Annotated in this window: 96 protein-coding genes (1 of these 96 running past the window's edge); 62 read left to right on the top strand and 34 right to left on the bottom strand. The window is 54.1% G+C overall.

Annotated elements, in window-relative coordinates:
- The 4 genes from FAZ14_RS05725 to FAZ14_RS05710 form a co-directional block, all read right to left on the bottom strand.
- On the bottom strand, positions 1-578 hold the 5' end (the start) of the coding sequence (locus tag FAZ14_RS05725; protein WP_235914470.1) for a sensor domain-containing protein. It extends 1,495 nt beyond the left edge of the window; only the first 578 of its 2,073 coding nucleotides appear in the window; the start codon lies at positions 576-578; the stop codon falls past the left edge of the window.
- Between the two features lie 291 nt (positions 579-869).
- Positions 870-2,111, bottom strand: coding sequence for a cytosine deaminase (gene codA, locus FAZ14_RS05720; RefSeq protein WP_153508193.1), 1,242 nt, complete (start codon positions 2,109-2,111; stop codon positions 870-872).
- A 2-nt stretch (positions 2,112-2,113) separates the two neighbouring features.
- Positions 2,114-3,085: a PucR family transcriptional regulator gene (locus FAZ14_RS05715; RefSeq protein WP_038925793.1), complete on the bottom strand. Its 972-nt coding sequence runs from the start codon at positions 3,083-3,085 to the stop codon at positions 2,114-2,116.
- A 367-nt stretch (positions 3,086-3,452) separates the two neighbouring features.
- A complete protein-coding gene (locus FAZ14_RS05710) occupies positions 3,453-5,039 on the bottom strand; it encodes a methyl-accepting chemotaxis protein (protein WP_016940474.1) in 1,587 nt (528 codons plus the stop codon).
- Between the two features lie 373 nt (positions 5,040-5,412).
- Here FAZ14_RS05710 and nsrR point away from each other — a divergent pair, with 373 nt between their 5' ends.
- The 3 genes from nsrR to rlmB all read left to right on the top strand — a co-directional run bounded on the left by nsrR (position 5,413) and on the right by rlmB (position 9,177).
- On the top strand, positions 5,413-5,838 hold the full coding sequence (gene nsrR / locus FAZ14_RS05705; protein WP_012886020.1) for a nitric oxide-sensing transcriptional repressor NsrR: 426 nt from the start codon (positions 5,413-5,415) through the stop codon (positions 5,836-5,838).
- Between the two features lie 40 nt (positions 5,839-5,878).
- Positions 5,879-8,353 carry a ribonuclease R gene (rnr, locus tag FAZ14_RS05700; RefSeq protein ID WP_038925794.1) on the top strand — a complete coding sequence of 825 codons (2,475 nt, stop codon included), beginning with the start codon at positions 5,879-5,881 and terminating at the stop codon, positions 8,351-8,353.
- An 89-nt stretch (positions 8,354-8,442) separates the two neighbouring features.
- A complete protein-coding gene (rlmB, locus tag FAZ14_RS05695) occupies positions 8,443-9,177 on the top strand; it encodes a 23S rRNA (guanosine(2251)-2'-O)-methyltransferase RlmB (protein WP_012886018.1) in 735 nt (244 codons plus the stop codon).
- A gap of 174 nt (positions 9,178-9,351) precedes the next feature.
- Here the strand turns inward: rlmB and FAZ14_RS05690 are convergent, their stop codons facing one another.
- The 3 genes from FAZ14_RS05690 to FAZ14_RS05680 form a co-directional block, all read right to left on the bottom strand.
- Positions 9,352-9,627: a hypothetical protein gene (locus FAZ14_RS05690; RefSeq protein ID WP_012886017.1), complete on the bottom strand. Its 276-nt coding sequence runs from the start codon at positions 9,625-9,627 to the stop codon at positions 9,352-9,354.
- Positions 9,628-9,822: 195 nt separating this feature from the next.
- Positions 9,823-10,188 carry a biofilm peroxide resistance protein BsmA gene (gene bsmA, locus FAZ14_RS05685; protein WP_016940471.1) on the bottom strand — a complete coding sequence of 122 codons (366 nt, stop codon included), beginning with the start codon at positions 10,186-10,188 and terminating at the stop codon, positions 9,823-9,825.
- A 198-nt stretch (positions 10,189-10,386) separates the two neighbouring features.
- Positions 10,387-12,327, bottom strand: coding sequence for a methyl-accepting chemotaxis protein (locus tag FAZ14_RS05680; protein WP_153508192.1), 1,941 nt, complete (start codon positions 12,325-12,327; stop codon positions 10,387-10,389).
- Between the two features lie 232 nt (positions 12,328-12,559).
- Between FAZ14_RS05680 and yjfP the strand changes: the two genes are divergently transcribed.
- The 8 genes from yjfP (at position 12,560) to FAZ14_RS05640 (ending at position 19,652) form a co-directional block, all read left to right on the top strand.
- Positions 12,560-13,309: an esterase gene (gene yjfP, locus FAZ14_RS05675; protein ID WP_016940469.1), complete on the top strand. Its 750-nt coding sequence runs from the start codon at positions 12,560-12,562 to the stop codon at positions 13,307-13,309.
- A gap of 184 nt (positions 13,310-13,493) precedes the next feature.
- Positions 13,494-13,886 carry a 30S ribosomal protein S6 gene (gene rpsF / locus FAZ14_RS05670; RefSeq protein WP_016940468.1) on the top strand — a complete coding sequence of 131 codons (393 nt, stop codon included), beginning with the start codon at positions 13,494-13,496 and terminating at the stop codon, positions 13,884-13,886.
- 5 nt (positions 13,887-13,891) lie between these two features.
- Positions 13,892-14,212: a primosomal replication protein N gene (gene priB, locus FAZ14_RS05665; protein ID WP_012886013.1), complete on the top strand. Its 321-nt coding sequence runs from the start codon at positions 13,892-13,894 to the stop codon at positions 14,210-14,212.
- Between the two features lie 4 nt (positions 14,213-14,216).
- Entirely contained in the window at positions 14,217-14,444 is a 228-nt protein-coding gene (gene rpsR / locus FAZ14_RS05660; RefSeq protein ID WP_000135199.1) for a 30S ribosomal protein S18, read from the top strand.
- Between the two features lie 41 nt (positions 14,445-14,485).
- Entirely contained in the window at positions 14,486-14,935 is a 450-nt protein-coding gene (rplI, locus tag FAZ14_RS05655) for a 50S ribosomal protein L9 (protein WP_016940467.1), read from the top strand.
- A gap of 458 nt (positions 14,936-15,393) precedes the next feature.
- The gene (locus tag FAZ14_RS05650; protein WP_016940466.1) at positions 15,394-15,585 is read left to right on the top strand and encodes a hypothetical protein; all 192 of its coding nucleotides are present in this window, start codon (positions 15,394-15,396) and stop codon (positions 15,583-15,585) included.
- Between the two features lie 147 nt (positions 15,586-15,732).
- Positions 15,733-17,115 carry an MFS transporter gene (locus FAZ14_RS05645; RefSeq protein ID WP_235914483.1) on the top strand — a complete coding sequence of 461 codons (1,383 nt, stop codon included), beginning with the start codon at positions 15,733-15,735 and terminating at the stop codon, positions 17,113-17,115.
- Positions 17,116-17,726: 611 nt separating this feature from the next.
- On the top strand, positions 17,727-19,652 hold the full coding sequence (locus FAZ14_RS05640) for a methyl-accepting chemotaxis protein (RefSeq protein WP_420890246.1): 1,926 nt from the start codon (positions 17,727-17,729) through the stop codon (positions 19,650-19,652).
- A gap of 51 nt (positions 19,653-19,703) precedes the next feature.
- On the opposite strand, the gene FAZ14_RS05635 is transcribed toward FAZ14_RS05640, so the two are convergent.
- Together FAZ14_RS05635 and FAZ14_RS05630 are read right to left on the bottom strand one after the other, a co-directional pair.
- Positions 19,704-20,750 (bottom strand): LacI family DNA-binding transcriptional regulator, encoded by a 1,047-nt coding sequence (locus FAZ14_RS05635; RefSeq protein ID WP_016940463.1) that lies wholly within the window; start codon positions 20,748-20,750, stop codon positions 19,704-19,706.
- A gap of 370 nt (positions 20,751-21,120) precedes the next feature.
- Positions 21,121-22,056, bottom strand: coding sequence for a dihydrodipicolinate synthase family protein (locus FAZ14_RS05630; protein WP_206670626.1), 936 nt, complete (start codon positions 22,054-22,056; stop codon positions 21,121-21,123).
- Positions 22,057-22,280: 224 nt separating this feature from the next.
- On the opposite strand from FAZ14_RS05630, the gene FAZ14_RS05625 reads away from it, so the two are divergent.
- On the top strand, positions 22,281-22,640 hold the full coding sequence (locus FAZ14_RS05625) for a DUF488 domain-containing protein (protein WP_153508189.1): 360 nt from the start codon (positions 22,281-22,283) through the stop codon (positions 22,638-22,640).
- Here FAZ14_RS05625 and FAZ14_RS05620 read toward each other — a convergent pair.
- Positions 22,637-23,386, bottom strand: a complete 750-nt coding sequence (locus FAZ14_RS05620) for a LysM-like peptidoglycan-binding domain-containing protein (protein ID WP_153508188.1) — start codon at positions 23,384-23,386, stop codon at positions 22,637-22,639. The genes FAZ14_RS05625 and FAZ14_RS05620 overlap by 4 nt on opposite strands.
- Positions 23,387-23,877: 491 nt before the next feature.
- On the opposite strand from FAZ14_RS05620, the gene fklB reads away from it, so the two are divergent.
- Together fklB and FAZ14_RS05610 are read left to right on the top strand one after the other, a co-directional pair.
- Positions 23,878-24,498: a BamJ family beta-barrel-assembly machinery protein gene (fklB, locus tag FAZ14_RS05615; protein ID WP_016940459.1), complete on the top strand. Its 621-nt coding sequence runs from the start codon at positions 23,878-23,880 to the stop codon at positions 24,496-24,498.
- A gap of 317 nt (positions 24,499-24,815) precedes the next feature.
- Positions 24,816-25,184, top strand: a complete 369-nt coding sequence (locus tag FAZ14_RS05610) for a DUF2502 domain-containing protein (RefSeq protein ID WP_016940458.1) — start codon at positions 24,816-24,818, stop codon at positions 25,182-25,184.
- An 87-nt stretch (positions 25,185-25,271) separates the two neighbouring features.
- On the opposite strand, the gene ytfE is transcribed toward FAZ14_RS05610, so the two are convergent.
- Complete coding sequence (ytfE, locus tag FAZ14_RS05605) at positions 25,272-25,937, bottom strand: iron-sulfur cluster repair protein YtfE (protein ID WP_153508293.1); 666 nt, start codon at positions 25,935-25,937, stop codon at positions 25,272-25,274.
- 138 nt (positions 25,938-26,075) lie between these two features.
- Positions 26,076-28,022 carry a bifunctional 2',3'-cyclic-nucleotide 2'-phosphodiesterase/3'-nucleotidase gene (locus FAZ14_RS05600; protein WP_029456150.1) on the bottom strand — a complete coding sequence of 649 codons (1,947 nt, stop codon included), beginning with the start codon at positions 28,020-28,022 and terminating at the stop codon, positions 26,076-26,078.
- A gap of 241 nt (positions 28,023-28,263) precedes the next feature.
- On the opposite strand from FAZ14_RS05600, the gene cysQ reads away from it, so the two are divergent.
- Both cysQ and FAZ14_RS05590 read left to right on the top strand, forming a co-directional pair.
- Positions 28,264-29,004, top strand: coding sequence for a 3'(2'),5'-bisphosphate nucleotidase CysQ (gene cysQ, locus FAZ14_RS05595; protein ID WP_016940455.1), 741 nt, complete (start codon positions 28,264-28,266; stop codon positions 29,002-29,004).
- A gap of 423 nt (positions 29,005-29,427) precedes the next feature.
- Positions 29,428-29,634 (top strand): DUF1107 domain-containing protein, encoded by a 207-nt coding sequence (locus tag FAZ14_RS05590; protein ID WP_012885999.1) that lies wholly within the window; start codon positions 29,428-29,430, stop codon positions 29,632-29,634.
- Positions 29,635-29,712: 78 nt separating this feature from the next.
- Here the strand turns inward: FAZ14_RS05590 and paeA are convergent, their stop codons facing one another.
- On the bottom strand, positions 29,713-31,029 hold the full coding sequence (gene paeA, locus FAZ14_RS05585) for a polyamine export protein PaeA (RefSeq protein ID WP_038925802.1): 1,317 nt from the start codon (positions 31,027-31,029) through the stop codon (positions 29,713-29,715).
- 161 nt (positions 31,030-31,190) lie between these two features.
- The gene (msrA, locus tag FAZ14_RS05580) at positions 31,191-31,829 is read right to left on the bottom strand and encodes a peptide-methionine (S)-S-oxide reductase MsrA (RefSeq protein WP_194287066.1); all 639 of its coding nucleotides are present in this window, start codon (positions 31,827-31,829) and stop codon (positions 31,191-31,193) included.
- A 420-nt stretch (positions 31,830-32,249) separates the two neighbouring features.
- Between msrA and tamA the strand changes: the two genes are divergently transcribed.
- Genes tamA through FAZ14_RS05565 form a run of 3 tightly spaced genes read left to right on the top strand, consistent with a single transcriptional unit; the run spans position 32,250 to position 38,049 of the window.
- Positions 32,250-33,947, top strand: a complete 1,698-nt coding sequence (gene tamA, locus FAZ14_RS05575) for an autotransporter assembly complex protein TamA (protein WP_167334800.1) — start codon at positions 32,250-32,252, stop codon at positions 33,945-33,947.
- Positions 33,944-37,699, top strand: coding sequence for an autotransporter assembly complex protein TamB (tamB, locus tag FAZ14_RS05570; RefSeq protein ID WP_153508185.1), 3,756 nt, complete (start codon positions 33,944-33,946; stop codon positions 37,697-37,699). The genes tamA and tamB overlap by 4 nt, the downstream gene beginning before the upstream one ends.
- Positions 37,700-37,701: 2 nt before the next feature.
- Positions 37,702-38,049, top strand: coding sequence for a gamma-glutamylcyclotransferase family protein (locus FAZ14_RS05565; RefSeq protein ID WP_016940450.1), 348 nt, complete (start codon positions 37,702-37,704; stop codon positions 38,047-38,049).
- Positions 38,050-38,148: 99 nt separating this feature from the next.
- On the opposite strand, the gene FAZ14_RS05560 is transcribed toward FAZ14_RS05565, so the two are convergent.
- A complete protein-coding gene (locus FAZ14_RS05560; RefSeq protein WP_153508184.1) occupies positions 38,149-38,391 on the bottom strand; it encodes a hypothetical protein in 243 nt (80 codons plus the stop codon).
- A gap of 204 nt (positions 38,392-38,595) precedes the next feature.
- On the opposite strand from FAZ14_RS05560, the gene FAZ14_RS05555 reads away from it, so the two are divergent.
- The 4 genes from FAZ14_RS05555 to FAZ14_RS05540 all read left to right on the top strand — a co-directional run bounded on the left by FAZ14_RS05555 (position 38,596) and on the right by FAZ14_RS05540 (position 42,763).
- Positions 38,596-39,627 (top strand): aminotransferase class I/II-fold pyridoxal phosphate-dependent enzyme, encoded by a 1,032-nt coding sequence (locus tag FAZ14_RS05555; RefSeq protein WP_153508183.1) that lies wholly within the window; start codon positions 38,596-38,598, stop codon positions 39,625-39,627.
- 162 nt (positions 39,628-39,789) lie between these two features.
- The gene (locus FAZ14_RS05550; RefSeq protein WP_153508182.1) at positions 39,790-40,851 is read left to right on the top strand and encodes a cupin domain-containing protein; all 1,062 of its coding nucleotides are present in this window, start codon (positions 39,790-39,792) and stop codon (positions 40,849-40,851) included.
- Positions 40,848-42,344: a tRNA ligase subunit PheS family protein gene (locus FAZ14_RS05545; RefSeq protein ID WP_153508181.1), complete on the top strand. Its 1,497-nt coding sequence runs from the start codon at positions 40,848-40,850 to the stop codon at positions 42,342-42,344. The genes FAZ14_RS05550 and FAZ14_RS05545 overlap by 4 nt, the downstream gene beginning before the upstream one ends.
- Positions 42,341-42,763 carry a nuclear transport factor 2 family protein gene (locus FAZ14_RS05540; protein WP_016940446.1) on the top strand — a complete coding sequence of 141 codons (423 nt, stop codon included), beginning with the start codon at positions 42,341-42,343 and terminating at the stop codon, positions 42,761-42,763. The genes FAZ14_RS05545 and FAZ14_RS05540 overlap by 4 nt, the downstream gene beginning before the upstream one ends.
- 166 nt (positions 42,764-42,929) lie before the next feature.
- Here FAZ14_RS05540 and ppa read toward each other — a convergent pair whose 3' ends face one another.
- Complete coding sequence (gene ppa, locus FAZ14_RS05535) at positions 42,930-43,460, bottom strand: inorganic diphosphatase (protein ID WP_012885989.1); 531 nt, start codon at positions 43,458-43,460, stop codon at positions 42,930-42,932.
- Between the two features lie 319 nt (positions 43,461-43,779).
- On the opposite strand from ppa, the gene FAZ14_RS05530 reads away from it, so the two are divergent.
- On the top strand, positions 43,780-45,366 hold the full coding sequence (locus tag FAZ14_RS05530) for a methyl-accepting chemotaxis protein (protein WP_153508180.1): 1,587 nt from the start codon (positions 43,780-43,782) through the stop codon (positions 45,364-45,366).
- Between the two features lie 99 nt (positions 45,367-45,465).
- Here FAZ14_RS05530 and plsY read toward each other — a convergent pair whose 3' ends face one another.
- Complete coding sequence (plsY, locus tag FAZ14_RS05525) at positions 45,466-46,107, bottom strand: glycerol-3-phosphate 1-O-acyltransferase PlsY (protein ID WP_012885987.1); 642 nt, start codon at positions 46,105-46,107, stop codon at positions 45,466-45,468.
- A 107-nt stretch (positions 46,108-46,214) separates the two neighbouring features.
- On the opposite strand from plsY, the gene folB reads away from it, so the two are divergent.
- Together folB and bacA are read left to right on the top strand one after the other, a co-directional pair.
- Positions 46,215-46,577, top strand: coding sequence for a bifunctional dihydroneopterin aldolase/7,8-dihydroneopterin epimerase (gene folB, locus FAZ14_RS05520; RefSeq protein ID WP_029456141.1), 363 nt, complete (start codon positions 46,215-46,217; stop codon positions 46,575-46,577).
- A 171-nt stretch (positions 46,578-46,748) separates the two neighbouring features.
- Entirely contained in the window at positions 46,749-47,570 is an 822-nt protein-coding gene (bacA, locus tag FAZ14_RS05515; protein WP_016940443.1) for an undecaprenyl-diphosphate phosphatase, read from the top strand.
- A gap of 93 nt (positions 47,571-47,663) precedes the next feature.
- Here the strand turns inward: bacA and FAZ14_RS05510 are convergent, their stop codons facing one another.
- Positions 47,664-48,914, bottom strand: a complete 1,251-nt coding sequence (locus FAZ14_RS05510; RefSeq protein ID WP_016940442.1) for a multifunctional CCA addition/repair protein — start codon at positions 48,912-48,914, stop codon at positions 47,664-47,666.
- Between the two features lie 171 nt (positions 48,915-49,085).
- A complete protein-coding gene (locus FAZ14_RS05505; RefSeq protein WP_016940441.1) occupies positions 49,086-49,706 on the bottom strand; it encodes a TIGR04211 family SH3 domain-containing protein in 621 nt (206 codons plus the stop codon).
- Between the two features lie 304 nt (positions 49,707-50,010).
- Here FAZ14_RS05505 and FAZ14_RS05500 point away from each other — a divergent pair, with 304 nt between their 5' ends.
- The 5 genes from FAZ14_RS05500 to FAZ14_RS05480 all read left to right on the top strand — a co-directional run bounded on the left by FAZ14_RS05500 (position 50,011) and on the right by FAZ14_RS05480 (position 58,129).
- Positions 50,011-51,342 carry a CYTH domain-containing protein gene (locus FAZ14_RS05500; protein WP_029456138.1) on the top strand — a complete coding sequence of 444 codons (1,332 nt, stop codon included), beginning with the start codon at positions 50,011-50,013 and terminating at the stop codon, positions 51,340-51,342.
- A gap of 101 nt (positions 51,343-51,443) precedes the next feature.
- The gene (gene glnE, locus FAZ14_RS05495) at positions 51,444-54,296 is read left to right on the top strand and encodes a bifunctional [glutamate--ammonia ligase]-adenylyl-L-tyrosine phosphorylase/[glutamate--ammonia-ligase] adenylyltransferase (RefSeq protein ID WP_038925808.1); all 2,853 of its coding nucleotides are present in this window, start codon (positions 51,444-51,446) and stop codon (positions 54,294-54,296) included.
- Between the two features lie 114 nt (positions 54,297-54,410).
- Positions 54,411-55,838, top strand: a complete 1,428-nt coding sequence (gene hldE / locus FAZ14_RS05490; RefSeq protein WP_016940438.1) for a bifunctional D-glycero-beta-D-manno-heptose-7-phosphate kinase/D-glycero-beta-D-manno-heptose 1-phosphate adenylyltransferase HldE — start codon at positions 54,411-54,413, stop codon at positions 55,836-55,838.
- 11 nt (positions 55,839-55,849) lie between these two features.
- Positions 55,850-57,901, top strand: a complete 2,052-nt coding sequence (ligA, locus tag FAZ14_RS05485; protein ID WP_050567064.1) for an NAD-dependent DNA ligase LigA — start codon at positions 55,850-55,852, stop codon at positions 57,899-57,901.
- 6 nt (positions 57,902-57,907) lie between these two features.
- A complete protein-coding gene (locus FAZ14_RS05480; protein ID WP_016940436.1) occupies positions 57,908-58,129 on the top strand; it encodes a DUF3820 family protein in 222 nt (73 codons plus the stop codon).
- Between the two features lie 139 nt (positions 58,130-58,268).
- On the opposite strand, the gene FAZ14_RS05475 is transcribed toward FAZ14_RS05480, so the two are convergent.
- From FAZ14_RS05475 to garD, 4 genes are all read right to left on the bottom strand, one after another.
- Positions 58,269-58,628: a FlxA-like family protein gene (locus FAZ14_RS05475; RefSeq protein ID WP_016940435.1), complete on the bottom strand. Its 360-nt coding sequence runs from the start codon at positions 58,626-58,628 to the stop codon at positions 58,269-58,271.
- 326 nt (positions 58,629-58,954) lie between these two features.
- On the bottom strand, positions 58,955-59,287 hold the full coding sequence (locus FAZ14_RS05470) for a FlxA-like family protein (RefSeq protein WP_016940434.1): 333 nt from the start codon (positions 59,285-59,287) through the stop codon (positions 58,955-58,957).
- Positions 59,288-59,445: 158 nt separating this feature from the next.
- Positions 59,446-60,981 carry a methyl-accepting chemotaxis protein gene (locus tag FAZ14_RS05465; protein WP_016940433.1) on the bottom strand — a complete coding sequence of 512 codons (1,536 nt, stop codon included), beginning with the start codon at positions 60,979-60,981 and terminating at the stop codon, positions 59,446-59,448.
- 643 nt (positions 60,982-61,624) lie between these two features.
- Entirely contained in the window at positions 61,625-63,214 is a 1,590-nt protein-coding gene (gene garD / locus FAZ14_RS05460) for a galactarate dehydratase (protein ID WP_016940432.1), read from the bottom strand.
- 540 nt (positions 63,215-63,754) lie between these two features.
- On the opposite strand from garD, the gene FAZ14_RS05455 reads away from it, so the two are divergent.
- The 6 genes from FAZ14_RS05455 (at position 63,755) to FAZ14_RS05430 (ending at position 70,904) form a co-directional block, all read left to right on the top strand.
- Positions 63,755-65,107, top strand: a complete 1,353-nt coding sequence (locus tag FAZ14_RS05455; protein ID WP_153508179.1) for an MFS transporter — start codon at positions 63,755-63,757, stop codon at positions 65,105-65,107.
- Between the two features lie 20 nt (positions 65,108-65,127).
- Complete coding sequence (locus tag FAZ14_RS05450) at positions 65,128-66,489, top strand: enolase C-terminal domain-like protein (protein ID WP_038925810.1); 1,362 nt, start codon at positions 65,128-65,130, stop codon at positions 66,487-66,489.
- Between the two features lie 15 nt (positions 66,490-66,504).
- Entirely contained in the window at positions 66,505-67,845 is a 1,341-nt protein-coding gene (gudD, locus tag FAZ14_RS05445; protein ID WP_016940429.1) for a glucarate dehydratase, read from the top strand.
- Between the two features lie 86 nt (positions 67,846-67,931).
- Positions 67,932-68,702: a 2-dehydro-3-deoxyglucarate aldolase gene (gene garL / locus FAZ14_RS05440; protein WP_016940428.1), complete on the top strand. Its 771-nt coding sequence runs from the start codon at positions 67,932-67,934 to the stop codon at positions 68,700-68,702.
- A gap of 74 nt (positions 68,703-68,776) precedes the next feature.
- Positions 68,777-69,661, top strand: coding sequence for a 2-hydroxy-3-oxopropionate reductase (gene garR / locus FAZ14_RS05435; protein WP_153508178.1), 885 nt, complete (start codon positions 68,777-68,779; stop codon positions 69,659-69,661).
- Positions 69,662-69,761: 100 nt separating this feature from the next.
- Positions 69,762-70,904 (top strand): glycerate kinase, encoded by a 1,143-nt coding sequence (locus tag FAZ14_RS05430; protein ID WP_016940426.1) that lies wholly within the window; start codon positions 69,762-69,764, stop codon positions 70,902-70,904.
- A 126-nt stretch (positions 70,905-71,030) separates the two neighbouring features.
- Here FAZ14_RS05430 and barA read toward each other — a convergent pair whose 3' ends face one another.
- Complete coding sequence (gene barA / locus FAZ14_RS05425) at positions 71,031-73,799, bottom strand: two-component sensor histidine kinase BarA (protein ID WP_153508177.1); 2,769 nt, start codon at positions 73,797-73,799, stop codon at positions 71,031-71,033.
- A 60-nt stretch (positions 73,800-73,859) separates the two neighbouring features.
- Here barA and rlmD point away from each other — a divergent pair, with 60 nt between their 5' ends.
- From rlmD to bglB, 7 genes are all read left to right on the top strand, one after another.
- A complete protein-coding gene (gene rlmD / locus FAZ14_RS05420; protein WP_016940424.1) occupies positions 73,860-75,194 on the top strand; it encodes a 23S rRNA (uracil(1939)-C(5))-methyltransferase RlmD in 1,335 nt (444 codons plus the stop codon).
- Between the two features lie 9 nt (positions 75,195-75,203).
- A complete protein-coding gene (gene relA / locus FAZ14_RS05415; RefSeq protein ID WP_016940423.1) occupies positions 75,204-77,441 on the top strand; it encodes a GTP diphosphokinase in 2,238 nt (745 codons plus the stop codon).
- 67 nt (positions 77,442-77,508) lie between these two features.
- Positions 77,509-78,306: a nucleoside triphosphate pyrophosphohydrolase gene (gene mazG / locus FAZ14_RS05410; protein ID WP_038905470.1), complete on the top strand. Its 798-nt coding sequence runs from the start codon at positions 77,509-77,511 to the stop codon at positions 78,304-78,306.
- Between the two features lie 226 nt (positions 78,307-78,532).
- A complete protein-coding gene (gene pyrG / locus FAZ14_RS05405; RefSeq protein WP_016940421.1) occupies positions 78,533-80,170 on the top strand; it encodes a glutamine hydrolyzing CTP synthase in 1,638 nt (545 codons plus the stop codon).
- Between the two features lie 97 nt (positions 80,171-80,267).
- Complete coding sequence (eno, locus tag FAZ14_RS05400; RefSeq protein ID WP_016940420.1) at positions 80,268-81,566, top strand: phosphopyruvate hydratase; 1,299 nt, start codon at positions 80,268-80,270, stop codon at positions 81,564-81,566.
- A 515-nt stretch (positions 81,567-82,081) separates the two neighbouring features.
- Positions 82,082-83,656, top strand: coding sequence for an MFS transporter (locus FAZ14_RS05395; RefSeq protein ID WP_029456131.1), 1,575 nt, complete (start codon positions 82,082-82,084; stop codon positions 83,654-83,656).
- A gap of 93 nt (positions 83,657-83,749) precedes the next feature.
- Positions 83,750-84,889 carry a beta-galactosidase BglB gene (bglB, locus tag FAZ14_RS05390; RefSeq protein ID WP_153508176.1) on the top strand — a complete coding sequence of 380 codons (1,140 nt, stop codon included), beginning with the start codon at positions 83,750-83,752 and terminating at the stop codon, positions 84,887-84,889.
- A 71-nt stretch (positions 84,890-84,960) separates the two neighbouring features.
- On the opposite strand, the gene FAZ14_RS05385 is transcribed toward bglB, so the two are convergent.
- Positions 84,961-85,935 carry an MBL fold metallo-hydrolase gene (locus tag FAZ14_RS05385; protein ID WP_153508175.1) on the bottom strand — a complete coding sequence of 325 codons (975 nt, stop codon included), beginning with the start codon at positions 85,933-85,935 and terminating at the stop codon, positions 84,961-84,963.
- A gap of 255 nt (positions 85,936-86,190) precedes the next feature.
- On the opposite strand from FAZ14_RS05385, the gene queE reads away from it, so the two are divergent.
- Positions 86,191-86,862: a 7-carboxy-7-deazaguanine synthase QueE gene (gene queE, locus FAZ14_RS05380; RefSeq protein WP_110371367.1), complete on the top strand. Its 672-nt coding sequence runs from the start codon at positions 86,191-86,193 to the stop codon at positions 86,860-86,862.
- 36 nt (positions 86,863-86,898) lie between these two features.
- Here queE and queD read toward each other — a convergent pair whose 3' ends face one another.
- The gene (gene queD, locus FAZ14_RS05375) at positions 86,899-87,267 is read right to left on the bottom strand and encodes a 6-carboxytetrahydropterin synthase QueD (RefSeq protein ID WP_012885957.1); all 369 of its coding nucleotides are present in this window, start codon (positions 87,265-87,267) and stop codon (positions 86,899-86,901) included.
- Positions 87,268-87,500: 233 nt separating this feature from the next.
- On the bottom strand, positions 87,501-88,835 hold the full coding sequence (locus FAZ14_RS05370; protein WP_194287063.1) for a glycoside hydrolase family 28 protein: 1,335 nt from the start codon (positions 88,833-88,835) through the stop codon (positions 87,501-87,503).
- A gap of 534 nt (positions 88,836-89,369) precedes the next feature.
- Here FAZ14_RS05370 and FAZ14_RS05365 point away from each other — a divergent pair.
- On the top strand, positions 89,370-90,659 hold the full coding sequence (locus FAZ14_RS05365) for an ABC transporter substrate-binding protein (protein WP_016940414.1): 1,290 nt from the start codon (positions 89,370-89,372) through the stop codon (positions 90,657-90,659).
- A 17-nt stretch (positions 90,660-90,676) separates the two neighbouring features.
- Here FAZ14_RS05365 and FAZ14_RS05360 read toward each other — a convergent pair whose 3' ends face one another.
- Positions 90,677-92,389, bottom strand: coding sequence for a hypothetical protein (locus tag FAZ14_RS05360; RefSeq protein WP_153508173.1), 1,713 nt, complete (start codon positions 92,387-92,389; stop codon positions 90,677-90,679).
- 312 nt (positions 92,390-92,701) lie between these two features.
- Here FAZ14_RS05360 and cysJ point away from each other — a divergent pair, with 312 nt between their 5' ends.
- The 15 genes from cysJ (at position 92,702) to rpoS (ending at position 108,537) form a co-directional block, all read left to right on the top strand.
- Entirely contained in the window at positions 92,702-94,522 is a 1,821-nt protein-coding gene (gene cysJ, locus FAZ14_RS05355) for an NADPH-dependent assimilatory sulfite reductase flavoprotein subunit (protein WP_038925819.1), read from the top strand.
- Positions 94,522-96,237, top strand: a complete 1,716-nt coding sequence (gene cysI / locus FAZ14_RS05350; protein ID WP_153508172.1) for an assimilatory sulfite reductase (NADPH) hemoprotein subunit — start codon at positions 94,522-94,524, stop codon at positions 96,235-96,237. Before cysJ ends, cysI begins: the two co-directional genes overlap by 1 nt.
- 12 nt (positions 96,238-96,249) lie before the next feature.
- Entirely contained in the window at positions 96,250-96,984 is a 735-nt protein-coding gene (locus FAZ14_RS05345; protein ID WP_153508171.1) for a phosphoadenylyl-sulfate reductase, read from the top strand.
- Between the two features lie 313 nt (positions 96,985-97,297).
- Complete coding sequence (cysG, locus tag FAZ14_RS05340; protein ID WP_153508170.1) at positions 97,298-98,719, top strand: siroheme synthase CysG; 1,422 nt, start codon at positions 97,298-97,300, stop codon at positions 98,717-98,719.
- Positions 98,720-98,729: 10 nt separating this feature from the next.
- Entirely contained in the window at positions 98,730-99,638 is a 909-nt protein-coding gene (gene cysD / locus FAZ14_RS05335; RefSeq protein WP_016940408.1) for a sulfate adenylyltransferase subunit CysD, read from the top strand.
- A gap of 11 nt (positions 99,639-99,649) precedes the next feature.
- Positions 99,650-101,077, top strand: coding sequence for a sulfate adenylyltransferase subunit CysN (gene cysN, locus FAZ14_RS05330; RefSeq protein WP_016940407.1), 1,428 nt, complete (start codon positions 99,650-99,652; stop codon positions 101,075-101,077).
- Between the two features lies 1 nt (position 101,078).
- Complete coding sequence (cysC, locus tag FAZ14_RS05325) at positions 101,079-101,711, top strand: adenylyl-sulfate kinase (RefSeq protein ID WP_153508169.1); 633 nt, start codon at positions 101,079-101,081, stop codon at positions 101,709-101,711.
- Positions 101,712-101,847: 136 nt separating this feature from the next.
- Positions 101,848-102,264 carry a DUF3561 family protein gene (locus FAZ14_RS05320; RefSeq protein WP_153508168.1) on the top strand — a complete coding sequence of 139 codons (417 nt, stop codon included), beginning with the start codon at positions 101,848-101,850 and terminating at the stop codon, positions 102,262-102,264.
- A gap of 198 nt (positions 102,265-102,462) precedes the next feature.
- On the top strand, positions 102,463-102,816 hold the full coding sequence (gene ftsB / locus FAZ14_RS05315; protein WP_153508167.1) for a cell division protein FtsB: 354 nt from the start codon (positions 102,463-102,465) through the stop codon (positions 102,814-102,816).
- A 2-nt stretch (positions 102,817-102,818) separates the two neighbouring features.
- Entirely contained in the window at positions 102,819-103,526 is a 708-nt protein-coding gene (gene ispD, locus FAZ14_RS05310) for a 2-C-methyl-D-erythritol 4-phosphate cytidylyltransferase (protein WP_153508166.1), read from the top strand.
- 24 nt (positions 103,527-103,550) lie between these two features.
- Positions 103,551-104,048: a 2-C-methyl-D-erythritol 2,4-cyclodiphosphate synthase gene (gene ispF, locus FAZ14_RS05305; RefSeq protein WP_012885943.1), complete on the top strand. Its 498-nt coding sequence runs from the start codon at positions 103,551-103,553 to the stop codon at positions 104,046-104,048.
- On the top strand, positions 104,048-105,103 hold the full coding sequence (gene truD / locus FAZ14_RS05300) for a tRNA pseudouridine(13) synthase TruD (RefSeq protein WP_038925842.1): 1,056 nt from the start codon (positions 104,048-104,050) through the stop codon (positions 105,101-105,103). Before ispF ends, truD begins: the two co-directional genes overlap by 1 nt.
- 128 nt (positions 105,104-105,231) lie before the next feature.
- Positions 105,232-105,858, top strand: a complete 627-nt coding sequence (locus FAZ14_RS05295; protein ID WP_016940402.1) for a protein-L-isoaspartate(D-aspartate) O-methyltransferase — start codon at positions 105,232-105,234, stop codon at positions 105,856-105,858.
- Between the two features lie 406 nt (positions 105,859-106,264).
- A complete protein-coding gene (gene nlpD, locus FAZ14_RS05290) occupies positions 106,265-107,491 on the top strand; it encodes a murein hydrolase activator NlpD (RefSeq protein WP_153508165.1) in 1,227 nt (408 codons plus the stop codon).
- A gap of 53 nt (positions 107,492-107,544) precedes the next feature.
- Entirely contained in the window at positions 107,545-108,537 is a 993-nt protein-coding gene (gene rpoS, locus FAZ14_RS05285) for an RNA polymerase sigma factor RpoS (protein ID WP_012885939.1), read from the top strand.
- A gap of 94 nt (positions 108,538-108,631) precedes the next feature.
- Here rpoS and proS read toward each other — a convergent pair whose 3' ends face one another.
- The 6 genes from proS to metN form a co-directional block, all read right to left on the bottom strand.
- Positions 108,632-110,350, bottom strand: a complete 1,719-nt coding sequence (gene proS, locus FAZ14_RS05280; RefSeq protein WP_038905447.1) for a proline--tRNA ligase — start codon at positions 110,348-110,350, stop codon at positions 108,632-108,634.
- 115 nt (positions 110,351-110,465) lie between these two features.
- Complete coding sequence (gene tsaA, locus FAZ14_RS05275; protein ID WP_016940399.1) at positions 110,466-111,173, bottom strand: tRNA (N6-threonylcarbamoyladenosine(37)-N6)-methyltransferase TrmO; 708 nt, start codon at positions 111,171-111,173, stop codon at positions 110,466-110,468.
- Positions 111,170-111,577: an Rcs stress response system protein RcsF gene (gene rcsF / locus FAZ14_RS05270; protein ID WP_012885936.1), complete on the bottom strand. Its 408-nt coding sequence runs from the start codon at positions 111,575-111,577 to the stop codon at positions 111,170-111,172. Before rcsF ends, tsaA begins: the two co-directional genes overlap by 4 nt.
- 114 nt (positions 111,578-111,691) lie before the next feature.
- On the bottom strand, positions 111,692-112,507 hold the full coding sequence (locus FAZ14_RS05265; RefSeq protein WP_012885935.1) for a MetQ/NlpA family lipoprotein: 816 nt from the start codon (positions 112,505-112,507) through the stop codon (positions 111,692-111,694).
- Between the two features lie 65 nt (positions 112,508-112,572).
- Entirely contained in the window at positions 112,573-113,226 is a 654-nt protein-coding gene (locus FAZ14_RS05260) for a methionine ABC transporter permease MetI (protein WP_153508164.1), read from the bottom strand.
- Entirely contained in the window at positions 113,219-114,250 is a 1,032-nt protein-coding gene (gene metN, locus FAZ14_RS05255) for a methionine ABC transporter ATP-binding protein MetN (protein ID WP_153508163.1), read from the bottom strand. Before metN ends, FAZ14_RS05260 begins: the two co-directional genes overlap by 8 nt.
- A 179-nt stretch (positions 114,251-114,429) precedes the next feature.
- On the opposite strand from metN, the gene gmhB reads away from it, so the two are divergent.
- Entirely contained in the window at positions 114,430-114,996 is a 567-nt protein-coding gene (gene gmhB, locus FAZ14_RS05250) for a D-glycero-beta-D-manno-heptose 1,7-bisphosphate 7-phosphatase (RefSeq protein ID WP_029456116.1), read from the top strand.
- Positions 114,997-115,343 lie beyond the last annotated feature (347 nt).

The raw sequence follows: 115,343 nt of genomic DNA, 5'->3' as shown, positions 1-115,343 counted from the left end.
ATGGCATCATAGAAAGCGATATCATGACGAGTGGAGCGGAATATGTACGATGTTTGTCCCACAACATCGGCTTCGCTATATCCGGTCAGGCGCGTAAAAGCCGGGTTGATAGAGATAATTTTTCGATGGGTATCGATGACGATGATGGCTTCCTGGGTACTTTGGTAGACCGTGGCGGCAATCTTCATCTGTTCACGTGCTTTCTGGCGCTCGGTAATATCGAGGACGTACACCAGTCGGTCGGCTTTGTGGCCGTGCTGTGCGAAGGGAACCGATTCTGACCAGACCGTCAGGACAGCGCCGTCATGACGCACGACCGTCCATTCCCCGCCCAGCTTGCCGCCTTCATCGAGAAACGACTGATGACGCGCCAGAACGGATGCCCGAGCAGACTCAGGAAAAACCATGGTAAAGGAATGGTTAATCATCTCTTCCTGAGTGTAACCATAAATAGCGCTATAGGCAGGATTGACGGTGACATACTTTCCGTCATAGTTGATAACGGCAATGCCCACCGGGCAGCGGTCGAGGATGCCCTGAAACAGACTTTCTGAATTCCATACAGAACCGGTCATCATTCACCTCATCATCGATACTGTTCTTCTTATGACAATCCGTGTTGATACGCGGTTAACGGCATGGTGACGGCGGGCCGTTTTCGATGCAGGCGTTTGTCCGATTACTTCCTTTTAGTTCATTTTTGGGAAATTTTCCTGACAAAGAAATTATCGACCATCAGCAGCGATTTCTGAGGTGTTGGCAAGAAGTTTGATGAAAAAGGGTGACGACGGTATCACCCTTGCGTTGTTGCGACGGCGCACTAATCGTGAACGCGGATTCATAACGAGTCCGGTGACGTTGTCAGACAGTTACGTTGTCGGATAAATAACGAGTTCGGGCGCACGCTGCATGATGATGCGTCCGTGGCGGATAGATAACCGTGCCTTTGCCTGCCGCTGGAGTGCGTCGTAGTCGTTTTGTGCATCCATAATCACCAGATTGGCCGGGCGACCGACAGCGATACCGTAACGCTCACCCAAATGCAGGGCTTTGGCGCTATTGTCAGTGACGAAGTCGAGGCAACGTTGCAGGTCCTGATACCCCATCATGTGGCAAATATGTAGCCCGGCGTCGAGAACCCGCAGAATATTGCCGTTGCCGAGTGGATACCACGGGTCTCTGATGGAGTCCTGCCCGAAGCAGACGTTCATACCCGCGCGGTCCAGTTCGGCAACGCGGGTCACGCCACGGCGTTTAGGAAAGGTATCGAACCGTCCTTGCAGGTGGATGCTTTCCGTCGGACAGGAGACGAAGCTGATGCCTGAGCGGCGCAACAGACGAAACAGCTTCGAGCAGTACGCGTTGTCATACGATCCCATCGCCACCGTATGGCTGGCGGTGACCCGCGCCCCCATGTCCCGCACCCGTGCTTCTTCCGCCAGTACCTCCAGAAAGCGTGAATGCGGGTCATCGGTTTCATCACAATGCACGTCAACCAGACACCCGGTACGCTCTGCCAGATCCATCAAAAACTTCACGGAACTGACGCCCTGTTCACGGGTATTTTCAAAGTGGGGGATGCCGCCAACCACATCCGCACCGAGCGCAATGGCGCGTTCCATTAACTGGCGACCATCCGGATACGACTCGATACCTTCTTGTGGAAAGGCGACGATTTGCAGGTCTATCAGGTCGCGTACCTCGTTTTTGAGTTCGAGCATGGCTTCCAGTGCCGCCAGCGAGGGATCGGTGACATCAACATGGGTACGGACATGCTGGATGCCGTGATCGCGCAACATGCCGATGGCGGTATACGCCCGGTGCCGGGTATCGTCGTGGGTGATCGTCGCTTTGCGTTGGCTCCAGCGTTCGATGCCTTCAAACAACGTGCCACTCATATTCCACTGCGGCTCACCCGCCGTCAGAACGGCATCAAGATGAATGTGCGGTTCTACCAGTGGTGGAATCACCAGTTGCCCTGCGGCGTCGATATCGTCGGGTGCGGCAGGGTGCGGACCGGGTTGGGCGTCGATGGTCGCAATCAGGCCATTTTGCAGTTGCACGGTGTAGAGCCCAGGCTGATGGCGTAACACGGCGTTGATAATCTTCATAATCACTCCTGTGACGGGGCGTTGAATGGCGACACGGTGCTTGCTGACGTTGGAAAGCCAGAAAGACGCCCGATCATAAGCGCGACGGCGGAGCTAAGGCGAAACAGCGGGTCGTTCAGGGTGCCACCCGATAATTGTTCAATGCGTTGCAGGCGTTGGTGCAGCGTATTGCGATGAATAGCCAGCCGTTCGGCGGCTTTAATCAGATTACTGTTTTCCTGCAATACTGCATCCAGCGTCTCAATCAACAGATAAGGCGACTTACGGTTATGCTCCACCAGATTGCCCAGCACATTGTGCATAAACCGGGTTAGCAGCGTTGGGTCGCTGACGGCCCCCAGCAATTGCAGTATCCCTAATTCAGTGTAATCACACAGCCCTTTTTCTGATTGCAGGCTGGCAACGGCGTCAAGTGCCTGTTGGGCTTCGCTAAGCCCCTGCCGGTACTGTGCTGCGGAGCTGACCGGGCTGGATAGCCCAACGTACAGCGTCAATGGGGCGATATCGGCGTGGATGGACTGGCGTAATGCCACCAGCCGCTGATGCGCCGGTGGTTGCAGTAATGGGCTGTCTGTCGGCAACACCATCAGCAACAGCGAGCCCAGCGTGACCACCGGTGGGGGAGAGCGTGACGCAGATGGCGGGGGCGATGCTAACAGCGACGCTTGTAGCCGTTGTTGCAGCAGGAGACGTGAATGCTGCAGTTGCGCCTCTGGGGCGCGGTAATCCGCTGAGGCGAACAGGCTTGCCTCGTTACCTATACGCCATGCCACCACCCGATGTGGCACGTCCAGCGGCCATTGCAGGCGGTCGGCACGTTGATGAATCAGCGCCAGATCCAGCGCGTCTGCGGTGAGTAGCGTCAGCAGAAGGTCGCTACGCCATCTGTTCCACTGCTCTTCAGTATGGTGCGCTTCAGTATGGCTATGGAAACTGTCGCGATAAGACAGGCTGCGTTGATGCGATGCCGACATGATGATCTCTCCGGTTTTCCCTTCTCTTCCCGTTCAGGGGAAACGACAAGGTCAGTGATATGCAGTGTAGTGTGCGCCACCGCGTATGCAGCAAAGAGCGTGCCGGTTTTACTGCCGGTAACGTGTTAACGGGGAATCTGGGGCGCTCGCCAGAGTATTGAGAATACAGTACCTGTGCAGGCTGCATGGTTTGGTGCTAAAACATGGCGTAATGTGCCCGTTTATTGTGCAGGGTGCTGTGTAGTGCACTGAAAGCGTGAATCAACCACGCATGGGTTCGCCTGCCGCGTGAACCAACAGCAATAAAGCCAACAAGGCGGGTAAACGAAAACGCAGTGGCCGTGACTGGCCACTGCCAAAGACAGAATCAGCGCGCCTGCAGCAGCGGCGTGTGGTCTTCGATACGGAACATGGCCATCGCCTGTACCAGTTGGCGGGATTGCTCTTCCAGCGACTGGGTGGTATCGGTGGAGGCTTTGACCAGAGACGCGTTTTGCTGTGCGACTTTATCTATCTGGGTAAAGGCGATGTTCACCTGTTCAATACCGCGATGTTGCTCCTGAGACGCGTAAGAAATCTCTTTCATTAGCGTGGTGATACGGTTGATCTCGTCTGCGACGTTATCCATGGTTTCACCTGCCTTGGCGGCCAAATCGAGCCCTTCCGAGACATGGGACTGAGAATCCAGGATCAGTGTGCGGATCTCTTTGGCGGCCTGGGCGCTATGCTGCGCCAGATTACGCACTTCACCGGCGACCACCGCAAATCCTTTCCCTTGTTCACCTGCACGGGCGGCTTCCACCGCGGCGTTCAGCGCCAGAATGTTGGTCTGGAAGGCGATGCCGTCAATCACACCGAGAATATCGCTGATGCGTTTGGCGCTGGCGGCGATTTCGCGCATTTTTTCCACCACGTAGTTGACGGATTCATTGCCGCGATCGGTGGTATCGGAAACCTGATTGGTCAACTGATGGGCCAGTTCGGCGTTGTCGGCGTTGCGTTTAACGGTGGCGCTCAGTTCTTCCAGACTGGCGGCGGTTTGCTCCAGTGCGGCGACCGATTCCTCGGTACGTTCCGCCAGATGGCGGTTACCGCTAAACAGTTCACGACTGCCCTGATCGATTTGATGACTGGCGTCACGCACCTGACCAACGGAGTCCAGCAGCGCCATTTGCATACGCAAAATGGCGTCGTTCAGGCGACCCAGTTCATTGTCACCGCCGGTGGTAATGCGGTGGGTCAAATCGCCGGAGGCAACGTGTTCCAGTTGCTCGATGGCGTGATCCAGCGGTTTGAGCAACATGTGGCGTAACGCCAGCCAGCCCAGCAAGACCAGCAACAGGGATAACAGACAAGCAAAGCCTATCAGCATCAGCATCAGCCGTTCGTTGCTGTTTGCCTGTTGGATGTGTTTTTCGGAGAGTTGCTGGGAGTAACTGCGGAAATTCTGGATGGATTTATCAAATGCGTCGCTCAGGGGCGTCAGGTTATTTTCCAGCAAGGTGTAGTATTCGTCGGTGTACTGCTTTCTCAGGGACTCTAACATCGGTTTTAATCCCTGATTCAGGTAGTCCTGATAGGTTTTTAACACTTGCTGTGCCAGTTTTTGCTCCTGCTCACTGGTGGTGCCGACGCTACTGAACTGGCGAATCTCTTTGTCGGACTGCTGGATATAACTATCCAGTTTATCCGTTTCTTTAGCTCCCACGTCCAGCAAACCAATTTCTATCTTGCGTACCGCCAGTGTCGCGGACGCTCTGGCCCGTAGCGTCAGGTTATAACCGTTCATCAACGCGCCCAACTGCTCCCCCTGAATCTGGTTGAGCTGCGTCAGGGAGTCCCGGCTTTTATTGATGGCCTGAATCCCCATACCGCTGACCAGCAGCAATAGCAGGGTGATCACAGCCAGCAAGGTTAACAAGCCGGTACGGATGGAGAGATTTTTCAAACGCATGGTCCATTTCCTAGTGTGTGCAGAATAAAAAACACTGGCAAAGCCTATCTCTGGCTTGCCATACGTTAACGTACATGTAGGGCTATTTTTGTTCAGAACATAACAGATGAAATAGCGTGTTAGATAGCAAGATTCTCTTATGTTTTGTTAACAGAAATGCGTCAACTCGGCGAATTTTCCTTTAAGAAAGATCTCTGAGTACTAAATAAATTCGCCCGGCGCGGAGCACTGGTTTATCATCTGGTGATAAAAAATGAACATGATGTGTCTGGTGTCAGGACAACGAGCGCCATCCTGGTTCCGGTTCACGTTTTTGGGGCAGTCAGGTGACTGTTCGGCAACGTACTCGATTGGAAAAGTACCCGAGGTTTCTGTGCAGTTAACAAGTTTTACGGATTATGGTTTGCGCGCGCTGATTTACATGGCGTCATTGCCGGAGGGCAAAATGACCAGCATTTCAGAAGTGACTGAAGTGTATGGCGTTTCACGCAATCATATGGTGAAGATTATCAATCAGCTGAGTCGCGCCGGGTTGGTTATGGCAGTGCGTGGCAAGAACGGCGGCATTCGGTTAGGCCGCGATCCGTCCACCATTCGCATCGGCGATGTGGTACGGGAACTGGAGCCGCTCTCTCTGGTTAACTGCAGCAAGGCGTTTTGTCATATTACCCCCGCCTGCCGACTCAAACAGGTATTGCAACAGGCCGTACAGAATTTCCTGAAAGAACTGGATAATTACACGCTCGCCGATATGGTGGAACAGAACCCACACCTCTATAAATTACTTCTGGTTGAATAAGCCTGCTCAGCTGCCTGCTGATGACAACGGAGGAACCGCAATGTCACAAGATCCGTTTCTGGAACGTGAAGCAGAAAAATACGAATTCCCCATCCCCAGCCGTGAATACATTCTGGAGCACCTGGCAAAACGGGATACCCCTATCAGCCGTGAAGAACTGGCAAGCGATCTGCAACTGACCAGCGATGAGCAACTCGAAGGGCTGCGCCGCCGGTTACGCGCGATGGAACGTGACGGGCAACTGGTGTTTACCCGTCGTCAGTGTTACGCCCTGCCGGAAAAGTTGGATTTACTGCGTGGCACTGTGATCGGCCATCGTGATGGTTATGGCTTTCTGCGGGTGGAAGGACGTAAAGACGATCTTTACCTGTCCGCTGAACAAATGAAAACGGTGATCCACGGTGATGTAGTGCTGGCCCAGCCGTTGGGTGAAGACCGCCGTGGACGTCGTGAAGGGCGCATTGTGCGCGTGCTGGAGCCGCGTACCAGTCAGATAGTCGGGCGTTATTTCACCGAAGCCGGTACCGGTTTTGTGGTGCCGGACGATAGCCGTCTGAGCTTTGATATCCTGATCCCACCGGAATGTATCGCCGGGGCTCGCATGGGCACGGTGGTGGTGGTGGAACTGACCCAACGCGGAACCCGTCGCACCAAGGCGATTGGCAAGATCGTGGAGATCCTCGGCGACAACATGGGGACCGGGCTGGCGGTGGATATCGCGCTGCGCACCCATGAAATCCCGCACAGCTGGCCACCTAAAGTGGAAGAGCAGGTGAGCGACCTGGCTGAAGAGGTGCCGGAAAGCGCCAAGAAAGGCCGGGTGGATTTGCGTTCCCTGCCGCTGGTGACCATTGACGGCGAAGACGCTCGTGATTTTGACGATGCGGTGTACTGTGAGAAAAAACGCGGTGGCGGCTGGCGGCTGTGGGTGGCGATAGCGGATGTCAGCTATTATGTGCGCCCCGGTACGGCGCTGGACCATGAGGCCCGTGCACGCGGCACCTCGGTCTATTTCCCATCGCAAGTGGTGCCGATGCTGCCGGAAGTGCTGTCTAACGGGCTGTGTTCACTGAACCCGCAGGTGGATCGCCTGTGTATGGTGTGTGAGATGACCGTCTCCTCGCAGGGTAAATTGTCCGGCTACAAGTTCTATGAAGCGGTGATGAGTTCACACGCCCGCCTCACCTACACCAAGGTGTGGAGCATTTTGCAGGGCGATGAAGCGTTGCGCGAACACTACCAGTCACTGGTGGAGCCGCTGGAAGAGCTGCACCGGATGTACAAGGTGCTGGAGCATGCGCGTGAGGTGCGTGGCGGTATCGCGTTTGAAACCGAAGAAGCCAAATTTATCTTCAACGCAGAACGCCGTATCGAACGGGTGGAAGCCGTCGTGCGTAACGATGCGCACAAGCTTATCGAAGAGTGCATGATTCTGGCCAACATCTCGGCGGCGAAGTTTGTCGAGAAGAGTGAAGAACCGGCATTGTTCCGCGTGCATGACCAGCCCAGTGAAGATCACGTGCTGGCGCTGCGTAGCGTGCTGGGCGAGTTGGGGCTGACGCTCAAAGGCGGCATGAAGCCACAGCCGAAAGACTATGCTGAGTTGATGGATTCCATCGCTGATCGACCGGATCATGAGATGCTGCAAACCATGCTGTTGCGATCCATGAAGCAGGCTATCTACGACCCGGAAAACCGCGGTCACTTTGGGCTGGCGTTGACCTCGTATGCGCATTTTACGTCACCGATCCGGCGTTATCCGGACTTGTCGTTGCACCGTGGTATCAAGTATCTGCTAAGCGACCGTAAAAACCGCTGGACGCAAAGCGGTGGCTGGCATGCCGATTTCAACGAAATGTTGCAACTGGGCGAACACTGCTCGATGACTGAGCGCCGTGCCGATGAAGCCACACGCGATGTGGCCGACTGGCTGAAGTGCGACTTCATGCAGGACCATGTGGGGGAAACCTTTACCGGGATTATCTCCAGTGTCACCGGTTTTGGCTTCTTCGTGCGGCTTAACGACCTGTTTATCGATGGTCTGGTGCATGTCTCCACGCTGGATAACGACTACTACCGTTACGACAATGTAGGTCAGCGGTTGATTGGCGAATCTCGCGGTCAGACTTACCGACTGGGCGATGAGGTGGAAATCCGCGTTGAAGCGGTACACATGGATGAGCGTAAAATTGATTTTGCGCTGGTCTCGTCTACCCGCAAGGTGCGTGGCGAAGGTAAAACCTCGCGCGACCGGGCGAAGCGGGGGAGCGATTCGGGTGCGAAGCCGCCGCGTCGTCGCCGTACCGGCCAGCGTGCCAACTTTGAGCCGGATAGTGCATTCCGCCCTGAGGGAGACGGTAAAAAACGCCAGCCTGCCAGCAAGGATAACGGTAAGGCGAAAACCGGCGGTAAAAAGAAGGCAGCAAAATCGCAAAAGAACGCTGAAAAAACGCGTAAAATTGCGGCAGCCACGCGAGCTAAACGCGCCAGCAAAAAGAATAAAACGGCAGAGTGACGAACCGCGTCTGACCGTGACACCGGTATTCTGGGCAGCCGACCGGCTGCCCTGTTAACCCGTCTCAAGCGTATTATTGAAGAGTAGTAATGAGCGAAATTATTTACGGCATCCATGCAGTGAAAGCACTGCTGGAACAAGACCCTCAACGTTTTCTGGAAGTGTTCACCCTGAAAGGGCGTGAAGACCGTCGCCTGCAACCGCTGATAGCCGAGCTGGAAGCCAGCGGCATTGCGGTACAGGTCGCCAGTCGTCAGTGGCTGGATGACAAGGTGGAAGGTGCGGTCCATCAGGGGATCATCGCCCGGGTAAAAGAAGGGCGTCAGTATCAGGAAAACGACTTGCCGGGGTTGCTGGCATCACACGCGACGCCGTTCCTGTTGGTGCTGGATGGCGTGACAGACCCCCACAACCTGGGCGCTTGCCTGCGTAGCGCTGATGCCGCTGGCGTCCATGCGGTGATTGTGCCGCGAGATCGCTCCGCCCAACTGAATGCGACTGCGAAGAAAGTGGCCTGCGGCGCGGCGGAAACCGTTCCGTTGATCCGCGTGACCAATCTGGCACGCACGCTGCGTTTCCTGCAGGAGCAGAATATCTGGATCGTCGGTACGGCGGGCGAAGCGGATCACACCTTGTACCAAAGCAAACTGACCGGCCCGCTGGCGCTGGTGATGGGCGCAGAAGGGGAAGGCATGCGTCGCCTGACACGCGAGCACTGCGACGAGCTGATCAGTATTCCGATGGCTGGAAGCGTGTCATCGCTGAATGTTTCCGTGGCGACCGGTATTTGCCTGTTTGAAGCGGTACGCCAGCGCGCTGTGTGAGCCATCGCGCAAGGTAGCGTGATGTCGTGTGACCGGGTGTGTACTAACACGCTGCAGTGCGGTCACACGAAACGGTTACACGAAAATAAAAAATGCCGTCATACGATAAAAACGGTGTGTTCCCGACAGACGGCATCCAACGATGGGATAACTGGCCTGCCGGGAGACGATGCGTTATTTCTTCAGGCTGGCTATTTTCTGTTCTACTGCCGCGCACCACAATACCGAATTGCGTGACGGCCAGGAGGAAGCAGGTAACCGGCTTTCCACCGCCTGCTGCCAAACCTGTGAGCCTACATCGACATCACCCAGCACGGCGCGCGTATTGACTATCGACTCAATCCACTCATTCCATTCCGTGCTGCGGCAGGGATATTCTGAAGCCAGCGCGGTGCCGCTCAGGCCGCTTGTCAGCAGTAACAGGGCGATGGCGGCAATCTTTGTTTTCATCCTTCATCCTCTTAACGTTCTTTAGGGTACTTAGAGCCTATCCCATCAGGCGTTATTGGCGCAGCCAGTGTGGACACGGACAGCGCGGAGAACCCGGAGCGTACACGGAGTACGTGAGGATTTCGATCACTGCCCAGGGCCAAAATGGCAAGTGAATAAGCCCTAATGGGATAGGCTCTTATTGTGCCTGAATGGTTATGGGCGAGCGGCAGGCAAGGGACGATAGAACACCGCATAGCCGTGCCAGTTGTCCTGCCGCACATGCTCATCTTGCGTCAGGCTGACCACACGATAGTAAGGCATACCGCGTGCGTTGGCCTCACGGGCGATTTCTTCTACCGCATCATCGAGAGTGCCGCGGACATTCACAGAGACAGAGCCGGTTTTTTCCAACAGGTAGCTTTGCTCTCTGGACACTTCTACCGCCTGCTGCGCCGGTGGTGGCGGTGGAACCGGCTTACCAGCCAGCATCGCACAACTACTGAGCAGCACCGACAGCACCGCGCCCAACCACACTCTGTGTAACGGCGTCAGTCTGAATAACCATGACAGGCAAGCCATAACGCGGTGCTCCATTCAGTCCGATACGCGATAAATTCATCCGGCACACGTTAATAACGCGCTAAATCAGCGTTCTGTACCGGGCGAGAATAGTGTAACGCCTTGACGCAAACAGGGATACCGTTGAGGTGTGTTGACGTGTAAACGCAGCAGGAGTGAAGTGACCTTCGCCGGTCAGCGGCGAAGGTCATGACAGCATCAGTGATGAATGCGGAATACGCTGACCACATCGCTCAAGTGGTGGCCTTTCTCACGTAGCCCTTGAGCCGTGCTTTCCGAGTTTTGTACCAACGAGGCGTTCTGGTGGATAGCCTGCCCTATCTGATTGATAGCTACATTGACCTGCTCGATGCCCAGAGCCTGCTCATGTGAGGCGATATCAATATCGCTGATGATGGTGCTGACCTGCTGAATACGTTGCAGTAAGTCATCCATCGCTGCACGGGTTTTTTCCGAGAAGCGGTAACCGGTTTCGACCTGATGCAGTGATTCGGCAATCAATGCTTCGATTTCTTTTACCGCTGAAGAGCTACGCTGGGCCAGCGAGCGTACTTCGGCGGCGACCACCGCGAAGCCTTTACCGTGTTCGCCGGCGCGTGAGGCTTCGACGGCGGCGTTGAGCGCCAGAATGTTGGTCTGAAAGGCGATCGACTGGATGGTGGTGGTGATGTCGGCAATTTTCTGCGATGAGCGTTTGATTTCGCTCATTGTCTCCACCGAGTCGGTGACCGTTTTGCTGCCATTTTGGGCGGCGCTGGCGCTTTGTGCTGCCAGACCTTTGACGGTAGAAACGTTGTCGGCATTCTGTTTTACCGTCGATGCCAGTTGTTCCATGGTGGCGGAGGTTTCTTCCACACTGCTGGCCTGACGGGAAATTTGCTCGCTGATGTTGCCGCTGTCTTCGGCCAGCACATCCGTACCGACGACGATCTCTTCAGCGGCGTCGCGTACCTGAGATACCAGCCGGGTCAGGCCATGCCCCATGCCGTTGATGGCATCGACCAGCCGACCCACTTCATCCTGGCTCTGGGTGGTGAGAGTGGCTTGCAGATTCCCAGCCGCGAACTGCTCTGCGACTTTGACCACCTCGTCCAGTGGCCGACTTAGCCAGCGACGGGTGAGGTAGACGAAGAACACGGCAAACAGCACTACCAGCGCAATACCACCGGCCAGGAACACATTGCGGATGGCATTGATTTCCGCCAACAGACTGGCCTTGCTAATGGTGCCGACGACAACCCATTTCCATTGCGGCACGCTGTGATACACCATCACCTGGGTGCGATCATCGCCGCTCAGGCTGCTGTCTTCGTATTCCAGCCTGCCACTGTCATTCTTCAGCACCTGTTGCAGGGTGTCGCCAGACCAGTTTGGCTTTTGTCCGCTGAGCGTTGGATGAACCAGATAGTTGCCCGCCGTCGCACCCGCGGTGCTGAGCGCAATAAAATGACCGCTATCGCCGATGCGTTTATCCAGGATGCGTTTTTGCATCAGGGCAAACTCTTTGCTGATATCAATCCCCACGAACAGAATGGCGATAACGTTACCGCTGGCGTCGGTGACCGGTTTGTATTGGGTGATATATTGTTTGCCGAAGAGCACCGCCAGTCCACTGAACGATTTGTTGCTGGAAACGGGCGCGAATGCCGGGCTGGCGCGGTCCAGTTTAGTGCCGATGGCCCGTGAGCCGTCTTCCTTCTTTAACGAGGTGGTGATACGCACGAAGTCGTCACCATCGCGTACGAAAATGGTGGAAATCGCACCAGTACGACTGAGAAAGTCGTCGGTAACGGCGGTGTTCATGTTAAGAACGGTATCGCCGGATTTCAGTGTCGGGGCCGTTGTCCCACCGACAGGCAGGCGGGCCTGATTATCAACGTTAAAACGAGAAGGTAGAAAGCTGGCAAACAGATTGGTATAGCTGTCGACACCTGACTGCAGGCTGGCGTCGTACAGGGCTATCATATCGGTAATACCCGTAACCTGACTTTCCATGTCATGCATTGTCAATGATTCCAGTTTCTCACCGGCTGAGCGCGTCAGACTGAGGCTGAATGTAATAAACAGCACAGCCACACTCAGGGAGGCAATGACCGAAAGTTTGACACCGAGGCTCCAGCGTCTAAAAGCAAGCTGCATGATAATTCTCTTTAGTATGGTATGAGACGTGATTGGGAATTGATTACTGCCGTTAACGGCAAAAAAGTGCGAAATTTTACATCAATCGGTACTTTTGTAACTAATTTGACCAAGATCATTGCGATCTGTCTTTATATGTATTGAGTGTTGCCAGCGGTTAAATGGTATACGAAATAATTGTAGGCGTTCCTGACGGTTTTACCTGTTAATCAATGAAGAAAAGGAGACGATAATGGTAGAAATGGGAAACGAGGATGTTTCAGGCATCGAGGTGCTGCATGCCTTTCCTTCTGGCGGCAGGACGCGGCCTTTACCCACCATTTTCTTCTTTCATGGCTATACCTCCTCTAAAGAAGTTTACTCGTATTTTGCCTACGCGCTGGCGAAGGCTGGCTTTCGGGTTATCGCGCCGGATGCGCTGATGCATGGCGGGCGTTTTGACGGCGATGAGGCGCGACGTTGGCGTTGTTTCTGGGACATATTACTGACGAATGTGCAGGAATTGCCCCGCTATCTGGCCTGGTGTCGCGAACAGGGGTTGATTGATGGCGACAGAGTCGGGATTTGTGGTGCGTCGATGGGCGGCATGACGGCGCTGGCGGCGATGACGCAATACCCCTGGTTGAAATCGGCGGCCTGCTTTATGGGCGCTGGCTATTTTTCGTCGTTATCGCAGATGCTGTTTCCACCGGTGACACCGGATGAACCGGGAGCGCAGGCGCAGTTACAGGCGTTGGCGGAACGTGTGGCACCGTATGATGTGGGGCATCAGTTGGATAAGGTATCCGACCGGCCGCTCCTGCTCTGGCATGGCCTGGCTGATGAGCTGGTTCCGGCATCGCAGAGCGAACGCTTGTACCGGGAACTGAACGCTTGCAACGCCAGTCAGCAGGTGACCTACCTGACGGAGGTCGGCATTGGCCACAAGATTACCCCGACTGCTTTGCAGGCCGGGGCGGATTTCTTCGTGCGCTCGCTCTGATTTTCCCCTTTGGCTGCGCTGTTTTTCTCTTTGTCGTGCTGACTGGCAATATCGCTTGTTTTCCCATGAGGGCGTCATTATAATTACGCGTCATTTTTTCAGCCGTACACACAACACGTTCCTTGCTTCCATGGGCCGCGGCTGACCCTGACAGGAGGCTGAATAATCCGTAAGGAGCAATTCGATGCGTCATTACGAAATCGTTTTTATGGTTCATCCTGACCAGAGCGAACAGGTTCCGGGCATGATCGAGCGTTACACCGGTGCTATCACAGCAGCGGAAGGCAAGATCCACCGTCTGGAAGACTGGGGCCGCCGTCAGCTGGCTTACCCGATCAACAAACTGCACAAAGCTCACTACGTTCTGATGAACGTTGAAGCCCCGCAGGAAGTGATCGATGAGCTGGAAACTAACTTCCGCTTCAACGACGCCGTTATCCGCAGCATGGTTATGCGCGTTAAGCACGCGGTAACTGAAGCATCTCCGATGGTGAAAGCGAAAGACGAACGCCGTGAGCGTCGTGACGAATACGCTGAAGCTGATGATGATGCTGAAGTTGGGGATTCTGAAGAGTAATTGTTGTGGTGACGGCCAATCGGCTGGTGTTGTCAGGCACGGTGTGCAAGACACCCATTCGAAAAGTCAGTCCGTCAGGTATTCCTCACTGCCAGTTTGTGCTTGAGCACCGCTCAGTGCAGGAAGAAGCCGGACTCAGCCGACAAGCATGGTGCCGTATGCCCGTGATTGTCAGTGGACATCCGTCACAGGCATTTACCCACAGTATAACGGTCGGTATGCAACTCAGAGTTCAGGGGTTCATTAGTTGCCACCAAGGGCGCAATGGCCTCAGTAAGTTGGTGCTGCATGCCGAGCAGATTGAATTGATTGATTCTGGAGACTAGCCAAATGGCACGTTATTTCCGTCGTCGCAAGTTCTGCCGTTTCACCGCGGAAGGCGTTCAAGAGATTGACTATAAAGACATCGCAACGCTGAAAAACTACATCACTGAAAGTGGTAAAATTGTACCGAGCCGTATCACCGGCACCCGTGCAAAATACCAGCGTCAGCTGGCCCGCGCTATCAAGCGTGCGCGCTACCTGTCTTTGTTGCCGTACACTGATCGTCATCAGTAATCGGCCACTGTCCATTAACGAGACTTTGAGAGGATAAGGTAATGCAAGTTATTCTGCTTGATAAAGTAGCAAACCTGGGCAGCCTGGGTGATCAGGTTAACGTTAAAGCGGGCTACGCTCGTAACTTCCTGGTTCCGCAGGGCAAAGCTGTGCCGGCAACCAAGAAAAACGTTGAGTTCTTCGAAGCCCGTCGCGCTGAACTGGAAGCTAAACTGGCTGACGTTCTGGCTGCTGCTGAAGCTCGCGCTGAGAAAGTCAACGCATTGGCTTCCGTAACCATCGCTTCTAAAGCGGGTGACGAAGGTAAACTGTTCGGTTCTATCGGTACTCGCGACATCGCTGATGCGGTGACTGCTGCCGGTGTTGAAGTAGCGAAAAGCGAAGTTCGTCTGCCGAACGGCGTTCTGCGCACACTGGGCGAGCACGAAGTGAGCTTCCAGCTGCACAGCGACGTATTCGCTAAGCTGAACGTTGTGGTTGTTGCTGAGTAATTTTTTACTCCGCTTCATCGCGACACGTAAAACGCTGGCCTTGTGCCAGCGTTTTGCATTTCAGGTGCTCCATTTTATAGCGTGATCCTGCGAGAGGTGATCCTGGTGTTTGGATCCTGTAGCAGACACTTCTCCAGCAGCCAGACATCAGTGATCGCTACCCATACCGTGGGTATGCAGTGATTTTTTATTTATTTGATAATTAATGAATTATTCCCTCTTTTTCTTCAACATCTCTCAATTAATAAACTTTCTGTGATGCAATTCGCATATATGCCTTCTGCCCGAGATCCTGCGATCGAATAAGTATCAGGCATAGAGAGTCGTCACACTCCCTGTCGAAATTTTCATCGTTTTCTTGACACCCATAATCCCTTCATTAGAAAAATATGCAAACGTTCCTGCAAACGTTTTACATAATTTATTAAAAGTACCCTACATCGAGAAAAGAGGACGCTATGAAAAAAATCATGATAACGGCGGGGCAGCGCTACCGCAGTCCGTCTACGGGAAAGGGCGGTGATGCCAATGGGGCGCGTCATGTATTACGCGTTAACGCACTGTGTGGCAGAGCACAAGGGGGTGTGGGCGGGCATACGTTGCGGCAACGGGGAGTGCAACAGGTAACACCGGCGGTTATCGGGCGGTGAAATAGCCTCTGTGACTGTTACTGCGTGCTGAACATACCGGTAGGCGGGAAGACGAAGAAAACCCCCTGATTGGTCAAGCAACAGCACATCCTCACTAGCCTTTCTGGAGAAAAACGTATGTCAACACATGACATGAGTGTCGGCACCATGAGTGGTGTCATCAGCACTGTCGTTCCTGGTGGCACCACACAGGCTGAATTGGTGGCCCGCCTTGAACGGATGCCGATCACCCGCCAGTTAATGACGATTCGTGTAGTCGTGGGGCTTTCCACATTCTTTGATGCTTATACCGTACTGGCAATCGCGTTCGCCATGCCGCAACTGGCTGCGGAATGGGGGCTCAATGCGACAGATATCGGAATGATTATTGCGGCCAGTTATGTCGGGCAATTGTTCGGTGCTGTATTTTTTGGTTCTCTGGCAGAAAAAATTGGCCGCCTTGGCGTATTAAAAATCACGATTATTCTGTTTGTTATTATGGATGCATCCTGCCTATTCGCCTGGAGCGGTACATCCATGATGGTATTTCGTTTCCTGCAAGGTGTGGGCATTGGGGCTGAAGTTCCGGTCGCCAGTTCTTATATCAACGAATTCGTTGGAGCGAAAAAACGTGGACGTTTCTTTCTGTTATATGAAGTGATCTTTCCGATAGGCATGATGTTTGCCGGGATAGCCGGGTACTTTCTGGTGCCGATTTATGGCTGGAAGGCCATGTTTATCGTGGGGTTGATTCCTTCCATCATTACGGTGCCTTTACGCTGGTTTATGCCCGAGTCACCACGCTGGCTGGCTTCAAAAGGGCGCTTGTCTGAAGCCGATGCGGTGGTGAAAAAACTGGAGGACGAGGTGATTCGCCACGGTGGCTCGCTAGCAGAACCGGTTATTCGCCAGACGGCGGATAAAACCGCAGCCTCACAAGGGTGGCGTGAGCTGTTCTCGGGTATTTACTGCAAGCGAACATTGACTATCTGGGCGTTATGGGTGTGTGGCTATACCATCAATAATGGTTTGGTGACCTGGTTGCCTACGCTGTATAAAAAGGTTTTTGGACTGCCCATCGAAACGGCGCTGGCTTACGGTTGGATAACATCGGCATTTGGTGTGCTGGCCTCGATAATCTGTGCGTTGTTTATTGATAAAGTCGGACGCAGACGCTGGTATGCTGCTGCTTTTTTATTGGCAATTATTCCGCTGACTACACTGACCGTATTAGGAGCGACCAGCCCAATACAGATTTTGATCTGTGCCACGGTGGGGTACGGCATATTGCAAACCATCACGTTTTCTCTCTACCTCTATTCTTCCGAACTTTATCCAACCCGGCTACGTGCTATCGGCACCGGATTGGGCAGTGCCTGGTTGCGTGCGGGCTCTGCCGTTGGCCCTATTTTGGTAGGCGTTATTGTCAGTGATTTTGGCATTCGCTACGTGTTTGTCGCATTCGCCTTAATCGCCCTGATTGGGGGTGTGGTAACGCTGCGATATGCTATTGAAACAAAAGGCAAGGTTCTGGAGGAGCTATCACCATAGCGGTGACAGCCTGTGGCTGGCTTGCCCTGCGAATGTGGGGCAAGTATTAAATAATCACAGGCAGTGATATTTCAGATGATGGTTTCCTCCGCCGGGAAAACAATATGAAGCGTAATTATTTATGTATTATTAAATAATACGGGGACGAGTTAAACCATGTTACATACTGGCACGTTAAGCCTGAAACGATGAAATGGCTGAGTCACGTAACCCATACACGCACGACGTGAGGATAGGTCAGGGGATATAGAGAAACCCACCGATTTTATGCATCACGTTGTCAGTTTTCTATTGCGGCTAAGATGAAACGGATTTTTATTTAATCATGTGTGTGGATTATTTGTTTTTAAGCGATTAATCTCGATATTGTCAGTGGTACTGTTTTATCAGGAGGTTATGGCGGTGTGAGGTTCGACCGAAACAGATTAATCTATAATTATAAGTGGTAACTTGTTCGTGGTGTGCGTCACATTTTAACGTTTCCTGGCGTTAAAATTATCAATTTGTCGTGTGTCAGACAAAATAATGACATCATCGTTAACGTCTCACAATCCGTACCGATACTGTAACAATGTGTTGTGGTTTTTCTTTCCGTCAAGGGTGGGGATCATATGGGGTTGGCTAATAGAATAATGAATAAAATGAAGGTGTCTCACAAGCTATACGGCGGTTTCTCGATAGTGCTTATTTTAGTGATTATCGCCTCAGGGTTTGCAGCGACGCGATTTTTCACTATTCGAGATCTTTATATCAAGACATCGATCATGAATGATATGAATCATTACCTTGATCAGTCTAAGATAGCGAGAATCAAATATTTCTTTTCTTTTGATGACACGAATCTCAATAATCTGGTGAATTATAATAATCAGATTGTCGAGAGTATAAATAAAACCAAGTCACTGTCGTGGGGAGATGAATATTCTGGCTATCTGAACAGTCTGGATCAGGATATGAAACAGTACTGGCAGGATCTGGATACCGAGAAAGCAGCACTAAATAAAGTAAAAGAGACCAATAATGCTATTGATGCGCTTGGTAGCGGGAATCAACTGGCTCAGGCTCTGGGTAGCATAACGTTGAAGCCTGATGAAACTGCGTTGCTGGCAAAGCGTGACGCCATGTTGCTGGCCATTGTCAAGCTGGCTAACAGTACGCAGATACTGCAACGGACAGGCAGTGCAGATGCCTCGAAAGCGCAGCAGCGTTCTTACGATGAAGCCACAAAGGCGTATAACGATTTTGCCAGCGCGCTTGATGATTTTGCCAGCGCGCTTGATAGTGAACGCAAAGCCCGGCTGACGGATACCGCTGCCTATATCGACAATTATGGCCGTGCGGGCAAACAATATTTCGATAACCTGACCAGCCTGAAGTCCACAGATGTAAAATTCCGGGCGACGGGGGATAAGCTCACGGCGGATATTGCCAGCATCGTCGGGAGTATTGATGCAAAAAATAGCGCCATCATCAACAGCTCAGTCTTGCAGATGACAACCCTTGGGGGGATTGCGGTACTGTTTGGCTTGCTGATTTCCTGGGCGATAACCCGCCAGATAACCCAGCCTATTATGTCGAATCTGAAACTGGCGGAAGCCATCGCGGATGGTGATTTATCCATGTCGGTGAAGATTGAACGTAATGACGAGTTGGGGATGCTGACGCATGCCATGATGGATATGACAGTGCGGCTGCGCAAGCTGGTGGCGGACATTCTTCACAGCGTTAATCGCGTCGCCGGGGCATCGAATGCAATCAGCGCTGGCAATAACGACCTGTCGGCAAGGACGGAGCAGCAGTCCAGCATGATTGTGGAAACGGCCGCCAGTATGGAGCAGTTGACCTCAACGGTGAAAAATAATGCCGATAACGCCCGCCATGCCAGTCAGATTACCGGTAAGGCGTCAGATATTGCTAATCAGGGGGGCGATATTATCCGGCGAGTAGTCAGCACCATGTCCGAGATTTCCGGTAGTTCTAAAAAGATTTCTGATATCACATCGGTCATCAACAGCATCGCGTTTCAGACCAATATTCTGGCGTTGAACGCCGCGGTGGAAGCTGCCCGAGCCGGGGAACAAGGCCGCGGGTTTGCGGTCGTCGCCAGCGAAGTGCGTAGCCTGGCGCAACGTAGTTCTCAGGCGGCCAAAGAGATCGAAGCGCTGATTTCCGAGTCGGTTTCCCGTGTGGATGTCGGGGCGAATCTGGTGACGAAAGCCGGCACGACGATGGATGAAATCGTGGGGTCGGTCAACTCGGTCAACAACCTGATGGGTGAGATTGCGGTGGCCTCTGATGAGCAGAGCCGTGGTATTTCGCAGATCGGCAGTGCGGTGACAGAAATGGATTCGACCATCCAGCAAAACGCCGCCATGGTCAGTGAATCGTCTTCTGCGGCTCATGCACTGGAAGAGCAAGTATCGCGTCTGGCTGAATTGGTTGCGGTCTTCCGTTTGCCTGAAGGTGCCGTTACGTCTGAGGAGAACGGCTACGGTCACCCGTCAGCGCTGGTATCACCACACCGGCTGTTATCCTAAATACGGTGGGAGCAGGCCGCTCTGATGAACAGAGCGGCCATTGCGCATTGCTCAGCGTTTGAATGGCGCGCTGGAGCTGCGTGGAATCAGGCTTGGGATAACCCGACTGATGGTGTTAGCGCCTTGTGGAGGGGAAAGCAAAAGGTCAACGGCCAGCGAGGCGACATGATCCAGCGGCACGTGGACTGATGAGAGCGGCACCGGCAGGCGCGCTACCAGCGGAATATCGTTATACCCTACCAGCGACAGGTCCTGACCAATTGTCAGGCCGACACGGTGCGCTGCCGCCATCACGCCTATCGCCAGATCATCATTGATCGCAAAAATGGCGCTGGGACGATGTGCCGGTGTGAGCAGTTCCAGCCCTTGTTGTTCCCCGGACTCAATCCCAAAACCCGACTCGCGGATCCACTCGGGCCGTATTGGTAACCCGGCTTCCTGCATCGCCCGTTGAAATCCCAGACGGCGATCACGCGCCCCCGAGGTGAAATTAGGGCCTGCAATCAGGCCGATATCCCGATGACCTAAATCGATGAGATGACGAGTGGCCAGATAACCCCCTTGCTCATCGTTGCCTGTAGCAGAAGGGCTAATGCCATCGGTACGCAACACCAGTGTATGGGGAATCTGCTGCTGGCGTAATTCCGCAGGCAGCTGGTCATCCAGTCGGCTGGTGGCCAGAATCAAACCGTCAACCCGGCGGTCAAGCAGCGATTCTGCCGCCTGCTTTTCCTGTACTGGGTCATCACCACACGTGGCGACGATAGTGAAGTAACCGTGTCGTTCTGCGGCGCGGAAAATGGCTTCGTATAAAAGCGCCATTACCATATCGCTTAAACGCGGCACCAGGACGCCGATAGTGCCGGTGCCACCACGACGCAGGCTGGATGCCATAATATCGCGTCGGTACCCCAGCTCCTGTGCGACCTCTCTGACCCGTTGGGCGGCTTTACTGCGTGATGGAGGCAGACGCTCGTCCAGTACGCGCGACACAGTAGAGACGCTGACGCCAGCCGCGGTTGCCACGTCCTGTAGGGTGACCGGTTTATTGCTCAGTTTCCGGTTGGTGCCAGGTGGCGAAAATGCGTTTGAGTCCATGTCATCCTTAGTCGTAGTCAGTAGGGGAGCCTCCCCGATAAAACTCCGGTATTTGAGGCTATCCACGCTGTCCGGATGCCCTCAGCCGTCTGGAGTGTGTCTGTTTTATTGCTTGTTTTGCACGCTGTTATTATGTAGTGGCACCGGTGAATTAGCTATATTTTTGGTAATACACCGCAGATAGCGCTATGACGTGAATCAAGGCGCGGTGCCGACAGGGTATGGCGGTCGGTACGCGAGCAAATGTGGTGGAGGGAAGTACAAGGCCACGCAAACAGGGCACGTCAGGTCAGAATGGCAGGGTGCCCGTACCCTGTGCAGGCGGGCACCCTGATAGTTGAGCTGATAGTAGAGATGAGCGTCAAACGCATCAGTCAACGCGAGGAAGCTCCGCCATGCGGACTGCCGTCATGATTTCGTCCGCAGCCCCTGGCTCCAGCGGCATTAACGGGGAACGAACCGTCGCATGATCCAGGATCCCTCTTGCGACCAGCGCATGCTTCAATGCCACTGTACCTTCCATGTGAGAGCCACGGTGGTACACGCTTTTCGTCACCGGAAGCAGGCGATCGTGGATAGCGCGTGCGGCGGCATAATCTTTCGCCTTACCCGCTTTAATCATTTCAACCAGCAGTTCGGGAGCAATGTTGCCATAACCGACCAGGAAGCCATCCACATCGAATACGGTTGATAGCAGGTATTCATCGTGGCAACTCAGGATTTGCAAGTCAGGGCGTTCGCGGCGGATGACAGGAATTTCAGTGTCCCAGCGGCGCATGTTTCTCACCCCATTTTTCATGGCAAATACGCCGGGTTGTGCCGCGATATCCAGCATCGTTTCCAGATTGTAAGTACATTTGGTCGCATCGGGATACTGGAACAGAATGAGCGGCAGACCACTTTCTTCATACACATGGCGGTATTTATCCTGCGGTGCGCCTTTCTGATAACCGAAACGCAGCCAACCGTGGGACGGGTACAGCAACCCTGCCGATGCACCGGCTTTGATAGCGCGCTTGGCTTCTTCTGCTGCGACAGCGGTCCCTTCCAGCGTGATGCCTGCGATAATCGGAATCGCGCCGTTTACTGATTCGGCAAAGGCTTCAATCACTTTCATTTGCTCGTCTTGCGACAGGAAGGTGCCTTCCCCGGCATGCCCTAACACGGTGAGGCTTTTCACACCGTCGATGCTAGCCAGCCAACTACCTAGTTTTTTACAAGCCGCATAGTCGACGGCCCCTTCACGGGTGAACGGGGTGATTGGCGCTGGGTTAAGACCACGTAAATCGATATTGATGTTTTTCATAACGTCCTCTTTTTTCTATAGGGTACTGTCGAGTGTAATTTATCAAAAACGTTTGCGGGAACGTTTGCAGTTTTTATCAAAGCGACCGATCCTGTCAAGAGGGATTTGCGAGAAATTGGATCTATTCAGCAGAGGATCATTGGTTAGTGGTGGATAGGCACGACGTGACGCCACCCCGCGAGTATGATCAGCGGGTGGATAAATTCAGTCAGAAGGAGGGGGATATGGCCTTGATACACCTGATGCGCGTCTATGACGTACATCAGCCGATGGAATCGGCGGCATTTCTGGTGGATAGGCTATGGCCGCGCGGTGTGGCGAAAAGTCGTCTGGCTGGCGTTGTCTGGCTTAAAGATGTGGCACCCAGTCATGAATTGCGCCGCTGGTATCATGCCAACCCGGTTGAGTGGGATGCTTTCGTTGGGCTGTACCGCGCAGAACTCCGTCAGCATAGCGCGTGGCAACCGTTGATCACGCGGTTACGCCAAAACGAGCCGATAACGCTGCTCTATGGCAGCCGGGATACACCGCGAAATCATGCCATGGTCTTGCGTGATTTTCTGGTTGAGCAAGTGGACGCTTAGCGAATGCGGATAAAAGAGCCGTCTTGCTGCCGGGTGAACTGGACTTGCTGACCATCCGGGGTGTCGATTTCAAGCTGGCTTACCATCCCCTGCGTATTGAGTTGCAGGCGAACATTTTGACCGGCCCGTAAGTTGCTGAGTGGCTTGCTCTGGCCCTCTACTTGCGCCATAGCAAACACATCGTTGACGGGCAGGTTATTGTCACGAAATAGCTGAGCCAGCGTCTGACCGGAGGCGATTTGGTAGGACTGCCAGTGGGCACCAGATGTCGCCGGGCGCGACGTCTGGTTGGTGGTGGCAGTGGCGTTAGCGTTAGGGTCCACCAGTTGCGCCTGTATCGGCGCACTCTGCGAGCTGAGTGGCACCTCCACCTGACGGGACGGCGCGGGTGCTGAGGGTGGGGTCGGCCACAGCAGTACCAGTAACAGCAAGCACAACAGAATCAGAATACAACGACGGTGAAAATAGGGCAGCGGTTCCATCCAGCTGAAATCATCCGGCAGGTGCCACACTCTCCGCAGCCAGGATGAACGTCTGCGATGCGGGTGGCGTGGAGCAGGATCCGGGGAAACCTCGACGGCTTCCTCTGCACGTTCTTCCGGTTCACTTGGCATTGCCTTGTGTTGACGTCGCTGGGCCAGCCAGTTCAGGCCAGACTGCCATAACGTCAGGGGATTCCAGGTGGATTGCTCTTTCCGGGATTGATCTCTCCGGGATTGTTTTCTCCTGGGCGCGATTCTGCCCATGGTGACCTCTCTTAGAACCGTATAAAGGTAAAAACAGCCTATACCCGTCATACTTCAAGTTGCAGGTGTGTTGGCTGCGTTACTCGGCCCATAAATGGGCCTCGCCCTTCGGGCCGCTGCAAGCAGCGTTCAAATCGGCGTATGCCGATTTGTCGCTCACCCGAGTCACTTACTTGAGTAAGCTCATCGGGATTCGCTCTCTTGCCGCGTTACAAGGCTCTAACGAGCCTTGCCCTAAAGGGCCAACGCATCGCGTTGTTCAACACGCGAGCGTGCTGTCCCGCAACTCGAATTATTTTGGGTATAATTATATCGGTAATTGGTGGCAGATAACCAGTTAAGGCCGCCGTCATTGGAAACTGATGCCGTAAACATGAACGGTTTGACGCAAGGTCGAGCGGCGGCGAAACAAGATAACGACAGAACGTTTTACCCTCAATCGACTCACTGCTATGCTGCACTTTCATATTTTTTAGATTAAAGGAACATTCATGACAACGCCTTCTTATGACAGCGTCGAAGCGCAGGCAAGCTACGGCATTGGCCTGCAGATTGGTCAACAACTGCAGGAATCCGGTCTGGAGGGGTTGATCCCCGATGCGCTGCTGGCAGGACTGTGCGATGCGCTGGAAGGTAAAACGCCTGCGGTGCCGGTTGATGTGGTACATCGCGCGTTGCGTGAAGTGCATGAGCGGGCGGATGCGGTACGTCGTGAACGTCAGCGTGAACTGGCAGCTGAAGGCCAGCGCTTTCTGGATGCTAACGCCGCTAAAGAAGGGGTGAGCAGCACTGAGTCCGGTTTGCAGTTCCGTGTCCTGACTCAAGGCGACGGCGCGATTCCGGCCCGTCAGGATCGCGTGCGGGTTCACTACACTGGCCGCCTGGTTGACGGCACCGTGTTCGACAGTTCGGTACAGCGCGGTCAGCCAGCTGAATTCCCGGTTAGCGGCGTGATCCCAGGTTGGATCGAAGCGCTGACACTGATGCCGGTTGGTTCTAAGTGGGAACTCTATATCCCTCAGAATCTGGCGTATGGCGAACGTGGCGCGGGTGCGTCCATTCCTCCGTTCAGTACCCTGATTTTTGAAGTGGAACTGCTGGAAATCCTGTAAGTGTTTTCTCTGCCGGGAACGTCGTGACCCGGCAGATCTCCCCTCGCAGGCGTTCGCTGTGAATGACGCCACCTCAGCGCTTTTTCTCCACCCATGACGCATGCCGGTATGCCAATACCCTATGGTGTAACCGATGGATACACCTGGTAAAGGTGGGCTGACGATTCTTTTTTTATACTGGTCTGCAGTCAACGGTGCCAGACCTGAATGGCTTTCCTGAAGTTATCATTATTTAGCCATTTTCTGATAGCGACTGAAGGTAGCGCGCCGTATAAGTGACTCATCCGCCGCGTTGCGGTGAATCAGAGGTTAACAATATGATTAAGCCACTTTTACTGGGTGCCATCGTGACAGGCTTATTGCTGTCGGCAATGCCTGCCGCACAGGCTGACAGCTTGAGTCTGTCGCTGCCGGGTGTGTCTTTGCACATCGGCGATCGTGATACTCGTGGCTATTACTGGGACGGTAATCGGTGGTGTGACCCGGATAGCTGGTACGCCCGTCGCCACCACCATGCCCGCCAGGTTTATTACGAATATTACGACTATGCACCGCCCCCGCCGCCACGCCGAGTTGTGGTGGTAGAAGCACCGCCTCCGCCGCCGGTTTATGTCGTTCCTGCCGGGCCGCGTGGTCCAGGATGGGGATGGGGCCCCGGCCCTCATCACGGTGGTCCGCGCTGGTAAACCGTGATTGATAGCGACCTTAAAATAAAAAACCGTGCTCTGACAGGGCACGGTTTTTTTTAGCGGCACCATGGCGGGTAACAGCGGTTATTCGCCCTTTAGCGCCCGTGGAAACAACTGATTATTTTCCAAATGGATATGTTCCATCAGGTCGTCGATAAATTCATTGATACCGGTGTATAGCGCACGCCAGGTAGTACAAGCGCCGACCGGCGGGGTCACGTTGTTGGTGAGGGTTTTGACCACGTCCAACTGTTGACCGGCGTCGTCATGCTCATGTTCCATGACGGAAATCGGCCCAGTGGCCTGGGCACCCATACCGGACTGGATCATCGGGAACAGGATCCGCTCTTCTTTCATCATATGCTGTGTCAGATCGTCGTGAATCAGCGTCAGTTGAGCCGTCAGCCCAATCGGGCAGCCTGGCTTGTCGTGGTGTACGCGTTCGACTTTCTCTGCCATCCGAATCAGTTCCGGCAACTGCGCACGGTGACGATCATGGAAACGGCTGATGATATGCACAATCATTTCGCCAAGAGAGGCCTGTTGCCAGTCTTTTTCCGTGGATGGCTGTGTCGACAGGTCGGCCAGACGCGATTCGAGCATATCGATGTCCAGCGCCCGCTTGGTGGCAGCACGCAGCAGCGTTTGTTTGCCGCCGCAACAAAAATCGAGATTGAATTCACGGAACAGTGCGGTAGCGCGAGGGATGGTAATGGCCAGCTCGCCTAATGATTGATCGCGGTAGTGCATGGTGGGTACCCTCAGAATGGTGTTATTTATAAAATGCATTTTAAATGCACCTTTAAAAATTAGCTATCCCTAAAAAGGATTACTGGGAGAAAGAGGGCGATGAAAACACCGCGCCTGTCGGCGCGGTGTGGTGACGGGTTAGTGTTGTAAATCCAGACGATACACGGCGAAGCCGATATCATCATTGCCCACCAGCGTGAGTGGGTATTGCGATTTTTCCTTAATGAATGCAGCGGCTTTCGGCGATGGAGAGGTTTCCACCCGGATATCCAGCGGTGTATCGCTGACAATCTTCGCCAGACGCCAGTTGTTGTCTGCCGACGGTTTCACCTCTCCGGATTTTTTCGTTTCAGTGCTGATGTAGGCAGCCAGTACCGCACGGTTTTCATCTGGTGAGGCGAACGCGACTTGTTTTTCACCGGTACCGGCAAATTTTTCACCATATGCGCGGTAGTTATTGGTGGCGACAAGGAACGTGGCCTGTGGGTCGATAGGTTTGCCGTTAAAGGTCAGATCCTTTATGCGGTGCGCATTACCGTTGATCAATTGGCACTCGCCGTCGTAACGGGCGGGCTGAGTGACATCTATCTGGTAGCTGACACCGTCAATCACGTCAAAATTGTAGGTGCGGAACCCTTCCCAGTTGATCAGCGATTGCGGCTCGCGTTTATGCACATCAATCTGATTGAACTGACCGGCGGAGCATTCCAGCCATTCCCGTACCTGCTCGCCTTTGACTTTCACTACCACCAGCGTGTTGGGGTAGAGGTAAAGATCGGCGGCGTTACGGAAGGTCAACTGGCCTTTTTCGACTTCCACATAGCTGGCCGGGTCGTTTTTGCGACCGCCAGCCTTAAATGGCGCGGCGGCGGAGAGCACCGGCAGGTCCGCCAGATCCGGGTCACCCTGAATAAAGTGTTCGACGTAGGCTTTCTGCGCGTTATTGACTATCTGTACGGTTGGGTCGTCCTGAATCAACGACAGGTAGCTGTACATGTTGTCCGAAGAGTGGCCGATAGGCTGGCTGACAAATTCACGGGTTTTCTGGTGGGCGTCCGCCAGTACGTTAACCAGTTGCGCATCCTCCGCCGCCAGTGATTTCTTCTGGGCTTTGTCGAAGATCGGGCGGGCTTCCGCTTTGCCTTCGGTCACTTTCCACTGGCCACTGTCATTGTTCAAGACCAAATCGACCACCCCAAGGTGATCGCCCCACTGGCCGGGCATAACAGCGGGAACCCCATTCAGCGTGCCTTTGGCGATATCGGCACCGTGGATGCCAGCAAAATCTTTGCTCGGGAACACGGCGTGAGCGTGACCAAACATAATGGCGTCAATACCGGGAATCTGGCTTAAGTAGTAGACCGAGTTTTCCGCCATCGCTTTGTACGGCTCAGCCGACAGGCCGGAATGCGGGATAGCAATTACCACATCCGCCCCTTGTTTACGCAGCTCTGGTATCCATTTTTTCGCGGTTTCGGTGATATCCGCCACCGTGACTTTACCGCTCAGGTTGGCTTTGTCCCACACCATGATTTGTGGCGGGACAAAACCGATGTAACCAATGCGCAGTTCATGGGGGTTACCGTCACGGTCTTTCACCGTTTTCTTCTCGATCAGGTAAGGTGTAAACAGTGGTTTGCCGGTACTGGCATCCAGTACGTTGGCGTTGATATAAGGGAAGTGGGCACCAGACAAGGCCTTGTGCAGGTAGTCCAGCCCGTAGTTGAATTCGTGGTTGCCGATATTGCCGACAGCGTAATCCAGCGTATTCATCGCCAGATAGACCGGGTGCACATCGCCTTTTTGTAATCCTTTGGCCGCAATGTAGTCACCCAAAGGGCTGCCTTGAATAATATCGCCGTTGTCCACCAGCACACTGTTGATGGCCTGCTGGCGAGCAGCCTGAATTAAACTGGCGGTGCGGACCAGTCCGAATTTATCCGTTGGGCTGTCTTTATAGTAGTCATAGTCCATCATATTGCTGTGAAGATCGGTGGTTTCCAGCACCCGTAAATCGACGGTCGCCGCCTGGGTAGCGGTAGCGATAGCCATCGCAAGCAGGCTCAGCACCAGCTTATGCTTCATAAAGGTCGCTCCTGTGACGAGGTATGAATAGGGCAACGCCGCTGGTCATTGTCCGACGTCCTGGCGGCGAAGCCTGAATCTATATCGCAGATTTTGATGAATATAGTGTTAAATATCAGTCCGAAGTGTGAAGCATGACATATACCCGACTTCCTGCAACTTGAAGTATGACGGGTATATTAAAGGATAGAATGCCGGGGACAGACATAACAATGGCCTGTACAGATAACGAGGTGAAACGATGTTAGAACCGATCTGCCAACTGGCGCGTGAGGCGGGAGAGGCCATCATGCAGGTATATAACGGCCATCAGCCGCTCAATGTAGTGCATAAAAAAGATGATTCGCCGGTGACGGCGGCTGACCTGGCGGCGCATAAGGTGATTGCGCGTGGGCTGGCGGAATTGCACCCCACTATCCCGATGCTCTCGGAAGAGGACCCGCAGGCGTGGTCCGAACGCCAGCACTGGCAGCGTTATTGGCTGGTGGACCCGTTGGATGGGACCAAGGAGTTTCTTAACCGCAACGGTGAGTTTACCGTCAATATTGCGTTGATTGATAACGGTAAACCGGTGCTGGGGGTGGTGTATGTGCCGGTGACGGGCGTGATGTATGCCGCCGTACAGGGCAATGCCTGGAAAGAGGAACAGGGGGGGCGTCGTCCGATTCGGGTGAAAGACGCCCGGCCGCCGCTGGTGGTGGTGAGCCGTTCCCATGCCGACGCGGAGCTGGATGATTATCTGCGCCAGTTAGGTGAACACCAGACCGTTTCTATCGGTTCGTCGCTGAAGTTCTGTCTGGTTGCCGAAGGCAAAGCGCAACTGTACCCGCGGTTCGGACCGACGAATATCTGGGATACCGCCGCCGGGCATGCGGTGGCGCTGGCTGCCGGAGCACAAGTACATGACTGGCAGGGGCGTGAGCTTTCCTATGTGCCGCGTGAGTCCTTCCTGAACCCCGGATTTCGCGTATCGCTGTTCTGAGGCATATTTTCTACTGGTCGTGATGTGCCAGCCTGATCCTTCCCGCTGATATCGCAGCAGCCAACGCGCCTGCTGCGATACCTTTCTTTACGTTTTCATCTTTAACATGACGCACGACGTACTGTCGTTTTTTGGTCATATTTTCCCGGTAGATTGGCGGCCGTTAACGCGAGTGCGGTGGTGTGTCCGAGTTCGCGGCATACCGCACACACGGTAATACCTTGAAGGTTTATACTGATTTAAAATTTGTGGCATTAATCTATTCGGTAAAATTATGTAAATGCCATAAATAATGCTGTGGTTGCGGGAACTAACCACAGAATAGAGACACTAATCAGTAGTGCATGATTGCCACGCAGGACATCTCCGGCCTGAATCAGAAACGGGGTGCGTGGTGAATAAAAACGGGAGGAGAGGAAGACGATGAGGATCTTCGAGCGTTACAATCCCCTGAAGGTCGCCAAGTATGTGAAAATCCTGTTTCGTGGAAGGCTCTACATTAACGGGATTGGCGCTTTTGAATTTGATCAGGGGCGCATCCTGCTGCCCAAGACGCAGGATAAACAGCATCTGGTGGTCATGTCTGAAGTTAACCGTCAGGTACTGAAATTACAGGCTGAATTGGGTTGACGAACCCTCTCCAGCAACAGGAAAACGGCCCTTTGACGGGCCGTTGTTATTGGTAGCGACTGAACGGTGAAGGCTGACTTAGGTCGGGGGCGTTTCGGGGTTCACCGTCACCCTTTCTTCCAGCCGGGTCACCAGCAACTGATCAATCTTGTTGCTGTCGATATCCACCACTTCAAATTTATATCCAGAGTAACGGACAAAATCAGTACGTTTGGGGATTTTGCGTAGCGTGTACATCATGAACCCGCCGATGGTTTCGTAATTATCGGAGTGAGGGAACTCATCAATACTCAGCGCGCGCATCACGTCTTCTATCGGTGTGCCCCCCTCGACAAGCCAGGAGTTCTCGTCACGGGCGACAATTTGCTCCTCCATCCCTTGTCCAACCAGGTCGCCCATCAGCGTTGTCATCACATCGTTGAGGGTGATAATCCCTACCACTAATGCGTACTCGTTGAGGATAACGGCAAAATCTTCTCCTGCCGTTTTGAAACTTTCCAGCGCTTCTGACAGCGTCAGGGCATCCGGTACCATCAGCGCCGGGCGAATCTGGACGCCGCTGGTCAGCTCCAGACTCTGGTTCCCCAGCACCCGGTTCAGCAAATCTTTGGAGTCCACATAACCGACAATCTGGTCGATAGTGCCGTTGCACACCAGAAACTTGGAGTGAGGCTGGTGGGCGATTTTCTCTTTGATTTGCGTTTCATCTTCGTGCAAGTCGAAATAGACCACGCTTTCACGCGAGGTCATGGAGGATGGTACGGTACGGGACTCCAGTTCGAACACGTTTTCGATCAACTCATGTTCCTGTTTGCGCAGCACACCGGCCAGTGCTCCGGCTTCCACCACCGCATAGATATCATCCGGGGTGATGTCTTCTTTACGCACCATTGGCAATTTGAACAGCCGGAAAATCAGGTTCGCCAGACCGTTGAACAGCCACACCAGTGGGCGGAATACCAACAGACAGAAGCGCATGGGGTTGATGATCCGAACGGCAATCGCTTCCGGGGCAATCATACCAATGCGCTTTGGTGTCAGGTCGCCAAACAGGATGAACAGGCTGGTCACCAGCACAAACGAACAGACAAAACTGGCGCGGGCGACCATGTCTTGCGGCAGAACGCGGGTAAACAGCATTTCGAAATACGGGGAGAACGCCGCGTCGCCGATGATACCGGCGAGGATAGCAACCGCATTGAGGCCTATCTGAATCACGGTGAAGAAGATACCCGGCGTTTCCTGGAATTTTAGTACCAGCGCGGCATTCAGGTCTCCTTCGTCGGCCATCAGCTTCAGTTTGATTTTGCGCGAAGCGGCCAGCGATATTTCCGACAGGGAAAAAAACGCACTAATGGCGATAAGACATAAAATAATTAACAGACTGTTTAACATAGTTTTTTCGCACAGTCGTCGCGGACGGCGAACCTCTGAAAGGGAATCACATTATGGGTGCTGTGGCACCGCAATAACGGGTGCGGCGGCACCGCAAAAAGGACCGGAAACCGGTCCTGTGGACGCACAGTATAACAGGTGCGATGAAATCGTCGAAAGCCTTAGCCTTGCAGCGGTAAGCACACGCCAATGCCGCCCAGTCCGCAGTAGCCGTGCGGATTTTTGTGCAGGTATTGCTGGTGCTCATCTTCAGCGTAGTAAAACGGCCCGGCAGCTTGAATTTCGGTGGTAATGGCACGGTTATCGCCTGCCTCACGCATGGCTTGCTGAAAGCGCTGGCAGCTGGCTTTGGCGGCGGCGTCCTGCTCTGGCGTTAACGTATAGATAGCAGAACGGTATTGCGTGCCGATGTCGTTGCCCTGGCGCATCCCTTGCGCGGGATGGTGGTTTTCCCAAAACAGCTGCAACAACTGGGTGTAACTCACCTCTGCCGGGTCAAACACTACCCGTACCGCTTCGGCATGGCCGGTTTTACCGGTGCACACTTCCCGATACGTCGGGTTGGGGGTGTAACCGCCGCAATATCCTGACGCGGTGCTGTACACCCCCGGCTGTTGCCAGAACAGGCGCTCTACGCCCCAGAAACAGCCCATCGCGAAAATCGCCACCTCCATGTGGTCTGGAACGTGGGTCATGGAGTGCTGGTTGACCACGTGCAGGCGGGCGACTGGCATCGGCGTCGTGCGGCCTGGCAGGGCATCTGACTTGTCGATCAACTGGGTCTTGTCAAAATTCACTATCACGTTTGGCTCCTGATTATCACCCTGTATTTCGTCATTTTCAGAGCATAACCGAGTTAATGCGCTCTGTCTTTATGGCGAAATACCATAGATATATGACAAGGGTGCGGGTATCGACAGCGAGTATGTCGTTGAGGCGGTGGCCCCTGACCTGACGTGTACGCATTGCCGGGCTATCGTGTCGGGTGTGGGCGACTTTCAGGTTCATGGCGTTGTCGGCATGGCGACGACTATCTATAGTTAACCATGGTAACTAATCCTATCGTTACCGATATACCTGTTTGTTGTTGTTAAGAAAATACGTCGATTTTGTCGACGCTACTGGGAAGTGACGTGACGATTTTTATCAGGACAAAAAATAGATTTTGCCGCCGTAGCGCCGTGTTCTGCCGGGTGTTTAGCATAGTTTGCCTGCTGCTGATGGCGACGTCAGCATGGGCTGCACCGAATGTACGTCTTCAACTTACCGGGCTGGACGGGGAGTTGCAGAAGAATGTGCGGGCACGCCTTTCTACCATCACTCCGGATGAAGTTAATGCTGATGGGCGTTTTCGTGCCCGGGTTGATGAAGCTATCCGCAAGGGCCTTCGTGCGTTGGGTTACTACGACCCGGATATCCGCTTTGAATTTATTCCGGCGCAGGGGCGTGGCCGCCCGGTGTTGAAGGTCACGGTGATGCCGGGAGAGCCGGTCAACATCGCCGGTTCCAGCATCGCTATTCGCGGTGGTGCACAACAGGATGCGGATTATCAAAAACTGGTGCAGCAACGTCGGCCAGCGGTTGGCAGTCCGCTCAATCACGGTAATTACGATGCGTTTAAAGACGAACTCAATACGTTGTCGATGCGTAAGGGCTATTTCGACGGTCATTTCACGAAAAGCCAGTTAAGGGTGATGCCCTCGACCCATCAGGCCTGGTGGGACATCGATTATGACAGCGGCCCCCGTTATCGCTTTGGTAAGGTGAACTTTCGAGGTTCTCAGATTCAGCAGGCGTATTTGCACAATCTGGTGCCCTTTCGTGAGGGCGATGCTTACTCGGTGGAACAACTGGGGGAGTTTAACCGGCGCTTGTCTGCCACCGGTTGGTTTAACTCGGCGGTAGTGTCACCAGATTTTGAACACGGTCGCCAGAGTAAAGTCCTGCCGCTAGAGGCGGTGGTGACGCCGCGTACCCGTAATAATGTGGAAACCGGGGTAGGGTATGCCACCGATGTCGGGCCACGGCTGAAAACAACCTGGAAAAGACCCTGGGTTAACGATTACGGTCACAGTCTGGAAAGCAGTCTGAGCGTATCTGCGCCGGAACAGCAACTGGATTTCAGCTACAAGATGCCCCTGCTGAAAAGCCCGCTGGAGCAGTACTATCTGGCGCAGGGGGGCTTCAAGCGCGAAGATCTCAACGATACCCAGTCTGACTCGACGACATTTAATCTGGCGCGTTACTGGGAGCTATCCAGCGGCTGGCAGCGGGCTGTGAATATGCGCTGGACGTTGGATCACTTTACTCAGGCCAACGTCACCAATACCACCATGCTGCTTTACCCCGGCGTCAGCTTCAACCGTACCCGACAGCGAGGCGGGCTGATGCCCGACTGGGGGGATACCCAGCGTTACTCGGTGGATGTCTCCAACACCTTGTGGGGGTCGGATATTGATTTTGCGGTATTTCAGGCACAGAACGTCTGGATCCGAACACTGGCGGAAAAACACCGTTTTGTGACCCGCGCCAATCTGGGCTGGATCGAAACCGGGAGCTTCTCGCGTGTTCCCCCCTCGCTGCGCTTCTTTGCGGGTGGCGATCGCAGCATTCGCGGTTATAAGTACAAATCCATTTCTCCACGCGACAGTGACGGCAAGCTCACCGGTGCCTCGAAGCTGGCAGCAGGATCACTGGAGTACCAGTACAACGTCACGGGGAAATGGTGGGGTGCCGTTTTCATAGACAGTGGTGAAGCCGTCAACGATCTGACTCGCACCAACCTGAAAACAGGCGCAGGTATTGGTGTGCGCTGGGCTTCGCCGGTCGGGCCAGTCAAGCTGGATATCGCCCGGCCGATTGGCGACAACGATAAACGTGGATTGCAGTTTTATATCGGGCTGGGACCGGAATTATGAGCAGGATGAAAAAAGCCGGAATTGGCCTGACGGTGGGTGTGCTGGCGTTATTGCTGGCAGTGATACTGCTGGTGACCACCACGCCAGGGTTACATATGTTGCTTGGCGCGGCTATGCGTTGGGTGCCGGGACTGGAAATGGGGGCCGTCGAGGGCGGCTGGCGGAATTTGACGCTCAATGGCATACGCTACCAGTCGCCCGGTATCAGCGTGCAGGCGGAGCGACTGCATGTGTCGTTAACACCGGGATGCCTGTGGCGCAGTCAACTGTGTCTGGATGACCTGTCGTTGCAGGGGCTGACGGTGGCTATCGATACTCAGGCACTGCCCCCAGCCGACGCTGAACCACCGGTACACGCCGCACCGGTAACCGAAATACGTGCGCCGGTTTCGATGGCACTGAATCACATCAGCCTGACCGATAGTCGCATTCTGGTTGATGGTACCGATGTGTCACTGAACTCGCTGCAAACGGCGCTGACCTGGCAGGGGCGTTCACTGACGTTGTTGCCGACACAGGTATCAGGCCTCATTGTCTCACTGCCTGCCACCGCGAAAGCGCCCTCTACACCGCCAGTGACGGCGGTTAAGCCGCCGCCGTTGGGCGAAACGCTGCATGCATTGTTTGCCGCACCGCTACTGCCTGCAATGCCTGAGTTTACCTTGCCGTTAGATCTCACCATTGCCGATTTGCAGGGGGAGTCATGGCAGCTTGTAGGGAGCCAGCCGGTCGCCATTTCACGCGTCCAACTGCAGGCGGCTACCCGACAACAGACGCTGACGTTGCAGCAACTCACGGTGCAATCGCCGCAGGGCGCACTGTACGCGCATGGTAATGCGACCTTATCGGGCGACTGGCCGGTTATGCTCAACCTCAACGGTATACTCAATAGCGACCTGCTCAAGGGGGAACGCATACGGCTGACCGCTGACGGTAGCCTGCGCCAGCAGTTGCGGCTGGCGATAAACCTGTCTGGTCCGCAGCGTGCGCAGGTCGATATTCAGACTGCGTTGGCTGAACCCGGCCTGCCGCTGAATCTGAGCGTGCGTACACCGCAACTGCGTTGGCCGCTAACCGGTGACGCGCTTTACCAGTTCAATCAGGTACAAGTGAATGTCAGCGGAAAAGTGACGGATTATTCATTGTCGCTACGTGGGGATATCCGTGGCAGTGAGCTGCCGCCCGGTACCCTGACGCTCGACGGTCAGGGCAGTGAACAACAGTTCTCGCTGGCACGACTACGGCTGGCGGCGTTGCAGGGAACGGCGGATATAACCGGTCAACTGGACTGGCGTGATGCGATAACCTGGAACGGTAATCTGGCGCTCACAGGCATCAATACCGCGCAACAATGGCCAGAGTGGCCAGCACGGCTGGACGGTGTATTCACCATTAATGGCAGCCTGGCGGGGGAGTCATGGCGGTTTGATGTACCGCAGTTGGCGCTGGATGGGCAAATCCGGCAGAACAAACTGAGCGCCAAAGGGGCGTTGAGCGGTAATGCCGACGGTCAGTGGTCGATTCCGGGGGTGACGCTCTCGCTGGGGCGTAACCAACTGACGTTACAGGGGGAATTGAAAGACCAGTGGCGATTGAACGGTGACATTAATGCGCCGTCACTCAATGGAATACTGCCCGGTTTGGGCGGGCAGATAACCGGGAAGCTGCGGCTGGAGGGCAAACGTGAGGCACCACAGTTGCAGACCGATATTTCCGCCACCGCGTTGCGCTGGCAGGAACTGAGCCTCGGTAAACTGACACTCAAGGGTGACGTGCAATCGGATAAACAGGTACAGGGCACACTGACGTTACAGGTGCAGCAACTGACGCAGGGGGATGTGCGGCTGGCGTCGCTGAATGTCCGGGCGACCGGTGATGAGAATCAGCACCAGCTACGCGTTACCCTGAACGGCGAACCGGTAGGCGGCCAGCTGTTATTGAGCGGCCACTTCGACCGTGCACAGCAGCGCTGGCAGGGAGAGCTGAGCGATACGCGGTTTGACACCCCGGTTGGCGAATGGCGGCTGGCACCGTCGATGTCGCTGGCGTATCAGGTCGCGGCGCAGACCGTCACGATAGGAACGCATTGCTGGCGTAACCCCAATGCTGAATTGTGTGTACCTCAGCCGATTGAAGCGGGAGCCAGCGGCAAGGCAAGCGTGACGCTTAACCGGTTTAATCTGGCGATGCTGGCACCCTTTATCGGCCAGCAGACGGCAGTGAGTGGTACGGTGAACGGCAATGCGCAAGTCAGTTGGCAGGCCAACGGTGGTTTGCCCCAGGCACGCGTCACGCTGGCGGGTCAGGGTGTCACCGTCCGTCAGCAGGTTGAAGGCGGTACGCTGCCGGTAGCGTTTGACACGCTGACTTTAGAGGCCGGATTAGAGCACGGGCAGGCGCGACTGGCATGGCTGATGGGCATTCAGGGCAACGGGCGTTTTCGGGGCGATGTGAGTATTACGGATCCACAGCATCGCCGTAATCTGAGTGGTACGGTGACGCTAAATGCGTTGTCACTTGACCTGCTGCGCCCGATGTTGCGCCAAAATGAGAAAGCCGCCGGTGTCGTCAATGCGGATCTGCGCTTGGGCGGTGACCTGCAACGTCCACAGGTGTTCGGGCAACTCACGCTGGATAACCTTGATGTGGACGGTAACTGGATGCCCGTCGATTTGACCAGCGGGCGGTTAGCGTTGGTGTTCAACGGTATGTCCTCGACATTGCAAGGCGTGTTCCGGACCACAAAGGGGCAAATAACCCTGGCGGGGAATGCCGACTGGTCGGTATTCGATGCCTGGCGAGCGCGGATTGCCGTGAATGGTGATCGTATGCGGGTGACGGTGCCGCCGATGGCGCGGCTGGATGTGTCGCCGGATATCGTGTTCGAGGCGACGCCACAGTTACTGTCGCTAAACGGTACGGTGACGATCCCCTGGGCGCGGATTGTGGTGCACGATATGCCCGCCAGTGCGGTGGATGTCTCGTCGGATGAAGTGATTCTGGATGCGCGACGCCAGCCGGTCACCACCGTGGCCCGCGGGATTCCGATCGCCAGTAACCTGATTGTACGGGTGGGCGATGATGTCTGGCTGGATGCTTATGGGTTACGAGCCCGTCTTCATGGTGATTTGAAAGTCTCGCAGGATGAACAAGGGTTGGGGCTGAACGGGCAGATTTCGATGCAGGAAGGGCGCTTCAAGGCCTATGGGCAGGATTTGCAAGTGCGTAAAGGGCTATTGCTGTTTTCCGGGCCGCCGACGCTGCCGGTGTTAAACATCGAGGCTATTCGCAACCCGGATAATACCGCAGACAGCGTGACGGTCGGTGTTCGGGTTACCGGTACCGCCAGTGCACCTAAGCTGGATGTGTTTTCGGAACCGACATTATCGCAGGAGGAAGCGTTGTCTTATCTGCTGCGCGGTCAGGGTTTGAACAGTAGTGGCGCGGATAGTTCGATGATGACATCAGCTCTGATTGGTTTAGGGGTTGCACAAAGTGGTCAAGTTGTGGGTAAAATCGGCGAGGCCTTTGGCGTAAGCAATTTAGCTCTGGATACACAGGGAGTTGGCGACAAATCGCAGGTTGTTGTCAGCGGTTACGTCCTTCCGGGCCTGCAGGTCAAATATGGTGTCGGCCTGTTCGATTCATTGGCAACGTTAACCTTACGTTACCGTTTAATGCCAAAACTATATCTGGAAGCGGTGTCTGGTGTGAATCAGGCACTCGATGTGCTCTATCAGTTTGAGTTTTAGCAATGCGAATTATTGTCTACGGCAGTTTACGGCGCAAACAGGGAAACAGTCATTGGATGACCAATGCTCAGTGGTTAGGGGATCACCAGCTCGAAGGGTATGAGTTATACGATCTGGGACACTATCCGGCGGCGGTTGCAGGCGAAGGAGAGATTTACTGCGAAGTGTACCGCATCAGTTCGTCTATTCTGACCGAACTGGATGAACTGAAGCGGGGAGGCGGAGCTTACCAGCGTGAGTTGATTGCCACGCCTTATGGCAGCGCCTGGATTTACCTGTATCAACACCCGGTTACTGGCTTACGTCGTATCATCAGCGGCGACTGGTTGAAGCGTAACGAAGAGCCATAACCTGACATCACGTCATACTCTACATAATCCCGGTAGCGAATAACGTTAACCGGGATTATTTATTTCTATCAATAGTCACTTGCTCTTATTTATTCTTCTTTATTTGTTGTTTGTGTTTATTAATATTTTCTTTGTAAAGAAATCTCGTTGATATTTTTTAATTCTATTCTTTGTTTTTGAGGAAAAATTTTGTTGTTCTTGTGGTGTTGTTTTGTTGTTTTGTTGTTTTGTTGTTTTGTTGTTTTGTTGTTTTGTTGTTTTGTTGTTTTGTGATGCTTGACAGTGTGGCGATTTTGATTCAATAATAAAAATCATTAATGCTAATTCATTCTTATTTATCATTTTGGTTAGTCATCATTTATTTTTGTTATGTTGCTTGTTGGTGGGGAAAGAAAATCTTTCGCCTTGGGATGCTATTGTTATTTGTATTAAGTAGTTTCTTCTTTTCGTCATATTTATTCGCTATTGCAGGGGGAGTGTTAATATTGATAAGAATAAAAGGAAAGGCATTGCACACGATTTGTATTCACTAATGCAAGGACGAAAATGGAAAAGTCACTGGTCAGGGATGTGATTAATAGTATGAAGCCCGCCTTCAGTTTTTCTTCCCGTTCAGAAGAGCGAGGTATGGTTAACCTGCGAGATAACGAAAACCCATTTGGTGGTCAGCAAAATCGTTATCCTGCGAATGTCTATCCAACACTCACCAGCCATTATCTTAACGCACTGGCAGAGATAGAGGGATATCAAGGTAGTCAGGAATGGCATTCGGATTGGGTGCTCATGACCCGTGGTGCCTCTGATGGTCTGGATTTAGTTTTTCGAACGTTCTTTGAACCGCGACAAGACAGTGTGATTGTCACCCCACCTAATTTCCGTTTGTTTGATGAACTGGCTGCGGCCTATTCTGTTCATGTTGAACCTATCCCGCTTTTAGGTGACGAGTTTAATCACCTTGATTTGGATAAAATAAAGGAAAGTCAGGCGAAAGGTATTTTGCTATGTGACCCGAATAACCCCATCGGCAGTGGCTTGATGAGGGATGAAATTATTCACGTGCTGGAGAATTTCTCAGGGTTGGTTGTTATCGATGAAGCCTATGTAGAATATGCTTCCCGACGTTCATTCCGTCATCTGATTCATGACTATCCGCAACTGATTGTGGTGCGCTCCTTGTCTAAAGGCATGGCGCTGGCTGGGTTGCGCCTGGGCGCGGTACTGGCCCGGCCTGAACTGATTCACGCTATGATGAAAGTACGTCTCCCTTTTGCCCTTCCTCAGCCGGTTATTGAGCAGGCGCAAGCGGCGTTATCAAATATCGCTCAATTAAAACAACAAATTTTGCTTTTCATTGAGGAGCGGGAACGGGTAGCACTACGGTTGAAACGTATTCCTGCCATTGAAAAGGTATTTGCTCATGCCGGTTTTATTACTATCAAAGCGCCTGATTCGATGGCGGCCCGACTACTGAATGCCGGATTTGACGTATTACCCAATCCAATGGGGCTTATCGGTTATATCCGTATTTCACTGGCTGCACCTGAGGTAATGGATAATTTGCTGGCTGTATTGGAGTAACTGTGACGGTTTGAATCTGTTTTTATGAAATCATCGGCGCTGACACTTTTTATGAAAAATTCATGATCATGAATGAAAGGCTGAATGGCTAATCTTTGTGATTTTATCGTTGTCGTTAATAAAGCGAAATATAATAACTGTCATTACAAGGAGTCGTTGGAAATGAATAAGGAACAACATGCTGTTGTGAATGTTATTTCGCGTGAGCAAATTCGTGCGATCACTCATGTAGATGTTAATGGTGAAAAGCATTTGTTGGGGCAGCACCGTGATTTTCGACGCAATGAAGATTTGGCTCATTTTATCCCCGAGTCAGGTCGCTTGTCATTTGCCTGGGTGCGTTTAACCGATGGCGAGACACTGGATGTTCATCAACATCCGACAAAATCCATGATTATTGTATGTAGTGGTTCTGTGCAATTAACGGGAGATGAGCCTCATCAATTATATGAGGGGGATATTGTTTGTGTAGAACCTTTCCGCAACCATGGTTTTACCACCCGTGAGGGTGAAACCTTTCATGGTTTGTCGATTCAATTTGAAGGTAAGGGATTATATGAGGATGAACAACAGGCAAGGGTAACATTCAGCGATGCACTAAATAACCTTTATCAGGTGAACGAAACGCTGGTGGGGCGTCATCAGACCAATGCCTTGTTTCAGTTATTCTCTTCCGGCCGGTTACAGAAAGACGCGCAATTACGTCAACGTTTTGTATCAGCCTTATATGTCTGGTCACGCTATTTCCAGAAAATGGTGCTGGCTCGTCAGGCACTGTGCATCACCCCGGCTTTGCAGGAGGAGTATCAGCGTCATTTCATGGAAGAAGTGGGGCATGATGAGTTATTGCGCGTGCGTTATGAGATTAATGACGCGGTTTACGACCCAATTTTGGAAGCGGCCGGTAACTGGTTTGTCTCTCAGATGTACCAACAGGACGAGGCGGGGAAACTGGTGGTGGTACATCTGGTAGTCGAGTCGAGCGGTCACGTATTTGGCCTTGCCACCTCTGAAATATTCCATAAGCCCGAGGTTGAAGGCGATTATTTTGATGTGCATGCCGAAGCGGATGATGACCATCGGTCTATCGGTCAGGCTTACCTCCACAGCCTGCCCGCTGAAAAAATACAATCGCTGCTGCCGCTGTGCCGTCAGGCCTGGGACATGATGGATTTGGTACATGAGCGTATCGCCACCTGGACATTGCAGGGCGCTTCATCATGACATCTTGTAGCCAACCTCCGCGAGGTTCATTGCATCCGCTGACGTTGCTCAGGCAACAGATCGCCGGTTTTTTTCAGGCGCGTGGCTATACCCCGATGGATGGACCAGAAATTGAAGCCGAATGGTTCAATTTCGATGTGTTGAATATGGCTGACGATCATTTTGCCCGTACCTCAGACAATACTTTTTATCTGATCCAGTCAGCCGCAGAGCGGTACGGCGAGTTAACGACATCGGAACAACAGCCAGAACCACATCGGCCACGTTCCGGGTTGGTGCTGCGGGCGCATACGTCGCCAGTACAGGCGCGTACCTTGCTGACGCAATCGCCGCCGTTATATCGCTTTCATATTGGCCGTACCTATCGGCCTGATGCGCTTGATGCCACGCACAGCCCGGTCTTCAACCAACTGGAGGGGTTAGCGGTAGACCGCCATCTGACGATGGATAACCTCAAGCAATTGCTGGATGAACTGGCGCATTCGCTGTTTGGGCAAGGGGTGGTGACGCGATTACGGCCTTATGAGTTTGCCTACGCGCAACCGGCAGCCGAAATCGACATTCAATGCAATCAGTGCCATGGGCAGTCGGCAACGTGTCCGACTTGTCAGGGGGAAGGGTGGATTGAATGGGGAGGCTGCGGCATGGTGCATCGGAATGTGCTTATCAATTGCGGTGTCGACCCTGACGCGTTCAGCGCTTTTTCATTCGGCATTGGGGTGGAACGCACGCTGATGCTCAGGGACGGTTTGCAAGATTTGCAGCCGATCGTGAATGGTGACCTGACCTATGCCAGCAGCAGGGCGATAGACCTGGCCACGGCAGCGGCGGAAAAATCAGGCTCCGATGACATTGATAGTCAGACCGACTGGACGATGGCGACCGAGGGATGGGTACAGGTCTCGACCTTTCCGTTTACCTCTGTGCAGGCGTTGGCTTGCGTACAACCCGCCACCTTACCGGACTCGCTGGCCAATTACTGGCAACTGCGTGACCCGATAGAGGGCATTGAGCCGGTGATGCAGCCGCTCTTGTTGCCGGGGTTACTGACCCTGTGGCAGCAGCAAGGCAGCGCATTGCCGCCGCATTACAGCGGTATTTTTGAACGTGCGCGCGTGTTTTTACCTGGCCGATTGCCTCTTGCGCCGAGTGTGGCGACCGGGCGCGTGCCGTCTGGCGCACAACTGGCACTGTTGCGCGCGGCTATCCCCCAGCAGCCATTCCATCTGGCAGCGCTGGGGCGAAGCAAAGAACAATTGTTGACGGCGATGCTGGCTGCGCTGGCCGGGCGCGGCCTTGTTGTTCACTGCCGTGAGGATGACCAGGTTGCCTGGGCAACATCGCAGGCAACCACACTGGTGACCGACGCGGGCGATATTGTCGGCCACGTCGGTCAACTGGCAACGCATGTACTGACTGCATGGCAGCTCTCCGAGCCGTTGGCAGCCGGTGAAATTACGATGGATATTACGCTTCAGGAGGAAAAACAATGACACCGGATCAGATTGCTAAAACGTACCTTGACTCGCTGGAGAAGAGCGATCTTCACGCCATTCTCGATCTGTATACCCCGGATGGGGTGGTATTTTCACCGTTGTATGGTCCGAGAAAAGCGGTTGATTTCTATACCGCGTTATTCAAAGACACTGGACGAGCGAAAATCAATCTGAAGGGGGTGACTAAAGGGGCGCAGGTGGATGGCCGGCCGCTCATTACTATCTGGTTTAAATTCAAGTGGACGTTGCCTTCTGGCGAGCCGGCGCATTTTGAGTGTGTCGATGTGTTGGAAATGAACAGTGAGGGGTTGATTGAAAAATTGCACATCATTTACGACACCGTTACGGCACGGCCAGCGTATGAAGCGGAGTTCGGTGTTGGCAGCTCCTGGCGGCCTGCGTTTGACGAAGAGTAATACCGGTGATGGAGGTTGTCGCTGAGGTATAAACAACAACACCGCCATCGGCGGTGTTGTGATTCAGGCGTTGCTGGTTTTCTGCTTCTGACTGCCTCTGCTTCTGACTGCCCGTCATGTGACTGTCGCAGTCAAAACAAAACACGAAAGACGTCATCACCGCGCCTTATTTGTTTTTAGCACGCTCGAAAGAAGACAGGATTTCGGCTTTCGCAGCGGCGGCGTCAGCCCAGCCTTCCACTTTGACCCACTTGCCTTTTTCCAGGTCTTTGTAGTGCTCGAAGAAATGACCGATCTGGGCACGCAGCAGTTCCGGCAGGTCGTTCACGTCTTTAATGTGGTCGTACTCTTTGCTCAGCTTGGTGTGCGGTACCGCAACCACTTTGGCATCTTCGCCAGACTCGTCGGTCATTTTCAGTACGCCAACCGGACGGCAGCGGATAACCGAACCCGGCTGCAGCGGATACGGCGTCGGCACCAGCACGTCAACCGGGTCACCGTCCAGTGACAGGGTGTGGTTGATGTAGCCGTAGTTGCACGGATAGAACATGGCGGTAGACATGAAACGGTCTACGAACAAGGCGCCGGTTTCTTTGTCCACTTCGTACTTGATAGGATCAGAGTTAGCTGGGATTTCGATCACTACATAAATATCTTCCGGAAGGTCTTTACCCGCCGGTACGCTATTCAAACTCATGTCGGTTTCCTTCTTCTTCAAACCAGAATGGAGTGGCGCTCATTATAGCCAACTGATGGCGAAAGTCGTGGTTTTTTAGGGGGAGCACACGCGGTGTATGGTGTGTCCGTCAAAATGGATTCCACATGGTGCTAATTAATGGAAATTAAATAATTAATCTAATTAAAGAACAATTAGCTGTATTCCGATAAATGTCAGTCCTGAATCGTGTCACCAGACAGGTGCTGTGGCGTACCAGCAAGTGTGTCGGGTAACGAGGCGGGATCGCTATTTCATTATTGGTTGTTTTTATGGTGTTGAATTACAGGGGAGAGTACCGATGCTAAAGAGCATTACGGTCAGACATGGCCTGCTGGTAGTGGGGATCATTATGCTGGTGTTGCTGGCGATCGTTGTTGGTATTGGCACCAGTGCGATTAGTCAGGGGAACCGGTCATTAGTGTCTATCGACAAAATTCAGGGCAAGGAGCTCAGTGCGCTGTCGTCAAGCTATACCGCTGCGTTGCGGGCCAGAACGGCGGCATCACAGGCCGCCAGACTCTATGAGATTGGGTTGATTGATCAGGCGCGGGATACCCTTCGGCGTGTTGAGGATTATGTCAATCAGTCGCATCGGGAGATGGCGCGTTTTCTGGCGTATGGCACGGTGACCAAACGCGGTGCGGAACTGGCTGAACAGATCAAAGTGGCTTATGACGCGTATGACCGTCAGGGCATGACACCGTTGGTCGCCGCGTTAAAGAGCGACAATCTGGATAACTACTATTCCCTGACGCAGGATACGCTGCCAGCGTTGAGTATCAACATGGATTCAGCCATCACCGATTTCCGCAATTTTGCGTTGCAGGTGGGGGAAAACCTGTTGCTGCAGGCAGACGAGCTGGCTTATAGCCGACTGTGGACGATGGGGGGAGTCTTTGCCATTGCCCTGTTGCTGGCTGGGATAGCCTGGTGGGCCATCCGGCAGATAGTGTTACGTCCGCTGGACGGTGCGGTACAGCAGCTTGAGGTGATTGCGCAGGGCGATCTGTCACGCACGATTGAAGATGGCGGTAACAATGAAATCGGCCGACTGATTCGGGCGATGAAATCCATGCAGCAGTCGCTGGCTATTGCGGTGGGGCGAGTGCGTGACGCAGGTAGCCAGATTGATATTGGCACCAGCGAACTGGCCTCTGGCAACAGCCATTTAGCGGAGCGCACCGAAGAGTCGGCGGCCTCGCTGGAGGAGACGGCCGCCAGTATGGAGCAGTTAGCGTCTACCGTGAAGTTGAATGCTGATAGCGCTGATCAGGCTTACCTGTTGACACAGCAGGTCTCGGATATTGCAGGTAAAGGGCGTGAAGCTGCTGACCAGATGCTGGATAAAATGCAGATGATTTCCGCCACGGCGGCACGCGTGGCCGACATTCTGGCGATGATCGACGGTATCGCTTTTCAGACCAATATTCTGGCACTGAATGCGGCGGTAGAAGCGGCACGAGCCGGAGAGCAGGGCCGTGGTTTCGCGGTGGTGGCTGGCGAGGTGCGCAATCTGGCACAACGCAGCGCCCAGTCCGCCAAAGAAATTAAAGTGCTGATGCAGGATTCGCAAGTTCAGGTCAACGAAGGGACGGATATCGCTCGTATTGCCGGGGAAACCATGAGTGAGGTGGCGTTGTCCGTATCTCAGGTGACAACGCTGATGCGTGAAATCTCTACGGCGACCCGCGAGCAAAGCAACGGCATCGAACAAGTAAACCAGGCCGTATCGCAGATGGATTCCGTTGCACAGCAGAATGCATCGCTGGTGGAAGAGTCGGCGGCAGCGACCCGATCGCTGGAAGAACAGGCGCGTGAACTGGCGGCCAGCATGGCCCAGTTCCGGCTGGAGCCACAGACGATGGCTGCATTAGGGCGTTACTAAGCCACCGTTCATCATCCTGACAGAATCATAGTCATGATAAAAAAGAAGCGGCCGACTGGTCGCTTCTTTTTTAGATTCAGTTTTACGTTCAGGAAACCGTCAGGAGGCGTCGTGCTCATCAGGTGTATCGTCCGCCGAATGGCGATTACGACGGAGCTTTTTCCAGATTTTGCCTTCCTGTCCACGCCACAGGCGTTGGATATTATCGTGATGACGCATCAGGATAAGGCAAGAGAGCATGGCCACCGGGAAGGTGAACTGCGGCTTGAACCACCAGACATAAAACGGGGCTATCAGTGCGCTGACAATCGCACCCAACGAGGAGTAGCCGCTTAACAGCACCGTCAGTAACCAGGTACCGGTCATCAACCCCGTCAGATCCCAACCGATAGGCGCGATGGCACCAAATGCGGTCGCGACCCCTTTGCCGCCACGAAAGTGAAAAAACACCGGGTAGATATGCCCAAGGCAGGCTGCAATCGCCGTCAGACCGAGATACAGCGGTGAACTGCCCAGCGCGTAAGCGCCCCATACCGGCAGCATCCCTTTGAGAATGTCGAAAACCAATACCGCGGCAGCAGCAGCCTTACCGCCGATGCGCAGTACGTTGGTGGCACCGGGATTGCCGGAACCGTGTTCGCGCGGATCGGGCAACCCGGCAATACGACAAATCAGGATCGCACTGGAGATCGAGCCACACAGATACGCGACGAGAATCATTCCGGGCGCGATAACACTCATAAACGGCTTCCGTCCAATAAAGGTCGTTTTAACTTCAGCATCTGTGGATAATACGCACTTTCTGCCGGAAGTGGTATCCGGCGGCGCTAAAAACAGGGGATGACGTGATGGACATCGTGTTTATTGAAGAACTCAGCGTAATCACCACGATCGGTGCGTATGACTGGGAACAGAGCATCCAGCAGAAATTGGTGTTCGATATCGAAATGGCCTGGGACAACCGCCCTCCGGCCGCCAGCGATGAGGTAACGGATTGTCTGAATTATGCCGAAGTGAGCGAGTCCGTGATTGAGTGGGTGGCCGGTGGACGTTTTGCGCTGGTGGAACGTGTCGCAGAAGAGGTAGCCGCAGGGTTGATGCAACGGTTTGGCATTCCCTGGTTACGGCTGAAAGTCAGTAAGCCTGGTGCGGTGGCGCAAGCACGCAGCGTCGGTGTAGTCATTGAACGTGGCGTTCGGCCATCGGCGTGATCGGTTGGTGATTATTTCGGCATAAACACAGACCGTTCTTAAGGTAATTAAAAGATAATATCTTTACTTTAAGTTGTGTCCTTAAGGGACATCATTCGATGTGCGTTATACGTTGCGGCTTGCTGGTAGCAAGGCCGCTTTTTTATGTGGCAGGTAGGGAGTTAACGGTCGATGGCGGATCTGCATTCGTTGCTGGTGGCGTTCATTCTTGGGGTGGTGGAAGGGCTCACCGAGTTTCTACCGGTGTCATCCACCGGGCATATGATTATTGTGGGTCATTGGCTGGGGTTTGAGGGTGACACCGCCAAGACGTTTGAAGTCATTATTCAGTTAGGGTCGATTCTGGCTGTCGTGGTAGTGTTCTGGCGGCGGATGTTCGGCCTGATTGGCATTCATTTTGGTCAGCCGCCCCAGCATGAAGGGCGTGGTAAAGGCCATCTGACGCTGGCGCACATTATACTGGCGATGATCCCTGCGGTTGTGTTGGGGCTGGTATTGCATGACGCCATCAAGTCGCTGTTTAATCCGGTGACGGTGACTTACGCGCTGGTGGCTGGCGGCGTATTACTATTGCTGGCGGAGTGGCGCAAACCGAACAAACCTACAGCGGAAGGGTTGGACGACATCAGCTATCTTCAGGCATTCCTGATCGGCTGCTTTCAGTGTCTGGCGCTGTGGCCGGGTTTTTCTCGCTCTGGCGCGACCATTTCCGGTGGGATGTTGGTCGGCGTGAACCGTTATGCGGCGTCTGAGTTCTCCTTTATCCTCGCGGTGCCTATCATGCTGGGGGCGAGCGGGTTAGATTTGTACAAAAGCTGGCATTTCCTGTCGTTGTCCGACTTGCCGATGTTTGTAACCGGTTTTGTGACCGCGTTTGTGGTGGCGATGATCGCTATCAAAACCTTCCTGCAGTTAATTAAGCGCGTGTCTTTTGTGCCGTTCGCGATTTACCGCTTTATTGTGGCGGCGGTGGTGTGGCTGGTACTGATGTGATGCCCATGTCGCCGGGGGAATCCATGCTCCCCGGCGACAACACCAATACGATCGACGACGACAATACGATCGACGACACCAATCATCGTGGTGTTATGTGTGTGGCCCGGTCGTGTTTTCTGCACGTTGGGCTTTCCACTCCTCCAGCGCGTGATGTCGACGGCGCTGTAGCTCTTCTCTGATCGCCGCATGCTGAAACCCGTCGGCCACCACCTCTGCACTGGTTATCTGGCTGGCGACGGCAAAAGCGTCACGCAGATAGTCGCCTTGCGGATAGGGCTGTTGTTCAAGCCCGGCGCGCCCGCGTGCATCCGCTTCGCTGGCGAGGATCAATTGCTCCAGCCGCTGGGGTTTACGCCAGACGTCAATCGCGTCAAATAACTTAAGCAGTGTTTTGGGTTGCAGTATCTGCACGGTGTGGATCAGGTCATGGTACTCGGTTACCAGACAGGCCAGGTCGCGCAAGGCATTTGGCACCCGCAAGCGCTGGCATAACGCCTCGACCAGCGGTACACCTGCGGCACCGTGGCCGTGATGGCGCGGCCAGAGTTCAGGCGGTGTCAGCCCTTTGCCAAGGTCATGACACAGTGTGGCGAAGCGGACATCGAGCGCTGGACTAAGACGGGCGGCCATAGCCAGACTCATCATTACGTGGATACCGGTGTCGATTTCCGGATGCCAGGTCGCGGGAGCGGGTACCCCATAGAGCTTATCGATTTCGGGGAACAAGACAGCCAGCGCGCCACAGTCGCGTAGCACCTGAAAATAGACCTGAGGATCTTGCGTGCCGAGGGCTTTTTCCGTTTCTTTCCAGACTCGCTCCGGCGTCAGGAAATCCAGCTCGCCGTTACGGGTCATGGTCTGCATCAGGATCAGGGTTTCTTCGGCAATCTGAAAACCGAGGTGAGCATAGCGGGCAGCAAAACGCGCGACCCGCAGCACCCGTAGCGGGTCTTCACTAAAGGCTGGCGAGACATGGCGCAGGAGCCGGTTTTGCAGATCGCGCTGACCGCCATACGGGTCGATGAGTTGTCCGTTTTCCGCTTGCGCGATGGCATTAATGGTCAGGTCGCGCCGTAGCAGGTCGTCTTCCAGAGTAATGTTCGGTGTCGCCTGACAAATAAACCCGGTATAGCCATTGCCGGATTTGCGTTCAGTACGCGCCAGTGCGTATTCCTCTTTCGTTTCTGGGTGCAGGAATACCGGAAAATCACGGCCAACCTGCTGATAACCTTGCTCTGACAGCATTTCTGGCGTGGCACCGACCACGACCCAATCGCGCTCGGTGACCGGCCTGCCTAACAGGCCATCACGCACTGCACCCCCTACAAGGTAAATCTTCAAACCCGGCTCCCGATGTTTATGCTGTGTCGATAAGTTTAGGCTGTGTCGATAAATGGAACACACGTTAGCGGTAGCCGATAGGGTCGCTAACGGTCACAGAGGTTATTGTTGATTAACTGCTTCCTGAACACAACGGCACATCGGTATAACTGGCGATCCCGTGTTCAGGTCTTACCCCATCCAGCGGTCGTTTTTTTTGCGCCGGGGCAACAGATGTGGCAGCAGCAATCCCAGCAACAGACCACCACCGGCCACGCCACCACCGTACATGAACCACTGCATGATCAGCGTGCGCTGCTTATCGTCCAGTTGCAGGTTGGCGACCTCAAGTTTTTTCTGCGCGACATTCAGTTGCGTTTTCAGCGTTTGGTTTTCCTGCTGTAGCGAGGCGAGAGTACTGTCGCTGCTCGCGACCTTCTGGCGCAGATCGGTGGTGCGCTGGTTCCAGTCCTGGTCAACGCTATTGAGCTTATCTGTCAGGCTTTTTACCTGGTTTTCCAGTTCCGGCACCCGGGTTTTCAGGCTAGGGGTCTGGCTGAGTTGGTCAAGAGGAATCCAACTGGTGCGGCCTTTGTCATCGCGAATCTCGGCGTAATTCGCACTGTCGTTGACGCTAACCAGTGTGACGGCTTCACCGGCATTCAAGGTACCGATGATACGGTATTGATTGCCCGGCCCGCTGCGGGTGTAGGTCACCAGTTCGTCGGAGATATAGCGCTTTTCTTGCGCATGCAGGCTCAACGTGGTGGACAGACCCAGCAGGGCGGTGAGGAAAAAGGATAGTTTATTCATCATATTCAATATATTAAGTTCGCAGGGATTATTTTGCAGGGAGTATAAAGTTAGCGGGCCCAGTCTGACGATGACGTTGCCAAACCTGAATGGGAACTGTCTTAGAACCTATCCTGATGGGCATTGAATCAGGAGGCGTTATCCAGCCATTGCCAATGGCAATCGACAATGAATACACAGCGGTTACACCGGCTTTGCGAGCGCCTTCGCAGGGTATGTGCGCCGCCATGCCGTAAAAGTGGCAACCTGCGATAAAATGTTATTTACTGGCGATATTTCCGTAACACCCGGGCAGTGCGAGACGATGAGCGAAGAGATTGAATTAAAATTTATTATTCACCCTGATGCCGCAGCGGCGATCAGACAAGGGCTGAAAAGCTGGCAGAGCGATGTGGGGCACAGCAACCATCTGCATACGCAGCAACTGGCCAATAGCTATTACGAAACGGCGGATGGCTATCTGCGTCAGCATGGTATCGGGCTGCGTATTCGGGGTGAAAATGGCCGTTATGAGATGACGGTGAAAACCGCGGGAAAAGTGGTGGGGGGGTTACACCAGCACCCGGAATACAACGTGAGTCTGCCGGGGCCTCACCTGGATATTCGCCTGTTGCCGCCAGAAATTTGGCCTGAAGGCTGTGACATTGACGTACTTTCGCAGGCATTGCAACCGCTGTTCAGTACAGATTTTCAGCGTGAAGCCTGGGTGGTGTCTCATCACCAGAGCCTGATCGAAATTGCTGTCGATGAGGGCGAGATCCGCGCCGGTGAGTGTAGCGAACCGTTGTGTGAACTGGAACTGGAGTTGAAAAACGGTCGTGTTGCGGACTTGCTGGCGTTTGCCAACGAATTGGCTGATATCGGCGGCTTGCGACAAGGCAGCCTGAGCAAAGCAGCGCGTGGTTATCATCTGGCGAAAGGCAATCCGGTCCGGCCCTGCCGCGAACTGACATTTCTGCCGGTAGCGCCCAAAATGACGCTTGATCAGGGTATCGCTGCCGGACTGGAGCATGCTTTCAGCCACTGGCAATACCATGAGGAGCTATGGGCGCGTGGTGATGCCACTGCTCGCCCGGCGTTGCTGGAAGCCGGTGCCATGATGCGTGAATTGCTGGTACTGATAGGCGGTGTGGTGCCGCGTAAAGTGACCGCGGAGTTCCGTGCTGCGTTGGGCCATCTTGAAGAGGCGATCGAACGCACGGAAACGGCGGATACGCTCTGCTATAGCGTCGATTACCTGAAGGATAAGCTGATCCTGACCTCATGGTTGGTCAAGCAGGGATGGCACAACTATATGGACAACCGTGAACTGATGCGTCTGCAGAGTTCCTGGAAGCGCTTTGCCGACATCATGATGAGTCGGGGGCTGGCTGAACTGAAAGCGGTATTCAGTCACTCACTGGATGCGTTGCATTACACCCAGCAACTGCCACGTCTACAGCGCGGTGTGTATACCTTTTTGCTACTGGGCGGAAGCTATTCACAAGAGGAGGCGACGCGCTATTTGCAGCCGTGGCGTGAGTTGATGCAACTGATTGAGTCGCTGTCCGTCGGCCAGGTGGTGCCTGGAATGCTGGAGAACAGCCGCAAGCAGGCCCTCGCCCAGCCGCCGTTTTGGCTGCATAGCGGCCAATAGTCCAGACTATCGCCATTCGGGGCGCGCTGGTTCTGGAGCCACCGCCCCGGTTTACCCCGTATTGAGGCTGCCTGACGGGGCAGCTGTGCAAGGATATCGCCATGACCTGTCGTCCCGCATCACTATTTCCGCTCTCTGCATCCTTGACTGAACAGGCTCGCCACGAGGTGGAGCGTGCGTTGAGTGCCGCTCCCACGCCGATAGCCGACGACAGTGCGGCGGCAGTGCTGGCCTGTAGCGAGTTTGTCAGTGAGTCGCTGGCACGTTACCCGGACTGGCGAGAGGAGATAACCCGGCAACCCCCTCAAGCGCAGGAGTGGCAGCACTATGCGCAGTGGTTGTCGCAAGCGCTGGGCGATGTCACGGACGAGGCGACGTTAATGAAGGCGCTGCGTCTGTTCAGGCGTCGTATGTTGACGCGCATTGCCTGGGGGCAATGGCTACAACTCAGTACCACGGACGAGACATTGCAACAATTGAGTGTACTGGCAGAGGCATTGATCGTTGCCGCCCGACAGTGGCTGTATGACGCCTGTTGCCGTGAGTGGGGGACGCCATGCAATGCGGAGGGCGAACCGCAACCGTTGTTGATTTTAGGGATGGGGAAACTGGGGGGCGGTGAGCTTAATTTTTCTTCGGATATCGACCTGATTTTCGCGTATCCCGAAAATGGCCAGACTCAGGGCGGGCGTCGTGAACTGGATAACGCCCAGTTTTTTACCCGTCTTGGACAACGGTTGATTAAAGCGCTGGACCAGCCGACGGTAGACGGGTTTGTGTATCGCGTTGATATGCGTCTGCGGCCGTTTGGTGACAGCGGCCCGCTGGTGATGAGCTTTGCCGCGCTGGAAGATTACTATCAGGAACAAGGGCGTGACTGGGAACGTTATGCGATGGTCAAAGCCCGGCTGATGGGCGGCGATGATGACCATTACAGTCAGGAATTGATCCGTCTGTTACGGCCGTTTGTGTTCCGCCGTTATATCGATTTCAGTGTGATCCAGTCGCTACGCAACATGAAGAGCATGATCGCCCGCGAAGTGCGCCGGCGTGATTTGCGTAACAACATCAAGCTGGGGGCGGGCGGCATCCGTGAAGTGGAATTCATCACCCAGGTATTCCAGTTGATTCGGGGTGGCCGTGAACCTATTTTGCAAGGGCGATCTCTGTTACCGACGCTGGAGCAAGTGGGCGCACTAGGGTTATTGACCCCGGAGCAGGCGACCCGGTTGCGCGAGGCTTATCTGTTTTTAAGGCGGCTGGAGAACCTGCTGCAATCGATCGCCGATGAGCAAACACAAACCTTGCCGGAAGACGCGCTGAATCAGGCGCGGCTAGCATGGGGGATGCGTTGTGACAACTGGCAGCAACTGAGTGAACACTTACATCAGCAGATGCAGGTGGTACGTGCGGTGTTCCATGAATTGATTGGTGATGACGCGCCTGATGGCAGCGAAACCCCGGAACACAGTCATTACAGCAGTTTGTGGCAGGATGGTCTGGAGAGTGCAGAACTGTCGGTGTTGTCACCGCAACTGACTGCCGAAGTAGGTGAGCGTTTACTGATTCGGGTGGCGGATTTTCGTGCCGATTTATCTCGCCGTACGATCGGGCCCCGTGGTCGTGACGTGTTGGATCAACTGATGCCCGCGTTGTTGGCGCAGGCCTGCGGTCATGCCAATGCTGATGTTATCGTAGCGCGCCTGACGCCGTTGTTGCTGGGGATTGTCACCCGTACGACCTATCTGGAGCTGTTGCTGGAATCACGTGCGGCATTAACGCAGTTGATCCGGCTGTGTGCTGTATCGCCGATGATAGCAAGCCAACTGGCACGCTATCCGTTGCTGCTGGATGAACTGCTCGACCCCGCCAGTCTGTATCAACCCATCGCCCTGGATGCTTACGCCGATGAACTGCGTCAATACCTGATGCGCGTACCGACAGACGATGAGGAGCAGCAACTGGAAGCCCTGCGTCAGTTCAAACAAGCACAGCATTTGCGTATTGCTGCTGCCGATATCGTCGGTGCATTGCCGGTCATGAAAGTGAGTGATCACTTAACCTATCTGGCGGAGGCCATCATCGCGGCGGTCGTGCAGCAGGCGTGGAGCCAGATGACAACGCGTTACGGCCAGCCGACCCATTTGCATGCTGAATCCGGGCGAGGCTTCGCGGTTGTAGGGTATGGCAAGTTGGGGGGCTGGGAACTGGGCTACAGTTCGGATCTGGACCTGGTGTTTCTGATCGATTGCCCCGATAACGTGATGACCGACGGTGAGCGCAGTATTGATGGCCGCCAGTTCTACCTGCGCCTGGCCCAGCGCGTGATGCATCTCTTTAGTACCCGTACCTCGTCCGGCATTTTGTACGAGGTGGATGCGCGTTTAAGGCCTTCGGGGGCAGCGGGCATGCTGGTGAGTACCGTGGCGGCGTTTGAAGACTATCAGTGTAACGAAGCCTGGACCTGGGAGCATCAGGCTCTGGTCCGCGCCCGGGTTGTGTATGGCGAGCCTGCCATACAGCAGCAGTTCGAACAGATCCGCCAGCGTATTTTATGTCGTGAGCGTGACGGCGACGCTTTGCGCACCGAAGTACGGGAAATGCGCGAAAAGATGCGTCAGCATCACGCCAGTAAGGACATGGGGTTCGATATTAAAGCGGACGCTGGCGGGATTACCGATATCGAATTTATCGCGCAGTATCTGGTGTTGCGCTATGCAGCACAGGAGCCGCGATTAACGCGTTGGTCTGACAACGTGCGCATTCTGGAATTGCTGGCTCGCCACGGCGTGATGGAAGAGGCTGAAGCTGAGGCGCTGCGACTGGCTTACATCACCCTGCGTGATGAAATCCATCATCTGGCGTTGCAGGAGTTACCCAGTCGGGTCGGACAGGATAGTTTCACCGCCGAACGGCAGCAGGTGTTGCAGAGCTGGAAAACGTGGCTGGAGTAAGGCGCGTGCAAAACGCCCGTCAGGGCGGTGGCTACCCGGTGAGTGTGATAGCTGAGAGTGGTAGTTGTGGTAGTATAGCGCGCGTTAAAATGAACCTGTTTTTGGAGCCAGGGAATGAAAGTAACGCTACCTGATTTTCGCCACGCCGGTGTTCTGGTCGTGGGTGACGTAATGCTGGACCGCTACTGGTACGGCCCTACCAGCCGTATTTCGCCGGAAGCGCCGGTACCGGTGGTTAAGGTGGATACCATCGAAGAACGTCCCGGCGGCGCGGCTAACGTGGCAATGAATATCGCTGCGCTGGGCGCAGGGTCGCGTTTGGTGGGGTTAACCGGTATCGATGATGCCGCCCGCGCCCTGAGCGCCAAATTGAACGAAGTCAACGTCAAATGCGATTTCGTTTCTGTTCCCACTCATCCGACTATCACCAAACTGCGCGTACTGTCGCGTAACCAGCAGTTGATCCGCCTCGATTTTGAAGAGGGGTTCGACAGTGTCGATCCGCAACCGATGATCGACCGTATCCAACAGGCATTGCCGAAAATCGGCGCGTTGGTGCTGTCCGATTACGCCAAAGGGGCGTTGGTGCATGTACAAACCATGATCCAAACCGCCAGAGCTGCGGGTGTACCGGTGTTGATCGACCCGAAAGGTACCGATTTCAATCGTTACCGCGGAGCGACGTTACTGACGCCGAACCTGTCGGAGTTCGAAGCAGTAGCCGGGCGCTGTAAAGATGAAAATGATCTGGTGGAGCGTGGGGCGAAGCTGCTGGCGGAACTGGACCTGTCCGCGTTGCTGGTGACCCGCTCTGAGCAGGGCATGACGTTACTGCAACCGGGTAAAGCGCCGTTGCATCTGCCGACGCAGGCGCAGGAAGTGTATGACGTGACCGGTGCGGGCGATACCGTGATTGGTGTACTGGCGGCGGCGTTGGCGGCGGGTAAACCACTGGAGGAAGCCTGCTTCCTGGCTAACGCGGCGGCGGGTGTCGTCGTGGGTAAACTCGGTACCTCTACGGTTACGCCGATCGAACTGGAAAATGCCATCCGTGGTCGTGCCGATACTGGTTTTGGCGTCATGACCGAAGCGCAGTTGAAAGACGCGGTAGCGCTGGCGCGCCAGCGTGGCGAAACGGTGGTCATGACCAACGGATGTTTCGATATTTTGCACGCCGGGCATGTTTCCTACCTGGCTAACGCGCGCCGCCTGGGCGACCGCCTGATCGTGGCGGTAAACAGTGATGATTCCACCAAACGTCTGAAAGGGCCGACTCGCCCGGTTAACCCGCTGACGCAACGGATGATCGTGCTGGGTGCGTTGGAGGCGGTGGACTGGGTGGTGCCGTTTGAAGAAGACACCCCACAGCGTCTGATTAGCGAAGTATTACCGGATATTTTGGTGAAGGGCGGCGATTACAAACCGGAAGATATTGCCGGGAGCAAAGAAGTCTGGGCCAATGGCGGTGAAGTACGGGTGCTGAACTTTGAGGATGGTTGCTCGACCACCAATATCATCAACACCATCAAAGCCAGAGACTAACGGGCGCACTTATGCTGGAAAAAGAGTCGAAGACGGCCGACGACATCTCGACGGTTGCCGCACAGGTTGAGGCGCTGCGCGCCCAACTGCGCTATCACGAATACAAATACCATGTCGAAGATGCGCCGGAGATTCCCGATGCAGAATACGACACGTTGATGAATACGCTGAAAGCGCTGGAGCAGGCGCACCCTGAGCTGGTCACGCCGGATTCGCCGACTCAGCGTGTGGGGGCCGCGCCGCTGGATGCGTTTGATACCGTCGCGCATGACGTACCCATGTTGTCGTTGGATAACGTCTTTGACGAGGCCAGCTTTCTGGCGTTTTGCAAACGCATCAACGACCGCTTGAAAAATGAGACTGAGCTGGCGTTCTGCTGTGAATTGAAACTCGATGGGCTGGCCGTCAGCCTGTTGTATGAGCAGGGCGTGTTGGTGCGCGCCGCGACACGTGGCGATGGCTCAACGGGTGAAAATATCACCGCGAATATCCGGACTATTGGCGCGATCCCGCTGCGTTTGCATGGCGACAACATCCCGGCCCGGCTGGAAGTGCGCGGTGAAGTGTTCATGAAACACAAAGGGTTTGAAGCCCTGAATGGAGACGCGCGCCGTACTGGCGGTAAAGTGTTCGCCAACCCGCGTAATGCCGCAGCAGGGTCGTTGCGTCAGTTAGACCCGCGTATTACCGCCACGCGTCCGTTGACCTTCCTGTGTTATGGCGTTGGGCTGGTGGAAGGCGGCACCCTACCGGATACCCACTGGCAGCGGTTGATGCAGTTTCGCGACTGGGGTTTGCCGGTCAGTGATCGCATTCGTCTGTGTACTGGCAGTGAGGCGGTGTTGGATTTCTATCGCCAGGTGGAGCACGAGCGCGAAACGTTGGGGTTTGATATCGATGGTGTGGTGATCAAAGTCAACGAGCTGGCCTTGCAGGAGCGGCTGGGCTTTGTGGCGCGGGCACCACGCTGGGCGGTGGCCTTCAAGTTCCCGGCACAGGAGCAGTTGACCTGGTTGCGTGATGTGGAGTTTCAGGTCGGGCGTACCGGTGCGATAACACCGGTTGCGCGCCTCGAACCGGTGGCGGTGGCTGGGGTGGTAGTGAGTAACGCCACACTGCACAACGCCGATGAAATCGAACGTCTGGGGATTCAGATTGGCGATCGGGTCGCGGTGCGCCGTGCCGGTGACGTCATTCCGCAGGTAGTTAGCGTGGTGTTGTCAGAACGCCCGTCAGATGCACGGCCCATCGTCTTTCCTGAGCACTGCCCGGTATGTGGTTCTGAACTGGAGCGAGTAGAGGGGGAAGCGGTGACCCGCTGTACCGGCGGTTTATTCTGCGCCGCGCAGCGTAAAGAGGCACTGAAGCACTTTGTTTCCCGCCGTGCGCTGGATGTGGAAGGGATGGGCGATAAAATTATCGACCAACTGGTCGAGAAAGAGTACGTCAAAACACCGGCAGATCTGTTTCGGTTGGATATCGGTATCCTTACCCGGTTGGATCGCATGGGCCCGAAGTCAGCACAGAATCTGGTGAGTGCGCTGGATAAAGCGAAATCGACCACGTTTGCCCGTTTTCTGTATGCGTTAGGCATTCGCGATGTGGGTGAGGCGACGGCGGCGAATCTGGCATCGCACTTTGGTACGTTAGAGGCGTTGCAGGCGACCGATCTGGACGCATTGCAGCAGGTGCAGGATGTCGGCATCGTCGTGGCGACGCATGTGCGTCACTTTCTTAATGAAGCGCATAACCAGCAGGTCATCCAGGCACTGATCAGCGATGAGGTTGGTATTCACTGGCCGGCTCCGGTGAGAGTGGATGTTGAGGCATCAACGAGCCCGTTTGCCGGGAAAACGGTGGTATTGACTGGCTCATTAAGCCAGTTGTCTCGTGATGAAGCCAAAGATCGTCTCACGGCGTTGGGGGCCAAAGTCAGCGGGAGTGTGTCGAAGAAAACCGATCTGGTGATTGCCGGTGAGGCGGCGGGGTCTAAACTTGCCAAAGCACAAGAGCTTGGTATTGCTGTCATCGATGAAGCGGAGATGATGCGTCTGCTGGGGTAAGTTCATATGGAAAAAGAGGATCTGCTGGCAATTGCCACTACACCGATGCCGTTTGGCAAATATAAAGGACGTATGCTGGTCGATTTACCTGAAGAATACCTCTTATGGTTCGCCCGCAAGGGCGAATTCCCTGCCGGGCGTCTGGGGGAATTGATGCAGATTACCCTTGCTATCAAGATAGAAGGATTGCAGGGGCTGATTAAGCCTTTGCGCCGCCCCTCACCCTGATACAGTAACCTGACAGGTATTGATGGCGCTGGTAATTCGCCGGTGCCGACACCCTTTTTAGCAAATAAAAAAGCATCATGAATCATCAGGATACATGATGCTTTTATTCATACCAGACAATATTCAGACAGCGAAAAGATTAGATGTAAATATTAACGCTGTTTTCATCCGTCGGCATGTTAACGCCTTCTTTCGGTGTAGCCGACTGCATTGCAGAGGCGGCTGACTGCTGAGCCTGTTGTGTTTTCTGCTGCTGCAACTGCTGGATTTGTGCCTGAATCTGTTGGATTTGCGCCTGAATCATCTTTTGCTGTTGCTCAAGCTGCTGGCGCTCTTCATCCGTCTTTGCTTCTGTCGCCTGTTGAGTCAGCTGGGTCGCTTGCTTAGTCAGCGATTGAATTTCCTTGTTTAACTGGGAAATCTGCTGATCAACACTGGCGCTACTGCTGCCTGATGACGCAGAAACGGCTGATGTTGCTGAGCCGATAGAACCTGCCATAAATTCCTCCTGAACATAGCCATAGCGGCTATACCGTTATCGGCATTGCACCGCGATAGCCTTATCGGATTTTCGATTTCCTGACGAAGTATATACAAATATACCGGCATAATAGCGGTTGTTATCGCGCACCTTCAGTGAAATGCGCTGCTACCGGTTAAAGATTGCTCATACAACAATGATTGCCATACATCAACGACTTCTTTCTACCGAATCTGGCGAAAACCTCGCTGACTACAGTGTTGCCGTTGTCTCCCCGGCCTTAAAACGCAAAAGCCCGCTGGGTGGCAGCGGGCTCGGGTAGGCCGTATGTCTGACAGACCGAATCAGATATAGATGTCGATAGCGTGTTCGGCAGAAGGGCGGTTAACCCCTTCAACCGGCCGCACCATCGGTTTGCTTTCCTGCGGCTGTTGAACCTGCTGGTTTTGCAACTGTGCGATCTGCCCTTGCATCACAACGATCTGAGCCTGCATCGACTGTTGTTGCCCGTTAATCGTGGTTTCCTGCTGCTTCTTGGTGCTTTCACCTGATGTTTCAGTAGCTTTCAGACTTTGCAAGTTGCGATCGGAAACCTTTTGTTCCGTATTGGTTTCGACGCTGGTGGATGCTGGCACCGGCATCACTGCAAACGCAGAGCTGGTAATTGGACTCAGCATACATCCTCCTGATTGGGTCGTCTTGGCAGGGGACTGTCCCTGCTATTTCTGTTATCGGCACCTGGTGCGATCTTATGAGTGATTATTAACCAAAACGTGATACCTGGCTACTCTTTGAGCGTGATGATAGGTAAAGAATTGTGTCTGTATACCTGACATCATTTCCCGTAGACGTTAATGGCATCGGTTAATCGCAGCGCCTGTTTGCTGAGGTTGGCGGAGAATTCAGCGGATTGATCGACCATGCCGGTATTGCCGACAGTCATCTGTTCAATTTGGGCGATAGAGCCGTTGATAAGCGACAACGCCTCGGTCTGCTCCCGGGTGGCATTGCTGATTTCGCTAATCATCGCGGCAACCTGCTGCACGTCATGAATGATGTCGTGAATATGTTGACCGGCGTTATCCACCAGTGCGCTGCCGGTTTCAACACTCGCCATATTAGCGTCGATCAACGCCTTGATTTCGCGAGCGGCGGAAGCGGAATGTTGTGCCAGATTGCGCACTTCCGCGGCTACAACGGCAAAACCGCGCCCTTCTACGCCCGCTCGTGCTGCTTCTACTGCCGCATTCAGCGCCAGAATATTTGTCTGAAACGCGATGCTGTCGATGACGCCGATAATATCGACAATCTTGCGGCTGGCGTTGGAAATCGACTCCATCATGCTGACGGTTTCCGCCATGATGTCGCCACCTTTGCGGGCAGAGTGACTGGCGTTTTGCGCCATCTGCGTCGCTTGTGTGGCGGTATCTGCGCTTTGCTGCACCGCTACCGTAATTTGCTCGATAGCGGCGGCGGTCTGTTGCAGATTGGCGGCGGTCTCTTCGGTGCGTACGCTCAGGTTGCTGTTGCTGTCGGCCAGTTGCTGGCTGATGTCGTTAATGCCAGAAACCTGTGTACTGACATCGTTGACCAGCGAATGCAGGTTCAACCCAAACTGGTTGACAACCCGCAGCAATAGCCCGATCTCGTCTACCCGGTTGAGATGGATGCTATCCGCCCGGCGGCCAGACACTACCTGCTGCGCCTGACGCAGGATCAAACGCAGTGGGCGAGCGATTTGTTGTTGCAAAAAGTAGTCCAGCACCACCATGAGCAGGAGTGTCGCGGCAATAGACACGCCCGTGCCGACGCCCAGTAGGGTGAGAGCCAGTGGCACCAGGCCGCCGAACAATACCGCCAGCCGTAATCGCCCGCGTACCGATAAGCGCTGGAATAATGACAATACAGAGAATAGTCCGGTACGAACTACCAGTCCTTTATAAAAACGAAGGTGGCGGGCTTGCTTATTTTGTACCGCTTCATACAACGGTTCTGCCGCCTGAATTTCTGCTGCTTTGGGAGTATTGCGAACCGAAATATAGCCCGTCAGGTGGTTGTTATGATAAACCGGTGTGACATTAGCTCGTACCCAGTAATGATCGCCGTTTTTGCGACGGTTTTTTACCAGCCCGGTCCAACTGTCACCTTGTTGCAGGGTGTACCACATGTCCGCAAAGGCTTCGACGGGCATATCAGGATGACGAACAATATTGTGCGGCGCCCCCATGAGTTCATCTTCATCAAATCCGCTTATACGTATAAATGCGGAATTGGCGTAAGTGATGTGGCTTTTAACATCCGTGGTCGACATTAATGTTGTGTCGTCATCCAACAGGTGTTCCTGTTGTGTAATAGGTGTATTAACCCTCATTGGAAACCCCGATGCTGTGTGTCAGTAATATGTCATGAAAATAAAGAGCCAACGTGTGAGTGTGGCCTGATTAATCACACCGGTTGAAAACCTGCCTTTCGGGCCTTTTGGTGCAGTCCGCGTGTTGTCTGGCTGCAACAGGGCACCCGTCAGGAGAGATCATTAACGGTGTGTAAGATCATCATTTTTGTTTTTGAAAATGGTTAGAGGGTACGAAAAAAAGGGCGCTTTAAACGAGAAAGCATCCCTAAGTAAAATTATTCCTTTTTTTGTAGGGAGGAATTTATGCTTTGGGTCTTTGTGTTGTCAATGAAATCATTTTTTGAACAGCACTTTTTTTATCTTCTTTGTGTTTATTAAATGTTGTTCGATTTTTTCTTAAAGATGACATCACAATAAAAACGTTTTATTAACATGAGTCACGAAAACAGTCCTCCTGAAATGGAGTGAGATTGCATTACTTATTTAGGGGTATTGATGGTGGGCCAGGGGAAAATATGTGGCGTTATTTTCTTTCGAGAATAATTCACGTAATTGACACATTAAATTAATTTCAGGGTGCTGCTCACTGCCGGTGTGTTGAAAACATTCCCCCCGGATGAGGTACCGGGGGGAATGGGCATTAATGGTATGACGGCGCGTATCAGGTAACCGGTGCCGGGTTAAACACTGACAGGGCGTTATGCAGGCCCCATTGATCAGACCAGGTTTTTTTCCTGCCGCTGGCAATATCTAAAATAAAGTGGAACAACTGCCAGCCCACATCCTCGATGGTAGCCTCGCCAGTCGCGATGGTGCCAGCGTTGATATCCATCAGGTCATGCCAGCGCTCTGCCAGCGCTGAGCGGGTCGCCATCTTGATAACCGGCACGGCTTTGAGCCCGTAAGGCGTGCCACGCCCGGTAGTAAAGACCTGCACTGTGATACCGGAAGCGAGTTGCTGCGTACCACAGACGAAGTCGCTGGCGGGTGTGGCAGCATAAATCAGGCCGCGTTTAGTCGGGCGTTGGCCTGGTGACAGCACTTCTACAATCGCACTGGTGCCGGATTTAGCGATAGAGCCCAGCGCTTTTTCCACCACATTGGCCAGGCCGCCTTTCTTGTTGCCGGGGGACGGGTTAGCGCTGCGGTCGGTTTTACCGCTATCGAGGTAATCGTCATACCAGGCCATTTCTTCCAGCAGTCGTTTACCCACTTCTTCGTTGATGGCTCGTGGCGTAAGCAGATGGATAGCGTCGCGGACTTCGGTGACTTCGGAAAACATGACCGTAGCACCGCAGCGCACCAGCAGATCAGAGGCGAACCCTACCGCTGGATTGGCGGTCACGCCGGAAAACGCATCGCTACCGCCGCACTGCATACCGACGACCAGCTCCGAGGCTGGCACCGTCTCACGCTGACGGCGATTGAGTTGTTGCAGGTGCTTATCCGCCATGGACAGGATATCGTCCACCATCGATTTGAAACCGACATGGTGTTCATCCTGCAATCGCACAATACTGGTTTCATCGAGCGAAATGGCCTGCACATCTGGCGTGCCTTGCAGCAGTCGTTCCGGCTGTAGTTTTTCGCAGCCCAGCCCAACCACCAGCACTTCGCCGCCGAAATTCGGGTTTAACGCCAGATTATGGATAGTACGAATGGGGACTACTGCTGCCGGGGCATTGATCGCCACACCGCAGCCGTACAGGTGGTTCAACGCCACCACGCCGTCGACGTTAGGGTAGCGGGGCAGCAAATCGCGTTCTATCAGATTGACGACATAATCCACCACACCGGCGACGCAGTGAACACTGGTGGTAATCCCAAGCAGGTTCTTGGTACCGACGCTACCGTCCGGATTACGGTAGCCCTGGAAGGTAAAACCCTCCAGTGGTGGTAACGCAGGGGGAACCCGGGTTGCCAGCGGCAGTGTTTCCAGTGCGGGGGCATTGGGCAATTCCACCAGCGATTCGTCTATCCAACTGCCACGGGCGATATCCCTGAGGGCATAACCGATTATTTCGCCGTAACGAACGATCGGTGCGCCTTGGGCGATATCGCTTAACGCGACCTTGTGACCTTGCGGTATATGCTCTTTCAGTTCCAGACCACAGCTGAATCGGGTGCCCGCTTTCAGGCCGTTATTGTTAACGACAATGGCGACATTGTCAGACTCATGGACCTTGATATAAAGCGGCCGATCATCGGCCACACCGGTTGTTTTATTCTCTGACATGGCGTTAACCTTCATGAGTTACAACGCTGGTTAAAGTTATAACGCGCGGTTTATTTTCACTGTTGATGCTAATAATAACTTTGCTCGGCATCAGTATAGGTGAGCTTTCCGCCATCATGCATTATGCAATTGACTGACATCCCGGCGCGTTGTGCTTAATTTCTCGGGCGAAGAAACAATAGGTAGTGAGACTTGTCACATTATTCCGTCCATTGACTTATTCCCTCCTTATTCTGACCGTCGTGTTCTGTGACCGCGATGGCAAAAAACGGTGTTTTCGTGAAATGACTCCCAATTGGCTGGGCGATTGCCATAATCCATGTTGGATGTGGTGGTGATTGTTGTGCGCCTGTCCAGTGAGGTGCCAGGGGCTGCCCTTTATAATCGTTTCCAGAAGTCTAAGAGGTCCGTGGTTTATTTTTGCTGTTCTGTTTTTTTCTTTGCTCAGGTTTCAAACCATTACCGACTCTTGATTTCATTCTGGTAACTCAACCTTACATTGTGTTGTTATTCGGAATGAATGAGCTAACCGCTATCTGAAAGTAGGAGTTCATCATGAATACCGTCAGCACAGCAGCAGGCGTATTACAAAAGAAAACCAACGCCCGTTACTGGATTGTCGTGATGCTGTTCATTGTCACGTCATTCAACTATGGCGACCGAGCCACGATTTCTATCGCAGGTTCCGCCATGTCCAAAGAGATTGGTCTTGATGCCGTCGGCATGGGCTATATCTTCTCCGCGTTCTCCTGGGCTTATGTCATCGGTCAAATCCCTGGCGGCTGGCTGCTGGACCGTTTTGGTTCCAAACGCGTGTACTTCTGGAGTATTTTCACCTGGTCGTTGTTTACCCTGCTGCAAGGGTTTGTAGACCTCTTCCACGGCTCGGCCATTGTGATTTCGCTGTTTATGTTGCGCTTCATGGTGGGGCTGTGTGAATCCCCGTCTTTCCCCGGTAACAGTCGTATTGTGGCGGCCTGGTTCCCGGCGCAAGAACGTGGTACCGCTGTCGCCATCTTCAACTCCGCGCAGTATTTCGCCACCGTTATCTTCGCCCCCATCATGGGCTGGCTGACGCATGAAGTGGGTTGGGCACACGTGTTCTGGTTCATGGGCGGCCTGGGTATGGTTATCAGCTTCCTGTGGCTGAAAGTGATTCATGACCCGAAAGATCACCCCGGCGTGAACAAAGCTGAGCTGGAATACATCGAAGCCGGTGGCGCACTGGTCAACATGGATGCGTCAGCCGCGAAAAAAGAAGTCGCTCGCGGTGAGAAGTGGCACCAGATTAAACAATTACTGACCTCCCGCATGATGATGGGCATCTATCTTGGCCAATACTGCATCAATGCGCTGACCTACTTCTTTATTACCTGGTTCCCGGTGTATCTGGTTCAGGCCCGTGGCATGTCGATTTTAAAAGCCGGGTTTGTAGCATCAATACCGGCTATTTGCGGGTTCGTCGGTGGCGTGCTGGGTGGCGTGATTTCCGATTATCTGATGCGTCGTACCCAGTCACTCACCATTGCCCGTAAAACGCCAATTGTACTGGGGATGTTGCTCTCCATGTCGATGGTGATTTGTAACTACGTCACCACAGAGTGGGTGGTCATCGCAGTGATGGCGGCAGCGTTCTTCGGTAAAGGCATCGGCGCGTTGGGTTGGGCGGTGATGGCGGATACCGCACCGAAAGAAATCAGTGGCCTGAGCGGCGGTCTGTTCAACATGTTCGGCAATATCTCCGGCATCGTCACGCCGATTGCCATCGGTTATATCGTCGGTGTGACCGGTTCCTTTAATGGTGGGTTGGTGTATGTGGGTGTCCATGCGTTCGTCGCCATTTTGAGCTTCCTGTTCATTGTGCAGGACATCAAACGTATCGAACTGAAACCTTATAAACCCCAGTGATGTCGGGTAAGGACGAGAAAATGAGCAGTACGCAAGATACCCCTGTGATTACCGAGATGACCGTCATCCCCGTCGCCGGCTATGACAGCATGTTGCTCAATATCGGCGGTGCTCACGGGGCCTATTTCACCCGCAATATCGTGATTCTCAAAGACAACGCCGGTCACACCGGCGTTGGTGAAGCCCCCGGCGGCGAGGTGATTTACAACACGCTGATGGCGATGACATCACAGGTGGTAGGGTCACAGGTCGCGCGTATGAACCATCTGGTGCATCAGGTTCACAAAGGCAACCAGTCTTCGGATTTCGATTCGTTCGGCAAAGGCGCCTGGACGTTCGAATTGCGGGTCAACGCTGTCGCCGCACTGGAAGCCGCCCTGCTGGACCTGTTGGGGCAGCATCTGAATGTGCCTGTCGCCGAATTGCTGGGGCCGGGTAAACAGCGTGATGAAGTCACGGTACTGGGCTACCTGTTCTATATCGGCGATCGCACTCAAACCGATTTGCCCTATCTGGCAGGCGAGCAGGGTAAACACCCGTGGTATCACCTGCGCCATCAGCAGGCGATGAACAGTGAGTCGGTGGTCCGGCTGGCGGAAGCCGCAGCTGATCGCTACGGCTTTAAAGACTTCAAGCTCAAAGGTGGCGTACTGCCGGGTGAGCTGGAAATCGACACCGTGAAAGCGTTGAAAAAGCGCTTCCCCGATGCCCGTATCACGGTGGACCCAAACGGTGCCTGGCTGCTCGATGAAGCTATTCGCTTGTGCAAAGGCCTGAACGGCGTGCTGACTTACGCGGAAGACCCTTGCGGCGCGGAACAAGGTTTCTCCGGCCGTGAAGTGATGGCGGAATTCCGTCGCGCCACCGGGTTGCCGGTCGCCACCAACATGATTGCCACCAACTGGCGCGAGATGAACCACGCGGTGATGTTGCAGGCGGTGGATATCCCGCTGGCAGACCCACACTTCTGGACCATGCACGGTGCGGTACGGGTGGCACAACTGTGCGATGACTGGGGGCTGACCTGGGGTTGTCACTCTAATAACCACTTCGATATTTCGCTGGCGATGTTTACCCATGTGGGGGCTGCGGTGCCGGGCAAACCGACCGCCATCGACACCCACTGGATCTGGCAGGAAGGTCAGCACCTGACCAAAGAGCCGCTGCAAATCGTTAACGGCAAAATCAAGGTGCCGGAGCGGCCGGGGCTGGGTATTGAGCTGGATATGGCGCAGGTAATGAAAGCTCATGAGCTGCATAAAAAACTGCCGAGTGGTGCGCGTAATGACGCGGCGGCGATGCAGTATCTGATCCCCGGCTGGACATTTGATCGCAAACGTCCGGTATTCGGACGCGAGTTACCTAAGAGTTCTACGTTTTAACAGAAGGAAATGACCATGACGTCGCAAAGTTCTACCCCGGTTATTACCAGTATGCAGGTGATCCCTGTGGCCGGGCACGACAGCATGTTGCTGAACCTCAGCGGAGCGCACGCGCCGTACTTCACCCGTAATATCGTGATCATTAACGACAACGCGGGCCATACCGGCGTGGGGGAAATCCCGGGCGGTGAGAAGATCCGCCAAACGCTGGAAGACGCTGCGGCGCTGGTGGTCGGTAAAACGCTGGGCGAATACAAAAACGTGATGACAGCGGTACGCAACCAGTTTGCCGATCGCGATGCCTCCGGCCGTGGTCTGCAAACCTTCGACCTGCGTACCACCATTCACGTGGTCACCGGCATTGAAGCCGCCATGCTGGACCTGCTGGGACAGTTCCTGAACGTACCGGTGGCCGCGTTGCTGGGCGATGGTCAACAGCGTGACGCGGTAGAAATGCTCGGTTACCTGTTCTATATCGGCGATCGCAACAAAACCGACCTGCCGTACCAGAGCCAGCCGAATGACAAATGCGACTGGTATCGTCTGCGCCACGAAGAAGCACTGACGCCGGAAACGGTGGTGCGTCTGGCTGAAGCCGCGTACGAGAAATACGGCTTCAACGATTTCAAACTCAAAGGCGGCGTGCTGGCCGGTAGCGAAGAGGCCGAAGCGGTCACCGCGCTGGCTAAGCGCTTCCCTCAGGCACGTATTACGCTCGACCCGAACGGTGCCTGGTCACTGGACGAGGCGATTCGCCTGGGTAAACAGCTGCGCGGTGTGCTGGCTTATGCTGAGGACCCGTGTGGTGCTGAGCAGGGCTTCTCTGGCCGTGAGGTGATGGCCGAGTTTCGTCGCGCTACCGGTTTGCCTACCGCCACCAACATGATAGCCACCGACTGGCGGCAGATGGGGCACACCATTTCCCTGCAATCTGTAGATATTCCGCTGGCGGATCCGCACTTCTGGACCATGCAAGGATCCGTGCGTGTGGCGCAGATGTGCCATGAATGGGGTCTGACCTGGGGCTCTCACTCCAATAACCACTTTGATATTTCACTGGCGATGTTCACCCACGTGGCAGCGGCAGCGCCGGGCCGTATTACGGCTATTGATACGCACTGGATTTGGCAGGAGGGCAACCAGCGCCTGACCAAAGAGCCGTTGCAGATTGTCGGCGGCATGGTGGAAGTACCGAAGAAACCGGGTCTGGGTGTCGAGCTGGATATGGAACAGGTCATGAAAGCACATGAACTTTATAAAAACATGGGGTTAGGTGCGCGTAACGATGCCGTCGGCATGCAATACCTGATCCCTAACTGGACGTTTGATAACAAACGCCCTTGTCTGGTCCGTTAATCCATCACGGTTCGTTAATTATCGTAGGTTGTTAATGAAGAGCGCCGCTTCATCCGGGGCGGCGCGGTAAAGAGTAAGGACAAAACATGAAGACGCCACTGTTGCCTAACCAATTTCGCCAGGATTTACGTCAGGGCAATACCCTGATCGGTTGCTGGTGTGCGCTGGCTAATCCGATTTCCACCGAGGTATTGGGGCTGGCAGGGTTCGACTGGTTGGTTTTGGACGGCGAGCACGCGCCGAACGACATCAACACCTTTATTCCGCAACTGATGGCGCTCAAAGGTAGCCACAGCGCGCCGGTGGTGCGTCCGCCCTGTAATGAGCCGGTGATTATCAAGCGGTTGCTGGATATCGGTTTCTATAACTTCCTGATCCCCTTTGTGGAAACCGAAGAGGAAGCCATTCGCGCCGTCGCATCAACCCGTTACCCGCCAGCGGGGATTCGTGGTGTATCGGTCGGCCATCGCAGTAATGCTTACGGCACTGAGCCGGACTACTTTGCCACCATTAATGACAACGTTACCGTGCTGGTGCAGATAGAAACGCAGGAAGGGGTGGACAACCTGGACGCGATTGCCGCCGTTGATGGCGTGGACGGTATTTTCGTCGGCCCCGGCGACCTGTCGGCCGCACTTGGGTATCTGGGCCAGCCGAATCACCCGGAAGTGCAGAAAGTCATTCGCCACATTTTTGAACGTGCGGCGGCTCACGGTAAACCGAGCGGTATTCTCGCGCCGGTGGAAGCAGATGCGCGTCGTTATCTGGAGTGGGGTGCCCGTTTTGTTGCTGTTGGCAGCGACCTGGGGGTGTTCCGTGGTGCCACTCAGGCGCTGTGCGACAAATTCAAAAAGTAATTCGGATTAATCAGGGCCGCATCGGCCGTCAACATATCTGACCATGTCACTGAATGGACAACGAGGTTATCGCAATGAAAATTGGTTTTATTGGACTGGGTATCATGGGCAAACCGATGAGCAAAAACCTGATTAAAGCGGGTTATTCATTGGTAGTGCTGGACAGAAATAGTGAAGCTGTTGCCGAAGTCACCGCCGCGGGTGCCAGCGCGGCGGCAACGCCGAAAGCTATCGCCGAGCAGAGCGATATCATCGTTACCATGCTGCCGAACTCTCCTCACGTGAAAGAGGTGGTGCTAGGTGAAAACGGTGTGATTGAAGGCGCACGCAAAGGTGCTGTCATTATCGACATGAGTTCTATCGCGCCGTTGGCCAGCCGTGAAATTGCCACAGCCCTGGCGGAAAAAGGCGTCGATATGCTGGACGCACCGGTCAGTGGCGGTGAGCCGAAAGCGATCGACGGTACGCTGTCCGTCATGGTGGGCGGTGATAAAGCGGTGTTTGAACGTTGCTACGACGTGATGAAGGCGATGGCTGGTTCAGTGGTGCATACCGGTGATATCGGTGCTGGTAACGTCACCAAGCTGGCGAATCAGGTCATTGTGGCGCTGAATATCGCGGCCATGTCTGAAGCACTGGTGCTGGCAACCAAAGCGGGTGTTAATCCAGACCTGGTGTATCAGGCGATTCGTGGTGGTCTGGCGGGCAGTACCGTGTTGGATGCCAAAGCGCCGATGGTGATGGACCGTAACTTCAAACCCGGTTTCCGCATCGATCTGCATATCAAGGATTTGGCGAACGCACTGGATACCTCTCACGGCGTTGGGGCGCAATTGCCGCTGACCGCAGCCGTAATGGAAATGATGCAGGCGCTGAAAGCCGATGATCTGGGCGGTGCCGATCACAGTGCGCTGGCTCGTTATTATGAGAAGCTGGCGAAAGTGGAAGTCACTCGGTAGTCGACAAGGCGGCGTCGGCATAACGCACGCCGCCTGGTTGACGGAACATTTTGATTAGCGCCGGTTCTGCAGCGCGGGTAGTTGATGACGCGAGTCGTTTATGAAAATAGTTATCGCACCGGATTCTTACAAAGAGAGCTTATCCGCCCAGGAAGTGGCGACGCAGATTGAGGCCGGTTTTCGGGAGGTGTTCCCCGAAGCCTGCTATGTGAAACTGCCGGTCGCCGATGGGGGAGAGGGAACCGTGGAGGCCATGGTGGCGGCAACCCGCGGTAAAATCATCAAAGTGAACGTCACCGGTCCGCTGGGCGATGATATCGAAGCCTTTTTCGGGCTGTCTGGGGATGAAAAAACGGCGTTCATCGAGATGGCGGCCGCCAGTGGACTGGAACGGGTGCCGCCGCATCTGCGCAATCCGCTGTTGACCACCAGCTATGGCACCGGCGAGTTGATTCGCAGCGCGCTGGACCACGGTGTACGCCACTGCATTATTGGTATCGGCGGCAGCGCCACCAATGATGGCGGCGCGGGGATGGTGCAGGCGTTGGGCGCGCAATTGCTCGATGACGCGAAACAGCCGATAGGTTTTGGCGGCGCGGAGCTGGCCCGGCTGGCGTACATTGATACCCACTCGCTTGACCCGCGTATTCAGCAGTGCCGTTTCGAAGTGGCGTGTGATGTCACCAATCCACTGACTGGCAAGCAAGGGGCTTCGGCGGTGTTTGGGCCGCAAAAAGGTGCCAGCGAAGCGATGGTAGAGCAGCTGGATAAGGCCTTGCAGCATTATGCTGGCGTTATCCGCTGTGACCTGGATATCGATGTCGAGCAGGTGCCGGGGGCCGGTGCTGCTGGCGGGATGGGCGCGGCGTTACTGGCGTTCTGCGGCGCGGAATTGCGCCGGGGTATTGAGATTGTTACCGAAGCGCTGGGGCTGGATGAACTGGTCAAAGATGCCTCGTTGGTGATAACCGGTGAAGGCCGTATCGACAGCCAGACCATTCACGGAAAAGTGCCGATTGGCGTGGCGTCTGTCGCCAAACGCTACCATAAACCGGTGATCGGCATTGCCGGTAGCCTGACGGCCGATGTGGGGGTGGTACACGATCACGGTCTCGATGCCGTATTCAGCGTGCTGTACACCATTTGCTCGCTGGAGGAGGCGTTGGATAACGCGGCCAACAATGTGCGTATGACGGCGCGCAATATCGCCGCCACCATCAAACTGGCACAGACCATCGCCTGAGCCACTGACTCATTATGGGCCGTCAGTCGGGCGGCTTATCAACCGGCAGGCGCTGCCTTTGTCTGCGACGCCTGCCTGATGGGAAGTCGGGTCGTCGAGCCTGATAACGCTTCCCGGTGAACCTGTTCAGGCCGATATCTCAAGTCGTTTCCGTGCGGCTTTTTCCACGTTGGTCATCTCATCCATCAATTCCAGCCATTCCGGCTCCAGTTCATCAACAGGCAGGCCTTTGCGTAGCGACTGTTCAAGGTAGTGGCAAATCTGTTTGAGCCGTGGCACACCGCTATAACTGCAACTGCCGTGCAGTTTATGAATGATATCGACGAGATTATCCGGTGGATTGCCAGCCAGCACCGCGTTTATCTGCTCACGCACTTCGGGGAGAAAATCGAGCAACATCGCCAGCAGGTCACGCGCCAGATCCAGTTTGCTGGCGGCCTGTCGTAACGCCAGGTCCCAGTCCAGTGACAAAGGTGATGGTGTGGCCACCGTTGGCGGTAACACGGTCACTTCGGGTTCGGGCTTGCTGGTATGGTGCAGCAGTGTCTGGCGCAGCATCTGTTCATCAATCGGTTTGGACAGGTAATCATCCATACCGGCCTGTAGCAGCACTTCGCGCTCTCCGCTCATGGTATGTGCGGTGACCGCCACAATCGGGGTTTGTGCGTGTTGTGGCAACCGCCGGATGTGCTCGCTGGCCTGTAACCCATCCATACCCGGCATCTGAATGTCCATCAGGATGATATCGAGGCGGTTTTCCTGGGCGCGAGCGATCGCATCAGCGCCGCTTTCACACAAAATGATGTTTTCTACCTGTTCTTCCAGCAACGCACCAATCAACTTCAGGTTAGCGGGGTTGTCGTCGACCGCCATCACGCTGAGCGGTAAACGCTGGAGCACTGTGGCCGGTGGCGGCAGGGCCTGTACCTCTTCGTGAGGTTCCTGACTAAACAGGTTAGTGTCCTGCAATAGCGATAAGAGCCGGGGGGCGGTAATTGGTTTGCTCAAACTGGCATGGATGCCAAATGCTTTCAACTGCTCGGCTTCCATTTCCGCCAGGCTGGGCAGAGCCAGAATGACGCGTGAAGCCAGACGGCAGAAGTCGCGGATCGAGGGCGTAAAATCCAGCAACGTATTGCGATAGTGGATCGGTACGCCTATCAGCAGGATATCGAAGGTGCGTTCCGGCAATTGCTCCAGCGTCGGGCTGTAGCTGACCGTGAGCGGTGTATGCACCAGAATGTCCAGCGTGGCCTGAGCCGCTGCCGGGTTGGTTTCCACATAGGCCAGATGTTTACCCTGCAACGGCGCAAAGTAATAATCCGGTTCCAGCATATGTGGATTCAATGTCAGGTTGACGGTGCACCAGAAGGTGGTGCCCTGATTGAGCTTACTGTGGAAGCTGATATCCCCACCCATCTCCCGAACCAGTCGCTGGGTGATCACCAGCCCCAGACCGGTACCGCCATGCTGGCGTGAAATGCTGGTGTCGGCCTGACGGAACGCCTGAAATAACTGGGTCTGCTGCGCTTCGGCGATACCGATGCCGGTATCTTTAATCTGGATTTCCAGTAATACCTGCAGGTTTTCCTGTTTGCGTTTCTCGATGCGGATATCAATGTTGCCCTGCTCGGTAAACTTGATGGCGTTACCCAGCAAATTGGTAATGATTTGCTGCAAACGCAGCGGATCGCCGACAAATTGCTCCGGCACGTCGTGCTGAATGTTGAGTGTCAACTCCAGCCCTTTCTCATGGGCGGTGTGCGCTAACAGCATGATCACTTCATCGAGCGTGTTGTGCAGCGAAAACGGGATATTCTCCAGCACCAGTTTCCCGGCTTCCAGCTTGGAGAAATCCAGTACGTCGTTGATGATGTTGAGCAGATTATTGGCCGAACGCTCAATGGTTTGCAGATAGTCCTTCTGAGTTGTCGTGAGCTGGGTTTTTAGCGTTTGCCGGGTAAAACCGATAACACCGTTGAGCGGTGTGCGCAGTTCGTGAGACATGTTAGCCAGAAATTCGGATTTGATGCGTGCGGCTTCCTGTGCCCGTTTTTTGGCCAAATCCAACTCGACGTTTTGAATTTCCATCTGTTCCAGCGTTTCGCGCAGGTCATACGTCGCCTGATCGATGTTTTGCTGCATTTCCTCATGATAGGCGGTCAGAGACATCGCCATCGAGTTGATGCCGTTTTTCAGCATGTCCAACTCACCCAGCATGTGGCCTTCTACCCGGCTGTCCAACTGGCCACGACGGATACGGTCTACGGTTTCCACCATGTTGCGGATGGGCGCGGTCACGTCACGCATCAGGCGATAGGCCAGCAACATGGCTACGCCCATGCAGAACAGCAACAGCATCGCGGCCATGAACATCTCACGGTATTGCTGTAACCGTATCGTGTTTAAATCCAGTTCGACCGCCACATACCCCATGGGCGTTTGTCGGCTGACCAGCGTATTGGTCGCAAGCGGGCCTTCGTTTTCGATAGGCATCTGCAGTACCAGACTTTCGCCTTTGTCTTGTAATTGCAGCGTGGTCGGCATCGGGCTGCCTGACGGCACCTGCAACATCAAGGCGTGTGGGTTGTTCGGATTACTGGTGACGATTAACTGGTTACGGGCGTCAAATACGCTGATGGCACGCACAATGCCGGAATGATGGCGGTGCAGCATGTTGACCAGTTGCCGCAGCGATTCAGGCTGTCGTTGGGTCAAGGCATAGGCGCTGTTGGCTGCCAACGGTTTAATGATGCTGGCACCCGCGTCGGCCAACTGTTCCTGCAACTGGTTATAACGGTGGATGACGAAAAAGCTACTGAGCAACAGCCCGATCAGCATCGTTGGGGCCAGAATCAGTATCATCATTCGTGCGCGCAGACTGTATTTGGTCATGGGGTTCCAATGTGGGACAATTAAGGTCGACTATTCCATTAAATCAATGACAGCACACTTATGGCGCAATTCTACTCTCCAAACCGGCGCATGACGACCCGGCAAACCCTTACCGTGACGGTGACCGATCTCGATCCATTCGGACAAGGCGTTGCCCGTCATCAGGGAAAAACGGTGTTTATTCCCGGCGTCTTACCGGGAGAGCAGGCCGAGGTGCAGCTAACGCAAGACAAACGCCAGTTTGCCCACGCCAAATTACGACGTTTACTGACCACCAGCGAAGAACGTGTCGCGCCGCGTTGCCCGCATTTTTCCGTGTGTGGCGGCTGCCAGCAGCAGCATGCCAGCCAGCCGTTACAGCATCGCAGTAAATCGGCCGCACTGAAACACCTGATGCAACGGGAAACCGGTGAAACCGTGCCGGAGCCGGAGGTTATCGGTGCAGCGGCCTATGGCTACCGCCGCCGCGCGCGCCTTGCATTATACTATCAGGCGAAAACACGCCAGTTGCAGATGGGCTATCGGCAGGCGGGGTCGCACGACCTGGTGGATATCCGCGCCTGTCCGATTCTGCATCCTGCGCTGGAAGCCTTACTGGTGCCGTTACGCGACTGTCTGGGGCAGTTGCAGGCGCAGCGGCGGCTTGGACATGTGGAGCTGGTGTTGGCGGAGCAAGGGCCGCTGGTCATTTTGCGTCATCTGGATCCGTTGTGTGACGCCGACCAGCACGTATTGACGGCGTTTGCGCAGGCGCACGGTGCGTCGCTGTTTGCTGCGCCGCAAGCGGGCACGCTGGAGTGCCTGCACGGCGACATGCCGTCTTATCGTATCGCCGGGTTATCGCTGGCGTTCAGTCCACGTGATTTTATTCAGGTGAATGATGACATTAACCAACGCATGGTGGCGCAGGCGTTAGCATGGCTGGAACTGCAACCGCAGGACAGCGTGCTTGACCTGTTTTGTGGCATGGGCAATTTCACGTTACCGATGGCGCAGCAGGCTGGTCGGGTGGTGGGGGTTGAGGGTGTCACGGCGCTGGTGGAGAAAGGGCAGGAAAATGCCCAGCGCAATGGGCTGACCCAGGTCACATTTTATCATCATAATCTGGAAGAAGACGTTACCCGACAACCGTGGGCATCAATGGGATTTGATAAAGTACTACTTGATCCGGCGCGTGCCGGCGCACCGGGTGTGATGCCGCAGATTGTGAAACTGGCTCCCCGGCGGGTGGTGTATATATCCTGTAACCCCACCACCCTGGCGCGGGATAGCAAGGTGTTGATGGCCGCCGGGTATCGTCTGGAACGGTTGACCATGTTGGATATGTTTCCACATACCGGACATCTTGAGTCAATGGCACTGTTTTTGCTTGGTTCCGAAGGTTCGGTAAAGTAGGGAGAAATTATGGTTGCGGTAAGAAGTGCGCATTTGAATACCGAAGGCAAGTTCGTGCCGGACGCGTGGATTGCCTCCTTGGGTATCGCCAGTAAAACGTCGTGCGAACGTCTCGCCGAGACCTGGCGTTACTGCGAAGAAAAAACGCAAGGCCACCCGGATGCGATGTTGCTGTTGTGGCGCGGCATCGAAATGGTGGAAATCCTCTCTACCCTGAGTATGGATAACGACAGCATGCGTGCGGCGATGCTGTTCCCGTTGGCCAACGCCGACGTGGTGGAAGAAGACACGCTGAAGGAAACCTTCGGCAAGAATATTGTCAATTTGGTGCATGGCGTGCGCGATATGGATGCGATTCGCCAGCTTAAAGCCACCCAGCACGATTCGATGGCGTCTGAACAGGTGGATAATATCCGCCGTATGCTGCTGGCGATGGTGGAAGATTTCCGCTGCGTGGTGATAAAGCTCGCTGAGCGTATCGCTCACCTGCGAGAAGTGAAAGACGCACCCGAAGAAGAGCGCGTACTGGCGGCTAAAGAGTGTACCAATATCTATGCGCCGCTGGCGAACCGGCTGGGTATCGGGCAGCTCAAGTGGGAGCTTGAGGATTTCTGCTTCCGCTATCTGCACCCGGATGAGTACAAGCGCATCGCTAAATTGCTGCACGAACGGCGTATCGACCGTGAGCAGTACATTGACGACTTCGTTAAAAACCTGCGCGCCTCGATGGCAACCGAAGGGCTGAAAGCCGAGGTTTATGGCCGTCCCAAGCATATCTACAGCATCTGGCGCAAGATGCAGAAAAAATCGCTGTCGTTTGATGAGCTGTTTGATGTGCGGGCGGTGCGTATCGTGGTCGAGCGCTTGCAGGATTGCTACGCCGCGCTCGGGATTGTGCATACTCATTATCGCCACCTGCCGGATGAATTCGACGACTACGTCGCCAACCCTAAACCTAACGGTTATCAGTCGATCCATACTGTGGTGTTAGGGCCGGGCGGTAAAACGCTGGAAATTCAGATTCGTACCCGGCAGATGCACGAGGATGCCGAGCTGGGGGTTGCTGCGCACTGGAAATACAAAGAAGGTGCCTCCACCAGCGGGCGCTCCGGCTACGAAGAGCGCATCGCCTGGCTGCGTAAACTGCTGGCCTGGCAGGAGGAAATGGCTGACTCGGACGAAATGCTCGACGAGGTGCGCAGCCAGGTGTTCGACGACCGCGTGTATGTGTTTACGCCCAAAGGTGATGTGGTGGATTTACCCGCTGGCTCCACGCCGCTGGATTTTGCCTATCACATCCACAGCGATATCGGTCACCGCTGCATCGGTGCCAAAGTAGGCGGGCGTATCGTGCCGTTTACCTATCAGTTGCAAATGGGCGACCAAATCGAGGTCATTACCCAGAAGCAGCCGAACCCAAGCCGTGACTGGCTGAACCCCAATCTGGGGTATATCACCACCAGCCGCGGGCGCTCCAAAATTCACAACTGGTTCCGCAAGCAGGACAGGGACAAGAATATTCTCGCGGGTAAACAGATCCTGGATGATGAGCTGGCGCATCTTGGTGTAAGCCTGAAGATGGCTGAAAAACTGCTGTTGCCGCGTTACAACATCAATTCGATGGATGAATTGCTGGCTGGCATCGGTGGTGGCGATATCCGCCTGAATCAGCTGGTGAACTTCCTGCAATCGAAGGTGAACCAGCCGAGTGCGGAAGAGCAGGATCGCGAAGCACTGCGCCAGTTGACGCAGAAATCCCATCAACCGGCTCAGCGTGTCAGTACCAAGGACAATGGCCGGGTGGTGGTAGAAGGCGTTGGCAATCTGATGCACCACATCGCGCGTTGCTGCCAGCCGATTCCGGGCGACGATATTATCGGCTTTATCACCCGTGGACGCGGTATCTCCATCCACCGTGCCGATTGCGAACAGCTCGATGACCTGCGTAGCCATGCGCCGGAGCGTATTGTCGAAGCCGTGTGGGGGGAAAGCTACTCCAGCGGCTACTCGCTGGTCGTCAGGGTGACCGCCAACGACCGCAGCGGCCTGTTGCGTGATATCACCACCATTCTGGCCAACGAGAAGGTCAACGTGTTGGGGGTATCCAGCCGTAGCGACGTGAAACAGCAACTCGCCACTATCGACATGGATATCGAAATCTACAATCTGCAGGTGCTGGGCCGGGTACTGGCTAAGCTCAATCAGCTGCCGGATGTGATTGACGCTCGGCGCTTGCAGGGCAATTGATCGATACTGTTGTTACTACCTTAAGGCGGGCTGGTCCCGCCTTTATCATGTCATTATCAGGATTATTATGAATTCATCTGCCATCGAGCGCTTGCTGCGCATCATGCAGCAACTGCGCGACCCGGAAAATGGTTGCCCCTGGGATCGCGAACAAACCTTTGACACCATCGCCCCGTATACGCTGGAAGAAACCTACGAAGTGCTAGATGCCATCAGCCGTAAGGATTTTGACGACCTGCGCAGTGAACTGGGTGACCTGCTGTTTCAGGTGGTGTTTTACGCACGTATGGCGCAAGAGCAAGGGCTGTTTGATTTCTCGGATGTGTGTGATGCCATCAGCGATAAGCTGGAGCGCCGTCATCCACATATTTTTGGTGACGCTACCTTGTCAAGCAGTGAAGCGGTGCTGGCTAACTGGGAGCAGACCAAAGCGCAAGAGCGGGCAGAAAAAGATCGCCATTCGCAACTCGATGACATCCCCCAGGCGCTACCCGCGCTGATGCAGGCGCATAAAATCCAGCAGCGGTGTGCTGCCGTCGGTTTCGACTGGACGACGCTTGGGCCAGTGGTCGATAAGCTGTATGAAGAGATCGATGAGGTGATGGCTGAGGCTCAGCAGGCGGTGATCGACCCGGAAAAACTGGGTGAGGAGATAGGCGACATGCTGTTTGCGGCGGTCAATTTGTCCCGCCATCTCGGTCATAAAGCGGAAACGGCGTTGCAACAGGCTAATCGCAAGTTCACTCGCCGTTTCCAGCAGGTAGAACAGCGCATTGCTGCCCAAGGCAAAACCTTGTCTGACGCGACGTTAGACGAAATGGAAATGGCCTGGCAGCAGGTAAAAGCATCAGAAAGAAAAGATTGAGTTGATTTTCTGAGTGAAAGGCGCGTTTTATGCGCTTTTTCGTGCTATCCGGCTGATTGTAAACCCGAACATTGTCTCCTGTATGCTTGGGAAATACCTTACCAGCCGGAGCCTGTCAACGTCACAAAGGGTAAAACGATCATTTGTGGCGTCTACCAGGTTCGGGTATACTAGTTTCCCGTCCTGGTCTTTCCATCGTCCTTAAACCTAAACTTTCAGGTTCAGCATGACAACTAATTATATTTTTGTGACCGGCGGGGTCGTATCCTCTCTGGGTAAAGGCATTGCCGCAGCCTCCCTCGCGGCTATTCTCGAAGCCCGTGGCCTCAACGTGACCATCATGAAACTGGACCCGTATATCAATGTGGATCCGGGCACGATGAGCCCGACGCAACACGGCGAAGTGTTTGTCACCGAAGATGGCGCTGAAACCGATCTCGACTTGGGTCACTACGAGCGTTTTATTCGTACAAAGATGACGCGCCGCAATAACTTCACCACCGGACGCATTTATTCTGACGTTCTGCGTAAGGAGCGTCGGGGTGACTATCTGGGGGCGACCATTCAGGTCATTCCGCACATCACCAACGCCATTAAAGAACGTATTATCGAAGGCGGCGAAGGCCATGACGTGGTGCTGGTAGAAATCGGCGGTACGGTTGGCGATATCGAGTCTCTGCCGTTTCTTGAAGCGATTCGGCAGATGGCGGTGGAAGTGGGGCGTGAACACACCCTGTTTATGCATCTGACGCTGGTGCCGTACATGGCTGCGGCGGGTGAGGTGAAAACCAAGCCGACTCAGCACTCAGTGAAAGAATTGCTGTCTATCGGTATCCAGCCTGACGTGTTGATTTGCCGTTCCGACCGCACTGTACCGGCTAACGAGCGCGCAAAAATTGCGCTGTTCTGTAACGTGCCGGAGAAAGCCGTTATCTCGCTGAAGGACATTGATTCCATTTATAAAATTCCAGCGCTATTGAAATCTCAGGGTCTGGACGATTATATTTGTAAACGATTCAGCTTGAACTGTCCGGAAGCAAACCTGTCAGAATGGGAACAGGTGATTTACGAAGAAGCCAATCCGGTTGGTGAAGTGACCATCGGTATGGTCGGCAAGTATGTAGAACTGCCGGATGCGTACAAGTCCGTCGTTGAAGCGTTGAAACATGGCGGTTTGAAGAACCGTCTGACGGTGAATATCAAGTTCATTGATTCGCAGGATGTTGAAACCCGCGGTGTCGATGTACTGAAAGGTTTAGATGCGATTCTGGTGCCGGGCGGGTTTGGTTACCGCGGGGTGGAAGGGAAAATCATGGCGGCAGGTTATGCCCGTGAGAACAACATCCCTTACCTCGGCATCTGTCTGGGCATGCAGGTGGCGCTGATCGAGTTCGCTCGTCATGTCGCGGGTATGGACGGCGCCAACTCCACCGAGTTTGTGCCAGACTGTAAGTACCCGGTGGTAGCGCTGATTACCGAATGGCGTGATGCGGATGGTAATCTTGAAGTGCGTACTGAAGATGGCGACCTTGGCGGCACGATGCGTGTCGGTGGGCAGCAGTGTCATCTGACAGAAGGCAGCCTGGTGCGTCAGATGTACGGTGAGCCGACGATCATTGAACGTCATCGCCACCGTTATGAAGTCAACAATATGTTGTTAAAACAGATTGAGGCGGCGGGATTACGTGTTGCTGGTGTCTCCGCTGACCGCAAGCTGGTTGAGATTGTCGAAATTCCTGATCATCCGTGGTTTGTGGCGTGTCAGTTCCATCCGGAATTTACCTCCACACCGCGTGACGGGCACCCGCTGTTCGCCGGCTTTGTCAAAGCCGCCGGGGCGTACCAGAAGCGTCAGGTGAAGTAAGGTTTTACCAGTGAAATGAGTTTTGCAGCAACGCGCGGTCTCCTGATCGCGCGTTGCCGTCTGAGGTTTTAGTTTAACTTGTACTGAGGAAAATCTGATGTCCAAAATCGTTAAAGTCATTGGCCGTGAAATCATCGACTCACGCGGAAACCCGACTGTTGAAGCGGAAGTACACCTGGAAGGTGGTTTCGTTGGTCTGGCTGCTGCACCGTCAGGCGCTTCTACGGGTTCCCGCGAAGCACTGGAACTGCGTGACGGCGACAAATCCCGTTTCCTGGGCAAAGGCGTCACTAAAGCTGTTGCTGCGGTAAACGGTCCGATTGCACAGGCTGTTCTGGGCAAAGACGCTAAGGATCAGGCTGCTATCGACAAGATCATGATCGATCTGGACGGTACCGAGAATAAATCCAACTTCGGCGCTAACGCCATTCTGGCTGTTTCTCTGGCTAACGCCAAAGCCGCTGCCGCGTCAAAAGGCCTGCCGCTGTATGCTCACATCGCTGAACTGAACGGTACCCCGGGTAAATACTCCATGCCGCTGCCGATGATGAACATCATCAACGGTGGTGAGCACGCCGACAACAACGTCGACATCCAGGAATTCATGATTCAGCCGGTTGGCGCGAAAACGGTTAAAGAAGCCATCCGTATGGGTTCTGAAGTGTTCCACAACCTGGCAAAAGTACTGAAGTCCAAAGGCATGAACACCGCTGTAGGTGACGAAGGTGGCTATGCACCGAACCTGGGCTCTAACGCAGAAGCGTTGGCCGTTATCGCTGAAGCGGTAAAAGCAGCCGGTTACGTGCTGGGCAAAGACATCACCCTGGCGATGGACTGCGCAGCGTCTGAATTCTACAAAGACGGTAAATACGTTCTGGCTGGCGAAGGCAACAAAGCGTTCACCTCTGAAGAATTCACTCACTTCCTGGAAGACCTGACCAAACAGTACCCGATCGTTTCTATCGAAGACGGTCTGGACGAATCTGACTGGGACGGTTTTGCTTACCAGACCAAAGTGCTGGGTGACAAAATCCAGCTGGTGGGTGACGACCTGTTCGTAACCAACACCAAGATCCTGAAAGAAGGTATCGAGAAAGGCATCGCCAACTCCATCCTGATCAAATTCAACCAGATCGGTTCTCTGACTGAAACGCTGGCTGCTATCAAGATGGCGAAAGATGCAGGCTACACTGCCGTTATTTCTCACCGTTCCGGTGAAACCGAAGACGCGACTATCGCTGACCTGGCGGTAGGTACGGCGGCTGGCCAGATCAAAACCGGTTCTATGAGCCGTTCTGACCGTGTTGCTAAGTACAACCAGCTGATTCGTATCGAAGAAGCACTGGGTGACGCTGCACCGTTTAACGGCCTGAAAGAAGTGAAAGGTCAGGCGTAATCGCCTGCCATCCGGTGAGTTAACTCGCCGGAAATCATCTCTGCAATCCGGAAGCGTTTTCGCTTCCGGATTTTTTTTGCCTGTCGTTCATGGTCTGCTGCCAGCGCGATACGGTCTGGTGTGGTGGATAGCGTTACCCTGTTTTTTGACCTGCCAGGAGGAGGGCGACATTGTTGATGTATGAGCACGCTTCCTGACTCTTTTTAGAGTCCTGAACCTTGCACTAACAAATAATGAACCCGATCCCAAATCTCTTCCTCGCCGCATGCGGCCTGCCTCACGACCCGGTAGAGTGATTTCAAACTACAGGTTCTTCTGATTCAAAATCCTATTTCGATAAGAAGTTTGAAGCCGATCGGCTGGTTCTTCCCGCAGATGCCAATAGCAATGAGGGGGTGGCAAACGCACAAAGGTTTTTGCCTTGCCGCCTCGTTACCTTAACGCTACGGCGGCAGCGATGTTTTTTAGGGCCGCTGCAACACCTTCATAAATACAATCAATGAGGAAGGATGGCGATGAAAACACGTAAGATTGGGCTGGCGAATTATCTGGCCTACGGTTCCGGCGATTTTCTCGGGGCCGGTACCACGGCGCTCACCGCTGGTTGGTTGCTCTATTTTTACACCACGTTTTGCGGTCTGACGCCGATTGAGGCGACCTTTATTTTTGCTATGGCCAGGGTGCTGGATGCCGTCGTCAGCCCATTGATGGGCTTCCTGACCGATAACTTCGGTTCGACCTGGTTGGGTAAGCGCTTTGGGCGTCGCAAGTTCTTTATTCTGCTTGGTATTCCTTGTGTCTTCAGCTACAGCCTGATGTGGGTCGGCCACATGGATTACTGGTATTACCTGCTAACCTACCTGCTGTTTGACGTTATTTACACCATGGTACTGGTGCCGTATGAAACGCTGGTGCCGGAAATGACGGATGACTTTAAACAAAAAACCAAGTTTTCCGGCGCGCGTATCGCACTGGCACAGTTGTCGGCCATTCTGGCCGCGTTTTTGCCGGGCATTCTGCTGGGGCATTTCGGCAAAGATAACGCGGTGTCTTTTTTCTACGCCAGTCTGGTGTTCTCAGTCATTTGCGCGTGTGTACTGACATTGGTGTATCTGTTTACCTGGGAGCGGTCACGCGACCAGATGTCTGAAGCCTCATTACGGGCGGAAAAAGAACGTCAGTCACTGACGCTCGGACAGAGCCTCAAGCGCCTCAATATTGAACTGCTGTCGACGCTGCGTATTCGCATTTTCCGCCAGCATTTAGGGATGTATCTGGGCGGTTATATCGCGCAGGACGTATTTAATGCGGTGTTCACGTATTACGTGGTGTTCGTGTTGATGCAAAGCCCGACGGTGGCGTCAAACCTGATGGGGACGATGGCTATCCTGCAATTTATCGCGGTGATCGCGATGATCCCGTTGTGCATCAAATTTGGTCCGGCACCGTCTTACCGCATGGTGGTATGCCTGTTTGGTGTGAGCGCACTCTCGTATGGCTTCCTGTATTACAGCGGGATGCATTCGGCGTTTTCGCTGTTGTTGTTGGTATCTGGCCTGGCTGGTTTGGGACGTGGCGGTATCAACTATGTGCCATGGAATACCTATACCTACATTGCGGATGTGGACGAGGTGATCACTGCACAACGTCGTGAAGGGATCTTTGCCGGGATTATGACTTTGACCCGTAAAGCCTCTCAGGCGGGTGCGGTGATGCTGGTGGGGATCGTTCTACAACTATCCGGCTTTGTTTCTGGCCAGAGTGTGCAGGCACCGGGCGTCAGCCACACCATTCTGACGGTGCTGTGCTTTGGGACTGTCGCCGTACTGGCATTGGGTTTTCTAGTGTCCTTGCGCTTTAAACTGAATCTGCAAACCCATGAAGTCTTGCGGCAGGAAACGGCGAAAATGCGCGACGCTGGCCGTATCGTACCGGAAAAAATTACGCCCGAAGCGCGTGAGACAGTGGAGATGCTGGCGGGTATGCCTTATGAGTCGCTGTGGGGGAACAACAACATTGGTTACCTCAATCGCCATAAAGCGCCAGCCCGGTCGATAGCCCGTGGAACGCCTCACCACGGCGTCCATTGAGCCTGTCGTTAACGCTGACGCGCTATTGGTGCGATGTGATTGACTGTTAAGCCATCGATTGATGGGTAATAAAACTGGAACTGGATATCTGTTATGACCATTTTTCCTGTAAAGCATAGTGCGCTGCTGCGCCAGCCCGAATACGTTATCTCACGGGACGAGTTAAAGGCATTGATTTGTCGGGTGACCGACAATCTTGTCAATATCGAAGATAAAACCGGTGAATTCCTGCTACGTCTGGATGACGGCCGGGTTATCGACACCAAAGGGTGGGCTGGTTGGGAATGGACGCACGGCATCGGGCTGTATGGCATCTACCAGTATTATCTCCAGACCGGCGATGAGCGGATGCGCGCTATCATCGATGACTGGTTTACCGCCCGACTGGAAGAGGGGACGCCGACCAAAAACGTCAACACAGTATGCCCGTTTTTGACGCTGGCCTACCGTTATGAAGAAACCGGCGACAGTCGTTGGGTGCCGTATCTTGAACGCTGGGCAGAATGGGTGATGTACGATATGCCGCGTACCCACAAGAACGGGTTGCAACATATCGTCTATAACAGCGAAAACACCGATCAACTGTGGGATGATACCCTGATGATGAGCGTGTTGCCGCTGGCGAAGATCGGCAAGTTGCTTAATCGTCCTGAATTTGTGGAGGAAGCGACCTACCAGTTCCTGCTGCATGTGCAGTACCTGATGGATCGTCAAAGTGGCTTGTGGTTCCACGGTTGGACGTTTGACGGCAACCACAGTTTTGCCCAGGCGCGTTGGGCTCGCGGCAACAGTTGGTTGACCATCGTTATTCCTGAATTTATCGAGTTGCTGGATTTGCCCGAAGGTAACGCCACCCGCCGTTTTCTGATTCAGGTGCTGGAAAGTCAGGTCGATGCTCTGGCGAAGTATCAGGATGATAGCGGTCTGTGGCATACCCTGCTCGATGACCCTAATTCTTATCTGGAAAGCTCCGCGACCGCCGGGTTTGCCTATGGCATCTTGAAAGCGGTACGCAAACGCTACATTGACCGTCGCTACGCCGAGGTGGCGGAAAAGGCGATGCGTGGCGTACTGGCGAATATCAGCGAGAGCGGCGAGCTGCTCAACGTATCCTTCGGGACGGCGATGGGGAAAGATCTGGATTACTATCGCCAGATTCCGCTGACCTCCATGCCCTATGGTCAAGCGATGGCGATTTTGTGTCTGTCAGAGTACTTGCGCGTTTATCTGTAAACACGCCGACAGGTAAGGTTATGTTGCACGGGCTTCCGCTGGAAGCCCGTGTTTTTGATGAACGAGATGACTCACAATCCCGACAGACTGTAATTCACCGGTAACCAGCGATAACCGTTGGTTTTACCGCTGGCATCATGCTGTGCCGCGACGTGACCAATACCGGGGAATGGCAGGTGTGCGCCAGCCACCCAATAGCCCTGTTTCACCGTCTCTTTCAGTAATGCATCGCGGGTGCGAACCGCCTGATCGCTATCGGAGTCAAAGGTGATAGCGGTATCCGGTAGTGGCATCTGTACCGCTTCAGCATGGACGATATCTCCCCACAGCAGGATTTTCTGCCCGTCGCTGTTGACCAAAAATGCAGTATGGCCGGGGGTATGGCCTGGTGTCGGTACAGCAACGATATTGGCTGGCAGCGACTGGTGATCGGTAAATGTTCTGAGTTTGCCAGCCTCACGAATATGGCGGAACACTTCCTGCACGCGTTCAAATCCGGCTTTTTTATCTTTGGGCGCTTTTTTCAGATTATCCTGGCTCAACCAGAAATCCGTGTCTTTCTGGTTCACATAAATGACGGCATTGGGATAAACCAGCTTGCCGTCGCTAACCAGCCCGCCGAAGTGATCGGCGTGCAGGTGGGTGACCAGCACGGTATCGACCTGCTCCGGTTTATAACCTGCGGCTTTCAGGTTGGTCAGGGTTTTACCGGTGGTTTTACCCCCCAAAGCACCGGTGCCACTGTCGACCAGAATCAGGTTTTTGCCGGTGTTGATGAGAAAGGCATTGATGGAGGTTTCCACCTGTGGCTTCAGGTAACTGGCGTCCAGCAGGCTGACAATTTTCTCCCGTGGGGTGCGGGTGAGTAGCTTGTCCATTGGCATGGTGTTGGTGCCATCAGACAAGGCAGTAATTTCATATTGCCCGACCATGATACGGTAATAACCGGGTTGGGTTTTGACTTGCGCGACCGCTTCGGCATGGGCGAATGTCGACACCAGAGAAAGTGATAAACAGAAAACAGCCAAGGGCTTTAATAACGTCATCTTGCATTTCCTTATTTGAAGAAATTCGGCCGGATATATGCTGCCTGTTGATTATTAACCGGGAAGCGGGAAGGTACAAATTTCCGACAATCGTCTTTTCCCGGTAACTGCTTTTTTCTGACAACCGTTTTCAGGTAACCGTATGCAGGTCATCGTTTCATTCAGCCGTTCGGTTGGGAAGCGCACCCGGCGGTTTGGCATGACATCCACTATCGGCGATAATAGTGGTTTAGCCAGAAGGAATACTCAAACACGATGCGTTACCCGATTAACGAAATGTTCCAGACCCTGCAGGGCGAAGGTTTTTTTACCGGCGTCCCGGCGGTGTTTATCCGTCTACAAGGATGCCCGGTAGGGTGCAGTTGGTGTGATACCAAACACACCTGGGACACACTGCCAGAGCGGCAGATCTCACTGGCAGAGGTTCTGGTTAAGCGCGTGGAAAGTGATGCCTGGAGCAGTTCCAGTGTCGAGGAGCTGTTGCAACAGATAACGCAGCAAGGGTACAGCGCCAGACATGTGGTGATTACCGGCGGCGAGCCTTGTATTCATGACTTAACGCCGTTGACGCAGGCGCTGGAACAGCAGGGATTCAGTACCCAGATTGAAACCAGCGGCACCCATGAGGTGCGTTGCTCATCAGCTTGTTGGGTGACGGTGTCTCCCAAAGTGAATATGCGTGGCGGTCTGGCTGTGTTGGATCAGGCGTTGCAACGGGCGGATGAAATCAAACACCCGGTGGCGCGTGAGCGGGATATCGAGGCATTGGATGGGTTACTGGCGCGACTGGATGACGATAAGGCGCGGGTTGTGGCCTTACAACCCGTCAGCCAGAAAGAGGATGCCACCCGGCTGTGTATTGAAACCTGCATCGCCCGCAACTGGCGTTTATCGATGCAGACTCACAAATACCTGAATATTGCCTGACGAGCCGGGAAATAGCGCGCGGCGTCGGGTGTGGGGTTAGTCCTCTTCGCCGCGGTAGATGCACCCGGCGGTGCAGGTTTCCTTGACGGTCACGGCGCTGAGTAACGGCAGTGTCGGTTTAAGCTGCTGCCAAATCCAACGGGCCAGCACCTCGCTGGTTGGGTTTTCAAGCCCTGGGATCTCGTTGAGGTAGTGGTGATCTAACCGCTCCCAGGTTGGCTTGAACGCCGCTTTCAATTCGGCGAAATCCATCACCCAGCCGGTATAAGGATCGACCTCACCGGTAATTTCCAGCCGAACCATGAACGAATGACCATGCAGGCGGCCGCATTTATGGCCGTCCGGCACATGGGGAAGCCGGTGTGCGGCTTCAAACTGGAAGTCTTTAAACAGTGTGGTTGGCATGGTGATGCTCTCGTGTCATTCAAAAAACCGTCGCATACTACCGGAAAGTACGGTGTGAAGCACGTTTCCTGACAACCCGACTATACCTTGTGTGAGGTCTATGCCTTGTGTAAGGTCGCTATCCCTTGTGCAGCCACTGTCGCTTGTGTCTGTTGCGCCAGTCCGAAGGGAACGGCGCAATCAGGCGGTCAGGTCACGGGGTCAGTTCAATCATTACGCTGTCAGCCTAAGAGCTACTCTGCCAGTTCAATAATCGCATCGTGGTTCCAGCCGACAGGCAACGGGGAGGGGCGTTGTAGCGTCATGTTGTGCAATGTCAGCCCGTTAATGCCGCGAGCAAACAACGCGGGCATTCCCCCCGGATAAGCCTCCACGCCATAAGCGCGCCCGGTATCGGGATTAACCAGATACGCGTTATCCAGTCCCATGCCGGTGGGGCGGGCCGGGTTACAGGGCGGGCGAACGTCGTACAAACCTTGTTCCGTACTATCACTCGGCTGTTGCGTCATTGTTATGTCCTCGAAATGAATATCGCGGACATAACCTGCTGGCGTACTGTGCAGATTGATGGCCCCTTCACTGACACCGGTTATCCGCACAAAGCGAACCTGCTCAATAACCCCCGGTTCTATCGTTGGATCGCGGTAACGTACCGAGATGAATATCGGGTCTGCTTTCCCCCAATGACACGGCGGTGCAGTGACGCATTCGACCGTGATATCACTAAAACAAATTCGACGAAACGCGCCGCCATCGCGTGAAATAAGGCCGATCCCCCGGTTGGAGTCGTAGAGAGTGCAGTGGCTGACGTTCAGGTCTTCGATATCGGCAAAGGTTTCGGTACCAATTTTTAGTGCACAGCTGCGTGAGCGTAACCGGCAGTGGCTGACGGTCATACGCTGTGCTTTATATTGCATGGTAGGGGGCTTGGCCGTGGTTTTGATGCACAAAGCGTCATCGGCAGCGCTCAAGTGGCAATCGTGGACGATGACATCCTGGCAACTGTCGAGATTGAGCGCATCGGTGTTGGCCATCGTCATGTCGTTATCCACCGTCAGGCGTTCGACGTTGACCTGACGGCAACTCACCAGATGAACGGTCCACATCGGCGCGTGTTCGATAGTGATATCCTGTATCGTAATCTGCTCACAGTCCTCCAGTACCACAATACGCGGCCGATGCTGCGCGGGTAACCGATAGCCTTGCTCATCGGGCTGTGCCGAAAAATAGGCATCGGCGCTGCCAGTAATTTTTCCTTTTCCACACAAGGTGATGTTGCGCTGCTGGCGTGCATACAAAAATGCACGATCGGAAAGCTCTGCCACGCTGAGCGTCGTGGTGTGGGCAAAATCGTCATAACAGGCGCTGGCGATAAGCTCCGCGCCTTCATCCAGTTGCAGGCAACAGTTCGAAGGAAGCCGCAGGCCCCCTAGCAAATAACGTCCCGACTCGACCACCAGCGTGCCGCCGCCCTGTGCGTCCAGGTCGTCGAGCGCTTGCTGGAAGCGTGCGGTATCCGGGGTAGTGCCATCGGCGGCGGGCTGATAGGTACGAAAAGATAGCGTCATGGTGGTGATCCTGTATCGGGCAGATGATGGGCTATTCCAGCACGGCTTTTTCTCGTCAGCAGCCGTAGCGCGACGGGAAATCATTGAAGGTTAGAGCGCCTTCACAGCCTGTCTGACGCCATCAGCCGGAATGTGATCGTGATAACGTCATACCCGCCACCGCCCGAGCGTAATGTGTGTTTCATCACACTTTAATCCCTTCCGATGTCGGCCTGCCGCATCAGTAACCGCGTGTGTTTTGTTTTTGTTAAATAAGTGTGAAGCAGATCGCGCAAGATGTTTACTGCAGGCGATGGGCTGTGAGGTAGCAGGAGTGCCGTGCGATAAAGAAGGCATCCATGTCCATGAAATGAATGTTGTCAGGGCCGACGGTACGCATTTTTTCAGCCTGCCCCGCATAACGCGTATCAGAGGCTCCCCCGGCACTGGTGAAGACAACAGCAATCTGCCTATCTTGTTTGCCAGCGGGAGGTGCTCTGTACCTGCCTGATTACCCTTCCGCCCTAAAATAACAACACCAAGAGGATCGGGGACATGATGAGATTACTGACAGGATTACTGCTGTTGGCATTGACCTTGCTGGGCCAGGTTCAGGCTGCGGAACAGGTGACGTTACGCATGGCCTGGTGGGGAGGAAACAGCCGTCATCAGGCTACGCTGGCAGCGATTGACGCATTCCAGAAGAAATACCCGGGAATTACCGTTAAAGCAGAATATACCGGTTGGGACGGCTATCTTTCACGCCTGACAACGCAAATCGCCAGTGGTCAGGAGCCGGACGTTATGCAGATCAACTGGAACTGGATTCCGATTTTTTCCCGCACTGGTACTGGCTTTTATGACCTCAATACACTGAAAGATACCCTGAAATTGCAGGATTTCCCCGCCGATGCGCTAACGACGGTCGATGGCAAGGTGAACGCTATTTCGACCTCACTGAACGGGCTGGTGATGTACTACAACGTCGATACCTGGAAAAAAGCCGGTCTGGCGTATCCCACCACCTGGGAAGAACTGTTTCAGGCTGGCAAAGTGTTCAAAGAAAAGCTCGGTGATAACTACTTCCCATTAGCGTCCCCGGCGCAAGACAGCGGGGAAGGGCTGCTGGAACTGCTCAACACCTATATGACGCAGAAATTCAATATCGGCATGATTGACGAGCAGAACAAGCGCTTTAATTACACCGACGCACAGTGGCTGGAAGCGTTCCGTTTCTATAAACGGTTGGTGGATGAGCATGTTATTCCATCGACGAAGTACTACAACGCCTTTGGCAAGGCGGGAGTATTTGAAACCCGTCCGTGGATTAACGGTGAGTACGGCGGGGCGCAACTGTGGGCTTCGGTGGTGAAAAAATACGCCGAACCGTTAGCACCGCCCGCCAAACTGGAACTGGGGCCGTACATCATGACGCCCGGCTCGGATAACCCGGGGCAGTTCTTCAAGCCCTCCATGCTGTTTGCCATCAGCAAAAACAGCGGGCACCCGAAAGAGGCGGCACTGTTGCTCAATTTCCTGATGAATGAACCGGAAGGCAGCCTCCTGATGGGGACCGAGCGCGGCGTACCGCTGAGCCGGGTGGCACGACAGACGCTACAGGATAACCAGAAGCTGGACACGCAGGATCTGGCGGTGAAAGGGTTGATGCAGGCACTGGAAAAACCGATGCAAACCCCGGTGTCTTCATATATTGAAGACCCGCAACTGTCCAGCCTGATTCTGCAAACGGTCGAGCAACTGGATTACGGCAACAAGACCGTGGAAGTCTCCGCCAGAACGTTTAGCGAGGCCGGTAATCGCATTCTCAAGCGCGTGATCCGCTAATTGTCGACCTGACAGCGCTACGCCTCATGACGTGGCGCTGTCGGGTGATGACCACCAATATCTTGCGTGAGCGCAGTCAACTGCTGTTGCAGACTGTCTGCCAGCGAGCGTGGGCGATCAGCATCAAACATGACATGCATGCTGACCGGGTAATCCCGGTGTTGCAGGCTGAAATCATCCATTTCATGGGCTACGCCATAAAGCGCCTGAATATTGGTTTTGGCTATCTCACGTAGCGTCCAGTTATTTTCCACACGCTGGCAATAGTGCAACGTGAAAAAGGCTTTCTGTCCATGGACGAAAGCCCGGCAATAGAGCGCCAGCCCTCGCCATTCTTGCAGCCAGCGCTGACGTAGCGGCTCAGGAAGATGGTGGTCACGGACAAACTGCATGGCTGCCTGTTGGCTTTGCTCGGCTAACTGCCAGGCGGTGTCTTTCTCCCGCACAATCTGGTACAGATTGTGGGAGGCCAGTTCCGGTTCCTGACGTTCAAAGGTGATATCGCGTCCGGAACCGGGGAGCCAGTGATTGCGGTTAAGCTGACCGTACAGGCTCCACACCGCCTGACCATAACTGGACGGTAACAGGCTATGGCGATGGAACACGTGGTGGCGTGCGTACATCGATAACGACAGCGCCTGTTGTGCCTGTTCCAGCAAGGTTCGCATGGTGTGACAAACCTCATCATCCGGTTGCCATTGCCAGCATTCCGCCAGCCAGCGGCGAAAAAGGTCGCTTTCGTTCATCGGTGGCGCGTTGTCATTTAGCAGGTGCGCGCAAGCAAACAGGGTGAACTCGCTCAGCGAGCCTAATACGCTGTGGTTATCGACGCCGTCCCAACTGATGCGACAAGCTGCGCTGACGATGGCCGGATTTTTCTCCCGACACCATAACAACCGCCCTTGTACTTCGGTGTAGCGCAAAAACGGTAAATTGCCCCAGCCGACTTCTTCGCCAGCCAGATCCAACTCCACCCAGACTTCCCGATCCCCCAGTTCCAGCAGTGCCGGATTATTGGGAAATTCCGGCCAGAAGCGTTCCGGCGTCATTTTGATGGCGGCGGATACGCTAGTCGGCAGGCTGCGGATAGCATCCAGTACACGGGACATATCCTGATGATTAGCCGGAAAGGCGCGTAATACCAGGTGGCGCTGGTGGGCGTGGATAACGCGGGCAACGGCCGCGAACAATTGCCGGTAGACCGGTTCGCTGTCTGTGGCTGGGGGGACTGTGCCGCCGCGTTGTATCTCTTCACCGGGTGGTGGAGCGAAACGTATCAGGCTGTCGCTGTTGGAGATAGCCAGCATCAGCCCATGTAATCGCGGAATTTGCTGCATCAGTTGTTCGACTTTGGCAGCCAGATAATCACACCAGAAGTGGGTATCAATGCGGAACTGACGTGCATCGTCCAGTAAATGGGGATACTGCAATAGCAAGTCGGTGGGGAACGTCAGTTCTTTGCATTGCAGGTATAACGCTACCCCTTGTTCGCGACAATAAGCGGCAACCTGATTGAGGTAGACGCAGCGCGATCGCTGTTGACTGCTGATACGATCGTCAAAGCGGGTTGACTGATAAGCCACGGGCGTCACCAGCTTATCCAGCAAGTCCGCCTGGCCTAGCACCAGCGTATTGAAACCGTAACGACGGGCATATTCCACCAACGTGATGACCCGCTGCCAGTGCCAGATATCCTGGGTATTGAGTTCCAGTGCGCGACGCTGCCACATTATCGGTATGCTCCCTGGGTCACGAAATAGGGTTCTGCCCCGGATTATTTAGGGTTTCACGTCTGCGCGATAGCGGAAAATAAACATCCCAATAATCAATGCAATAAATTGTGATCAATAACACTTAAAGCAATAAGTGTTATCAAAAAAACTATTTAGTCATTTTGGTTATTAAATATTGCCATCCTGTCTTTAATTGTTCAGGTAGGGATGGTTACCTTATATCCTATCTGACTTTCTATTTCATGATATTGGCTATGGCGGCAACCCGGCATTCGCGCCCGCAGCCAGAACAAGGATACCGACACCATAATGAGCATTCCGGCTTCTCCGACTCCGCAGCTCCCGTTGAGCGCGGAGCAACTTTCGCGTCTTCAGGCGGCGACCGGTGATCTTTCACCGGCGCAACTGGCCTGGCTGTCTGGCTATTTCTGGGGCGTGATTCAGCAGCAACCCGGTGCGCTCGCGGCACCGACCAGCGCGCTAGCCGCTGTAGAGGCGGCACCGCCTGCCGCCATTACGCTGATTTCAGCCTCCCAGACTGGCAACGCGCGCCGTGTGGCGGAGCAGGTTCGCGACGAGCTGCTCGCGGCCAACCTGCCCGTGACGCTGGTGAATGCCGGTGATTACAAGTTCAAGCAGATAGCACAGGAAAAACTGTTGCTGATAGTCACCTCGACGCAGGGCGAAGGCGAGCCGCCAGAAGAAGCGGTGGCGCTACACAAGTTCCTGTTCTCGAAAAAAGCGCCGTCGCTGGCGGGGCTGACATTCGCGGTATTTGGTCTGGGTGATACCTCTTACGAATTCTTCAGCAAGGCTGGTAAAGATTTTGACAGCCGCCTGGCGGAATTGGGCGCTGAGCGCCTCTTGGATCGTGTCGATGCTGATGTGGAGTTCCAGCCGTTGGCTGAGCAGTGGCGACATCAGGTGGCTGAGGCATTGAAAGCGCGTTTCGCCAGCCAGACGGCAGCGGCGGTACAAACCGCTGCTACTGGTCAGGTTAACGCAGTGACCACCAGCCCGTACCACAAAGAAGCACCTTATACCGCTTCGCTGGTAACTAATCAGAAGATTACCGGCCGTCACTCAGAGAAAGATGTCCGTCATATCGAAATCGACTTAGGCGATTCTGGCCTGCGTTATCAGCCCGGTGATGCGTTAGGGGTGTGGTATGAAAACTCCCCAGCGCTGGTGCAGGAGCTACTGGGTCTGTTGTGGTTAAAAGGTGATGAACCGGTCAACGTTGGCGGCAACACCCTGCCGCTGGCCGAAGCACTACAACGCCATTTTGAGCTGACGCAGAATACCGCGCCGATCGTTGCCAGCTATGCGGCGTTGTCCCGCAACGACACCTTGTTGGGATTGGTGGCGGATAAGTCTGTCCTGCAGCAGTACGCGCAACGTACTCCGCTGGTGGATATGGTGCGTGAAGCACCAGTGGAACTGACGCCGGAACAGCTTATCGGGTTGCTGCGTCCGTTGACGCCGCGTCTCTACTCTATTGCATCGTCACAGGACGATGTGGGCAGTGAAGTGCACATCACCGTCGGTGCCGTGCGCTATGAATATGAAGGCCGTGCGCGTAGCGGCGGTGCGTCAGGTTATCTGGCTGACCAGCTGGACGAAGAGGGCGACGTTCGTGTGTTCATTGAACACAATGATAATTTCCGTCTGCCTGCCAACCCAGACACGCCGGTTATCATGATTGGGCCCGGCACCGGTATTGCTCCGTTCCGCGCGTTTATGCAACAGCGTGAGGCCGAGGGAGCAGGCGGCAAAAACTGGCTGTTTTTCGGCAACCCCCACTTCACTGAAGATTTCCTTTATCAGGTGGAATGGCAGCGCTACGTCAAAGAGGGGCTGCTGACCCACATTGATCTGGCCTGGTCACGCGATCAAGCCCACAAAGTCTATGTGCAGGACAAAATTCGTGAAAAAGGCGCGCAGGTGTGGCGCTGGATTCAGGATGGTGCCCATATTTATGTGTGCGGTGATGCCAATCGCATGGCAAAAGATGTGGAGCACGCGCTGCTGGACGTGGTGGCTGAGCAAGGTGGGATGGACGCCGAACAGGCGGATGAGTTTTTAAGCGAGCTGCGTCTTGAGCGGCGTTATCAGAGAGATGTGTACTAATGAGCGAAAGATATTCTGGTCCGCTGGTGGTCGAGGGTACGCTAGCTGACGCCGAACGTATGAAGCGGGAAAGCAATTACCTGCGCGGTACGATTACACAAGATTTAAACGACGGTCTGACTGGTGGTTTTAACGGCGATAATTTTCTGCTGATCCGCTTTCACGGCATGTACCAGCAAGACGATCGCGATATTCGTGCTGAACGCGCCGAGCAGAAACTGGAGCCGCGTCATGCCATGATGTTGCGCTGCCGTCTGCCGGGTGGGGTGATGACGCCGCAGCAGTGGCTCGCTATCGATAAGTTCGCGGGTGAAAAAACGCTGTACGGCAGTATCCGTATCACGAACCGTCAAACCTTCCAGTTTCACGGTATTTTGAAAAATGATCTGAAATCCGCCCATCAGTTGCTGCATGACGTTGGGCTGGATTCGTTGGCAACCGCCAATGACGTCAACCGTAACGTGCTCTGTACCTCCAATCCGGTCGAGTCGGTGCTGCATCAGCAGGCCTACGAGTGGGCGAAGAAAATTTCCGAACATCTGCTGCCGCGTACTCGCGCTTACGCCGAAGTGTGGCTGGATAAGGAAAAGGTTGCCACCACCGATGAAGAGCCGATTCTGGGGCCGACCTATCTGCCGCGTAAATTCAAGACCACGGTAGTGATCCCGCCGCAGAATGATGTGGATCTGCATGCCAATGATCTGAACTTTGTCGCTATTTCAGATAACGGCCAACTGGTGGGCTTTAACGTGCTGGTCGGCGGCGGCCTGTCTATCGCTCATGGCGACAAGACCACTTATCCGCGTACGGCCAGTGAGTTGGGGTACATTCCGTTGGCACAGACACTGGCGATAGCCGAAGCCGTGGTCACCACCCAACGTGACTGGGGCAACCGTACCAACCGTAAAAATGCCAAGACTAAATATACGCTGGAGCGGGTAGGCGTCGACTCCTTTAAACAGGAGGTCGAACGTCGTGCCGGTATTGTGTTTGAAGCGGTTCGGCCGTACGCGTTTACCGGTCGTGGCGATCGCATCGGTTGGGTGAAGGGGATCGATAATCACTGGCACCTGACCCTGTTCATTGAAAATGGCCGTATTCTGGATTACCCGGGGCGTCCGTTAAAAACCGGCATGGCGGAAATCGCTAAAATCCACAAAGGCGATTTCCGACTGACCGCGAATCAGAACCTGATCGTGGCGGGGGTAGCGACTAAAGATAAAGCGAAAATCGAGGCGCTGGCACGACAGCATGGCCTGATCGACGATAGTCTCACCGAGCAACGGCAGAACTCGATGGCCTGTGTTTCGCTGCCAACCTGCCCGCTGGCGATGGCGGAAGCAGAGCGCTTCCTGCCGGAGTTTGTCACACAGGTAGAAGGCATTATGCAGAAACACGGCGTGGGTGATGACCATATCGTGTTGCGCGTAACGGGTTGCCCTAATGGCTGTGGCCGCGCCATGCTGGCGGAAATTGGCCTGGTGGGGAAAGCTATCGGTCGTTACAACCTGCATATTGGTGGTAACCGCGAAGGTACCCGCATTCCGCGTATGTACCGGGAGAACATTACCGAAAAAGAGATCCTGACGGAGATTGACCAACTGGTCGCGCGTTGGGCCAGCGAACGAGAAAGCGGCGAAGGGTTTGGCGATTTTGCCATCCGTGTCGGCATCATTAAACCGGTGCTGGATCCCGCTGTTGATTTTTACGACTGACAGGAGAACCTGATGTCCAGTCTGAATCTGGAGGCGCTGCGCGCCTTGTCTCAAACGGAGCAGACCGCCGCTCTGGCGGATGTCAATCAATTGCTGGAAGGGTTGTCTGCTGAAGCCCGTGTGGGTTGGGCACTGGAAAACCTGCCGGGTGAGTTCGCGCTGTCTTCCAGTTTCGGCATTCAGGCCGCGGTGAGTTTGCATCTGGTGACCCGGCAACGGCCGGATATCCCGGTTGTACTCACCGATACCGGTTATTTGTTCCCTGAAACCTATCAATTCATCGATCAATTAACCGAACAGTTGAACCTTAACCTGCACGTTTACCGTGCGGCGCAGTCTCCTGCCTGGCAGGAGGCTCGCTACGGCAAATTGTGGGAACAGGGGCTGGAAGGGCTTGAACAGTACAACCAGATCAATAAAGTCGAACCGATGAACCGGGCGTTGCAGGAATTACAGGTCGGCACCTGGTTTGCTGGCTTGCGTCGTGAACAGTCAGGGAGTCGGGAAGGCTTGCCGGTATTGGCTATCCGGCGTGGGGTATTCAAGTTTTTGCCGATCATCGATTGGGATAACCGCACGGTGTATCAGTACCTGAAAGCCAATGGGCTGAGTTACCATCCGCTCTGGGAGCTGGGGTATCTGTCTGTCGGCGATACCCACACCACCCGCAAATGGGAGCCGGGCATGAGTGAGGAAGAAACCCGTTTCTTCGGCCTGAAACGCGAATGTGGGTTGCATGAGGGGTGATTCTTCCTGCTGGTTCAAATGGCTCGTCACTCTTCTTCTTGTCCATGAGCGTTGTCACCGGTGGCTATTCCGGCGGCAGGTGCACAACGCTATCGCATCATCTCCGTGCTGATGTTCTCGCCTGCTTTTAGCAGGCTCAGGTGAACGTGAAGTGTAAAAATAGTCATGAAAAACCGTTATTAAGCGTTTTTATTCTTTCACGCATAGTTTGTTATTCCATTACGGAACTAATCATACTAATTCGGCATTTCATAACCCTTCTCTTCACGTTTTATAGTCGCTTTATAGAATTTTTAGCTTAGTAAAGGCATCTGTGAACTATCTCCCTATATTCGCCGATCTCCGGCAACGCCCCGTGTTGGTGGTGGGAGGCGGTGAGGTGGCAACCCGCAAAATTGACTTGTTGCAACGTGCCGGGGCGGATGTCCGGGTCGTGGCGCGGTCGTTGTGCGAGCCGCTTCAGGCTTTGCATCAGGCGGGACAACTGGCCTGGGTCGCGCAGGATTTTTCCCCTGCGCTGCTGGATAACGTGTTTCTGGTGATTGCTGCTACGGATGACGGGGCGCTCAATGCCACGGTGTTTGAGCAGGCTAATCAACGCCAGCTACTGGTTAACGTGGTAGACGATCAACCCAAATGCTCGTTCATTTTCCCGTCGCTGATTGACCGCTCACCATTGGTGGTGGCGATTTCATCCGGCGGTCAGGCACCGGTGCTGGCGCGGTTATTGCGAGAGAAGCTCGAGGCACTATTGCCAGCCCGTCTGGGACAGATGGCGGAACTGGCCGGAAAATGGCGAGGTCGCATCAAGCAGCAGTTGGCATCGATAACGGAACGCCGTCGGTTTTGGGAGCGTGTGTTTACCGGCCGTTTTTCCAGTCTGGTAGCGGCTGGTCAACTGGCTCAGGCCGAGCAGGAACTGGAACAGCAACTGTTGCAGCCCGAGGGGCAACAGGGCGAAGTCGCGTTGGTGGGGGCAGGTCCCGGCGATGCCGGTTTGCTGACACTGCGCGGCTTGCAGGTTATCCAGCAGGCGGATGTGGTGCTTTACGATCATCTGGTCAGTGACGACGTGCTGGACCTGGTGCGCCGTGATGCCGAGCGGATTTGTGTCGGTAAACGCGCCAGCGCGCACCTGCTGCCACAAGAAGAGATTAATGCGCTGTTGGTGAAACTGGCGCAAGAAGGGAAACGGGTTGTGCGGCTCAAAGGCGGTGATCCCTTTATTTTTGGCCGTGGTGGTGAAGAACTGCAACAGGTGGCGCAGGCAGGCATTCCGTTTCAGGTGGTGCCGGGAATTACGGCGGCGGCAGGTGCGACAGCCTACGCTGGCATTCCGTTGACACACCGGGATTACGCGCAGAGCGTGACATTCATCACCGGACATTGTCGGCCGGATGGCGATGCGCTGGACTGGTCGACGCTGGCGCGTGGCAGGCAGACATTGGCTATCTATATGGGCACGGTCAAATCGGCGGAAATCAGCCAGCAACTGATTGCGCATGGCCGGTCTGCGCAGACACCGGTGGCGGTCATTGGCCGTGGTACCCGCCAGGATCAGGTCGTGCTGACGGGAACACTGGCGGAATTAGAAACGCTGGCGCAACAGGCTCCGACGCCTGCATTGCTGGTTATCGGCGAAGTGGTGGATTTGCATCAACACATCGCCTGGTTTGGTGAACAAGCGCGGATGACGCCGACTGATGGGCGCCCGGCCGTGGTGAATCTGGCTTAAGGTTAAGGTTATGGACGAGAAAAGACTCACGCATTTAAAACAGCTTGAAGCAGAAAGTATTCATATCATTCGTGAGGTGGCGGCCGAATTCAGCAATCCGGTGATGCTGTACTCCATCGGCAAGGACTCCTCCGTGATGCTGCATCTGGCTCGCAAGGCGTTCTTTCCGGGCACGTTGCCGTTTCCGCTCTTGCATGTGGATACTGGTTGGAAATTTCGCGAAATGTACACGTTTCGCGATCGTACCGCCAAAGCCTATGGCTGTGAGTTGCTGGTGCACCGTAACCCGGAAGGGGTGGCGATGGGGATCAATCCCTTTGTTCACGGTAGCGCCAAGCACACCGATATCATGAAAACCGAAGGGTTAAAACAGGCATTGGATAAGTACGGTTTTGATGCCGCATTTGGTGGCGCTCGCCGTGATGAGGAAAAGTCCCGTGCTAAAGAGCGTATCTACTCTTTCCGCGATCGTGCCCACCGTTGGGATCCTAAAAATCAGCGGCCGGAATTGTGGAACAACTACAACGGCCAGATTAACAAAGGCGAAAGCATCCGCGTATTCCCACTTTCCAACTGGACTGAACTGGACATCTGGCAATACATCTATCTGGAAAATATCGATATTGTGCCGCTGTATCTGGCTGCGGAACGTCCGGTGCTCGAGCGCGATGGCATGCTATTGATGGTGGATGATGACCGTATTGATCTGCAGCCGGGTGAGGTTGTCGCTAAACGTATGGTGCGCTTTCGCACACTGGGTTGCTGGCCACTGACCGGCGCGGTGGAGTCACAGGCGCAGACGTTACCGGAAATCATTGAAGAGATGTTGGTGTCCACCACCAGCGAACGTCAGGGACGGGTCATTGACCGCGATCAGGCCGGCTCGATGGAGCTTAAAAAGCGTCAAGGGTACTTCTGAGGAATCGTCAAATGAATCATAGCATTGCAAAACAGATTGCCGAGCAGGGCGGGGTTGAGGCTTATCTTCATGCACAGCAGAACAAAAGTCTGCTGCGTTTTTTGACCTGCGGCAGCGTTGACGATGGCAAAAGTACCCTGATTGGCCGATTGCTGCACGATACGCGTCAGATTTACGAAGATCAGCTCTCTACGTTGCACAATGACAGCAAACGTCTTGGTACACAGGGTGAAAAGCTGGATCTGGCGTTGCTGGTGGATGGCTTACAAGCTGAGCGCGAACAGGGCATCACCATAGATGTGGCCTATCGCTATTTTTCTACTGAAAAACGAAAATTTATTATTGCCGATACGCCGGGGCATGAGCAGTACACCCGCAATATGGCGACTGGCGCGTCTACCTGCGAACTGGCGATTTTGTTGATTGATGCGCGCAAAGGCGTACTGGATCAGACCCGGCGTCACAGCTTTATCGCTACGCTATTGGGGATTCGCCATCTGGTGGTGGCGGTTAACAAGATGGATTTGGTGGATTATCAGCAGGCGGTGTTTGAGCAGTTCAAGCGCGATTATCTGGATTTCGCTGGTCAGTTACCGGCGGATTTGGATATCACCTTTGTGCCGATTTCCGCGCTGGATGGCGATAATGTGGCAACGCCCAGTTCGTCTATGAGCTGGTATCGCGGCCCAACACTGCTGGACGTGCTGGAAACCGTCAATGTTTCTGCTCGTAGCCTGAGTCAACCGATGCGTTTCCCGGTGCAGTATGTCAACCGCCCGAATCTTGATTTCCGTGGTTATGCCGGTACGGTCGCCTCAGGCACAGTGCGGGTTGGGCAGCGGGTGAAAGTACTGCCCTCTGGTGTGGAGTCCAGCATCAGCCGTATCGTGACTTTCGATGGTGACCTACAGCAGGCGCAGGCGGGTGAAGCGGTGACGCTGGTGTTAGCCAGTGAAGTTGATATCAGCCGGGGCGATTTGCTGGTCAGCAGCGAAGAAACACTGCAGGCGGTTCGCAGTGCCAATGTGGATGTGGTGTGGATGGCTGAGCAACCCTTGGTGCCGGGCCAAAGCTACGATATCAAAATTGCCGGTAAGAAAACCCGCGCACGGGTGGAAAAGATTCACTATCAGGTGGACATCAACACCTTGACGCAGCGGGTTACCGAATCGTTGCCGCTTAACGGTATTGGTCTGGTGGAGCTCACCTTTGATGAACCGTTGGTGCTGGATAAGTACCAGCACAATCCGGTTACCGGCGGCATGATTTTTATCGATCGTCTGAGTAATGTGACGGTCGGTGCCGGGTTGGTGCGTGAGCCGGTGGCACAGACTGTCACGCAGACTGGTGATTACAGCGCGTTTGAGCTGGAGTTGAACGCCTTGATTCGCCGTCACTTCCCGCACTGGGGTGCGCGTGATCTGCTGGGAGGAAAATAAGGTGGCGCAAACGCATTCCAGACCGGTTGACGATAATAGACCGGTTGATGCCAATGTGGTGTGGCATGACCATGCGGTGGCGCGTGAAGACCGGGAACGGCAACACGGTCACCGTGGCGTTGTGGTGTGGTTTACCGGGTTGTCCGGTTCCGGTAAGTCTACGTTAGCCGGGGCGCTGGAGCAGTCGCTGTTTGCCCGTGGCGTCAGTACTTATTTGCTTGATGGCGATAATGTTCGGCATGGCCTCTGCCGGGATCTGGGATTCAGCGACGATGACCGGCGGGAGAATATCCGCCGGGTGGGCGAGGTCGCCCGGTTGATGGTCGATGCGGGGCTGGTTGTATTAACCGCGTTTATCTCTCCGCATCGTGCTGAACGACAGATGGTACGCGAACTGCTTGATCAGGGGCAGTTTCTTGAAGTGTTCGTGGATACACCGCTGACGATTTGTGAAGCCCGTGACCCCAAAGGTCTGTACAAGAAAGCCCGTGCCGGTGAACTGCGTAATTTCACCGGGATTGATGCCATTTATGAGGCACCGGAGCAGCCTGAATTGCATCTGGATGGCCAACAATTGGTAACAAATTTAGTCGACGAATTATTAGATATGCTGCATGGTCGAGCTATCATCTAAGCCTCAGATGGCCCTTCACGAGGCTGTTCATCGCCGTGGCGTAGGTGTGTTTACGTTGTCGCGCTACGGGGTGTGCGAGTGAAGGGGCAGTCTTCAGGCCAACGGTTACCCGGTGATGGGGTAAGCAGGAACGATGATGCAGAGTGTGACGCCATTACCTGATAGCAGTACGCAAATCTGTAGTAGTGCGCAAACCTATGGTAGTTCGCAAAGCTATAGCAGTTCGCAAACCTATAACAGCACGCAGACCTTTCAAGGCGATGAGGACGTGCCTCTTGGGGCGTCCTACAGTCCGCTGGTGGGCGCACTGGCCGGTTTTTGTTTCTACTGGCTGGCTTTTTCCCTGCCATTCGTGTTTTACGGCCTGAATTCCACGCTGCTGTTGATGCTGTATACCTGGCCTTTCTTCCTGGCGCTGATGCCCCTGTCGGTTCTGATCGGCATGTTGTTCCGCGTATTGTTGCCGAATAATGTGGGGTGGATGATGCTCTGCTGCGCGGTCAGCATCCCGGGTGTATTCTGGCTGGTGTTCGTACTAATCACCGGATGGTAGCCCTTCAGGCGTTATTCCCGCCACGAGACCGATTTCAGACTATTTATTTCTTTGTTAAAACTATGTCCATGAGTGAGTAACTTTATCCGTCACCGACCGGTTACGCCTGACTTTTCCCTGCCAGAAACGAATGCTGCTGGCGGAGGTGGAGTCCTGACAAAAGTTATGGGATGATTAGGCGGCTTTTCAGGGGGCTGGATGGGAAAACTTTCGCTATTATTGTTGATTCTTCTCGGTTGGTTGCAATATTCGCTCTGGCTGGGGAAAAACGGTGTTCATGATTATGTGCGGGTGAAGGATGACGTGGCGGTGCAGCAGGCCAACAACGTTAAACTGAAATCCCGTAACGAACAGCTGTTCGCCGAAATCGACGACCTCAACGGCGGTCAGGAAGCCATTGAGGAGCGTGCGCGCAACGAGCTGGGCATGACTAAACCGGGTGAAAGTTTTTATCGTTTAGTAGCCGATCAGGCTGATCGCCGTGCTGGCGGCAGCACGTCACCTGCGCCATCCTCCCCGACGTCTTCCACTTCATCATCGATGTCTCGCTAGGTATGTCTACTCCGAATCACGCTGTGGCTGAGGTGGTCGCTGTTTTACCGGCGGCTGGTAACGGCAGCCGGATGCTCAGTGATCGCCCCAAGCAGTATCTCTCCATCGGCACGAAAACCATTCTTGAACACACCGTCGCTGCGTTGTTACGCCAGCCGCGAATTCAACGGATAATTATCGCTATTAGCGCCGATGACCCCTATTTTTCTGCACTGCCTCTGGCTTCGGACCCCCGTATTCAGGTGGTGAACGGTGGTCGCCAGCGAGCCGACTCGGTGCTGGCTGGGCTGCAACAGGTGCAGCAAGCCGATTGGGTGCTGGTGCATGATGCCGCTCGCCCTTGTTTGCATCAGGATGATTTATCAAGACTCTTGCTCCTGACCGGGCAGAGTGAAGTCGGCGGCATTTTGGCGGCCCCGGTACGTGATACCATGAAGCGCAGCCGCGATGGACGCATTGACCACACGGTAGAGCGCGAAGCGCTGTGGCATGCACTCACACCGCAACTGTTCCCGCTGGCGCTGCTACGCTCGTGTCTGGAGCGAGCGTTGCGCGAAGGGGCAACCATAACCGATGAAGCCTCGGCGCTGGAATATTGCGGTTATCAGCCACAGATAGTTCCGGGGCGCGCAGACAATATCAAAGTCACACGCCCGGAGGATCTGGCTCTGGCGGAGTTTTATTTGACGCGCAGTCTGGATAATGATTAACACGATAATAAAGGAGCCTGAGTGATGCGTATCGGTCACGGTTTTGATGTGCATAAATTTGGCGGGGAAGGTCCGTTGGTGATCGGTGGGGTACGTATTCCCTATGAGCGCGGCTTACTGGCGCATTCCGATGGTGATGTTGTGTTGCATGCCGTTACCGACGCACTGCTGGGTGCAGCGGCAATGGGGGATATCGGCAAATTGTTTCCCGATACCGACCCGGCCTATCGCGGTATCGACAGCCGTGAATTACTGCGTGAGGCCTGGCGTCGTATTACTGATAAAGGTTACGAGTTGGGTAACCTGGATGTCACTATCATTGCGCAGGCCCCGAAAATGGCACCGCACATCCCGCAAATGCGTGTCAATATTGCCGAAGATCTGCAATCGCATATGGATGACGTCAATGTGAAGGCTACCACCACGGAGCAACTGGGTTTTACCGGGCGTGGCGAAGGGATTGCCTGTGAAGCGGTCGTGTTACTGGTCAGAAGCGATGCGGCGGGAGTCGTGGCATGGTGATGGCTCGAGAATCACTGTTTTGGCTGCATGGTGAACCTGTCGCAACAGGGGCACTCAAGGCGTCGCCAGATGATTTTTTCGTTGCCGAGGATTTGGGGTTTAGCGCAGATGGTGATGGCGAACATGTGCTGGTACGCCTTCGTAAACGAGAGTGTAATACCATTTTTGTGGCGGAAGCACTGGCCAGATTTGCAGGTATCCCGGCGCGTTCTGTCAGCTATGCGGGACTAAAAGATCGTCATGCGGTAACCGAGCAGTGGTTCTGTCTTCATTTGCCGGGCAAAGAGGACCCTGAGTGGTCCGCATTTGCACTCGATGGGTGTGAAATTCTTGAAGCACATCGCCATCGCCGTAAACTGCGCATTGGTGCGCTGCGTGGCAATGCGTTCCGATTGGTGCTGCGTGAAATTAGCGACCGTGCTGAGGTTGAGACCCGTTTGCAACAGGTCGCCGCTGGGGGCGTCCCTAATTATTTCGGCAGTCAGCGATTTGGCCGCGATGGCAATAATCTTGAGCAGGCTCGCCGTTGGGCGAATGACGAGATTCGGGTCAAGGATCGCAGTAAGCGTAGCTTCTACCTGTCGGCGGTGCGCAGTGAATTATTTAATCAGATTGCCAGCGCGCGGCTGGCGACGTATGGCCCAACACAAGTCTTGGTGGGTGATGCACTGCAACTGACCGGTCGCGGTAGCTGGTTTGTGGTGAAACCGGAGGAATTGGACGACGCGCAGTCACGAGTGAATGCTGGCGATGTACACATTACTGCGGCTTTACCGGGACAAGGCGACCCGGGCGTGCAAGCGCTGGCGCTGTCGTTTGAGCAGCAATGTTTGCAGGAGCATACTCAGCTCTTATCATTGTTGACGCGTGAACGGGTGGAAAGTGCTCGTCGCGCTATCATGTTGTATCCGCAAGAGATGCGCTGGTCGTGGCAAGATGATACCACGCTGGAGTTACACTTTTGGTTGCCTGCGGGGTGCTTTGCCACCAGCGTGGTGCGGGAACTGCTGCTTCCTGTGCAACAGGAACAACAGGAACAACAGGAAAATAGGTAATCGGTCTGATCCACGGTGGATTTTTCGGTCGCAGACGCCTGTGCTATGCCGGGACGGGCAGTCGGTTTCTTTGCTATCGGGAGACGGAGCGAGTTGATGAGATGGGCTAACGCTGGAGCGGGCTGGGAATGGTGAACAAACGCATGCAGACGCTGCTGGAACAGCTTCGCCAGCAGGGAATTCAGGATGAACGCCTGTTGCAGGCGATGGCTTCGGTTCCCCGTGAACGCTTTGTTGACGAGGCGTTCGAGCATAAAGCCTATGATAATGTCGCCCTGCCGATAGGCTCTGGACAAACCATTTCTCAGCCATATACCGTCGCCAGAATGACGGAGTTGTTACGGCTGACGCCGGTATCTCGTGTGCTGGAAATTGGCACGGGGTCCGGCTATCAAACCGCCATCCTGGCACATCTGGTGCAGCATGTGTTTTCAGTTGAGCGCATTAAAGGCCTGCAGTGGCAGGCGAAAAGGCGTCTGAAGCAACTGGATTTGCATAATATTTCCACCCGCCATGGCGATGGCTGGCAAGGCTGGGCTTCTAAAGGGCCATTCGATGCCATTATTGTCACGGCGGCACCGCCAGAAATTCCCTCGGCGTTGATGGAACAACTCGATGAAGGCGGCATTATGGTGTTGCCGGTAGGGGAGCAACAGCAAACGTTGCAGGTGGTTGTGCACCGTCATGGTGAATTTATCGTCCAGACGGTGGAAACAGTTCGGTTTGTTCCGCTGGTCAAAGGGGAACTGGCTTGATACCGTGGCACTCTCGGTCATCATCTTCAATGAGATCGTCTTGATCGGCAAACCAGTACTTATTTGGCAAGCAGTACCCATTGGTAAACAGTATCTATTGGTAAACAGTATTCATCGGTAAAACATCCGTATTTAAAATTTCAATACAACTGTCTTATGGTGATAACGGATTGATATTGATAGGCTGTGTGCCGTCGTTGTCCGTGTCTTAGCCCTATTGGTACGGTATGACTGTCAGGCAGCACTGTGTGGTTATTGCCTGTTTGTATCGACGAAGACGATGAATGGTGGCTGCGGTTTGCGTTGTTTGGCATGCTCACTACCCTTCATCAGGGTACCCCGGACAGGAGTAAACGCCGGGGCCGGGCAGATTTCGTCATTTTTGGTTATAGGGGGAATTTGGCGCATGGGAAGCCAAATCGTTAACTGGCGTCAGATCGCTGTGTGTTCGATTATTACTCTGGGATTGGCTGGTTGTGCAAATGACAATAATCAGGCGGCCCCGATCAGCAGCGTAGGAGGTAACGACGCAGGAAGCCGTTCGGGCAGCACGACCACCTATTCACCACCGCCGCGTATTTCGAGCGTCGGCAGTAGCATGAAAAATAATTCGCAGCCTCTTCCTTCCGCGAGTATCAGCACTCCTTCTGCTAGCGAGGCATCGTCGGCATCCGTCACCACGCGCGAAGGGAAGATTGTCTATAACCGTAGCTATAACAGCATTCCGAAAGGCAGCTATACCGGCAATAACTACACCGTCAAACGTGGGGATACCCTGTTTTATATTGCCTGGATCACCGGTAATGATTACCGCGAGCTGGCCCAGCGCAACAATATTCAGGAACCTTATAGTCTGAATGTCGGCCAGACGCTGAGTCTTGGCAGTAACATGAATGCGTCTGGCGGTTCTCAGGGTATGGCGGTTGCTGGTTCACCGACCATGACAACGACCTCAGCACCTGTCGCCAGTAGCCCGTCTGACAGCGGCCATATGTTGCCAGAGAATGCGGCTAAAGCCTCTGGTGGTAGTCGTATGTTGTCGGGAAATAATACCGCCAACAGCAGCGGTCATATGCTGCCAGCGAACGCCGCTGCTGCCTCGCCATCGTCAACACAAATGCAAACTGCACAGGTTGATTCTCAACCAACTAATGCGTATTCTGAGGGTTCGGGTAAACAGAATGCGGGCGGTAAGATGCTGCCTGCGGCAGGGGCTGCAGCTACGTTGCCTGCTACCGAACCGACGCAAACAAACACGGCAATTGCCAGTTGGCGTTGGCCTACAGATGGGAAAGTCATAGATAATTTCTCAGCCTCAGAGGGGGGAAATAAAGGGATTGATATCGCCGGCTCACGTGGGCAATCCGTTGTCGCTACCGCTTCAGGGCGTGTAGTGTATGCGGGTAACGCGTTACGCGGTTACGGTAATCTAATAATCATCAAGCATAATGATGACTACCTGAGCGCCTATGCCCATAACGAAACCATGCTGGTCCGGGAACAACAAGAGGTAAAGGCGGGTCAACAAATTGCTACCATGGGTAGCACCGGAACCAGTTCAGTACGCTTGCACTTTGAAATTCGTTACAAGGGGAAATCCGTAAACCCGCTGCGTTTTCTTCCGCAGCGATAAATCGGGCAGGGTATGTTGGTATCCTGCCATGGGATCACGGGTAGGAGCCACTTATGAGCCAAAATACGCTGAAAGTTAACGAGTTGCATGAAGATGCTGAATTTGATGAGAACGGAGTCGATGTTTTTGACGACAAAGCGCTTGCAGAGGAAGAAACCAGCGATAGCGATCTACTCGATGAGGAATTGCTCTCGCAAGGAACTGCACAGCGCGTGCTGGACGCAACTCAGCTCTATCTGGGAGAAATCGGCTACTCACCTCTTCTGACGGCTGAGGAAGAAGTTTACTTTGCCCGTCGGGCATTACGCGGCGATGTCTCTTCTCGCCGCCGTATGATCGAGAGTAACCTGCGGCTGGTGGTGAAAATCGCCCGCCGCTACAACAATCGAGGCCTGGCATTGCTGGACCTGATTGAAGAGGGGAATCTCGGTCTTATCCGCGCTGTTGAGAAATTTGACCCTGAACGCGGGTTCCGTTTTTCAACTTACGCCACCTGGTGGATCCGTCAAACGATTGAACGGGCCATCATGAATCAAACCCGAACTATCCGTTTACCTATCCATATCGTCAAAGAACTCAACGTTTATCTGCGTACTGCTCGTGAGCTTTCCCACAAGTTGGATCATGAGCCGAGTGCAGAAGAGATTGCTGAACGCCTGGATAAGCCCGTGGACGACGTGAACCGCATGCTGCGCCTCAATGAGCGCATCACGTCGGTCGATACCCCATTGGGCGGGGATTCGGAAAAAGCGTTGCTGGATATTCTGGCCGATGAGAAAGATAACGGCCCGGAAGATACCACTCAGGATAACGATATGAAGCAGAATATCGTTAAGTGGTTGTTTGAACTGAACGCCAAGCAGCGTGAGGTGCTGGCTCGTCGTTTCGGTCTGCTGGGATACGAAGCTGCCACACTGGAGGATGTCGGTCGTGAAATCGGTCTGACACGTGAACGGGTTCGTCAGATTCAGGTAGAAGGGTTGCGCCGTCTGCGTGAAATCCTGCAGGTGCAGGGTCTGGACATCGAAGAGTTGTTCCGCGAATAACTTGCACAATAATTAACATGGCACAAAAAAATGGTGGGTTTCCCCACCATTTTTTATGTCCGACAGAGGTTTGGTGTCTGAGAGATGGCGTGCCTTATCGGGCACACTGAGACAACAAAAACTCAACGATATCGCCAGCTTTGATCATCTCTTTCTCGCCTTTACGACGGTGCTTGTATTCGATCTCATCATTATCGAGGTTACGATCGCCAATCACGATAGTATGCGGAATCCCGATCAATTCCATATCGGCAAACATAACGCCAGGACGCTCTTTACGGTCATCCAGCAGCACATCAATACCGTTTGCACGTAACTGCTGATAGATGCCTTCTGCCACTTCCTGCACACGGAAGGATTTATGCATGTTCATCGGCAGAATAGCAACCTGGAACGGCGCGATAGCGTCAGGCCAGATAATGCCGCGATCGTCGTGGTTCTGTTCAATGGCGGCGGCGATCACACGAGTAACACCGATGCCGTAGCATCCCATAGTCAGAGTCTGGTTACGACCGTCTTCACCTTGTACCGTGGCTTTCAACGCTTCGGAGTATTTTTTACCCAACTGGAAGATGTGGCCTACTTCGATACCACGCTTGATAAGCAGCGTGCCTTTACCGTCCGGGCTGCGATCACCTTCGACTACATTGCGGATATCAGCAACCTGCGGCAGCGCGACATCGCGTTCCCAGTTGATACCGAAGTAATGCTTACCATCAATGTTGGCACCCGCACTGAAGTCGCTCATGACGGCGACAGTACGGTCAACGACAACCGGTACCGGCATATTGACTGGCCCCAGAGAACCTGGACCTGCTTTTACAATCGCACGGATTTCATCTTCGGTAGCAAATGTCAGCGGGCTGGCAACCAGTTCCAGCTTTTCTGCTTTGACTTCATTCAGTTCGTGATCGCCACGAACCAGCAGGGCAACCAGTTTATGGCCGCTTTCTTCCGTTGCTTTCACCAGCAGGGTCTTGACGGTTTTTTCTATTGGCAGAGTAAACTGTTCGACCAGCTCGGCGATGGTTTTAGCGTTCGGCGTATCTACCAGCGTCATCGGTTGAGTTGGTGCGCCCAGGCCATGTTCTGGTGCAACGGCTTCCGCCAGTTCAATATTGGCGGCGTAATCCGATTCTGTAGAGAAGACGATATCGTCTTCACCGCTGCTGGCCAGCACCTGGAATTCATGGGATGCATTGCCGCCGATAGAACCGGTGTCAGCCTGTACCGGGCGGAAATCGAGGTCCATGCGACTGAAAATCTTGCTGTAGGCGGCATACATGGCGTCGTAAGTAACCTGCAAGGATTCCTGGGTGGTATGGAACGAATACGCATCCTTCATCAGGAATTCACGTGCACGCATGACGCCAAAACGCGGACGAACTTCATCACGGAATTTGGTCTGGATCTGGTAGAAGTTCAGCGGCAACTGCTTGTAGGAGCTGATTTCGTTACGGATCAAATCCGTAATCACTTCTTCATGCGTTGGGCCGAGTACAAATGGGCGATCGCCGCGGTCAACGAAGCGCAACAGTTCTGGGCCATACTGCTCCCAACGGCCACTTTCCTGCCACAAGTCGGCGGGTTGAACCACTGGCATTGAAATCTCGATGGCACCGGCGTTATTCATTTCTTCACGCACGATGTTTTCGACTTTCTTCAGCACCCGCAAACCGGTCGGCAACCAGGTGTAAAGGCCGGAAGCCAGTTTACGAATCATCCCGGCACGCAGCATTAACTGATGGCTGATGACTTCGGCATCGGCAGGCGTCTCCTTCAACGTGGAGAGCATGTATTGACTTGTACGCATGATGTTTGAGTTCCGTCAGAACAAATAAATAGCATTAACCACAGTGTGGTTCAGGCAGAAAAAGTGGTTTAGTTTACCAGCGCAGGCGGTTCCCCAAAAGTCGCCGCCGCGTTTTTTAACTGGCATCAAGACTGATAACTTCCGTTTGGCCGTCAACGACCTGCCATTTGACATTAAATTCCAACAATCGAGCGGCATACACTTTGGTGTCATCTTCCCCTTTGCGATACGCCGGGCGAGGGTCTTGTGCCAGCACCTGGGTAATGAAACGCCGCAAATTGGGATGAGCGTGTTGTCGTGTAGTCAGTTGCTGTTCCGCCAGGGCGGAAAAGCGAACGGGCATATCGGCGTCGGGTGCCAATTGCGCAAAACCGGCACGCGCTTGAGGCTGGCTTTCGGCGAAAGGTAAATACGGTTTGATATCGACAATGGGCGTGCCATCAACCAGATCCAGACTGCCCAGCTCCAGTATGACGCCATCCCGAGCTGTGCGAATGGCTTTTAGTTCAACCAGTGACATGCCGATTGGGTTAGGGCGAAAGGTTGAACGGGTGGCGAATACGCCCATACGGGCATTGCCGCCCAGACGTGGGGGCCTGACTGTCGGGCGCCAGCCAGCGGAGGCTGTCTGGTGGAAAATAAACAGCAGCCACAGATGACTGAAATCTTCGAGCCCGCGAACGGCCTCGGGTTGATCATAAGGCGACAGGAGATGTAACTCCCCACCGCCATCCTTAATCAGACCGGGTTGCCGGGGTACAGCGAATTTTTCTTTGTAAGGGGAGCGGATAACGCCGATCTGATTAAAGCAAAATTGGTTCATTGCGCGGAAACTTTCAATGCGGTGCCCTGGCAAACGGCCTGACGGTAGCATCCTGCGACATTGCTGATTATCTGGCAGTCATGCAGCAATACCGCGTTAGCTTTCATGGCGGTAGCGCGGTTTTGCATCTTTCTGCGGGCAGAGGGAATGCTGGGAGGCGTATCTTGCGCACTTGACTGGCAGGACGAACCCGATACTTCGCCCATATCACGGAATGGTTTACCTACCAATTCTTCGGCACTTTTATACAGCACGGCAGGTGCAGTATGTACGACCGGCTTCGGCTTCGGCGGCGGTTCTACTGCCGCAGGGGGCTGAGGTTGTGGCGTAGGCGCAGCGGGTTTGTGCAGCAGGGAACACCCTGTTAGCGAAAGTGCCAACAACAGAACAGGTACAGCACGCATAAATTTTCCTCTGGCTTGGATAAAGTGCGGTTATTGAAGCAAGCTATACAGAAAATAACAAGACGGGCTGGCGCCCGTCTTTCATCTCTTTTATGCAAGAAAGTAAGTATTAACTTACCAGCCTTTCACTGCACCACCATTAAAGACTTTCAACGCCGCCTGATTCACTTCCTCAGACTGATAGGCCTTGACGAATTTTTTCACGTTTTCTGCGTCTTTGTTGTCTTCACGAGCAACCAGCAGGTTAACGTATGGTGAGTTTTTGTCTTCTACAAACAGACCATCTTTGGCTGGGGTCAGATTGATTTGGCTGGCATAGGTGGTGTTGATGATAGCCAGCGCAATCTGGTCGTCATCCAAAGAACGCGGCAATTGCGGCGCTTCCAGCTCAACCAGTTTCAGGTTTTTCGGGTTTTCAACCACATCCAGCGCGGTCGGTAACAGACCTACATTATCTTTGAGTTTGATTAAACCAACTTTCTGCAGCAGCAACAATGAACGGCCCAGATTTGTCGGGTCGTTAGGCAGTGCTATCTGAGCGCCATTTTGCAGTTCGCTCAGCGATTTGATTTTTTTGGAATAGCCTGCGATCGGGTACACAAAGGTGTTACCGACGGAAACCAGCTTGTAACCGCGGTCTTTAATTTGCTGATCGAGGTACGGTTTGTGCTGGAAGGCGTTCAGGTCAATATCGCCTTTGCTCAGCGCTTCGTTCGGCAGCACGTAATCATTAAAGGTCACCAGCTCAACGTCCAGGCCGTATTTTTCTTTGGCGACTTTCTGTGCCACTTCCGCTACCTGCTGCTCTGCACCGACGATAACGCCCACTTTAATGTGGTTCGGGTTCTTCTGCTCCTGACCGCATCCGGCTAGCGCCAGTGCACCAATCAACGCACCCACTGCGGCGAGAGATTTCAATTTAATTGCCATTTTTTACCCCTATGTAATGTTTTTAACCTGCACTTGAAGAAGATAAACGCGATGTTAAAACCCAATTATTTATGAGTAACTGCGCGAACTGTTCTTTCACCAAAAAACTGAATGAGATAAACCAGCACTACCAGCAGAACCAGTACGGTATTCATCACGGTGGCGTTATAACCGACATAGCCATACTGATAGCCAATTTGCCCCAGACCACCCGCGCCGACTGCGCCGCCCATCGCTGAGTAGCCTACCAAGGTAATCAGGGTAATCGTCGCCGCGTTGATCAACCCAGGGAGCGCTTCAGGGAGCAAAATCTTACGGATAATCTGCATCGGCGTTGCGCCCATAGCGCGTGCCGCTTCAATCAACCCGGTTGGAATTTCCAGCAAGGCATTCTCCACCATGCGGGCGATAAACGGTGCGGCACCTACTGTCAATGGCACGATAGCCGCCTGTAAGCCAATCGCGGTTCCAACAATGATTCGGGTAAATGGGATCATCCACACCAATAAAATAATGAAGGGAATTGAGCGGAAGATGTTTACCAGCGCGGAAATACTGCGGTAGAGCTTGGGATTGGCGATGATTTGCCCCGGCCGGGTGATATACAGCAGTACACCGATAGGCAAACCCAGTACAAAGCCAAAGAAACCGGACACAAATGTCATTACTACGGTTTCCCATACACCGCGGGCCAGCAACCAGATCATGGCTTCAGACATAACCCAATACCTCAATATTTACATGGTGTTTCTGCAGAAATGCGATAGCTGCCTGAGTATCAGTATCTTGTCCGTGCATTTCTGCCAGCATGATGCCGAATTTAACGCCACCGGCGTAATCCATCTGCGCACTGATAATGTTATTGTTGACGTTGAACGTGCGAGCCACTTCGGATAGCAACGGCGCGTCAACCGACTGACCGGTGAATTCCATTCTCAGCAGCGGTACGCTCCCCTGGCGAGGTGTTGGTGACAGTCGTTGCTGGTAATCATCCGGAATATCCAGATGAAGGGTAGACTGAATAAATTTCTGTGCCAGCGGCGTTTTCGGGTGTGAGAACACCTCGCTGACCGTGTCCTGCTCAATCAGTTTGCCGTCACTGATCACCGCTACCTGATCACAAATACGTTTAACGACATCCATTTCATGCGTAATCAACAGAATGGTCAGACCCAGTCGACGATTAATGTCTTTTAGCAATTCAAGAATAGAGCGAGTAGTGGCAGGGTCCAGTGCGCTGGTGGCTTCATCACACAGCAGTACTTTGGGATTACTTGCCAACGCACGGGCGATGGCGACACGCTGCTTTTGACCGCCAGACAGGTTAGCAGGATAAGCATCATGTTTGTCCGACAGGCCGACCAAATCCAGAAGTTGATGTACCCGTTGCTTGATATCAGATGAGGGAGTGTTGTCCAGTTCCAACGGTAACGCCACGTTGCCAAATACGGTACGTGAGGACAGCAAATTGAAGTGCTGGAAAATCATGCCGATTTGACGGCGGGTGCGTGTCAGTTGGCTTTCCGACAGGCTCATCAAATCTTTCCCGTCGATCAGCACTTTCCCTTGAGTCGGTCTTTCCAACAGATTCACGCAACGAATCAGTGTGCTTTTACCCGCACCCGATGCGCCGATTACGCCATAAATCTGGCCAGCGGGTACGCGTAATGTGACGTCGTCAAGTGCAGTGACGGCGCGCCCCTTTTGCTGAAAAACCTTTGTAATATTAATTAGTTCAATCATAAGTTTTATCAAAGATGCCGATAGCCGGATTAGAAACCGTGATAATCCGGCCCAATGTGGAAGGGATGTTAAGGCGTCTAGACGTCCAAGTCAATCGAGATCCTATTGGGGAGGTACTCTCTCTGATAATGAAAACATGCGATACTACGCGCAATTTACGCCATCAGGAGCAAAGGTAAGTGGCAAATAGCGTTCCAGCAATTTTTCTCGACCGTGACGGTACTATTAATGTTGATCATGGTTATGTCCATGAAATCGATCAGTTTCAATTTATCGATGGGGTCATCGAGGCCTTGCATGAACTCAAAAAAATGGGGTTTGCCTTGGTGTTGGTGACCAATCAGTCGGGGATTGCCAGAGGCAAGTTTACTGAAGACCAGTTCATGCAGCTTACCGAATGGATGGACTGGTCACTGGCCGATCGCGGTGTTGATTTGGATGGTATCTATTATTGTCCGCATCACCCTGATGCCGGTGAAGGAGAGTACCGCCAACAATGTGATTGTCGTAAGCCTCAGCCAGGTATGTTCCTCTCCGCGCAGCGTCATCTGCATATTGATATGGCTGCTTCCTATATGGTGGGTGACAAAATGGAAGATATGCAGGCGGCACAGGCGGCAGGAGTGGGAACCAAAGTCCTGGTGAAAACGGGTAAGCCGCTCACTGAAGAGGGCGAAAAATTGGCTGATTGGGTAATTGATAGCCTGGCAGACCTGCCTAAAACGATAAAACAGCATGGAAAATAGCCGTAAGGGTGGAAAAATGCGCGAACGGAAAAAAAGATCGAAAAAGTGGTTGTGTAACCCGTTCGGATCCCTATAATGCGCTTCCACTGACACGGCAACAGCGGCAACGCAGCGCGGTGTGAGGAAGCGGAAACGAAAATAATCGTTGACACTTCATGAGGAAAGCGTAGTATACGCCACCTCGCGACGGCAGGCTCGGGCCGGTCGCACTGCTCTTTAACAATCAATCAGACAATCTGTGTGGGCACTCGCAGGACACTTCACTAAAACTATTTAGTGAAAGTCTTGAAGAGTGACAACAGTTAATTCATTACGAATAAACAGTAAATTCTTTGAGCACCGTTTTC

It is taken from the genome of Dickeya oryzae, assembly GCF_009372235.1.
Taxonomy (GTDB): domain Bacteria; phylum Pseudomonadota; class Gammaproteobacteria; order Enterobacterales; family Enterobacteriaceae; genus Dickeya; species Dickeya oryzae.
Note: the sequence above shows the minus strand (reverse complement) of the source record. Positions and strands in the feature narration are given on the sequence as shown.

Bases quoted from the DNA above. Each gene is read 5' to 3' on its own strand.
- codA (WP_153508193.1), bottom strand. From the start codon at position 2,111: ATGAAGATTATCAACGCCGTGTTACGCCATCAGCCTGGGCTCTACACC.
- FAZ14_RS05715 (WP_038925793.1), bottom strand. From the start codon at position 3,085: ATGTCGGCATCGCATCAACGCAGCCTGTCTTATCGCGACAGTTTCCAT.
- FAZ14_RS05710 (WP_016940474.1), bottom strand. From the start codon at position 5,039: ATGCGTTTGAAAAATCTCTCCATCCGTACCGGCTTGTTAACCTTGCTG.
- rnr (WP_038925794.1), top strand. From the start codon at position 5,879: ATGTCACAAGATCCGTTTCTGGAACGTGAAGCAGAAAAATACGAATTC.
- rlmB (WP_012886018.1), top strand. From the start codon at position 8,443: ATGAGCGAAATTATTTACGGCATCCATGCAGTGAAAGCACTGCTGGAA.
- FAZ14_RS05690 (WP_012886017.1), bottom strand. From the start codon at position 9,627: ATGAAAACAAAGATTGCCGCCATCGCCCTGTTACTGCTGACAAGCGGC.
- bsmA (WP_016940471.1), bottom strand. From the start codon at position 10,188: ATGGCTTGCCTGTCATGGTTATTCAGACTGACGCCGTTACACAGAGTG.
- FAZ14_RS05680 (WP_153508192.1), bottom strand. From the start codon at position 12,327: ATGCAGCTTGCTTTTAGACGCTGGAGCCTCGGTGTCAAACTTTCGGTC.
- yjfP (WP_016940469.1), top strand. From the start codon at position 12,560: ATGGTAGAAATGGGAAACGAGGATGTTTCAGGCATCGAGGTGCTGCAT.
- rpsF (WP_016940468.1), top strand. From the start codon at position 13,494: ATGCGTCATTACGAAATCGTTTTTATGGTTCATCCTGACCAGAGCGAA.
- rpsR (WP_000135199.1), top strand. From the start codon at position 14,217: ATGGCACGTTATTTCCGTCGTCGCAAGTTCTGCCGTTTCACCGCGGAA.
- rplI (WP_016940467.1), top strand. From the start codon at position 14,486: ATGCAAGTTATTCTGCTTGATAAAGTAGCAAACCTGGGCAGCCTGGGT.
- FAZ14_RS05650 (WP_016940466.1), top strand. From the start codon at position 15,394: ATGAAAAAAATCATGATAACGGCGGGGCAGCGCTACCGCAGTCCGTCT.
- FAZ14_RS05645 (WP_235914483.1), top strand. From the start codon at position 15,733: ATGAGTGGTGTCATCAGCACTGTCGTTCCTGGTGGCACCACACAGGCT.
- FAZ14_RS05640 (WP_420890246.1), top strand. From the start codon at position 17,727: ATGGGGTTGGCTAATAGAATAATGAATAAAATGAAGGTGTCTCACAAG.
- FAZ14_RS05635 (WP_016940463.1), bottom strand. From the start codon at position 20,750: ATGGACTCAAACGCATTTTCGCCACCTGGCACCAACCGGAAACTGAGC.
- FAZ14_RS05630 (WP_206670626.1), bottom strand. From the start codon at position 22,056: ATGAAAAACATCAATATCGATTTACGTGGTCTTAACCCAGCGCCAATC.
- FAZ14_RS05625 (WP_153508189.1), top strand. From the start codon at position 22,281: ATGGCCTTGATACACCTGATGCGCGTCTATGACGTACATCAGCCGATG.
- FAZ14_RS05620 (WP_153508188.1), bottom strand. From the start codon at position 23,386: ATGGGCAGAATCGCGCCCAGGAGAAAACAATCCCGGAGAGATCAATCC.
- fklB (WP_016940459.1), top strand. From the start codon at position 23,878: ATGACAACGCCTTCTTATGACAGCGTCGAAGCGCAGGCAAGCTACGGC.
- FAZ14_RS05610 (WP_016940458.1), top strand. From the start codon at position 24,816: ATGATTAAGCCACTTTTACTGGGTGCCATCGTGACAGGCTTATTGCTG.
- ytfE (WP_153508293.1), bottom strand. From the start codon at position 25,937: ATGCACTACCGCGATCAATCATTAGGCGAGCTGGCCATTACCATCCCT.
- FAZ14_RS05600 (WP_029456150.1), bottom strand. From the start codon at position 28,022: ATGAAGCATAAGCTGGTGCTGAGCCTGCTTGCGATGGCTATCGCTACC.
- cysQ (WP_016940455.1), top strand. From the start codon at position 28,264: ATGTTAGAACCGATCTGCCAACTGGCGCGTGAGGCGGGAGAGGCCATC.
- FAZ14_RS05590 (WP_012885999.1), top strand. From the start codon at position 29,428: ATGAGGATCTTCGAGCGTTACAATCCCCTGAAGGTCGCCAAGTATGTG.
- paeA (WP_038925802.1), bottom strand. From the start codon at position 31,029: ATGTTAAACAGTCTGTTAATTATTTTATGTCTTATCGCCATTAGTGCG.
- tamA (WP_167334800.1), top strand. From the start codon at position 32,250: ATGGCGACGTCAGCATGGGCTGCACCGAATGTACGTCTTCAACTTACC.
- tamB (WP_153508185.1), top strand. From the start codon at position 33,944: ATGAGCAGGATGAAAAAAGCCGGAATTGGCCTGACGGTGGGTGTGCTG.
- FAZ14_RS05565 (WP_016940450.1), top strand. From the start codon at position 37,702: ATGCGAATTATTGTCTACGGCAGTTTACGGCGCAAACAGGGAAACAGT.
- FAZ14_RS05560 (WP_153508184.1), bottom strand. From the start codon at position 38,391: ATGATAAATAAGAATGAATTAGCATTAATGATTTTTATTATTGAATCA.
- FAZ14_RS05555 (WP_153508183.1), top strand. From the start codon at position 38,596: ATGGAAAAGTCACTGGTCAGGGATGTGATTAATAGTATGAAGCCCGCC.
- FAZ14_RS05550 (WP_153508182.1), top strand. From the start codon at position 39,790: ATGAATAAGGAACAACATGCTGTTGTGAATGTTATTTCGCGTGAGCAA.
- FAZ14_RS05545 (WP_153508181.1), top strand. From the start codon at position 40,848: ATGACATCTTGTAGCCAACCTCCGCGAGGTTCATTGCATCCGCTGACG.
- FAZ14_RS05540 (WP_016940446.1), top strand. From the start codon at position 42,341: ATGACACCGGATCAGATTGCTAAAACGTACCTTGACTCGCTGGAGAAG.
- ppa (WP_012885989.1), bottom strand. From the start codon at position 43,460: ATGAGTTTGAATAGCGTACCGGCGGGTAAAGACCTTCCGGAAGATATT.
- FAZ14_RS05530 (WP_153508180.1), top strand. From the start codon at position 43,780: ATGCTAAAGAGCATTACGGTCAGACATGGCCTGCTGGTAGTGGGGATC.
- plsY (WP_012885987.1), bottom strand. From the start codon at position 46,107: ATGAGTGTTATCGCGCCCGGAATGATTCTCGTCGCGTATCTGTGTGGC.
- folB (WP_029456141.1), top strand. From the start codon at position 46,215: ATGGACATCGTGTTTATTGAAGAACTCAGCGTAATCACCACGATCGGT.
- bacA (WP_016940443.1), top strand. From the start codon at position 46,749: ATGGCGGATCTGCATTCGTTGCTGGTGGCGTTCATTCTTGGGGTGGTG.
- FAZ14_RS05505 (WP_016940441.1), bottom strand. From the start codon at position 49,706: ATGAATAAACTATCCTTTTTCCTCACCGCCCTGCTGGGTCTGTCCACC.
- FAZ14_RS05500 (WP_029456138.1), top strand. From the start codon at position 50,011: ATGAGCGAAGAGATTGAATTAAAATTTATTATTCACCCTGATGCCGCA.
- glnE (WP_038925808.1), top strand. From the start codon at position 51,444: ATGACCTGTCGTCCCGCATCACTATTTCCGCTCTCTGCATCCTTGACT.
- hldE (WP_016940438.1), top strand. From the start codon at position 54,411: ATGAAAGTAACGCTACCTGATTTTCGCCACGCCGGTGTTCTGGTCGTG.
- ligA (WP_050567064.1), top strand. From the start codon at position 55,850: ATGCTGGAAAAAGAGTCGAAGACGGCCGACGACATCTCGACGGTTGCC.
- FAZ14_RS05480 (WP_016940436.1), top strand. From the start codon at position 57,908: ATGGAAAAAGAGGATCTGCTGGCAATTGCCACTACACCGATGCCGTTT.
- FAZ14_RS05475 (WP_016940435.1), bottom strand. From the start codon at position 58,628: ATGGCAGGTTCTATCGGCTCAGCAACATCAGCCGTTTCTGCGTCATCA.
- FAZ14_RS05470 (WP_016940434.1), bottom strand. From the start codon at position 59,287: ATGCTGAGTCCAATTACCAGCTCTGCGTTTGCAGTGATGCCGGTGCCA.
- FAZ14_RS05465 (WP_016940433.1), bottom strand. From the start codon at position 60,981: ATGAGGGTTAATACACCTATTACACAACAGGAACACCTGTTGGATGAC.
- garD (WP_016940432.1), bottom strand. From the start codon at position 63,214: ATGAAGGTTAACGCCATGTCAGAGAATAAAACAACCGGTGTGGCCGAT.
- FAZ14_RS05455 (WP_153508179.1), top strand. From the start codon at position 63,755: ATGAATACCGTCAGCACAGCAGCAGGCGTATTACAAAAGAAAACCAAC.
- FAZ14_RS05450 (WP_038925810.1), top strand. From the start codon at position 65,128: ATGAGCAGTACGCAAGATACCCCTGTGATTACCGAGATGACCGTCATC.
- gudD (WP_016940429.1), top strand. From the start codon at position 66,505: ATGACGTCGCAAAGTTCTACCCCGGTTATTACCAGTATGCAGGTGATC.
- garL (WP_016940428.1), top strand. From the start codon at position 67,932: ATGAAGACGCCACTGTTGCCTAACCAATTTCGCCAGGATTTACGTCAG.
- garR (WP_153508178.1), top strand. From the start codon at position 68,777: ATGAAAATTGGTTTTATTGGACTGGGTATCATGGGCAAACCGATGAGC.
- FAZ14_RS05430 (WP_016940426.1), top strand. From the start codon at position 69,762: ATGAAAATAGTTATCGCACCGGATTCTTACAAAGAGAGCTTATCCGCC.
- barA (WP_153508177.1), bottom strand. From the start codon at position 73,799: ATGACCAAATACAGTCTGCGCGCACGAATGATGATACTGATTCTGGCC.
- rlmD (WP_016940424.1), top strand. From the start codon at position 73,860: ATGGCGCAATTCTACTCTCCAAACCGGCGCATGACGACCCGGCAAACC.
- relA (WP_016940423.1), top strand. From the start codon at position 75,204: ATGGTTGCGGTAAGAAGTGCGCATTTGAATACCGAAGGCAAGTTCGTG.
- mazG (WP_038905470.1), top strand. From the start codon at position 77,509: ATGAATTCATCTGCCATCGAGCGCTTGCTGCGCATCATGCAGCAACTG.
- pyrG (WP_016940421.1), top strand. From the start codon at position 78,533: ATGACAACTAATTATATTTTTGTGACCGGCGGGGTCGTATCCTCTCTG.
- eno (WP_016940420.1), top strand. From the start codon at position 80,268: ATGTCCAAAATCGTTAAAGTCATTGGCCGTGAAATCATCGACTCACGC.
- FAZ14_RS05395 (WP_029456131.1), top strand. From the start codon at position 82,082: ATGAAAACACGTAAGATTGGGCTGGCGAATTATCTGGCCTACGGTTCC.
- bglB (WP_153508176.1), top strand. From the start codon at position 83,750: ATGACCATTTTTCCTGTAAAGCATAGTGCGCTGCTGCGCCAGCCCGAA.
- FAZ14_RS05385 (WP_153508175.1), bottom strand. From the start codon at position 85,935: ATGACGTTATTAAAGCCCTTGGCTGTTTTCTGTTTATCACTTTCTCTG.
- queE (WP_110371367.1), top strand. From the start codon at position 86,191: ATGCGTTACCCGATTAACGAAATGTTCCAGACCCTGCAGGGCGAAGGT.
- queD (WP_012885957.1), bottom strand. From the start codon at position 87,267: ATGCCAACCACACTGTTTAAAGACTTCCAGTTTGAAGCCGCACACCGG.
- FAZ14_RS05370 (WP_194287063.1), bottom strand. From the start codon at position 88,835: ATGACGCTATCTTTTCGTACCTATCAGCCCGCCGCCGATGGCACTACC.
- FAZ14_RS05365 (WP_016940414.1), top strand. From the start codon at position 89,370: ATGATGAGATTACTGACAGGATTACTGCTGTTGGCATTGACCTTGCTG.
- FAZ14_RS05360 (WP_153508173.1), bottom strand. From the start codon at position 92,389: ATGTGGCAGCGTCGCGCACTGGAACTCAATACCCAGGATATCTGGCAC.
- cysJ (WP_038925819.1), top strand. From the start codon at position 92,702: ATGAGCATTCCGGCTTCTCCGACTCCGCAGCTCCCGTTGAGCGCGGAG.
- cysI (WP_153508172.1), top strand. From the start codon at position 94,522: ATGAGCGAAAGATATTCTGGTCCGCTGGTGGTCGAGGGTACGCTAGCT.
- FAZ14_RS05345 (WP_153508171.1), top strand. From the start codon at position 96,250: ATGTCCAGTCTGAATCTGGAGGCGCTGCGCGCCTTGTCTCAAACGGAG.
- cysD (WP_016940408.1), top strand. From the start codon at position 98,730: ATGGACGAGAAAAGACTCACGCATTTAAAACAGCTTGAAGCAGAAAGT.
- cysN (WP_016940407.1), top strand. From the start codon at position 99,650: ATGAATCATAGCATTGCAAAACAGATTGCCGAGCAGGGCGGGGTTGAG.
- FAZ14_RS05320 (WP_153508168.1), top strand. From the start codon at position 101,848: ATGCAGAGTGTGACGCCATTACCTGATAGCAGTACGCAAATCTGTAGT.
- ftsB (WP_153508167.1), top strand. From the start codon at position 102,463: ATGGGAAAACTTTCGCTATTATTGTTGATTCTTCTCGGTTGGTTGCAA.
- ispD (WP_153508166.1), top strand. From the start codon at position 102,819: ATGTCTACTCCGAATCACGCTGTGGCTGAGGTGGTCGCTGTTTTACCG.
- ispF (WP_012885943.1), top strand. From the start codon at position 103,551: ATGCGTATCGGTCACGGTTTTGATGTGCATAAATTTGGCGGGGAAGGT.
- truD (WP_038925842.1), top strand. From the start codon at position 104,048: ATGGCTCGAGAATCACTGTTTTGGCTGCATGGTGAACCTGTCGCAACA.
- FAZ14_RS05295 (WP_016940402.1), top strand. From the start codon at position 105,232: ATGGTGAACAAACGCATGCAGACGCTGCTGGAACAGCTTCGCCAGCAG.
- nlpD (WP_153508165.1), top strand. From the start codon at position 106,265: ATGGGAAGCCAAATCGTTAACTGGCGTCAGATCGCTGTGTGTTCGATT.
- rpoS (WP_012885939.1), top strand. From the start codon at position 107,545: ATGAGCCAAAATACGCTGAAAGTTAACGAGTTGCATGAAGATGCTGAA.
- proS (WP_038905447.1), bottom strand. From the start codon at position 110,350: ATGCGTACAAGTCAATACATGCTCTCCACGTTGAAGGAGACGCCTGCC.
- tsaA (WP_016940399.1), bottom strand. From the start codon at position 111,173: ATGAACCAATTTTGCTTTAATCAGATCGGCGTTATCCGCTCCCCTTAC.
- rcsF (WP_012885936.1), bottom strand. From the start codon at position 111,577: ATGCGTGCTGTACCTGTTCTGTTGTTGGCACTTTCGCTAACAGGGTGT.
- FAZ14_RS05265 (WP_012885935.1), bottom strand. From the start codon at position 112,507: ATGGCAATTAAATTGAAATCTCTCGCCGCAGTGGGTGCGTTGATTGGT.
- FAZ14_RS05260 (WP_153508164.1), bottom strand. From the start codon at position 113,226: ATGTCTGAAGCCATGATCTGGTTGCTGGCCCGCGGTGTATGGGAAACC.
- metN (WP_153508163.1), bottom strand. From the start codon at position 114,250: ATGATTGAACTAATTAATATTACAAAGGTTTTTCAGCAAAAGGGGCGC.